At 38.9% G+C, this 114,885-nt stretch carries 120 protein-coding genes (2 of these 120 only partly in view); 56 read left to right on the top strand and 64 right to left on the bottom strand.

Going from position 1 to position 114,885, the window contains the following annotated elements:
* The 7 genes from JXQ92_RS01645 to JXQ92_RS01615 all read left to right on the top strand — a co-directional run.
* A protein-coding gene (locus JXQ92_RS01645; RefSeq protein WP_069835060.1) for a DNA-directed RNA polymerase subunit alpha crosses the window boundary here: on the top strand, positions 1-358 show its 3' portion. 632 nt of this gene lie to the left of the window's left edge; the window shows 358 of its 990 coding nt (coding positions 633-990); the start codon falls outside the window, past its left edge; its stop codon occupies positions 356-358.
* A 5-nt stretch (positions 359-363) separates the two neighbouring features.
* Positions 364-981 carry a 50S ribosomal protein L17 gene (gene rplQ / locus JXQ92_RS01640; protein ID WP_421984842.1) on the top strand — a complete coding sequence of 206 codons (618 nt, stop codon included), beginning with the start codon at positions 364-366 and terminating at the stop codon, positions 979-981.
* A gap of 203 nt (positions 982-1,184) precedes the next feature.
* On the top strand, positions 1,185-2,297 hold the full coding sequence (gene carA, locus JXQ92_RS01635) for a glutamine-hydrolyzing carbamoyl-phosphate synthase small subunit (protein WP_421984841.1): 1,113 nt from the start codon (positions 1,185-1,187) through the stop codon (positions 2,295-2,297).
* Positions 2,298-2,309: 12 nt separating this feature from the next.
* Positions 2,310-3,596, top strand: coding sequence for a phosphopyruvate hydratase (eno, locus tag JXQ92_RS01630; RefSeq protein WP_421984840.1), 1,287 nt, complete (start codon positions 2,310-2,312; stop codon positions 3,594-3,596).
* Between the two features lie 166 nt (positions 3,597-3,762).
* Positions 3,763-4,347: a hypothetical protein gene (locus tag JXQ92_RS01625; RefSeq protein WP_421984839.1), complete on the top strand. Its 585-nt coding sequence runs from the start codon at positions 3,763-3,765 to the stop codon at positions 4,345-4,347.
* 49 nt (positions 4,348-4,396) lie between these two features.
* A complete protein-coding gene (locus JXQ92_RS01620; protein ID WP_421984838.1) occupies positions 4,397-4,699 on the top strand; it encodes an FtsB family cell division protein in 303 nt (100 codons plus the stop codon).
* 51 nt (positions 4,700-4,750) lie between these two features.
* On the top strand, positions 4,751-5,323 hold the full coding sequence (locus JXQ92_RS01615) for a hypothetical protein (RefSeq protein ID WP_421984837.1): 573 nt from the start codon (positions 4,751-4,753) through the stop codon (positions 5,321-5,323).
* A gap of 8 nt (positions 5,324-5,331) precedes the next feature.
* Here JXQ92_RS01615 and JXQ92_RS01610 read toward each other — a convergent pair whose 3' ends face one another.
* Positions 5,332-6,408 carry an Ldh family oxidoreductase gene (locus tag JXQ92_RS01610; RefSeq protein ID WP_421984836.1) on the bottom strand — a complete coding sequence of 359 codons (1,077 nt, stop codon included), beginning with the start codon at positions 6,406-6,408 and terminating at the stop codon, positions 5,332-5,334.
* 17 nt (positions 6,409-6,425) lie between these two features.
* Complete coding sequence (locus JXQ92_RS01605; RefSeq protein WP_421984835.1) at positions 6,426-7,349, bottom strand: exopolyphosphatase; 924 nt, start codon at positions 7,347-7,349, stop codon at positions 6,426-6,428.
* A 137-nt stretch (positions 7,350-7,486) separates the two neighbouring features.
* Here JXQ92_RS01605 and JXQ92_RS01600 point away from each other — a divergent pair, with 137 nt between their 5' ends.
* From JXQ92_RS01600 to JXQ92_RS01590, 3 genes are read left to right on the top strand one after another with little or no spacing between them, the layout of a single operon-like run.
* Positions 7,487-9,073: an acyl-CoA carboxylase subunit beta gene (locus JXQ92_RS01600; RefSeq protein WP_421984834.1), complete on the top strand. Its 1,587-nt coding sequence runs from the start codon at positions 7,487-7,489 to the stop codon at positions 9,071-9,073.
* 57 nt (positions 9,074-9,130) lie between these two features.
* The gene (locus tag JXQ92_RS01595; RefSeq protein WP_421984833.1) at positions 9,131-10,201 is read left to right on the top strand and encodes a M42 family metallopeptidase; all 1,071 of its coding nucleotides are present in this window, start codon (positions 9,131-9,133) and stop codon (positions 10,199-10,201) included.
* Positions 10,201-10,971: an ABC transporter substrate-binding protein gene (locus JXQ92_RS01590; RefSeq protein WP_421984832.1), complete on the top strand. Its 771-nt coding sequence runs from the start codon at positions 10,201-10,203 to the stop codon at positions 10,969-10,971. The genes JXQ92_RS01595 and JXQ92_RS01590 overlap by 1 nt, the downstream gene beginning before the upstream one ends.
* 30 nt (positions 10,972-11,001) lie before the next feature.
* Here the strand turns inward: JXQ92_RS01590 and JXQ92_RS01585 are convergent, their stop codons facing one another.
* From JXQ92_RS01585 to JXQ92_RS01525, 13 genes are all read right to left on the bottom strand, one after another.
* Positions 11,002-11,511: a hypothetical protein gene (locus tag JXQ92_RS01585; RefSeq protein WP_421984831.1), complete on the bottom strand. Its 510-nt coding sequence runs from the start codon at positions 11,509-11,511 to the stop codon at positions 11,002-11,004.
* Between the two features lie 159 nt (positions 11,512-11,670).
* A complete protein-coding gene (locus JXQ92_RS01580) occupies positions 11,671-12,324 on the bottom strand; it encodes a GDSL-type esterase/lipase family protein (RefSeq protein WP_421984830.1) in 654 nt (217 codons plus the stop codon).
* A gap of 45 nt (positions 12,325-12,369) precedes the next feature.
* Complete coding sequence (nudK, locus tag JXQ92_RS01575; protein WP_421984829.1) at positions 12,370-12,948, bottom strand: GDP-mannose pyrophosphatase NudK; 579 nt, start codon at positions 12,946-12,948, stop codon at positions 12,370-12,372.
* Between the two features lie 3 nt (positions 12,949-12,951).
* Positions 12,952-14,703, bottom strand: coding sequence for an ABC transporter ATP-binding protein (locus JXQ92_RS01570; protein ID WP_421984828.1), 1,752 nt, complete (start codon positions 14,701-14,703; stop codon positions 12,952-12,954).
* A 108-nt stretch (positions 14,704-14,811) separates the two neighbouring features.
* Positions 14,812-15,096 carry a hypothetical protein gene (locus JXQ92_RS01565; protein WP_421984827.1) on the bottom strand — a complete coding sequence of 95 codons (285 nt, stop codon included), beginning with the start codon at positions 15,094-15,096 and terminating at the stop codon, positions 14,812-14,814.
* A 193-nt stretch (positions 15,097-15,289) separates the two neighbouring features.
* On the bottom strand, positions 15,290-16,276 hold the full coding sequence (locus JXQ92_RS01560) for a hypothetical protein (protein WP_421984826.1): 987 nt from the start codon (positions 16,274-16,276) through the stop codon (positions 15,290-15,292).
* Positions 16,269-17,492 carry a hypothetical protein gene (locus tag JXQ92_RS01555; RefSeq protein ID WP_421984825.1) on the bottom strand — a complete coding sequence of 408 codons (1,224 nt, stop codon included), beginning with the start codon at positions 17,490-17,492 and terminating at the stop codon, positions 16,269-16,271. Before JXQ92_RS01555 ends, JXQ92_RS01560 begins: the two co-directional genes overlap by 8 nt.
* A gap of 351 nt (positions 17,493-17,843) precedes the next feature.
* Complete coding sequence (locus tag JXQ92_RS01550; protein ID WP_421984824.1) at positions 17,844-18,005, bottom strand: hypothetical protein; 162 nt, start codon at positions 18,003-18,005, stop codon at positions 17,844-17,846.
* A 670-nt stretch (positions 18,006-18,675) separates the two neighbouring features.
* A complete protein-coding gene (locus JXQ92_RS01545) occupies positions 18,676-19,890 on the bottom strand; it encodes a 3-phosphoshikimate 1-carboxyvinyltransferase (protein WP_421984823.1) in 1,215 nt (404 codons plus the stop codon).
* A 1-nt stretch (position 19,891) separates the two neighbouring features.
* Positions 19,892-20,926, bottom strand: coding sequence for a 3-dehydroquinate synthase (gene aroB / locus JXQ92_RS01540; RefSeq protein ID WP_421984822.1), 1,035 nt, complete (start codon positions 20,924-20,926; stop codon positions 19,892-19,894).
* Between the two features lie 2 nt (positions 20,927-20,928).
* Positions 20,929-22,017 carry a chorismate mutase gene (locus tag JXQ92_RS01535; RefSeq protein WP_421984821.1) on the bottom strand — a complete coding sequence of 363 codons (1,089 nt, stop codon included), beginning with the start codon at positions 22,015-22,017 and terminating at the stop codon, positions 20,929-20,931.
* A gap of 207 nt (positions 22,018-22,224) precedes the next feature.
* Complete coding sequence (locus JXQ92_RS01530) at positions 22,225-22,764, bottom strand: prephenate dehydratase domain-containing protein (protein WP_421984820.1); 540 nt, start codon at positions 22,762-22,764, stop codon at positions 22,225-22,227.
* Positions 22,757-23,854 (bottom strand): chorismate mutase, encoded by a 1,098-nt coding sequence (locus JXQ92_RS01525; RefSeq protein ID WP_421984819.1) that lies wholly within the window; start codon positions 23,852-23,854, stop codon positions 22,757-22,759. Before JXQ92_RS01525 ends, JXQ92_RS01530 begins: the two co-directional genes overlap by 8 nt.
* 82 nt (positions 23,855-23,936) lie before the next feature.
* Here JXQ92_RS01525 and JXQ92_RS01520 point away from each other — a divergent pair, with 82 nt between their 5' ends.
* The gene (locus JXQ92_RS01520) at positions 23,937-25,115 is read left to right on the top strand and encodes a proline dehydrogenase family protein (RefSeq protein WP_421984818.1); all 1,179 of its coding nucleotides are present in this window, start codon (positions 23,937-23,939) and stop codon (positions 25,113-25,115) included.
* 73 nt (positions 25,116-25,188) lie between these two features.
* Here the strand turns inward: JXQ92_RS01520 and JXQ92_RS01515 are convergent, their stop codons facing one another.
* Positions 25,189-26,484: a M56 family metallopeptidase gene (locus tag JXQ92_RS01515; protein ID WP_421984817.1), complete on the bottom strand. Its 1,296-nt coding sequence runs from the start codon at positions 26,482-26,484 to the stop codon at positions 25,189-25,191.
* Complete coding sequence (locus JXQ92_RS01510) at positions 26,477-26,836, bottom strand: BlaI/MecI/CopY family transcriptional regulator (protein ID WP_421984816.1); 360 nt, start codon at positions 26,834-26,836, stop codon at positions 26,477-26,479. The genes JXQ92_RS01515 and JXQ92_RS01510 overlap by 8 nt, the downstream gene beginning before the upstream one ends.
* A gap of 149 nt (positions 26,837-26,985) precedes the next feature.
* On the opposite strand from JXQ92_RS01510, the gene lysS reads away from it, so the two are divergent.
* A complete protein-coding gene (gene lysS, locus JXQ92_RS01505; protein WP_421984815.1) occupies positions 26,986-28,716 on the top strand; it encodes a lysine--tRNA ligase in 1,731 nt (576 codons plus the stop codon).
* A gap of 4 nt (positions 28,717-28,720) precedes the next feature.
* On the opposite strand, the gene JXQ92_RS01500 is transcribed toward lysS, so the two are convergent.
* Complete coding sequence (locus tag JXQ92_RS01500; protein ID WP_421984814.1) at positions 28,721-31,417, bottom strand: putative LPS assembly protein LptD; 2,697 nt, start codon at positions 31,415-31,417, stop codon at positions 28,721-28,723.
* A 31-nt stretch (positions 31,418-31,448) separates the two neighbouring features.
* Here JXQ92_RS01500 and JXQ92_RS01495 point away from each other — a divergent pair, with 31 nt between their 5' ends.
* The 4 genes from JXQ92_RS01495 to JXQ92_RS01480 all read left to right on the top strand — a co-directional run bounded on the left by JXQ92_RS01495 (position 31,449) and on the right by JXQ92_RS01480 (position 35,920).
* The gene (locus JXQ92_RS01495; protein ID WP_421984813.1) at positions 31,449-32,357 is read left to right on the top strand and encodes an N-acetylmuramoyl-L-alanine amidase family protein; all 909 of its coding nucleotides are present in this window, start codon (positions 31,449-31,451) and stop codon (positions 32,355-32,357) included.
* Positions 32,358-33,335 carry an MlaD family protein gene (locus JXQ92_RS01490; protein WP_421984812.1) on the top strand — a complete coding sequence of 326 codons (978 nt, stop codon included), beginning with the start codon at positions 32,358-32,360 and terminating at the stop codon, positions 33,333-33,335. It abuts the gene before it with no gap.
* Positions 33,336-33,428: 93 nt separating this feature from the next.
* The gene (locus tag JXQ92_RS01485) at positions 33,429-35,057 is read left to right on the top strand and encodes an acyl-CoA carboxylase subunit beta (protein ID WP_421984811.1); all 1,629 of its coding nucleotides are present in this window, start codon (positions 33,429-33,431) and stop codon (positions 35,055-35,057) included.
* 2 nt (positions 35,058-35,059) lie between these two features.
* Entirely contained in the window at positions 35,060-35,920 is an 861-nt protein-coding gene (locus JXQ92_RS01480; RefSeq protein ID WP_421984810.1) for a transglutaminase-like domain-containing protein, read from the top strand.
* On the opposite strand, the gene JXQ92_RS01475 is transcribed toward JXQ92_RS01480, so the two are convergent.
* Complete coding sequence (locus JXQ92_RS01475; RefSeq protein ID WP_421984809.1) at positions 35,917-36,537, bottom strand: 4'-phosphopantetheinyl transferase family protein; 621 nt, start codon at positions 36,535-36,537, stop codon at positions 35,917-35,919. The genes JXQ92_RS01480 and JXQ92_RS01475 overlap by 4 nt on opposite strands.
* Before the next feature lie 147 nt (positions 36,538-36,684).
* Between JXQ92_RS01475 and JXQ92_RS01470 the strand changes: the two genes are divergently transcribed.
* The 9 genes from JXQ92_RS01470 (at position 36,685) to JXQ92_RS01430 (ending at position 44,357) form a co-directional block, all read left to right on the top strand.
* Positions 36,685-37,596, top strand: a complete 912-nt coding sequence (locus JXQ92_RS01470; protein WP_421984808.1) for a WD40 repeat domain-containing protein — start codon at positions 36,685-36,687, stop codon at positions 37,594-37,596.
* 12 nt (positions 37,597-37,608) lie between these two features.
* Positions 37,609-38,490 carry a DivIVA domain-containing protein gene (locus JXQ92_RS01465; protein ID WP_421984807.1) on the top strand — a complete coding sequence of 294 codons (882 nt, stop codon included), beginning with the start codon at positions 37,609-37,611 and terminating at the stop codon, positions 38,488-38,490.
* Position 38,491: 1 nt separating this feature from the next.
* Entirely contained in the window at positions 38,492-38,857 is a 366-nt protein-coding gene (gene folB / locus JXQ92_RS01460) for a dihydroneopterin aldolase (RefSeq protein ID WP_421984806.1), read from the top strand.
* Positions 38,858-38,875: 18 nt separating this feature from the next.
* Complete coding sequence (locus JXQ92_RS01455) at positions 38,876-40,759, top strand: IGHMBP2 family helicase (protein WP_421984805.1); 1,884 nt, start codon at positions 38,876-38,878, stop codon at positions 40,757-40,759.
* Between the two features lie 211 nt (positions 40,760-40,970).
* Positions 40,971-41,261, top strand: coding sequence for a hypothetical protein (locus JXQ92_RS01450; RefSeq protein WP_421984804.1), 291 nt, complete (start codon positions 40,971-40,973; stop codon positions 41,259-41,261).
* A gap of 44 nt (positions 41,262-41,305) precedes the next feature.
* The gene (locus JXQ92_RS01445) at positions 41,306-42,448 is read left to right on the top strand and encodes a DUF4221 family protein (RefSeq protein ID WP_421984803.1); all 1,143 of its coding nucleotides are present in this window, start codon (positions 41,306-41,308) and stop codon (positions 42,446-42,448) included.
* A gap of 7 nt (positions 42,449-42,455) precedes the next feature.
* Entirely contained in the window at positions 42,456-42,701 is a 246-nt protein-coding gene (locus tag JXQ92_RS01440; protein WP_421984802.1) for a hypothetical protein, read from the top strand.
* Between the two features lie 17 nt (positions 42,702-42,718).
* Positions 42,719-43,900 carry a hypothetical protein gene (locus tag JXQ92_RS01435; RefSeq protein WP_421984801.1) on the top strand — a complete coding sequence of 394 codons (1,182 nt, stop codon included), beginning with the start codon at positions 42,719-42,721 and terminating at the stop codon, positions 43,898-43,900.
* A 4-nt stretch (positions 43,901-43,904) separates the two neighbouring features.
* A complete protein-coding gene (locus JXQ92_RS01430) occupies positions 43,905-44,357 on the top strand; it encodes a hypothetical protein (protein ID WP_421984800.1) in 453 nt (150 codons plus the stop codon).
* Here JXQ92_RS01430 and JXQ92_RS01425 read toward each other — a convergent pair.
* Together JXQ92_RS01425 and JXQ92_RS01420 are read right to left on the bottom strand one after the other, a co-directional pair.
* Positions 44,340-45,245 (bottom strand): ATP-grasp domain-containing protein, encoded by a 906-nt coding sequence (locus JXQ92_RS01425; protein ID WP_421984799.1) that lies wholly within the window; start codon positions 45,243-45,245, stop codon positions 44,340-44,342. The genes JXQ92_RS01430 and JXQ92_RS01425 overlap by 18 nt on opposite strands.
* Entirely contained in the window at positions 45,242-45,553 is a 312-nt protein-coding gene (locus tag JXQ92_RS01420) for a HesB/IscA family protein (RefSeq protein WP_421984798.1), read from the bottom strand. Before JXQ92_RS01420 ends, JXQ92_RS01425 begins: the two co-directional genes overlap by 4 nt.
* A gap of 107 nt (positions 45,554-45,660) precedes the next feature.
* Here JXQ92_RS01420 and JXQ92_RS01415 point away from each other — a divergent pair, with 107 nt between their 5' ends.
* Genes JXQ92_RS01415 through JXQ92_RS01400 form a run of 4 tightly spaced genes read left to right on the top strand, consistent with a single transcriptional unit; the run spans position 45,661 to position 47,890 of the window.
* Positions 45,661-46,182, top strand: a complete 522-nt coding sequence (locus JXQ92_RS01415) for a hypothetical protein (RefSeq protein WP_421984797.1) — start codon at positions 45,661-45,663, stop codon at positions 46,180-46,182.
* An 8-nt stretch (positions 46,183-46,190) separates the two neighbouring features.
* Positions 46,191-46,607 (top strand): YkvA family protein, encoded by a 417-nt coding sequence (locus JXQ92_RS01410; protein ID WP_421984796.1) that lies wholly within the window; start codon positions 46,191-46,193, stop codon positions 46,605-46,607.
* A 39-nt stretch (positions 46,608-46,646) separates the two neighbouring features.
* Positions 46,647-47,282 (top strand): thioredoxin family protein, encoded by a 636-nt coding sequence (locus tag JXQ92_RS01405; protein WP_421984795.1) that lies wholly within the window; start codon positions 46,647-46,649, stop codon positions 47,280-47,282.
* Positions 47,240-47,890, top strand: coding sequence for an NAD(P)H-binding protein (locus JXQ92_RS01400; RefSeq protein ID WP_421984794.1), 651 nt, complete (start codon positions 47,240-47,242; stop codon positions 47,888-47,890). The genes JXQ92_RS01405 and JXQ92_RS01400 overlap by 43 nt, the downstream gene beginning before the upstream one ends.
* A 40-nt stretch (positions 47,891-47,930) precedes the next feature.
* On the opposite strand, the gene JXQ92_RS01395 is transcribed toward JXQ92_RS01400, so the two are convergent.
* Both JXQ92_RS01395 and JXQ92_RS01390 read right to left on the bottom strand, forming a co-directional pair.
* Positions 47,931-49,772, bottom strand: coding sequence for a Xaa-Pro dipeptidyl-peptidase (locus JXQ92_RS01395; protein WP_421984793.1), 1,842 nt, complete (start codon positions 49,770-49,772; stop codon positions 47,931-47,933).
* A 50-nt stretch (positions 49,773-49,822) separates the two neighbouring features.
* Complete coding sequence (locus JXQ92_RS01390; RefSeq protein WP_421984792.1) at positions 49,823-51,016, bottom strand: hypothetical protein; 1,194 nt, start codon at positions 51,014-51,016, stop codon at positions 49,823-49,825.
* Positions 51,017-51,126: 110 nt separating this feature from the next.
* Here JXQ92_RS01390 and dtd point away from each other — a divergent pair, with 110 nt between their 5' ends.
* The 4 genes from dtd to JXQ92_RS01370 all read left to right on the top strand — a co-directional run bounded on the left by dtd (position 51,127) and on the right by JXQ92_RS01370 (position 53,654).
* Complete coding sequence (gene dtd / locus JXQ92_RS01385; protein ID WP_421984791.1) at positions 51,127-51,579, top strand: D-aminoacyl-tRNA deacylase; 453 nt, start codon at positions 51,127-51,129, stop codon at positions 51,577-51,579.
* Positions 51,579-51,920, top strand: coding sequence for a nucleotide pyrophosphohydrolase (locus JXQ92_RS01380; protein WP_421984790.1), 342 nt, complete (start codon positions 51,579-51,581; stop codon positions 51,918-51,920). Before dtd ends, JXQ92_RS01380 begins: the two co-directional genes overlap by 1 nt.
* Before the next feature lie 10 nt (positions 51,921-51,930).
* Positions 51,931-52,791, top strand: coding sequence for a DUF6263 family protein (locus tag JXQ92_RS01375; protein WP_421984789.1), 861 nt, complete (start codon positions 51,931-51,933; stop codon positions 52,789-52,791).
* Positions 52,792-52,877: 86 nt separating this feature from the next.
* Entirely contained in the window at positions 52,878-53,654 is a 777-nt protein-coding gene (locus tag JXQ92_RS01370) for an aspartyl/asparaginyl beta-hydroxylase domain-containing protein (protein WP_421984788.1), read from the top strand.
* On the opposite strand, the gene JXQ92_RS01365 is transcribed toward JXQ92_RS01370, so the two are convergent.
* Together JXQ92_RS01365 and gcvT are read right to left on the bottom strand one after the other, a co-directional pair.
* Positions 53,651-54,349, bottom strand: a complete 699-nt coding sequence (locus JXQ92_RS01365) for a 2-phosphosulfolactate phosphatase (RefSeq protein ID WP_421984787.1) — start codon at positions 54,347-54,349, stop codon at positions 53,651-53,653. The two genes, JXQ92_RS01370 and JXQ92_RS01365, sit on opposite strands and share 4 nt — an antisense overlap.
* Positions 54,350-55,441 (bottom strand): glycine cleavage system aminomethyltransferase GcvT, encoded by a 1,092-nt coding sequence (gene gcvT, locus JXQ92_RS01360; protein WP_421984786.1) that lies wholly within the window; start codon positions 55,439-55,441, stop codon positions 54,350-54,352. It abuts the gene before it with no gap.
* A 185-nt stretch (positions 55,442-55,626) separates the two neighbouring features.
* Between gcvT and JXQ92_RS01355 the strand changes: the two genes are divergently transcribed.
* Positions 55,627-58,008, top strand: coding sequence for an ABC transporter permease (locus tag JXQ92_RS01355; protein WP_421984785.1), 2,382 nt, complete (start codon positions 55,627-55,629; stop codon positions 58,006-58,008).
* A gap of 107 nt (positions 58,009-58,115) precedes the next feature.
* Positions 58,116-58,580 (top strand): nuclear transport factor 2 family protein, encoded by a 465-nt coding sequence (locus tag JXQ92_RS01350; RefSeq protein ID WP_421984784.1) that lies wholly within the window; start codon positions 58,116-58,118, stop codon positions 58,578-58,580.
* Between the two features lie 38 nt (positions 58,581-58,618).
* Here JXQ92_RS01350 and JXQ92_RS01345 read toward each other — a convergent pair whose 3' ends face one another.
* A complete protein-coding gene (locus tag JXQ92_RS01345; protein WP_421984783.1) occupies positions 58,619-59,215 on the bottom strand; it encodes a ribonuclease HII in 597 nt (198 codons plus the stop codon).
* Positions 59,216-59,275: 60 nt separating this feature from the next.
* On the opposite strand from JXQ92_RS01345, the gene JXQ92_RS01340 reads away from it, so the two are divergent.
* From JXQ92_RS01340 to JXQ92_RS01330, 3 genes are all read left to right on the top strand, one after another.
* Positions 59,276-59,824, top strand: coding sequence for an NUDIX domain-containing protein (locus tag JXQ92_RS01340; RefSeq protein WP_421984782.1), 549 nt, complete (start codon positions 59,276-59,278; stop codon positions 59,822-59,824).
* 2 nt (positions 59,825-59,826) lie between these two features.
* Positions 59,827-61,179, top strand: a complete 1,353-nt coding sequence (locus tag JXQ92_RS01335) for an MATE family efflux transporter (protein ID WP_421984781.1) — start codon at positions 59,827-59,829, stop codon at positions 61,177-61,179.
* Between the two features lie 65 nt (positions 61,180-61,244).
* Positions 61,245-61,931, top strand: coding sequence for a head GIN domain-containing protein (locus JXQ92_RS01330; RefSeq protein ID WP_421984780.1), 687 nt, complete (start codon positions 61,245-61,247; stop codon positions 61,929-61,931).
* Positions 61,932-61,951: 20 nt separating this feature from the next.
* Here JXQ92_RS01330 and JXQ92_RS01325 read toward each other — a convergent pair whose 3' ends face one another.
* From JXQ92_RS01325 to JXQ92_RS01255, 15 genes are all read right to left on the bottom strand, one after another.
* Positions 61,952-62,635 carry a lysoplasmalogenase gene (locus JXQ92_RS01325; RefSeq protein WP_421984779.1) on the bottom strand — a complete coding sequence of 228 codons (684 nt, stop codon included), beginning with the start codon at positions 62,633-62,635 and terminating at the stop codon, positions 61,952-61,954.
* Positions 62,625-63,827: an MFS transporter gene (locus JXQ92_RS01320; protein WP_421984778.1), complete on the bottom strand. Its 1,203-nt coding sequence runs from the start codon at positions 63,825-63,827 to the stop codon at positions 62,625-62,627. Before JXQ92_RS01320 ends, JXQ92_RS01325 begins: the two co-directional genes overlap by 11 nt.
* Positions 63,828-63,830: 3 nt before the next feature.
* Positions 63,831-64,908, bottom strand: a protein-coding gene (prfB, locus tag JXQ92_RS01315; RefSeq protein ID WP_421984777.1) for a peptide chain release factor 2 whose coding sequence is annotated in 2 segments (ribosomal slippage) — positions 63,831-64,847 and positions 64,849-64,908 — 1,077 coding nt in all. Because the reading frame shifts where the segments join, the coding sequence is not laid out codon by codon here.
* A 99-nt stretch (positions 64,909-65,007) separates the two neighbouring features.
* Positions 65,008-65,511 (bottom strand): hypothetical protein, encoded by a 504-nt coding sequence (locus JXQ92_RS01310; RefSeq protein ID WP_421984776.1) that lies wholly within the window; start codon positions 65,509-65,511, stop codon positions 65,008-65,010.
* Between the two features lie 39 nt (positions 65,512-65,550).
* Positions 65,551-66,615, bottom strand: coding sequence for a branched-chain amino acid aminotransferase (locus JXQ92_RS01305; protein WP_421984775.1), 1,065 nt, complete (start codon positions 66,613-66,615; stop codon positions 65,551-65,553).
* Positions 66,616-66,811: 196 nt separating this feature from the next.
* Positions 66,812-67,366, bottom strand: coding sequence for a cob(I)yrinic acid a,c-diamide adenosyltransferase (locus tag JXQ92_RS01300; RefSeq protein ID WP_421984774.1), 555 nt, complete (start codon positions 67,364-67,366; stop codon positions 66,812-66,814).
* Between the two features lie 3 nt (positions 67,367-67,369).
* The gene (locus JXQ92_RS01295) at positions 67,370-68,110 is read right to left on the bottom strand and encodes an ABC transporter ATP-binding protein (protein WP_421984773.1); all 741 of its coding nucleotides are present in this window, start codon (positions 68,108-68,110) and stop codon (positions 67,370-67,372) included.
* Between the two features lie 165 nt (positions 68,111-68,275).
* Entirely contained in the window at positions 68,276-70,819 is a 2,544-nt protein-coding gene (locus JXQ92_RS01290; protein WP_421984772.1) for a hypothetical protein, read from the bottom strand.
* A 39-nt stretch (positions 70,820-70,858) separates the two neighbouring features.
* Positions 70,859-71,155, bottom strand: coding sequence for an Asp-tRNA(Asn)/Glu-tRNA(Gln) amidotransferase subunit GatC (gene gatC, locus JXQ92_RS01285; RefSeq protein WP_421984771.1), 297 nt, complete (start codon positions 71,153-71,155; stop codon positions 70,859-70,861).
* Positions 71,145-71,888: a lysophospholipid acyltransferase family protein gene (locus tag JXQ92_RS01280; RefSeq protein ID WP_421984770.1), complete on the bottom strand. Its 744-nt coding sequence runs from the start codon at positions 71,886-71,888 to the stop codon at positions 71,145-71,147. The genes gatC and JXQ92_RS01280 overlap by 11 nt, the downstream gene beginning before the upstream one ends.
* Positions 71,889-71,979: 91 nt before the next feature.
* Positions 71,980-73,578, bottom strand: a complete 1,599-nt coding sequence (locus tag JXQ92_RS01275) for a flotillin family protein (RefSeq protein ID WP_421984769.1) — start codon at positions 73,576-73,578, stop codon at positions 71,980-71,982.
* 1 nt (position 73,579) lies between these two features.
* A complete protein-coding gene (locus JXQ92_RS01270) occupies positions 73,580-74,104 on the bottom strand; it encodes an NfeD family protein (RefSeq protein ID WP_421984768.1) in 525 nt (174 codons plus the stop codon).
* Between the two features lie 166 nt (positions 74,105-74,270).
* Entirely contained in the window at positions 74,271-74,642 is a 372-nt protein-coding gene (locus JXQ92_RS01265) for a cyanoglobin (protein ID WP_421984767.1), read from the bottom strand.
* Positions 74,642-75,898, bottom strand: coding sequence for an aminotransferase class I/II-fold pyridoxal phosphate-dependent enzyme (locus JXQ92_RS01260; protein ID WP_421984766.1), 1,257 nt, complete (start codon positions 75,896-75,898; stop codon positions 74,642-74,644). Before JXQ92_RS01260 ends, JXQ92_RS01265 begins: the two co-directional genes overlap by 1 nt.
* Complete coding sequence (locus tag JXQ92_RS01255) at positions 75,898-77,277, bottom strand: NfeD family protein (protein ID WP_421984765.1); 1,380 nt, start codon at positions 77,275-77,277, stop codon at positions 75,898-75,900. Before JXQ92_RS01255 ends, JXQ92_RS01260 begins: the two co-directional genes overlap by 1 nt.
* A gap of 41 nt (positions 77,278-77,318) precedes the next feature.
* On the opposite strand from JXQ92_RS01255, the gene JXQ92_RS01250 reads away from it, so the two are divergent.
* From JXQ92_RS01250 to JXQ92_RS01240, 3 genes are read left to right on the top strand one after another with little or no spacing between them, the layout of a single operon-like run.
* Positions 77,319-78,101, top strand: a complete 783-nt coding sequence (locus tag JXQ92_RS01250; protein ID WP_421984764.1) for a DUF4905 domain-containing protein — start codon at positions 77,319-77,321, stop codon at positions 78,099-78,101.
* Between the two features lie 3 nt (positions 78,102-78,104).
* Entirely contained in the window at positions 78,105-78,989 is an 885-nt protein-coding gene (locus tag JXQ92_RS01245; protein ID WP_421984763.1) for a LysM peptidoglycan-binding domain-containing protein, read from the top strand.
* Complete coding sequence (locus JXQ92_RS01240) at positions 78,990-79,769, top strand: TIGR02757 family protein (protein ID WP_421984762.1); 780 nt, start codon at positions 78,990-78,992, stop codon at positions 79,767-79,769. It begins immediately after the preceding gene.
* Between the two features lie 5 nt (positions 79,770-79,774).
* Here the strand turns inward: JXQ92_RS01240 and pyrE are convergent, their stop codons facing one another.
* Complete coding sequence (pyrE, locus tag JXQ92_RS01235; protein WP_421984761.1) at positions 79,775-80,422, bottom strand: orotate phosphoribosyltransferase; 648 nt, start codon at positions 80,420-80,422, stop codon at positions 79,775-79,777.
* A 97-nt stretch (positions 80,423-80,519) separates the two neighbouring features.
* Here pyrE and JXQ92_RS01230 point away from each other — a divergent pair, with 97 nt between their 5' ends.
* Positions 80,520-81,203 (top strand): NUDIX hydrolase, encoded by a 684-nt coding sequence (locus tag JXQ92_RS01230; RefSeq protein WP_421984760.1) that lies wholly within the window; start codon positions 80,520-80,522, stop codon positions 81,201-81,203.
* Here JXQ92_RS01230 and coaD read toward each other — a convergent pair.
* The 4 genes from coaD to JXQ92_RS01210 all read right to left on the bottom strand — a co-directional run bounded on the left by coaD (position 81,191) and on the right by JXQ92_RS01210 (position 83,683).
* The gene (gene coaD / locus JXQ92_RS01225) at positions 81,191-81,646 is read right to left on the bottom strand and encodes a pantetheine-phosphate adenylyltransferase (RefSeq protein WP_421984759.1); all 456 of its coding nucleotides are present in this window, start codon (positions 81,644-81,646) and stop codon (positions 81,191-81,193) included. The genes JXQ92_RS01230 and coaD overlap by 13 nt on opposite strands.
* Positions 81,647-81,667: 21 nt before the next feature.
* A complete protein-coding gene (locus JXQ92_RS01220; protein ID WP_421984758.1) occupies positions 81,668-82,531 on the bottom strand; it encodes a DUF3822 family protein in 864 nt (287 codons plus the stop codon).
* A gap of 6 nt (positions 82,532-82,537) precedes the next feature.
* Positions 82,538-83,113 carry a hypothetical protein gene (locus JXQ92_RS01215; RefSeq protein ID WP_421984757.1) on the bottom strand — a complete coding sequence of 192 codons (576 nt, stop codon included), beginning with the start codon at positions 83,111-83,113 and terminating at the stop codon, positions 82,538-82,540.
* A 78-nt stretch (positions 83,114-83,191) separates the two neighbouring features.
* Positions 83,192-83,683 carry an NUDIX domain-containing protein gene (locus JXQ92_RS01210; protein ID WP_421984756.1) on the bottom strand — a complete coding sequence of 164 codons (492 nt, stop codon included), beginning with the start codon at positions 83,681-83,683 and terminating at the stop codon, positions 83,192-83,194.
* Between JXQ92_RS01210 and JXQ92_RS01205 the strand changes: the two genes are divergently transcribed.
* Both JXQ92_RS01205 and JXQ92_RS01200 read left to right on the top strand, forming a co-directional pair.
* Positions 83,682-84,188, top strand: a complete 507-nt coding sequence (locus JXQ92_RS01205; protein ID WP_421984755.1) for a PaaI family thioesterase — start codon at positions 83,682-83,684, stop codon at positions 84,186-84,188. The two genes, JXQ92_RS01210 and JXQ92_RS01205, sit on opposite strands and share 2 nt — an antisense overlap.
* Positions 84,189-84,193: 5 nt before the next feature.
* On the top strand, positions 84,194-85,594 hold the full coding sequence (locus JXQ92_RS01200) for an ATP-dependent DNA helicase (protein ID WP_421984754.1): 1,401 nt from the start codon (positions 84,194-84,196) through the stop codon (positions 85,592-85,594).
* Positions 85,595-85,602: 8 nt separating this feature from the next.
* Here the strand turns inward: JXQ92_RS01200 and JXQ92_RS01195 are convergent, their stop codons facing one another.
* Positions 85,603-85,980, bottom strand: coding sequence for a DUF423 domain-containing protein (locus JXQ92_RS01195; RefSeq protein WP_421984753.1), 378 nt, complete (start codon positions 85,978-85,980; stop codon positions 85,603-85,605).
* A 10-nt stretch (positions 85,981-85,990) separates the two neighbouring features.
* On the bottom strand, positions 85,991-86,668 hold the full coding sequence (locus tag JXQ92_RS01190) for a YggS family pyridoxal phosphate-dependent enzyme (protein WP_421984752.1): 678 nt from the start codon (positions 86,666-86,668) through the stop codon (positions 85,991-85,993).
* Between the two features lie 117 nt (positions 86,669-86,785).
* Here JXQ92_RS01190 and JXQ92_RS01185 point away from each other — a divergent pair, with 117 nt between their 5' ends.
* From JXQ92_RS01185 to JXQ92_RS01175, 3 genes are read left to right on the top strand one after another with little or no spacing between them, the layout of a single operon-like run.
* Positions 86,786-88,330 (top strand): GH3 family domain-containing protein, encoded by a 1,545-nt coding sequence (locus JXQ92_RS01185; protein ID WP_421984751.1) that lies wholly within the window; start codon positions 86,786-86,788, stop codon positions 88,328-88,330.
* Between the two features lie 6 nt (positions 88,331-88,336).
* Positions 88,337-88,972, top strand: a complete 636-nt coding sequence (locus tag JXQ92_RS01180; protein WP_421984750.1) for a LysE family translocator — start codon at positions 88,337-88,339, stop codon at positions 88,970-88,972.
* Positions 88,973-89,026: 54 nt separating this feature from the next.
* Positions 89,027-89,623, top strand: coding sequence for a DUF6992 family protein (locus JXQ92_RS01175; protein WP_421984749.1), 597 nt, complete (start codon positions 89,027-89,029; stop codon positions 89,621-89,623).
* Here the strand turns inward: JXQ92_RS01175 and JXQ92_RS01170 are convergent.
* Genes JXQ92_RS01170 through JXQ92_RS01160 form a run of 3 tightly spaced genes read right to left on the bottom strand, consistent with a single transcriptional unit; the run spans position 89,620 to position 92,426 of the window.
* Positions 89,620-90,669, bottom strand: a complete 1,050-nt coding sequence (locus tag JXQ92_RS01170) for a vWA domain-containing protein (RefSeq protein WP_421984748.1) — start codon at positions 90,667-90,669, stop codon at positions 89,620-89,622. The genes JXQ92_RS01175 and JXQ92_RS01170 overlap by 4 nt on opposite strands.
* Positions 90,662-91,555 (bottom strand): hypothetical protein, encoded by an 894-nt coding sequence (locus JXQ92_RS01165; protein ID WP_421984747.1) that lies wholly within the window; start codon positions 91,553-91,555, stop codon positions 90,662-90,664. The genes JXQ92_RS01170 and JXQ92_RS01165 overlap by 8 nt, the downstream gene beginning before the upstream one ends.
* Positions 91,548-92,426, bottom strand: a complete 879-nt coding sequence (locus tag JXQ92_RS01160) for a DUF58 domain-containing protein (protein ID WP_421984746.1) — start codon at positions 92,424-92,426, stop codon at positions 91,548-91,550. The genes JXQ92_RS01165 and JXQ92_RS01160 overlap by 8 nt, the downstream gene beginning before the upstream one ends.
* Before the next feature lie 153 nt (positions 92,427-92,579).
* Between JXQ92_RS01160 and JXQ92_RS01155 the strand changes: the two genes are divergently transcribed.
* Both JXQ92_RS01155 and JXQ92_RS01150 read left to right on the top strand, forming a co-directional pair.
* Positions 92,580-92,936: a DUF4296 domain-containing protein gene (locus JXQ92_RS01155; protein ID WP_421984745.1), complete on the top strand. Its 357-nt coding sequence runs from the start codon at positions 92,580-92,582 to the stop codon at positions 92,934-92,936.
* Positions 92,937-95,306 (top strand): endonuclease MutS2, encoded by a 2,370-nt coding sequence (locus JXQ92_RS01150; protein ID WP_421984744.1) that lies wholly within the window; start codon positions 92,937-92,939, stop codon positions 95,304-95,306.
* Positions 95,307-95,397: 91 nt separating this feature from the next.
* On the opposite strand, the gene JXQ92_RS01145 is transcribed toward JXQ92_RS01150, so the two are convergent.
* The 6 genes from JXQ92_RS01145 to JXQ92_RS01120 all read right to left on the bottom strand — a co-directional run bounded on the left by JXQ92_RS01145 (position 95,398) and on the right by JXQ92_RS01120 (position 101,026).
* Complete coding sequence (locus JXQ92_RS01145; protein WP_421984743.1) at positions 95,398-95,877, bottom strand: lipocalin family protein; 480 nt, start codon at positions 95,875-95,877, stop codon at positions 95,398-95,400.
* Positions 95,878-95,944: 67 nt separating this feature from the next.
* On the bottom strand, positions 95,945-96,562 hold the full coding sequence (locus JXQ92_RS01140; protein WP_421984742.1) for an ABC transporter ATP-binding protein: 618 nt from the start codon (positions 96,560-96,562) through the stop codon (positions 95,945-95,947).
* A gap of 2 nt (positions 96,563-96,564) precedes the next feature.
* Entirely contained in the window at positions 96,565-97,347 is a 783-nt protein-coding gene (gene lpxA, locus JXQ92_RS01135; RefSeq protein WP_421984741.1) for an acyl-ACP--UDP-N-acetylglucosamine O-acyltransferase, read from the bottom strand.
* Positions 97,344-98,732, bottom strand: coding sequence for a bifunctional UDP-3-O-[3-hydroxymyristoyl] N-acetylglucosamine deacetylase/3-hydroxyacyl-ACP dehydratase (locus JXQ92_RS01130; RefSeq protein ID WP_421984740.1), 1,389 nt, complete (start codon positions 98,730-98,732; stop codon positions 97,344-97,346). Before JXQ92_RS01130 ends, lpxA begins: the two co-directional genes overlap by 4 nt.
* 25 nt (positions 98,733-98,757) lie before the next feature.
* The gene (lpxD, locus tag JXQ92_RS01125; RefSeq protein WP_421984739.1) at positions 98,758-99,780 is read right to left on the bottom strand and encodes a UDP-3-O-(3-hydroxymyristoyl)glucosamine N-acyltransferase; all 1,023 of its coding nucleotides are present in this window, start codon (positions 99,778-99,780) and stop codon (positions 98,758-98,760) included.
* Between the two features lie 16 nt (positions 99,781-99,796).
* Entirely contained in the window at positions 99,797-101,026 is a 1,230-nt protein-coding gene (locus tag JXQ92_RS01120) for an HD domain-containing protein (protein WP_421984738.1), read from the bottom strand.
* Between the two features lie 50 nt (positions 101,027-101,076).
* On the opposite strand from JXQ92_RS01120, the gene JXQ92_RS01115 reads away from it, so the two are divergent.
* From JXQ92_RS01115 to JXQ92_RS01105, 3 genes are read left to right on the top strand one after another with little or no spacing between them, the layout of a single operon-like run.
* Entirely contained in the window at positions 101,077-102,639 is a 1,563-nt protein-coding gene (locus tag JXQ92_RS01115; protein WP_421984737.1) for a PglZ domain-containing protein, read from the top strand.
* A gap of 11 nt (positions 102,640-102,650) precedes the next feature.
* Positions 102,651-103,073 carry a tRNA (adenosine(37)-N6)-threonylcarbamoyltransferase complex ATPase subunit type 1 TsaE gene (gene tsaE / locus JXQ92_RS01110; protein ID WP_421984736.1) on the top strand — a complete coding sequence of 141 codons (423 nt, stop codon included), beginning with the start codon at positions 102,651-102,653 and terminating at the stop codon, positions 103,071-103,073.
* Positions 103,066-104,292, top strand: a complete 1,227-nt coding sequence (locus JXQ92_RS01105; RefSeq protein WP_421984735.1) for an alanine dehydrogenase — start codon at positions 103,066-103,068, stop codon at positions 104,290-104,292. Before tsaE ends, JXQ92_RS01105 begins: the two co-directional genes overlap by 8 nt.
* On the opposite strand, the gene JXQ92_RS01100 is transcribed toward JXQ92_RS01105, so the two are convergent.
* Entirely contained in the window at positions 104,289-105,542 is a 1,254-nt protein-coding gene (locus tag JXQ92_RS01100) for a cation:proton antiporter (RefSeq protein ID WP_421984734.1), read from the bottom strand. The genes JXQ92_RS01105 and JXQ92_RS01100 overlap by 4 nt on opposite strands.
* Positions 105,543-105,701: 159 nt before the next feature.
* Between JXQ92_RS01100 and JXQ92_RS01095 the strand changes: the two genes are divergently transcribed.
* On the top strand, positions 105,702-106,169 hold the full coding sequence (locus JXQ92_RS01095) for a 3-oxoacyl-ACP synthase (protein WP_421984733.1): 468 nt from the start codon (positions 105,702-105,704) through the stop codon (positions 106,167-106,169).
* Between the two features lie 4 nt (positions 106,170-106,173).
* Here the strand turns inward: JXQ92_RS01095 and JXQ92_RS01090 are convergent, their stop codons facing one another.
* The 4 genes from JXQ92_RS01090 to JXQ92_RS01075 all read right to left on the bottom strand — a co-directional run bounded on the left by JXQ92_RS01090 (position 106,174) and on the right by JXQ92_RS01075 (position 110,238).
* Positions 106,174-106,359 carry a hypothetical protein gene (locus tag JXQ92_RS01090; RefSeq protein ID WP_421984732.1) on the bottom strand — a complete coding sequence of 62 codons (186 nt, stop codon included), beginning with the start codon at positions 106,357-106,359 and terminating at the stop codon, positions 106,174-106,176.
* Positions 106,360-106,399: 40 nt separating this feature from the next.
* Positions 106,400-107,989, bottom strand: a complete 1,590-nt coding sequence (locus JXQ92_RS01085) for a M1 family metallopeptidase (RefSeq protein WP_421984731.1) — start codon at positions 107,987-107,989, stop codon at positions 106,400-106,402.
* 69 nt (positions 107,990-108,058) lie between these two features.
* On the bottom strand, positions 108,059-108,934 hold the full coding sequence (locus JXQ92_RS01080; protein WP_421984730.1) for a dimethylarginine dimethylaminohydrolase family protein: 876 nt from the start codon (positions 108,932-108,934) through the stop codon (positions 108,059-108,061).
* The gene (locus JXQ92_RS01075) at positions 108,931-110,238 is read right to left on the bottom strand and encodes an amino acid permease (protein ID WP_421984729.1); all 1,308 of its coding nucleotides are present in this window, start codon (positions 110,236-110,238) and stop codon (positions 108,931-108,933) included. Before JXQ92_RS01075 ends, JXQ92_RS01080 begins: the two co-directional genes overlap by 4 nt.
* A gap of 69 nt (positions 110,239-110,307) precedes the next feature.
* On the opposite strand from JXQ92_RS01075, the gene JXQ92_RS01070 reads away from it, so the two are divergent.
* The gene (locus JXQ92_RS01070; RefSeq protein ID WP_421984728.1) at positions 110,308-111,384 is read left to right on the top strand and encodes an aromatic ring-hydroxylating oxygenase subunit alpha; all 1,077 of its coding nucleotides are present in this window, start codon (positions 110,308-110,310) and stop codon (positions 111,382-111,384) included.
* A gap of 4 nt (positions 111,385-111,388) precedes the next feature.
* On the opposite strand, the gene JXQ92_RS01065 is transcribed toward JXQ92_RS01070, so the two are convergent.
* Positions 111,389-112,504: an FG-GAP repeat domain-containing protein gene (locus tag JXQ92_RS01065; protein ID WP_421984727.1), complete on the bottom strand. Its 1,116-nt coding sequence runs from the start codon at positions 112,502-112,504 to the stop codon at positions 111,389-111,391.
* A 9-nt stretch (positions 112,505-112,513) separates the two neighbouring features.
* Complete coding sequence (locus tag JXQ92_RS01060; RefSeq protein ID WP_421984726.1) at positions 112,514-113,200, bottom strand: hypothetical protein; 687 nt, start codon at positions 113,198-113,200, stop codon at positions 112,514-112,516.
* A gap of 96 nt (positions 113,201-113,296) precedes the next feature.
* Here JXQ92_RS01060 and JXQ92_RS01055 point away from each other — a divergent pair, with 96 nt between their 5' ends.
* Entirely contained in the window at positions 113,297-114,166 is an 870-nt protein-coding gene (locus JXQ92_RS01055; RefSeq protein WP_421984725.1) for an alpha/beta hydrolase, read from the top strand.
* 2 nt (positions 114,167-114,168) lie between these two features.
* Positions 114,169-114,885, top strand: the 5' portion of a protein-coding gene (locus tag JXQ92_RS01050) for an alpha/beta hydrolase (protein ID WP_421984724.1). It continues 81 nt past the right edge of the window; the window shows 717 of its 798 coding nt (coding positions 1-717); its start codon is at positions 114,169-114,171; its stop codon lies beyond the right edge, outside the window.

Here is a 114,885-nt window from a genome sequence, read left to right as displayed (position 1 = left end):
CGCATTGAAAGGTGCAGCGCATATTCTTATTCAGCACTTCATGTTATTCTCTGACCAGAACATGATCCTAGAAACAGGAGCACTAGACGAGCCAGAGCAAGTAGATGAAGAAATGCTTCACATGCGTAAGTTGTTGAAGACTAACCTGAACGACCTTGATCTTTCAGTTAGAGCTTACAACTGCCTTAAAGCTGCTGACGTTCGTTCATTAGGCGATCTTGTTAGACTTGAGATTTCAGACATGATGAAGTTTAGAAACTTTGGTAAAAAGTCTTTAGCTGAGCTAGAGCAACTTGTAGCTGAGAAAAACCTAACGTTTGGTATGGACTTAGCTAAATATAAACTCGAAGAGGATTAAGAGAAATGAGACACGGGAAGAAATTTAACCACTTAAGTAGAACAGCATCACATAGAAAAGCGATGTTGTCTAATATGGCTTCTTCGTTGATTGAGCACAAGCGAATCACGACTACTGTAGCAAAAGCGAAAGCTTTGAGAAAGTACGTTGAGCCATTGATTACAAAGGCTAAAGACGATACTACTCACTCTAGAAGAGTTGTGTTCTCTTATCTTCAAGACAAAGAATCTGTTACAACACTTTTTAATGAAGTAGCAGAGAAAGTAGCTTCACGTCCGGGTGGATATACTAGAATTATCAAAACTAACAACAGGTTAGGAGATAATGCTGATATGTGTATCATCGAATTGGTTGACTACAACGAGTTATTATTGGCAGAAGCTGCACCAGCAACTAAAGCGAAGAGAAGCAGAAGAGGTGGTAAGAAGAAAACCACTAAAACTGAAACTCCAGTAGCAGATGCAGTAGTTGTTGAAGAAGAAGTTGCAGAAGCACCAGTGGCAGAGGTAGTTGAAGAAACTCCGGCTGCTGAAGTTGATGAGGCGCCAACTGCGGAAGCAGATGATGCCCCTGAAGCAACTGATGCTGATGAGAAAAAAGACGAAAAGAAAGACGGAGAATAATTCGTCAGTCTAATAAATTTAAAAAAGGGCTATCCGACAGGATAGCCCTTTTTTTGTGATGTTTTCTGAGATTTTGAATGAGTCTTAGCCTAAATATTTATCTCTTTTTATCAGTGAATTTTCAACTACAGAAAATCAGTTTTGGACAGTAAGAATTTGAGCTTATTTTTGTACGATGCGAAAAGTCGCACGCCAATCAAAATATGTCGCAGAACACGTTAAATCTATCTCAAAAGAAAGCTATCCTGTTACTAGAAGACGGATCACGCTTTGAAGGAATTGCCATCGGAAAAATAGGGACTGTAGGAGCAGAAATCTGCTTTAATACAGGGATGACAGGTTATCAGGAAATATACACTGACCCGTCTTACTATGGTCAGATTGTTGTCAATACAACATCTCATATTGGAAATTATGGAGTAGAAGATTCTGAACAAGAATCAAATGCCCCAAAAATTACAGGCCTTGTCGTTAATACATTTTCCCAAGACTACAGTCGTAATACAGGTCATGGTTCCTTGCAAGAGTACTTAGAAAAGAATGGAATTGTTGGAGTATCAGAATTAGATACAAGGCTTCTAGTTCGCCAAATTAGAGATACTGGAGCAATGAATGCCATCATCTCATCAGAGGATCTTTCAGATGACGAGTTGCAACGACGATTAGCTGAAGTTCCTTCAATGGATGGTCTAGAATTATCATCATTTGTTAGTACAAAAGAGCCATATTTTGTTGGAGACGAGAATTCAGAATACAAGGTAGCGGTACTAGATCTAGGTGTAAAAACGAGTATACTTACTCATTTAGCAAGTAGAGGAGCTTACTTAAAAGTATTTAACGCTAAAACTTCCTTCGAAGAAATGGCCAGTTGGAACCCTGATGGATACTTCTTGTCTAATGGACCTGGCGATCCGTCGGCGATGGATTATGCAGTAAAAACAGCGAAACAAATTATAGCTGAAGACAAACCATTGTTTGGAATTTGTTTAGGCCACCAAATAATTTCATTGGCCTGTGGAATTTCAACTTTCAAAATGCACAATGGGCACAGAGGGTTAAATCACCCGGTTAAAAACCTTGTTTCTGGAAAAAGTGAAGTAACTTCTCAAAATCATGGTTTTGCAGTAAATAGAGAAGATGTAGAGAACTCTGATTTGGTAGAGTTAACCCATGTAAACTTAAACGACCACACCTGCGCAGGCATTCAAGTAAAAGGTAAGAAATCGTTTTCCGTACAATATCACCCGGAATCTTCACCCGGACCACACGATTCGCGTTATTTGTTCGATCAATTTATCAACCTTTTCAAATCATAAGAAAAAGAGACTATGAGTTTAATAGAAAGCATTCATGCTAGACAAATCCTTGACTCAAGAGGGAATCCTACTGTAGAAGTAGACGTAATTACCGATAATGGAGTTTTAGGAAGAGCTGCAGTACCATCTGGAGCATCAACAGGAGCGCATGAAGCTGTCGAACTACGCGATGGAGGAGATTTATACCTAGGAAAAGGTGTGACACAAGCGGTAGAGAATGTAAATGATGTGTTAGCCGCTGAATTAATTGGCTTCTCAGTATTCGAACAAAATCTGATTGATAAAATCATGATTGAAGTCGATGGAACGGAGAACAAGAGTAATCTAGGCGCCAATGCAATATTGGGTGTTTCGTTAGCGGTAGCTAAAGCAGCAGCAGCTGAATTGGGTTTACCACTGTACAGATACGTAGGCGGAGTAAGCGCGAATACACTTCCCGTACCGATGATGAACATCATCAACGGAGGTTCACATGCCGATAACTCTATCGATTTCCAGGAATTCATGATCATGCCTGTTGGAGCTGAGACTTTCTCACAAGCCATCAGAATGGGAGCTGAGATATTCCATCATTTAAAGAAAGTACTTTCTTCAAGAGGGCTTGCTACTAACGTAGGTGATGAAGGAGGTTTTGCACCAAATTTAGGTTCAGATGATGAAGCCCTTCAAGTCATTTCAGAAGCTGTAGAAAACGCAGGCTATAAGGTGGGAGACGATATTGTTTTTGCTTTGGATGTAGCCTCTTCAGAATTCTACTTAGAAGATGAAAACGTATATTATTTTAAAGATTCGACGGGAAAAAAATTAACACCTGTTGAAATGGCGGATTATTTAGCTGATCTAAGCGAGCGCTATCCAATTATCTCGATTGAAGATGGTATGTTCGAAGATGACTGGGAAGGCTGGAAAGCTTTGACAACTAAAATTGGAGATAAGGTTCAGTTAGTTGGAGACGATCTGTTCGTTACGAATGTGACAAGACTTCAAAAAGGTATCGATAATGGAATTGCCAATTCAATTTTGATTAAAGTAAATCAAATTGGAACACTCACTGAAACCATAGCGGCCGTGAGTCTCGCCAATAGAAATGGTTATACAGCCGTAATGTCGCACCGTTCTGGTGAGACTGAGGATAATACCATTGCTGATTTAGCAGTAGCTCTAAATACAGGTCAGATTAAAACTGGATCTGCTTCGCGTTCTGATAGGATGGCCAAGTATAACCAACTTATTAGAATTGAAGAAGAACTTGGTGAAGTGGGGAAATTTCCTGGGAACGACTTTAGAAATACTTATTAAGTCAACACATTAATAATATTTACAAACCCTTCTCGATAGCTTGAAAGCTATGAGAAGGGTTTCTTTTTGTAGTGCCGATGACGTTCTACTAAAAAGATGAACTTTTTTTTGAATCATAGCAGCCTTTTATGGTTAAGTAGTGTATAGACCATCAAACGACTTAATTATGAAAACTAAAGCCTTTTTTTCTCTTATAGCAATTGCTATGATTTCCTTTGCTTGTGGCAATGATGGTGGTGGAGATGAACAACCTGATCCATGTGCTACACCAGTAGTAATATCAGTAACAAGTAACATTAATGCTACGGCAGGACAGTCCGACGGTGCTTTTACAGTATCAGCTACAGGAGGAAGCGGCGGCTTCGAATTTAGCGTAGATGGTGGGTCATTTCAGACATCAGGAACATTCACTGATTTAGCGGCAGGCACTTACACCGTTACTGCTAGAGGAACAAGTGGTTGCTCCAATACACTTCAGGTCACTATTGATGAGAATGCTGTAGTGCAAGTTTCATTTGCGGCTGATGTACTACCTATCTTAGAAACTAGATGTGCAACATCGGGATGTCATGTGGCTGGAGGGAATGCCCCTTTCGCAATTAATGGTTTTAGTGATGCTCAGCCAAGAGCGGCAAGATTCAAAGTACGAGTAGCCGGCAGAACTATGCCTCCTGCTGGAGCTACAGCATTAACTGATGCTCAAATAAATAATATTGTGGCATGGGTTGACGGAGGTGCTCAAGATAACTAGACCTAAAAGCTTTTTGGAATCTTGGTAAAAAGTTGATTACTTTTATTGTATGAAGAATCCTTTCACCAAGATTCCAAAAGTTCTTAAAAACTACTATTTCCTTTTCGGGTTATTCTTTTTGACTTGGATGTTCCTAATCGATTCAAATGATATTGTAACTCAGGTTAGGATGACCAAGAAGCTGAATAGCTTAAAAGCTCAAAAAGAGTTTTACGTCGATAAAAAAATTCAAGTACAAAAAGACAAAGAAGAACTCAGTACGGATAAGAAATTATTAGAAAAATTTGCTCGTGAGAAATACCTCATGAAAAAACCTTCGGAAGATTTATACGTGGTAGTCTCTGAAGACTAAAAAAAGATCATTCAATTAGTCCTCTTTCGAGGACTTTTTCGTTTACAGTATATGAGAAAAATTATTCTTGCCAGTTTATTAATTGTTTTAAGCTATGGAATGGCTTCAGCACAAGTGTATTTTGAAGAGGAGGAGAAAGATTCAATTACTTTCAAAGACAGACTTTATTTTGGAGGGAATTTTTCGTTGAACCTTGGGAATCGTTTCACTTTCATCGATATCTCTCCTTTAGCTGGTTATCTCCTAACCGATGACTTCTCAGTTGGCGCTGGCATTAATTACCTCTATGTTTCCAGACAATTCGTTAATGTATTCAATGGCGATCGGTTCGAATTTTCCAATGGAGTTTATGGCGGAAGATTATTTGCGAGGCATAATGTTTTAGATGATTACTTCGCTCATGTAGAAGTGGAAACTGTAAATACTGAAGTTGTAGAATTTGATATTTCGGGCAGTCGTGTGTTCAGAGATTGGGTGCCTGGTTTTTTTGTTGGCGGAGGCCTTTTTCAACAAGTATTGGGCAGAGGAGGTGTAAATGTCACCTTGCTTTATAATTTGTTACATGAAGAAGGTAGGTCACCATATAATAGTGCGTTCATTTTTCGTGCAGGCGTCACATTTTAATATCACTATTAATTAAAGGGGATATCAAATTTTTCTGAAAGCTCAGAAAGGTCCTTTTCAACAGCACCAAGGAGTGGAATACCGTCTTTCATTCGAATACTTTCCATTTCTCTTTCAGGATCCCCTGGGATTAATACTTTCTGTTCCGGATCGATCGGCTCTGAGTTCTTAAAGCGCCTAATCCATTTGTCCATATTACTTTTAAACTCATCTGCAGGCCTGAAGGCATCCACACGCATAGCACCCAGGAAATGACCTAAGCCTTCCCCCACAGGGTCACTAACAGGATCCATAAAGCTGACAAAAGGTGGAGCCCATGGCCCGTAATTAGCTCCAGAAAGAACAGCCGAAAAAATGTCTACTATCGAACCTAAAATATATCCTTTGTGACTTCCATGAGATTTATCTCCACCTAGAGGCCTAAGGGCGCCACCTTTTTTTACACCAAAAGCATCAGTGGTAACTTCACCTTCTTTATCCTGAACCCAACCCTCAGGTGCTTCTTCCCCTTTACGTTGAAGAATTTCCAGTTTGCCATTAGCCGCTGTAGTGGTTGCAAAATCGCCAACAAATGCAGGCTCTTCGTCCGCTGGAATTGCCACAGCGATTGGGTTAGTACCTAGAAGCCTTTCCTTTGAAAATGTAGGTGATACCAAAGGACTAGCATTTGTCATCGACATGCCAATCATATCATGTGACAAGGCTTTCATGGCATGGTATCCTGCAATGCCGTAATGATTAGAGTTTTTAACAGCAACCCAGCCTGTACCAGCAATTTTAGCTTTTTCTATGGCCACTTGCATCGCGTAAGGGGCAACGACAAGCCCTAAACCAGCATCTCCATCAACTACAGCCGTACTAGGCGTTTCATGTACTATTTTTATCGCTGGGGTGGGATTTATGCGGCCTTTTTCCCAAAGCCTGATATACCCACTCAATCTTGCGACACCATGAGAATCAACCCCTCTTAAATCAGCAGACAGCAAAGTGTCTGACGCTATTTTTGCATCTTCAGGAGAGCAGCCAATCTTTTTAAAAACAGACTGAGCAAAATTATGAAGCACTTCGTGTGAGTAAGTTGCCATGATTTAGTTAAGGTCTTTTAATTATTTGAATCACTTGAAAAAAGTAGTCCCTCCTTAAGTGCATAAGAACAAACTTTGATCTCATTAATCACTAATTGCTCTTGAACAAAAGAAATAAGACAGCTGGCTACAACAATCATATCTACGCGCATAGTAACCATACCCGGTATAAGTAATCGCTCTTGCTTATCCTTTATGAGCAACTCCCTGTGAATATCGTGGTAGGCCTTTATGGGTAGGCTAAACGATGTAGCCAAAGAATTTCTTTTCGATTGATTTGCACTAAGGAAAATTTCTAATACCGTATCAAACGTTCCAGAGCATCCGATTAAACCCTTAGGCTGAAACTTATCAATGGCATCTTTTAATGCCTTTAATTCTGTTCCTAGCCAGATAAACAGTTCCTCTATTTGCTGAGCAGGAATGGGGTCCACAGTATGAAATTTATCAAGCAGTCTTTGAGCTCCTATTTCGAAACTCCTTTTCCATTTAACGTCGTTTTTGTTGCCTATAATAAATTCAACACTGCCACCACCAATATCCATGATGAGTTGATTCTCATTATCAAGCGTTAAACCAGCTTTTACACCCTCAAAAATTAATTCTGCCTCTCGATATCCCGAGATAATTTCAATAGTAATGCCCGTTTCATTCGCCACTTGATCAAGCAGAGCTTGGCCATTCTTCGCATTTCTGATAGCGCTGGTGGCTACGCCCTTTACATTCGTAACCTGAAACTGATCTATAATAGTTTTGAATGTAGTAAGTGCGTGAATAGCTCTTTTTATAGCATCTGGAGCTATTTTTCCTTTACTAATTCCGTTTTGGCCAATTTTAACAGCTATTTTCTCTTTATAAAGCGTAGTTAACTGTCCATTCATTATTTCAACAATGAACAGATGAAAAGTATTAGTTCCCAGATCGATAACTGCTTTTCGCATTACTTTATAGCCGCTTGAAACGATGGCCGAAGATAAGAGATATTGACTAATAATGAATCTTCCGATTATGGAATTACATAGGTCTAAAATTCTTTTTTGATCTGATCTATCTATCTTTGATCACATAACAATTACCTATGGCCGATCAGAACAACGAGCAATCTGAAGTGCATCTCTTGTCTAGAGATGAAAAGTTTAAACTTCTTGAGTCAAAAAATAAAGAAGCCCTTTTAGGAGGAGGCGAAAAGCGAATTGAGTCTCAGCACAAAAGAGGAAAATTAACCGCACGTGAACGAATCACACTATTAGTAGATGACGGTTCATTCGAAGAAATTGGAAAATTTGTCGAGCACCGCGCTACTGATTTCGGTTTAGATAAAGAAGTCTATCTAGGTGATGGTGTGGTTACAGGGTATGGCACCGTTAATGGTCGCCTGATTTATCTCTATTCACAAGATTTCACAGTTTTTGGAGGTTCTTTATCTGAAACGCACGCTGAGAAAATCTGTAAGATTATGGACTTGGCCACAAAAAATGGTGCGCCACTAATAGGCTTGAATGATTCTGGAGGAGCTCGAATCCAAGAAGGAGTTGTATCGCTAGGAGGCTATGCAGATATCTTTTACCGCAATACAAGGGCTTCAGGAGTAATACCTCAGATATCCGCCATTATGGGTCCGTGCGCAGGTGGGGCTGTATATTCTCCAGCAATTACAGATTTCATTTTTATGGTGGAAAACACCTCTTACATGTTCGTGACAGGCCCAAGCGTGGTAAAAACTGTTACCCAAGAAGATGTAACGGCCGAAGAGCTCGGTGGAGCGAGTACCCATAGTAGTAAAAGCGGTGTCACTCATTTCTCCTCTGCCAACGAAGTACAATGTTTAAACGATATTAAAAGGCTGCTGACTTATATCCCACAGAATTGTGAGGAAGATGCGCCCGTATATGTATATGATGAGCAGGACGAAATCAGATCTAAGCTCACGGATATTATTCCTGAAAATCCGAATCAGCCTTATGATATGCATGAGGTGATAGACCACCTTGTTGATAATGAATCCTTCTTTGAAGTTCATAAGAATTACGCGGAGAATATTATTGTAGGATTTGCCAAATTGGGCGGAAGAAGTGTAGGTATAATTGGAAATCAGCCAGCCGCTTTAGCAGGTGTTTTAGACATTGATGCCAGTGTAAAAGGTGCTCGTTTCGTGCGTTTTTGCGATAGCTTTAATATTCCTTTACTCGTACTGGAAGATGTACCAGGTTTCTTACCAGGAACTGATCAGGAGTGGAGGGGAATTATTACCAACGGTGCCAAATTGCTTTATGCATTCGCTGAAGCTACAGTACCAAGGATTACCGTAATAACCCGAAAGGCCTATGGCGGAGCCTATGACGTTATGAATTCTAAGCATATTGGAGCAGATATGAATTATGCATGGCCAATGGCAGAGATTGCCGTAATGGGTGCAAAAGGAGCTGCAGAAATTATCTTTAAAAGAGAAATCGCCGCTGCCGAAGATCCAGAAGCCAAGCTGCAAGAAAAAGTAGATGAATATACTGCTAAGTTTGCTAACCCATATCGTGCCGCACGCCGTGGTTATGTAGATGAAGTGATTAGTCCAGATACGACACGATTGAAGCTAATTCGAGCATTTAAAATGCTAGAAAACAAAGTGGATACCTTACCAAAGAAAAAGCACGGAAATATTCCGTTGTAAAACTATTCTGAGTCCTTAATTGACAATGTAAATGTGCCGAACGCACGCTAAAAAAATATGAATAAGCAAAGCGAAGCTTTTTTAACCAAATATCTTAATAATGCATCCCCAACCGGTTTTGAAAGCTCTGGTCAGCAGATTTGGCTGGACTATATCAAACCATTCACAGATTCGCATTTCACTGATAAATATGGAACGGCAGTAGGTGTTGTAAATCCTGATGCTCCCTTTAAAGTAGTAATTGAGGCACATGCGGATGAGATCGGTTGGTTTGTCAATTACATCGGTGACGACGGTTACATTTACGTCATTAGAAACGGAGGAAGCGATCACCAAATCGCCCCCTCGAAAAGAGTCAATATTCATTCAGATAAAGGAGTGGTTAAAGGCGTGTTTGGCTGGCCCGCTATTCATGTAAGGGATAGGTCAAATGAAAAAACACCTACACTCAAAAATATATTCATCGATGTAGGAGCTGAGTCAAAAGATGAAGTTCTCGATATGGGCATTCATGTCGGATCCGTTATCACTTTCGAAGACGAAATCTTCAAGTTGAATAACAAATATTGGTGTGGAAGAGCGCTTGACAATAGAATTGGTGGCTATATGATTGCAGAAGTAGCACGCCGGCTGAAAGAAAACAATGTAGAACTGCCATTTGGTTTATATATAGTGAATGCTGTGCAAGAAGAAATTGGTCTTCGCGGAGCAGAAATGATTGCTGCCAGAATTAAACCAGATGTCGCAGTTATCACTGATGTTTGTCACGATACATATTCCCCTATGTACGACAAGAAAGTCAGCGGTGATCAGAAAGCAGGAAAAGGGCCAGTTTTAACCTACGGGCCTGCAGTACATAATAACCTGCTTAATATGATTATAAATGTAGCCGAAGATCATAAAATTGATTTTCAACGCTCTGCAGCATCTCGTTCAACGGGTACAGATACTGATGCATTTGCATATTCTAATGAAGGGGTGCCTTCGGCATTGATTTCATTACCCCTTAAATACATGCATACTACAGTAGAGACAGCACATGAATCTGACATTGCCAATGTGATTAATCTCATGTATGAGTTTTTAATCCAGCTTCCTAACAATCACGATTTTAGCTATCTGAAATAATGCCTTGGGTTGATGATCAGATGGGGAGGAGGGTAAATGTCCCAAAAAAACCTCAACGGATCATTTCTTTAGTGCCATCCCAAACGGAGTTGTTGTATGATTTAGGTTTAGGAGGTCACGTCGTTGGGATCACTAAATTTTGCTTCCACCCGGAAGAATGGAGGAAAGAAAAACGTATTGTCGGTGGTACGAAACAGTACAGACATGAAGTCATTAAAGAACTTTCACCTGACCTGATCATTGGTAACAAAGAAGAAAATGAGAAGGAGGGTATAGAAGCCTTAGCCGTAAACTATCCGGTTTGGATGAGTGATATTGCCAACTTAACAGATGCCCTTTCTATGATAAATCAAGTCGGATCGATAGTAGGCGAAGGGGCGCTGGCTAAGGAGATGATAGAGAATATTGGTAATAATTTTGAGGACCTGTCTCTTCAAAAGGCACCTCGAAAAGCACTTTATTTAATTTGGAAGAAGCCTTATATGGCAGCTGGTACTGGTACCTTCATCGACGAAATGATGAACTATGCAGGTTTTGAAAATGTGGTGATTGACCCGCGCTACCCGGTATTTGAGTTAGATGAGTTTGTCAAGTTGAAACCAGAAGTTGTGCTGCTTTCGTCTGAACCATATCCGTTTAAAGGAAGGGACATTACCGAAATTCAGAACGTACTCCCCAATGCAAGGATTGAATTAGTAGATGGTGAGATGTTCAGCTGGTATGGAAGTCGCTTAGCTAAGGCTCCTCGATATTTCAAAGGGTTAGAATAAGGGGAGCCTCCAGCAGACTCCCCATTCTTGTTACCTAAACACAGCAAGTGCATTGCACACTTGCTTATTGTAACACTCCCAAATTTCTTCTTTTTCAAAGGCAACTTTCTTTCTAGACTTCGCCCTAATGGGAAATCGAAAGGCCTCTTTATTGTCTTTTTTACGTGATTTGCTCTTATCAGAGATGTGGTAGAAATACGTTTTCTCCTCAGATTTTCCCATTAATCTTCTTTCTCCTGGAGGAAGTGTTGTAAGGCCGTCAGTTTGCCATTCGCCTGCTAATGATTTATAGCGAATAGCCACCTTCATAGGTTGGCTCGTCTTGTTCTCGAAAAATATATTGTAAGATTTGCGACTGGGCGCTTCCTTGAAGGCCGGTAGCTCAGTCGGTAGCTCAACGGCTCCCGATAGCTTCACTGGAGATTCGAGCGGTATCGATTCCAGAGGGGCATAGTACGACGGCCTTTCTTCATTGGGTGAAGAGAAAAAGGCCGTCATAGCCGTGCCCAAAAACAGCGCATATACTGCTAATGGTTTCATATGTTTAGGTTACTGATATAAAGATGAAAAACTTATATGAAATATTCAACATATATTCATAAAAAATTATTTCACATTAAGAGAGGGGAGGAGGGAATAGTGCCGATAGACACTCTATAGGCTGTTTTAGGCCTGTTTTCAGGAAGTAAAATAATTGGGCTATTTACTAATTAGCAGTGGTTCGATCTCTTTAATCCATAGATCATAGCCCATTTTGTTCATATGAAGTCCGTCTTCAATGAAGATTTCTTTCTTTAAAGACCCATCTTTATTAAGCATTGGTGTCCAGACATCAGCATAGGTAATTAGGTCAGAAAGACTGGCTAGTCGCTCTAAGCCAGCATTGAATTTCTTGTATGATTCTTTTAGATGCCATCTGGCAATACTAGGTTTTGCGGATATGAGCACTAGGTTTTCAATTCCATCTTTTTTAATAAGATCAATAACGAGAGAGCTTATTTCTGCAAGAACTACTACCGGATCCTCTTCAGCGTTGATGTCATTATCACCTTCGTAGATAAACACTTGCTCTGGCTTGAAATTAGTGATTAACTCTTTTTTAAAGTGAATTAAATCACTCGTTTCAGACCCCCCAAAACCTGTATTGATTACATTATGATCAGGGAAATAGCTTTTAAAGTCAACCCATAACCGAATGCTTGAACTTCCTGTAAATAATATTCTGTGTTCTGCCGCATAGTTACCTTCAGTGCCAGCAAAACCATTTACTTCTTCTGCAAACCGAGAAGGATCTTGTGCTGAAGCATATTGAGCAAAAAAGAAGAGTAAGCAAAAAGCGAGTCCAAAGCGCATTGAACTAAGTTAAAGAATTTGAGAGAATTAAAAACTCGAAATGCTTTATGTGAGCAAAGAATTTATTTGAGCGTATTGAAGTAGCATAATAGTCTTCCCATCCTTGATTTCACCGGCGTCAATCATGCTTAAAGCTTTTTTAAATGGTAGTTCCAATACTTGAATGTCTTCACCTTCGTCAGTACCACCACCCTCGTTCACTTTCATGATATCTTCATACTCGGCAACAAAGAAATAAAGGATTTCAGTTACCGAACCAGGAGACATATAGCTCTCAAACACTTTTTGAACATTAGTTATACGATAACCAGTCTCCTCTTCCGTTTCTTTTCTGATACAGTCCTCAGCATTGTCTTCTTCTAAAAGGCCTGCACATGCCTCTATTAAAAAGCCATCCTCATTCCCATTAAGGTACGTCGACATTCTAAACTGTTTGGTTAAAACAATGGTGCCTTTCTCTTTATTATAGAGTAAAATCGTTGAACCATTTCCTCGGTCATATGCTTCCCGTTCTTGTCTTTGAACAGTACCGTCATTTTTAGTGTAGTCGAACGTTACTTTGTGAAGCGTGTACCAATTATCGGAAAGAACGTCTTTACTTATAATATTGACTCTGTCTTTCATAATCTAAATTCTGGCCTGATAAGTATATAATTGATAGTACCTGCCTTCGGAAGCAATGAGTTCATCATGTGTTCCGCGTTCTGCAATTTGTCCATCTTCAATCACCAAAATCTGGTCAGCCTGACGAATAGTACTTAGCCTGTGAGCAATAACGAAGGTTGTTCTTCCTTTCATTAACCCGGACAAACTTTTTTGAATGAATGTTTCACTTTCCGTATCCAGATTAGAAGTAGCTTCATCTAGAATTAAAACTCTTGGGTCTGCCAAAACCGCTCTAGCAATCGCAATTCGTTGCCTCTGGCCACCAGAAAGTTTTACACCCCGTTCACCAATTAACGTATCTAAGCCTTCTTCAAACCGATCGGTAAACTCATTTACATAAGCAGCATTTACAGCAGTATTTAGTTCGTCTTCCGATGCATTAGGTCTTGGAAAAAGGATGTTCTCTTTAATAGTACCTTCAAAAAGGAAATCGTCTTGTAAAACGACCCCTAAATTCTGTCGATAACTTTTCAATTTCACGGTAGACAAATCCACTTCATCGACAGTGATTTTTCCACCTTTTGGTGTAAGAAAAGTGGCGGCTAATCCAGCAATTGTCGATTTACCTGATCCTGAAGTCCCTACTAAAGCAGTAACGCTTCCGGATGGTGCATCGAACTTGATGTTTTTAAGCACATCCACACCTTCATCATAGGCGAAAGTCACATCGTCAAAAACTATGTCACCTTTAATGCTTTCAAGTTCAACCGTACGCTTGGGGTCTTCATCCTCAGTTGCCGTCATCATGATTTCTTCTGTTCGATCTAAACCAGCAAAAGCCTCGGTGATTTGGCTTCCTATATTCGACATTTGTACTATCGGAGCAATCATGACGGCTAAGTAAGCGATAAAGGCCACTAATTCTCCCGGTGTCATGGTGCCTTGTATTATGTAGTAACCTCCAATACCAAGAATTCCTGTACTAGCAACACCGGCCAGTAAGAATGTGGCTGAACTTGTTACGATGGCAGTTGCCGTTAATGTTTTCTTTACGTTTTGATAGAGTTCATCTACGCCTTTTTCAAAAGTGGCTATTTCTTGTAATTCAGCACCAAAGCCCTTGATAACGCGAACACCATTTAATGTTTCTGTCAAACGACCTGTTACCTCGGCATTGAGTTGACCTCTTTTTCTGAAAATGGGTCTTAGATAGGCAAAGGCTTTCATAGCTACCAAACCAAAAACTACTACAGGCGCTATAACGAATGCTGTCAGTTTTGCATTCATATCGATTAGAATATACAATACACCAATCGATGTCAATAAACCACCAACTAATTGAACTAGTCCAGTGCCAACCAGATTTCTTACACCTTCAACATCAGTCATTATTCTGGAAACTAATGCTCCAGACTTTGTGCTATCAAAATAATTGATGGGTAGGGATAATATTTTTTTCTGAACTTTAACACGCAGCTGCGCAATGAGCTTTTGGGCTTGAACACTCAACAGCCTAGTGAGGGCAAATGAAGTTCCCGCTTGAGTAATAATAGCAGCTATAGTTACGACGATGACAAGCCATAGCTTCTGCATGTCTTTGTTCACTACCACATCGTCAATTAAAAATCTGGTAGCGCCTGGAAGTACCAAACTCGCAACACTTCTTAATAATATAAGGATGAGACCTATAAAAAGTAGTCCTCTTTTGGGCCATATTATCGTTTTAAATACTTGCCCTACGGTTATGTTGTTCAGCTTTTTCTTTTTGGCCATGAAAATATAGTTGGATGTAGGCTAAACGAAGTGTTCACCAAATTGATTCCAAGATATGGAAAGTAATTTAGCTGACACTTGATTAGGATCAATTTCAAGGGTGCGTTGCTAGAAGTCTTTACAGCGAGAATTGTGTTTGGATAGATAATTTTGGATTCTTTCTTTTTCATTTTGAAAGGTAAAGTCGTCAAGAGCTTCTACCCTTTTTACTTCAGAGTTTTCCAATTTTAAGATCAATGGTTTTCCAAAATTCGTTTCATACTGAAAAATTGTACCTTCGATGTCTAAGGAGAGTTTTTCGTTTTTAAACAACGCCTTGTTGGTTCCGGCATAAGTTGTTGTGTCACCTACAATAAGAAAATGGATGTGATCTACATCAATCAGGTTATTCATAAGTTCTAAGTGCTCTGGGGTACAAGTACTGCAAGCCAATAAGTTTATTACGTATAAAAATGATGTCTTATTTGAATTGAGAATTTCCGGGTGAGTTGCTTCAAGGTAAAGATTAAATTCTTGGTCATAATTATTCTTTTTTTCATCACAGCCTGACAAAATTAGAAGATATGTTATTGCTAAACAGAATTTCTTAATCACGATGTAACTTTTTTAGGTAATGTGCGGAGTATTTCTTTTTGCCTTCCTCTAGCTTATTAATCGTATAGAGTTGATTATTGATTATGCCCATAGGCTGGACAGCCGACTCGGTAAGAAAAATGAACTCTAATTTTTTATTTAGATAGTAGATTTTAAAATATTCATACTCTTCAACTACCAAATAAGGAATTGCGGATATAGGGTCTATATATGTATACCATATTTGAGAATCATACTTTTTTGGAATAGTAACTTCCGAAAATCTTTCGTCTATGGTATTGAATATTATTAAGTTGTCGTGAAATGGAAAAATAAAGTAAATGTTACTCTTTCCAATTTCGAAGTGATTATCAAATACACCATGTATAATAGCCCAGTCCTTCTTCCAAAGCTGAGATCTTTTATAATCAAATTTTATTCTAGGTAATTTCTTCTTTTTAAGAGCACCATTTTTACTCAACCAAATTTCTGGTTCAATCATTCCAGAGCCTTTGGCGATATTGTTGTAGCCAAAATCCCAATCATTATGTTTCCCTAAATAGTTGTTTTTCTCACTTGCTTTAACGCCTCTTCTTGAACTTTTGTATTCGAATAATTCATCTATTTTGGTTGTGCGAAGAATACTACCTATCTGCACAAGAGTATCATTTTTAGCAATGAAACTTTGGATGGAATTGATGTTTAGTATTGAGATTGTATCATTCGAAAACCTAATTTTACGAACCAAAAACCAATTCTTACCGGTTCCGACGTTGACCTTTAGTAAGTCAAGTTTGTCTTTTATGGTATTGTCAGAGTCGAAAAGTATTAAGTATCTGTTCTTCATTATTCCGACGTATCGACCGTTTTCATCAAAAGACAACTCAGTGATATCGTCCAAAGTGTTGCTATATATAAGCCCATTTAAATCAATATCTTGAGCATCTAGTTTGGGAATTAGAAAGCCCGAGAATAAAAGGAATAGAATCAATTTATTCATCTCTAATGAATTTGAATTGGCTCAGGCTTAAATACTTATCGCTGTTTGTTGAATTAATGTAATGTTGACCGTTGTATGAACTCGTGAATTTTGACAAGAAATTGATTGGACTATCCGTAGAGTATCCTTGATTAGATAAAGTACTATCACTCAAGTTTATTCGAACAAATTCTATTTGACGATTAGTCAAAAGGTTCAAGCGACCATTTGGCTGTTTTAGAGGTTGTTCGCGAAAATAGACACGGTCAATTGAATTTGTCTCTGGGTTAAAGTGTAAGCCAGAGAAAAAAGGTTGGGTGATTAAGTAATTACTTTCGTCTTGAGCGTTAGGATTTTTAATTACTTTATAATTCAGAGGAGTTCGTTGTTGATCCAGGCATACCTTTCCCTTTAAGTGAAGGTGTTCTAAATCATAAAAATATATGGCGTGTGATAATGGAAACGCCACAGCGATAAAATCACCAGCCAATTCAATATCTGGTATGCTAAGATCTCTTGGGTATTCACCTTGACTGTAAATTTTGGGGACATCACCAAAGGGTTTTTTTATCCAGCTGGATGATTTTATGTCGTATACGGCAAAAACACCTTTATCCTTCTTGAAATTTTTAGTCTCAAGGTCCAACCTAGTTAAATTGAAAACTATTTGGTTACCCTTGTTTAAGAAAATTGGTTTATTATTATTTCCATCTGATAAATAGAAATACTCATCGGTGATTGACGAAAATGGTTTTGATACATCCCATTTTCTCACAACGTCTCCATGTCCATTCAACATGAAAAGTAGAGGAGGTTGCTCTGTCGTTAGAAAAATAGAATCCTTTGAGGAAATTGATATTGAGGAAATTGTGGTGTTAATATCTTTATCTAGTTGTTCAGATTCCAACCAGGTTTCACCATTGTAAAACTCAATTTTGTTTTTACTTTGATTATAACCGTAATAGATGAGTCTTCCCTCCGTTTGAAATGTATCAAATAGCATATGTTGGCTAGAAAATGATTCAGGAACGGTGATGCTTGTAGGCAGAACGTTTAATGATTCAAAGCTTGAACGTGATTCAAATTTTGAGCCTTCACAGGTGTCCAATCTAGAAGAGCATCCTAATTCCAGTGATAGAATTGTCGTAAATATCATAGCTCTTAAAATAATGAAATGAAAAATCTGAGTCTGGTGATTATTTAGTTCGGAGTTTTGTTTTTCTAAGGTCTTCAGCATAGAGAAATGACTTATTCGAATTAGCAGCTATTCAGTGACACATTTTACGTTTGAAATATGCAGGACAGATTTTGTTACCTAAACAGTCTACTGAATAGCTTTGATTTAACTTATTTAATTTTTAGTCATTTTCTAAACAAGCGTCGATCACATGACCGCTCAAAAATGGACGAGAGACAATGGTGTTCTTTTAGATCGGGTTTATCTTTGACTATTATAACTTTCAATTTCCCCATCCTATCGAAGAGTCCGGCCTCGCTACTCTTTGGAAAGCCAAAAATGGTAATGATTGTAAGTACGAATAGAACTAGAATCGAATGTTTCTTTGTGATTTTCATAGTTTTATAATTTTTAGTAGACATTAAAATCTTTAATCAGACAATCCCTCTTGAAAATCGCATAAATACACCTTCTTTCGGAATCACCATCAGGAGAAATAGTTACTCTTTTTATTTTACCATATTTTCCAAACAGACCTGCTTGTGATTCATGAGTACCTATCGTACTAGACATGCAAAGTATAATAAAGGTAAATAGTGATAATATTTTGTAATTATTAAAGCATCTTTTTTTCATGTAATTATAGTTTAAATTATATTTATCTTAAATATAAAATATAATGTAGAGAATAAAAATATAGAGCTATTTAAATAAAGATCTTCTTGGATAATGAAACAAATAAGTCCTTCTTTAACCTTGCGAGCTAATTCATGGAAGAGACCTTATTATGGCAGATTATGCTTTGTTTAAATAAGCTCGCTATTCAGCAGTCTATGCCTCAAGTTTGAAAAGTGAAGATCCTGGAATCTATTTTGATAAGGAAATGCAGGTTCTAAATCGTTTTGTAATAATGCAAGAGTGTAACGACTATAATCATGATCTTTCTATAAATAGTCTGAGCATGTTAACTTTTGACGGCTACTCCATTGCATCAGTACAAAACTCTAGACCTTCATTCAGATTTTAGTCAAAGGTAGTGTCTTTAATAGTCTTGGTTTATTAACCTTCTTTGAATATCACAAAACGGTCTAGAGGAAGAGTTTGTTAAAAAGCTACTAAAATTAGATTCTATTGATGCCTACTTTTGTTAAATAGCGCTTGATGCTGTTACCTTGTTTGCGTTTGAATGAGATAAGAGTCATTTAGTAATATTTCAATTATTCGAATTACAATAACAAAAATTTCATAAGCCAGTTGCTAAATCCACATGATTCCAAAAACTAGGGTAGGATTTATCCACTACCGATGGATCTTTAATGGAAATATCTTGTTGTGTAGAAAGTGGTGCAAATGCCATTGCCATTCTATGATCCTCATAAGTTTCTACCGATACCTCAGGTTGTCCTGATTCAAATTTCGATTTGATTTCCCAGAGACCTTCCTCAGTTTCTTTTAGTTTTATGCTGAATTTCTTCAATTCGCGCTTAAGCGCTTTAATTCTATCAGTTTCTTTAATTCTTAAGCTCTCCAATCCTGTCATTTTACAGGCAATGTGCTTTACACCGCAAACTACGGCAACAGTCTGAGCTAGATCAGGACAATCTGAGAAGTCGACCTCGATCTCTTTACGAGATTCTATTTTCTGCAATAACACGCCGTCCTCTTCAAATGTGCTCATTACACCGAGTTGGTTCATAATGCGAACGATGGCAATATCACCTTGCAATGATTTCTGGCGAAGTCCTAAAAGTTTGATTTCTGCTTTCTCTGCTAAAGCGACAAAACTGAACCAGTAACTAGCGCCTGACCAATCGGATTCTACTCGATAGGGGTAGGACTGATATGGCTGTGGTTTTATCTCTATGGTATTGTTAGTCCATGTAGATGACACGCCAAAAAGCCTCATCATATCCAATGTCATTTGGATGTATGGTCGGCTTCCAATCTTTCCTCTAAGTTCGAGCGTTAAGCCCTTTGGTAAATTAGGTGCGATCATAAGAATAGCTGAAATGAATTGGCTACTCACATCTCCTTTTATGCTTACTGATTCTTTCTTTTGTTCTTTTAAAGGCGACACTTTTAAAGGCGGGAAACCATCCTTATTGAGGTATTCAACCTTTGCACCAATTTGCTTTAAAGCCTTTCCAAGAATCTTTATCGGGCGTTTTCGCATTCGGGATGTGCCTGTTAGCGTTTTTGGAGTATTTCCCAAGGTGGAATAGGCTGTTAAAAAGCGCATGGTAGTGCCGGCATCCAAAACGTCCAAAGTGTTGTCGTTACTAGCCAAAAGGCTCAGCATAGTTTGAGTATCTCTTGCGTTGGAAAGGTTGGAAACGTTAGATTGATTACCGCTGAGCGCATTAATAATTAATGCCCTATTGCTCTCACTTTTAGAGGCTTCCAGAGCAATATCTATCGTCTTTAATTCGGAACAGTATTTTAATGAAATCGACTCCACTTTAGGGCTTCAGTGTTAAATAGTAAAACATAGCGTCCATTACGTCCTTTTCATCAACGGAGACATCGTAAGAAGCGCGGCCAATCTCATAGAGTAGAGAATGGTTGAGAAGGTTGTTTACATTCTTTTTGTCCTGATACATCAGTCTGATTATTGATGTAAAGTCTTTTTTGTTGATGTTAAGGTCAGGATAAATTTGGAGAATATGCTTAGAAATTCCCTTGAGATCTTCAATTTCAAGGCTTAATAACTTCTTCGAAACATGGGCTTCACATATCATCCCGATAGCAATAGCTTCACCATGTAATAAATGATTATCACTGTCTAAATAGTAGCTTTCAATCGCATGGCCGATTGTATGTCCGAAGTTTAAAATCTTTCGTAAGCCAGCTTCACGAGGATCGGCTTTGACCACTTCGTTTTTAATCTCCACTGAGTGTGCAATAACAGCATGCCAGTTAGGCTGGTCTAGTCCTTTGGTTACTACTTGATCGAAGTAATCTTTATCTGTAATAAGTCCGTGCTTAATCACTTCTGCAAAACCAGATCTTAGTTCTCGTTTCGGTAAAGTTTCAAGGAAAATAGGGTCTATAAATACTGCTTTAGGGTCTTGAAAGAAACCCAAATGATTTTTCAGGCCGTTAAAATCTATGCCTAATTTTCCGCCTACATTGGCATCCACAGCAGCTAAAAGTGTGGTTGGAATATTGATGAAGTCGATACCTCTTTTATAAGTAACGGCACAGAAACCACCCATATCGCCAATCACTCCACCGCCTAGGTTAATCAATAACGATTTTCTGTCGAACTGATGGTCGGTTAGCGTTTGCCAGATATGTTGGCACGTTTCTAAATTTTTATTTCTCTCTCCCGATGAGATCTCAATCACAAAATGATCTGGTAGAAAACCGGTGATTATCGGATAACAGAGCTTTCGCGTGTTTTCATCTACCAATACAGCAATTTTGGTATGCTTTTCCTTGGTAAAAAAGTCCTTTAAACTGGTTTCTATAGTATCTATTTGGATTTGACTCATGCTTAATTCGCAGATTTAACCTCTTTCAACTGAGCTTCTTGCATTTTGACAGATTCTTCGTGTAACGCAAATAAAAAGCTTTTCATGAATTTTTCTGTCATATTCTTATTCGTACCCGTTTTGATTCTCGACTCCATTACGTCTTGCCAACGATTTGGCTGATATACCGCTAAGTTGTGCGCTCTTTTGTACTCACCGATTTGCTTAATCATTTGAAATCTATCGGCGAGTAACTCGATGATCTGCCCATCCACAAGGTCAACTTTTTGACGAAACTTATCTAGCTCACTAATCGCTTCAGGGTGCTTGTCTAGTGTTTCTCTAAAGTTGAGATTTTCAATGATTATTTTCAGCGTGTCAGGAGTAATTTGCTGTTTCGCATCACTCCATGCATTATCAGGGTCGTTGTGGGTTTCAATCATTAAACCATCAAGCCCAAAGTTAATGGCCCGTTGACTTACTGAAGCAATAATTTCTCGAGATCCGGCAATATGACTCGGGTCACAGATTACGGAAATGCCAGGAATCATTCTCTTTAAGTGAATAGGCATACTCCATTCAGGCTTATTTCTGTAACGTTTTTCGTAAGGGTCAGAAAAACCACGGTGAATACCCGCTACCTTATGAATGCCCACTTTATTCAGTCGCTCTATTGCCCCCAGCCAGAGTTGCAAGTCGGGGTTGATTGGGTTTTTCACCATCACAGGAATATCTGTGCCACGAAGTGCTTCGCATATTTCTTGAACAGAAAATGGATTTACGGTTGTCCTTGCACCGATCCATAGAACTTCTACTTCAGCTTTCAAGGCTGCTTCCACATGGCTGGTGTTCGCCACTTCAACAGTAACCGGCACGTTCAGTATTTCCCTTGCACTATTCAACCAGGAAAGGGCATCGTTACCAATCCCTTCAAAAGAACCCGGTCTGGTTCTTGGTTTCCAAACCCCAGCACGAAACAAACCCACATTCGCGCCTCTTAGTCCTTTAGCGATAGTTTCAATCTGTTGTTGGCTTTCGGCAGAGCATGGCCCTGCAATTAAAAGGTGCTCATCTAAACCAAGTCCCCAATCTTTTATGTCAACGATATCCATGTTAGTGTAAATAAAAAAAGCCCGATTCTGACGAACCGGGCTCAAAGTTTTAATTAAGTTTCTTTATAGGCAGCGGTTCATCCTTATGGTTCTCATAAAGTAAAAAAAGTAATAATATGATGCTGTCCATCTGTTCATGCATTAAACATATGTATCTTCTACGTGAGTCAGAAACATATTCAAGAAATTTTTGGTAAATCGATTGAATTATTTCTCAATCAGGTTGAAAGTAGTTGAATTATCGGCTGAATCTTCAATGTTTTCAGAAATCAAATGAAGTTGATTGCCTTCTAGCGCCTCTTTACTTGAGATAACCGCCCCATACTGGTCTCGGTTATTCCTTAATTCGTCAATCGCCCCTGATGTACTTGAACTTGCTATGAACGTAATGTGGCTGTATTTGCTAAAGAATCCTTGAGTTTCTTTAATGGCCATTGGGTGTGAATAGATTTTTTTCAGCGAAAGGAGAGAGTTCTGATGAAAACTACCTAGACACAGATGAATGGGTAACTCAAATTCTTCTATCACCTTATAGCCACTTGACTTTATTAGATCAAGATTGTTATTCACGAAGCCTGAGGTACTGTTTTTAATGGCTACCAGAGCTTTATTAATGGTTTCCGCTCTAAGGGCTGCAAACAAATCGTCGAAAGATTTAAAGAAAGTGGGTGTTAGATTAGGTAAAAATTTCTTACGAGCAATATCGTGATACGTGTTTTCAGGTCCGAGTAGTCCGAGTTTATTCATTTAGGTCTGTTTTAGCTTCTACCTTATTAAACACCTCAGTTTGCTTTTTCACTGACTGCTGATGTAAAAGCCTGAGCACTTCAACGGTAAAATCAGGGTCGAGATTCATTTTCTTAGCCCATTCAGGTCTTGATTTGAAAATTTCTTTCCAACGACCGACTTGAAATATGGCTACGTTGTTTTCTTTTTTATACTCACCAATCTTTTCAACTAAGCTCATTCTTATAGCAATGGCTTCCAATAATTCTCTATCCGCCTGATCTATTTGTTGTCGAATAAGTTCTAATTGACTTAGATGATTTAGGTCAGTAAACCTTTCGTCTCTTAAGTTGAGGTCACTTAAAATATCTAAGAGCTGATAACTATCGACTTGTTGTGCTGCATCGCTCAGAGCCACTTTCGGATTATAGTGCGTCTCTATCATTAGGCCGTCGTAATTCAAATCCATGGCTTTTTGCGATATATCCGCAATTAATTGGTTTGAACCACCGATATGACTTGGGTCACAAATAAGTGGTAGGTCAGGGAATTCACTCTTTAAATCAAGCGGTATTTGCCAGAATGGTGGATTTCTGTATTTGTTTTTGTCGTAGGTATGAAAGCCTCTATGGATGGCGCCAAGTTTTGTGATTCCGGCTTTGTAAAATCGTTCTAAGGCTCCTTTCCAAAGCGATAGTTCAGGGTGAACTGGGTTTTTAACGAGTAAAGGAATGTCAACCCCTTGAAGGGCGGTTGCTAATTCACTAACATTAAAAGGGTTAACTGTGGTTCTTGCGCCGATCCACAAAACATCAACCTTATGTTTCAATGCTAACTCTATGTGCTCGGGTGTAGCTACCTCTGTAGTAAACTTAAAACCGAATTCATCTTTGGCAGCATTTACCCATTTAAGTCCTTCTTCACCAACTCCTTCAAAAGAACCAGGACGTGTTCTAGGTTTCCAGATACCACCCCGAATAATGTCTGACTTTTCTAAAATTGGTTTTACTGATTTGCGGAATTGTTCTTCTGATTCAACGCTACAAGGACCCGCAATGACCATTGGTTTTATGTAGTCTTTTGCCCAACCTTCTAAGCCATCTATTTGCATCCTTTTAAACGTTTTTTCTTTGGTATAACAAATGTAAAAGACTTGATGTTTGTTACTTATATTTGGCCTTCTAATTCATCCTATGGAGCTGAAAAAATTTGTGAATTTTGATCAGATTGATATTGCTTTCAAGGCAAAGTCTGATAAAGCGCTTAAAAAGCGTCATTTCATCTTTTCTACAATGAAATGGCCATGGTTAGTAAGTATAGGTACTTCGCTAACAAAATTTAGCCTTTCGGCGGGTCTTCCAGTAAAGGGACTCGTGAAATCTACCATCTTCGATATCTTTTGTGGTGGAGAATCTTTAGACACCTGTTCCGATGCTTGCGACGAATTAGAGCGCTACGGTATAGGCGCTATTTTTGATTATTCTGTAGAAGGTGAAAAAACTGAAGCAGGTTTTGATGTTACTACAGAAGAGGTTTTACGCACCATAGAAACAGCTGCAAAGTCTGAAGTAATGAAGTTTGCGGCATTCAAGATTACGGGTGTAGGCGCATATGATTTACTGGCTAAAATTCATGCGAATGAAATGTTGTCCGATGAAGAATCGGTAGCTTATAACCGAGTAGTTAATCGAGTAGAGCGCATTTGTGCCTTGGCCAGTAAACTTGGTGTAACGGTACTTATCGACGCAGAAGAAACTTGGATTCAAAAGCCAATTGATGATATCACTATCGGCATGATGGCAAAATATAATAAAGACAAAGCAGTGGTATACTATACATTTCAAATGTATTGCCATGCTATGCTTGAGAATTTAAAATCGATGCATAAAAAAGCTACTACCGATGGCTATGTATTGGGTGCCAAGCTGGTTCGTGGGGCGTATATGGAGAAGGAAAGAGAGCGTGCTCAAGCAATGGGTTATAGCGACCCTATACAGCCAACTAAAAATTCCACGGATGATGACTTTAATGCAGCATGTAAATTTTGCATTCAAAATTTGAGTGAGATTGGACTTTTTGCAGGTTCGCACAATGAAGAATCCAATTACCGATTGACTTTGTTGATGGATGAGTTTGGTTTAAAATCAGATGACGATAGGATTTACTTTGGACAGTTGTATGGAATGAGCGATCATATATCATTCAATCTTGCTCATGGTGGTTATAATGTCATCAAATATGTGCCTTATGGCCCCTTAAAAGCTACTATTCCATATTTGATTAGACGTGCAGCTGAAAACACCTCAGTTAAAGGGCAGAGTGGTAGAGAACTTACGCTTGTCACCAAAGAGCTTAAACGTAGAAAATCATAAAGGCTCATGCCCGTAAAATAAAAAAAGAGGGCTCACTTAAATGAGCCCTCTTTTTTGTGTGCTTGCTCCTTATTTAGTTCTTTTTTTTACGTTCTGCGATTTTAACACCAGTAACCGTGGCTACTTTGAATGGTTTTTCTTCGTAAACAGCATTAGCGTTTGTTTTTAATTCAGTGATTGCTTTTGGTCTTTCGTGAATGAATTCGGAACGCACGCCTTTTACAGAAATAGGTACTTCGGCTATTTCATTGTTCGCAGTTTCTGTCCATTCGTTCTCACTTTCAATGACAACTACGTCTGCTTCAAAAGAAATAACTCCTGAATTTTCTTCTAGAATATCGATGGTGGTAGTACTTTTTTCATCACCTTCAAACAGTACCCCCTGAAATAGGACTGGTTTTTTATCTTCACCAAGAAGGATTCTAACGGAGTCATAGACAGCGGTGCTTTCCTCTGTGATAAGTTCAACATCTGGTTCAATGGAAGAATCAGCACCTGGAATTGTCGCAGGTTCTGCATCTGGTTCTGGTGTACAGGCAATACCGATGACCAATAGGCCGATGACAGGTAATACGAATAGTGGTTTGAATTTTTTCATGACATTTGAGTTTAATTTTTGAATCATTTTTAATCGTTTTTCAATAGGGTGCTCACTAAAACTCGATACTAGAGCTACATTTAGTTTTGATAGGGTGAGTTCTAAGAGAGACTTTTCATAATTTTTTGCACTACTAAGCTTCAGCGCATGATCATCTGCTATGTACTCATGCTGAATTTTTATTGACTTTAAGTAGAAGTAACTGAATGGATTGAACCAAAAGACACATTTTACTATTTCGAAGAAGAAAATATCTAGGGAATGTTTTCCTTTTATGTGTGCCAGTTCATGCGCAATTACATGTGATTTAAGGTTCTCGTTATCACACAATTCATCACCTATATAAATAGTATTGAAAAAACTGTAGGCATTGAAACCATCTGTGGGTGATATATTAACATTCCTACTTTTGAAAGAGAATTTTGCGCCTAAACGTTTCTTCAGGGCTGCTACCTTAAATATTAGAATGATGGAGGCTACTATTAAACCAATAATGTAAATAGTATTCAGTGATATGCCAGTGTTCACAGCCGATGAACTCGGTGTATTGGTAGCAGTGCCTATGGCAGGTTGAGTAGCAATTGCTTCAATAGAATTGAACAAGCCTAAAGGCATTTCAAAGCTCATTAACGGTATACAAAGCGCCAATACAGAAGTAGAAATCAGGTATACCCTGTTAATAGAAAGGAGCTTCTCACTTTTTAGAAATAGCCAATAGAAAGTGTAAAAACAACCTAGGCAAATCGATGCTTCTATTAAGTAACTAGTCATTGTCTTTAAGTTTTTTCATTAAATCTTCAACCTGTTTCAGGTTTAGTTTTTTCTCTTCTACCATAAATGAGAAGAGTTTTTCGGCTGAACCTTCGAAGTAATTACTCAAAAATCCATTCATGAAGTTCTGCGTATAAATTTTCTTTTTTACAGCAGCTGAGTAGGCAAAAGTGTTACCCACTTTTTCTCTGGTTACAAATCCTTTGCCCTCAAGTATTTTCAAAAACGTTCCAACAGTATTGTATGCTGGTTTGGGCTCAGGCATTAGTTCAACAATGTCTTTGATGAACAATTTTGAATGTGACCAAACAACTTGCATAATTTGTTCTTCGGCCTTAGTAAGTTCTTTCATCTCCTAATATTTTAGGAAATGTCCGAAGAACTTAGGAGTAATCCTAAAAATTTAGGAGAAAATTTTTTTCAGGCCTTGATACCAATGATTTAATTGTTTAAAAAATCTCCATGAATCATTAACTTTGCGCACTTTAAAATCGTCGACCCATGCAAGTCTTAAGCGAACAGGAAATTCTAAGAAGAGAAGAAAGAGAAACCCTTCAGAAGTTAGGTATCAATCCGTACCCGTCTGAAACTTTTAAGGTAACAGCCTATTCTCAAGAAATAAAGAATCAGTTTGATGAAAATCCTGACCAGTTTAAGGAAGTAACCCTCGCTGGAAGGTTAATGAGCAGAAGAATAATGGGTTCTGCATCCTTTGCAGAGCTTCAAGATAAAGATGGTCGAATTCAAATTTATTTAAGAAGAGATGATCTGTGTCCTGATGAAGATAAAACGCTCTATAACACCGTATTCAAGAAGGTCCTAGGTATCGGTGATTTTATCGGTATAAAAGGGTATGCCTTTAAAACTCAAGTAGGAGAGGTTTCTGTTCATGTTACCGAATTGACGGTGTTGTCTAAGGCTTTAAAGCCACTGCCACTGCCCAAAACCGATGCTGACGGTAATGTACACGATGCATTTACTGACCCTGAGCAACGTTATAGACAACGCTATGTTGATTTAGTGGTTAACCCTGATGTAAAAGATGCCTTTGTAAAGAGGACTCACTTGGTCAATTCCATGCGGAATTTCTTAGCTGATAAAGGATATTTAGAGGTAGAAACTCCAATTCTACAACCTCTTTACGGTGGCGCTGCGGCACGACCATTTAAAACACATCACAATACGCTAGACATGACGCTCTATCTGCGTATTGCGAACGAACTATATCTAAAAAGATTAATTGTAGGTGGCTTCGATGGTGTATTTGAATTCTCTAAAGATTTCAGAAATGAAGGAATGTCAAGATTTCACAATCCAGAGTTTACCCAAGTTGAGCTATACGTAGCTTATAAGGATTATGATTGGATGATGAACTTAGTGGAAGCCATGGTGGAAAAAGTTGCCATGGACTTACATGGGACTACAGAAGTTCAAGTGGGAGAGCACAAAATTAACTTCCAAAGACCTTGGAAGCGTTTCACCATGTTTGAAGCCATTGAGCACTTTACAAAAATTGATATTTCTGAGATGGACGAAAATCAATTGAGAGATACAGCTAAATCGCTTAAAGTAGATATAGATGAAACGATGGGTAAAGGAAAACTGATTGATGAAATTTTTGGTGAGCACTGTGAGCCAAAACTAATTCAGCCAACTTTCATTACCGACTACCCTGTAGAAATGTCGCCTTTGGCCAAAAAACATAGAACCAAAGAGGGATTGGTAGAAAGATTCGAAGCCATTTGTAATGGTAAGGAAATCTGTAATGCTTTCTCAGAATTGAACGATCCGATAGACCAGCGAAAGCGATTTGAAGAGCAATTAGAGCTAGGAAAACGTGGTGATGATGAAGCCATGGTACTTGATGAAGATTTTCTTCGCGCTTTAGAATATGGAATGCCGCCTACGGCGGGTTTAGGAGTAGGTATTGACAGGCTATCCATGATCATGACCAACTCAAATTCTATCCAAGATGTTCTTTTCTTTCCGCAAATGAAGCCAGAGAAAAATACGGTGCCTTCTGTGGCAACGGATAAGGATTTTGAAGATGTTGGTGTTAGAACTGAGTTGATTCCAATACTCAGGAAAATGAATATTCTTACAATAGACCAGCTTAAGGAGCAAAAAGTAGGAAAGTTGCTCAACGATATGGGCGGAATGCGGAAGAAATTAAAACTTTCGGACGTTCCTGCAGCTACAAAAGAAGAAATTGAAGGCTGGTTAGCTAGTTAAGCAATTAGAAACTTCTATCGAATTGACTTCTGCGTCTACTGATCTTAAGATCTTTAAGCGCAGAAGTTTTTATTTGTATATCTATCGTGTAAGAAGTAAAAGCACCGAAAGGAATCCAGTTAGCCCTCATTTCCCAACAACCCAAATCACGATAAACACCAATAGAAGTCTGGGTAAATTCTTTTTGGTCGAAGTCGTAACCCGTATTATAAGTCAATTGCCATTTAGGCGTTAACTCCAGTTGCCCATTGGCCTTTACAGATTGCCTAGTTGTGGTTCCGGTAGTCGTCCATAGATAACTATAGTCAAAACTCAGCCTGATATTCCACGGTATGGTAATGTCCACATATCCATTCGGATCGTAGAAATATTCCGGTACGGCACTTCGAATCCCACCATCATTTAAGGAACCAAATTGCCCAGGATTATCACCACCTTCTCCAAAACTACCTAAATCACCTTCACCGGCAAGCCCACCACCCGCAAAACCACCTGCTCCACTACGACTATTCGAAGAATTAGCCCGTGAGTTTAAGTTGGTACTCAATGAAAAACGTGCACTTGTTAATCTTCCTAGCCCTTGGCTAGACCTTAAAGCCAGCTTACTGATCCGTTGTGTTGAAGTAATTCCCTCGCTAGTGGAGGTGACATAAGTATACGGGTCTAAGATTGCACCCATATTAATCTGCACTTTTTTATTAAAAAGAGATGTTCTGGCAGTAATCGCTATAGTAGAGAGTTTGAAAGAATCTGCAAGAAAGTTGTATCCTCCCGCAAGCGAGAGATTATCAATTATAGATACCTTCCTAGATTGTGCAGTGTCGTTCTTCACCTTCATTTCTAGTTTATTGCTCACTTGAAAACTTAAAGCGGCAGCTTCACCTAAAGTAGGGCTTCCAAACCGGAAACCATCATAAATTGATAGTTGCTGAGTAATAGGACTGCCGTCAGAAGCCGTGTCGGTCTGAACGGTCTGATAGTATCCGAATCGTTCTTCACTGAAATCTGGCCGATAGGTAAAGTTTATTGAAGGTGTAACAATGTGCCTAATGGCTTCGATATTTTTTAATCGCTTAGCAGGATACATCCCATAAATTTGTGTAGAAACGCCAACACCTGCGCTGTAAGTCATTGCCCGGCTAAAACCACGGATAGTATCAATTCTAACAGCATTTTCGTCCTCCAGATATTGGTAGTTCAACTCTTCTAAGTACCAAAGCTCTTGAATATTAAAAGAAGGAGTAAAGTTGAAATATTCTTTAATTGAAAAAGAGGTAGAAAGATCAATGTTGTGTTGCGCACCGTTCGTTGCATTGTCCAGTAGCTGATCTAAAGTCTGGAACTGAACGGCAATGGTATCGGTCGCGTCAGTTCTATTCGCTATATCAAAGCCTGCTGTTCCTGGCCTAACTAAGTTGGTTATTCTATTCGATGCATTAAATCTCCAGCCAACATTCAAGCTTTTTAAGATATCGGCTTTAGAGCCTTTCATCGGATAAACACGATTCATATTTAAGCCAAATTCAGGAAGTGATACATCCAAAATTTTGGTTTGCACATTTTGATTGTGCCTAGCACTGATGGTGTAGTTAAATGGCGATCGAGGAATAGTTCCGCTAAAGTTCACGTTCGACCTAAATTCGGATCGGATATTATTACTAAAATTAACAGTAGAAAGGTTGTTTTGATTAAACGAGCTTGTACCTGCTCTAACGCTTGCCGAAAACCTTGAGTTTCTACCTTTAGAGTCAGGTCTGTGTGTCCATGATACCCAAAAATCCTGAGAGTCCAACGGGTTTTCATCGGTTAACGGGTTGGTGTAGTTTCTATTAAAGCTTACATCAAGTGAGCCGCTATACTTATACCTGTTTTTATAAACCGTTCTAGCTTTAAGCCCCCAACTACCCTTTGAATAAACATCAGCTGTAAAAGCAGAATGCACCTTCTCATTCCATGCCTGATACCAACCACCTTCTCTTAGAAATAAACCCCTGCGCTGTTCGTCTCCATATTTTGGAAAGAGAATACCTGAAGTTGCCTCGCGAGTATCAGGAAAGTATCCAAAGGGGAGGCCTAATGGCGTGGGAATTCCCCCTACATAAAGGAGAAATGGTCCCGTAATAACGCTCACGCCGGGGTTAATTTTAATCTTTTTTGCTTTGATAAAAGTTTGTGCGTCAGGGTCATCTAAACAAGGAATGTATTTGCCATTTAAGATATACGCGGACTGATCAGGATTACGCTTAATCACATCTCCTTGGAGCTGTCCATCAGGCTGATCTGTGGCTACGCCTTTTATCCGTGCACGCTGAGTTATAAAGTTATACCGTATTTCCTCTGTCTCATAAACGCCCTGTGCATCCTGAAAAATAGGTCGGCCTCTCCAAATTCCAGTAGAATCTTGAACTCCCCGAGCAATCAATTCGTTATTGTTCCTGTCGATGATGATGATAGCAGCGAGTAAGTCAATTTTATCATACTTTATTCTTGCATCACCATATAGGTAGGTCGTATTATCTTTAGTTCTCGTAATGATGGAATCCTTAGCGTAATACTCAATTGTGGTTTCAATGCCATTAACCTCAACTTTAAGTGAATCTTGTACACCAGGAATTGTATCTTGTGCGCTAGGTAGTTCGTTGTCAGCTAAAGATTCGGCACGGTTTTGAAGGGCTACAGTGGTATCAGGTTTAATAGCCACTTGAGCGCTTAAATACCCAAGAGATATAAAAGTGAATAGTATTACAAAAATGAGCCGTTTTGAAACCAAGGTACTTTTCGGTTTTGCCGAATTTTTTAGAATTTTGCGTAAAGTTATTTTAATCAACCGTTCCATTTACATCAAATTGAAAAATTCTAGTCTTCTCATTTGCTTCTTGATCGTCTTCTGCCAGCCTCTAAGCGCATGGCAAGCCACTTCAGCAAAGGGTAAAAAATACAAAGTGGTGTTAGATGCGGGGCACGGTGGAAAAGACCCTGGAACTCGCGGTAAAAATCTCAAAGAAAAAGACGTAGTGCTTCCCGTTACCTTATTGGTTGGCAAATATTTAGAAACGCTTACAGATAACATTGAAGTGATTTACACACGTAAAAAAGATGTGTACAGTCACCCCAAAGTTCGTGCCATTATGGCCAATGATGCAGAAGCAGATTTATTCGTTTCAATACACGCAAACGCCATGAATCCGGGTTATGAATCAGTTTCTGGCTCAGAAGTGTTTGTAATGGGAACAAAAAATGAAGGCCGTAATTTTGAAGTAGCAAAGCGAGAAAACTCTGTAATCTTGCTCGAGGAGAACTATCAAGAGATTTATCAAGGCTTTGATCCGAATTCACCAGAGGTTGATATTATGTTTTCAATTCAGCAAGAAGCCTATCAAGAGAATAGTATAATACTTGCCGATAATATTGAACAGCAGTTTATAAAACGGGCCGGAAGAAAGAGCCGTGGTGTAAAACAATCTAGTCTTTGGGTACTTTGGAGTACATATATGCCTAGTGTTTTAATTGAATTAGGCTATCTTACAAATCCAAAAGAAGAAAAGGACTTAGGGAATAAAGAAGTACAAGACTATCTTGCATCCGCAATTTTTAGAGCGATTCGAGATTATTTTGAGTATATAGAATCAACAGGAAACTAAGTGGCAAAAGGAAAAGAATTTAAGGTTGGGCTTTTTATAGCACTTATGGCAGGCGCTCTATACATAGGTTTTAATTACCTACGGGGTCTGGATGTGTTTTCGCCATTAAATACTTATTATGTTAGCTATCAGAACGTTAGTGGGCTTAAAAAAGGTGATCGTGTTATTCTCAATGGACTAGATGTAGGTAGCGTAATTGAGCGAAAGTTCATTAACGATACGTACGATGCTATTTTAGTAACCTTAGCGGTAGATAAAACTATAAACCTTACCGATAGCACCTATGCCAGGCTTGCGCAAGCCGATTTACTCGGGAGTACACAAATTCAACTTTATATTAAACCAGGAGGAAACCGAATTCTTATTCCAGGAGATACGCTTCGTGGCGACGTTGATAAAAGTATTACAGAACTATTGACAGAAGAAGGAAGAAGCGCCGCAAACAAGTTGACTTCACTTGTTGACGATCTAGAAGATGCTTTAAGCCCTTTTGTAAACAGAAAAGACACCATTGCGCTTGCTATAGATAATTTTAAAGCATTCTCTGAAGAATTGGCGCCACTGGCAAGGCAAGGAAGAAACTCACTTGAGCAGATAGAGTTGAAAATAGAGTATGTCACCGATTCTTTAGTTGCTGCCATGGGCGGGCTGAAACCATTAATGGCCGAGTACCAGCAGTTAGGAGAAAAGCTCAATACTATTGATATAGAATCACGACTCAGTCAATTAGATTCAGTGCTTTCTGGAACGCAGACTTTTTTAGATCGATTGAACTCTAATGATGGGACCTTGGGTAAATTAATGTCTGACGATTCTCTTTATAATACCCTTAACCAAACAATGGCGGATTTAGATAGCCTTTTTATCGACCTCAGATACAATCCAAGACGGTATATGCATTTCTCACTATTTGGTAGAAAGAATCGTCCACCAGCCGACGGTCGAGCGGTAGCAACAAAGAAGAAAAAGGATCGCTAATCATTTTACGTTTGAAAAGTAGATTCTTGGGTCTAATTTAGGCACAAGTAAACTATAATTTAATGCCAACTCTGTTGGTTAAATCAAGCCTCAATGGATATTGAATTCAATAAGAATGACGATGAAATGCGTCAATTGGTCTTTCAGTTAGATACTAAACTAGCTAAGGTTAAACTAGGTGGTGGAGAAAAGAAAATAGCTTCTCAGCACAAGAAAGGTAAATTAACAGCCAGAGAGCGAATTGCCTACCTCATAGATAGCGAAAAAGACTTTTTGGAAATAGGTGCATTCGTGGGTGAAGGTATGTACCAAGAATATGGCGGTTGCCCTTCTGGAGGTGTGGTGACTGGTATAGGTGAAGTACGTGGAAGAAAATGCGTTATAGTAGCCAATGATGCTACCGTAAAGGCCGGGGCATGGTTTCCAATTACCGCTAAGAAAAATATGCGGGCTCAGGAAGTAGCAATGGAAAATAGATTGCCAATTATTTATTTAGTAGATAGTGCCGGCGTTTTCTTACCAATGCAAGACGAGATCTTTCCAGACAAAGAACATTTCGGAAGGCAGTTCAGGAACAATGCGAAAATGTCTTCAATGGGCATCATTCAAGTGGCTGCCATTATGGGGAGTTGCGTGGCAGGTGGAGCTTATTTGCCAATTATGAGCGACGAAGCGGCAATAGTTGATAAAACAGGCTCTATTTTTCTAGCAGGCTCATATCTAGTAAAGGCAGCAATTGGTGAATCTGTAGACAATGAAACACTCGGCGGAGCTACTACACAATGTGAAATATCGGGTGTTACCGATAACAAATTCCCAAATGATGAGGCCTGTCTCGATTACATTAAAAATATTTTCGATAAAGTAGGTGCATTTGAAGAAGCCGGTTTTGATAGGGCCGAACCGAAAGAACCAAAGCTCGATCCAGAGGAAATTATGGGTTTAATGCCTCTAGACAGAGCAAAGCCTTATGATGTAAAAGATATAATCAAACGTCTTGTTGATGATTCGGAATTCGATGAGTATAAAGAAGCTTATGGGCAAACTATAGTTTGTGGATACGCAAGAATAGATGGCTGGGCAGTAGGCCTTATTGCCAATCAGCGGATTGTGGTAAAATCGAAAAAGGGTGAAATGCAAATGGGTGGAGTAATCTATTCAGATTCCGCTGATAAATCTGCTCGGTTCATCATGAATTGTAATCAACGTAAGATTCCTTTAGTTTTTGTGCAAGATGTGAGTGGTTTCATGGTGGGTAGCAGGGCCGAACACGGAGGTATTATCAAAGACGGTGCAAAAATGGTAAACGCCATGGCTAACTCTGTGGTACCAAAATTCACCATAGTAACAGGTAACTCTTATGGTGCAGGAAACTACGCCATGTGCGGAAAAGCATACGACCCAAGGTTGATATATGCTTGGCCAACAGCAAAAATGGCAGTTATGAGTGGTGCCTCAGCCGCTAAAACGCTATTACAAATAAAAGTGTCTTCCTTGAAAGCACAGGGTAAAGAGATTACACCCGAAGCAGAAAAGGAACTCCTCGACGAAATTACAGCACGGTATAATGAACAACTAAGTCCATACTATGCCGCATCAAGACTTTGGGTTGATGGAATCATAGATCCAAGAGAAACACGTCGAGTCATCTCAAAAGGGATTGCAGTAGCGAACCAAGCACCAATTACAGAAAAATTTAATGTTGGGGTTATCCAAACCTAAATATGCTAGAAGAGGGAAACCTAAATAATAAAGAACTGAAAGCGCTAGTATCGTTATTGGAAGATGACGATGTGGAGATAGTGCAACATGTAGAAGGAAGAATCAGATCCTTGGGCACACATATAATTCCTTATTTGGAATTTGAGTGGGAAAATAGCTTCAATCCAGTAGTTCAAAAACGCATCGAAGAATTAGTACATAGTTTGCAGTTTGAGTTACTCAAAGAAAAACTATATGCTTGGAAAGTAAGCGGCGCAAAAGATTTGCTGGAAGGAGTCTGGCTGATAAACACCTATCAGTACCCTGATTTAGAGCTCGAAGACCTATCTAAAAAACTTGAACAGATCTACTACGAAGTCTGGCTTGAGTTTAAAGCAGATATCCACCCCGTAGATCAAATCAAGATTTTAAATTCGGTGTTATTTAGCAAACTCCATTTTGGGGCGAATACGAAGAACTTCCATTCTCCAGGAAATTCAATGCTAAATGTTGTGCTCCAAACAAAAAAAGGCAACCCGATTACACTTTGTATCATTTATATGTTGGTAGCACAAAAGCTGAAAATGCCAATTTACGGAGTCAATCTGCCTAATCTCTTTGTAATGACTTACAAAAAAGACGAGGTTCAATTTTATATAAATGCATTTAATAGAGGGTTAGTTTTCTCTAGAAAAGAGATTGATGAGTACATCGCCAACCTGAAACTTTCGGCAAATGATATCTTTTACGAACCATGTGATGATATTGATATAGTCTCTCGAATGTTGAGAAACCTTATCAATTCTCATGAGAAACTAGGCCATGCTGATAAAGTTGAAGAATTAGGAGTCCTATTAAAAGTCCTCAACAAAAAAGAAGGCTAATAAGAACAGCATAGTTCAAGACCTAAAACAGAATTGTAAGCAAGTTTATAGGTTCTTGATATATTACTCTCAATTATAGATCCAGCCGGTTTATCTAAATTGACATTAGAGATGATCAGTTGTTCTGCAAATGTCAATTGAGTACGGCCATGAAGCTTGTAAAGTGCTTCCTTGGCTGCCCAAATTTTCGTGAGATGCTCTACACTTTTACCTGCCCATGATTTCTCAGAATCATGTAGGAACTTATGAGCAATTTTTAAAATCTGTTGTCGTGGATGTTCAATGTCTATCCCGATAGGTCCGTTTAAGTTAATGGCAGCAGCTCCAAAACCCTTTGTATGCGAAATAGAAATGCCAATGTTACTATCACGTAAATGAGGTTTTCCGAAGCCATCTTTAAAAATGTAAAATTGACCAATTTCTTTCACCAAATGCTTCAAAGCAGTTCGAGCGCCAAGCCACTCTAATCGGCGTATGCCCACTTTAATACGGTCAAAGTCCGACCACTCTTCATCATTCAAGTTCAGATGAGACAACAGTTCATCCTCAGATTCAGAAATTTCCCATACCAAATAAGAGACAGTGTCATTGATCGATTTTTTGAATAAAATAGGCATTAATTGCGACTGGTAGATATCAACTTTAAGCTTAAAATAAAAGGTATCAATAGTTCAGGAAAAAGACAGAGAATCTATAGAACTCTTCGTTTTAGAACCTTATACACTGTAGTTTTGTAACCAACCGAAGGTAGTACCTTTTTAAAGATGCCAAAAATAGAAGTAGAGAAAATCAAGACCTTAGCAGGTCATTCCGACTGTGTTTATACGTTGGAAAAAGGCCCTAAGGAAAATATGTTTTTTTCCAGTGGAGGAGATGGAGTTGTGGCATCTTGGGATTTAAATGATCTTGAAAGCGGAAAAGTGATCGTTAAGGTGCCGAGTTCGGTTTATGCCTTGTGTTACTACCCTGAAAGAAACGTTCTCATTATCGGTCAGAATTTTGATGGAATTCATCTAATCGACCTAGAGAAAATGACTGAAGTCGGGTCAATCAAACTAGGGACAAGCGCCATATTTGATATCAAAGTATTAAAGGATCGGATTTTTGTTGCCTTAGCTAATGGCGAAGTCCATATTCTTGACATTACCACTTTAGAAACAATTCATGTTATTCAAGCCTCTGAAAAGAGTGCTAGAAGCATTGCCATTTCTGAGATTCACGAGCATTTGGTAGTCGGTTTTAGCGATAATTTTATCCGTATTTATAGCTTGGTGGATTTCTCCTTGATAGAAGAAATTCAAGCACATAAAATTTCTGTTTTTACGGTACGTTACTCACCCGATCAGCGTTATTTAATAAGTGGTAGTAGAGATGCTCACATAAAAGTATGGGATCCGCAACACGGATATCAGCTTAGAGAATCGATTGTAGCTCATATGTTCGCAATTAACCATTTGGATTTTAGTCCTGATGGCAAACATTTTGTAACTTGTAGCATGGACAAGTCCATTAAGGTCTGGGACGCCAGGACTTTCCAACTCCTTAAAGTTATTGACAAAGCGCGACATGCAGGTCACGGTACTTCCATCAACAAGGTGCTTTGGACAAACTACAACAATCTATTATTGTCGGCCAGTGACGACCGAAGTATATCAATCTGGGATATCAAAATTTAATTTTCGGTAAGTATGAATATTACACCGCTTGAGATTAGGCAAAAGGAATTCGAAAAAGGCTTTCGTGGATACGATAAGGATGAAGTAAGTGCATTCTTAAATTCTCTTTCTATAGAATGGGAGAGACTAAATGATCAATGTAAAGAACTCAAGTTGAAGCTAGAGTCAGCTGAAAATGAGGTAGTAAAACTAAGAGAAGTAGAAAACTCCCTTTTCAAGACTTTAAAGACGGCTGAAGATACAGGGTCTAATATGATAGAGCAGGCTACTAAAACTGCCGAGCTGCATATGAAAGAGACCGAAATGAAGGCTGATGGCTTAATGAACGAAGCCAAATCTAGAGCTAGGTCTATCATTGAAGAAGCGGAAAATAGAGCTAGAATTGTGATTGACGACATGGAAGATGAAATCCGTCAATTGGAACAAGTTTTTAGAAGCCTTGACTCTAATAAAACAAGCCTTATTTCTGACTTGAAATTATTGGCCGGCGATATTTTAAGTAAAATCGAACGTCACGAAGATTTCCCTGCCGAAATTAAATCGCACATCAAAAAAGGAAAAGACCTTAGCCGAGAAGTGAACGACAGCACATCTAAACCAGTAGATGTCGATAGGATTATTGTTGAAAACGAACACAAGGCTGCTGAAGCGAGTATTTCTGAAATGGTTGAAGACGCACCTGAAGATGTGGAAGAAACTTCGCCTGTTATTGAAGATGAAATGCCGTCGGCCGATCTATCTGTAGCTGAAGAATCTCAAGAAGTAGAAGCGGAACAAGAAGTTATTGAAGAAGCAACACCACCAGTTGCTGAAGTGAAGGCAGAAGAAGAATCAACTGAAGGTACATCAAAAGAATCTAAACAAAGCGGTTCGTTCTTCGATCAATTCGACTAAAATGAATAAAGATATTGTTTCTCTTGAAGGCATGGAATTCTATGCCTTTCATGGTTTTTATGAAGAAGAACGTGAGAAAGGGAATGATTTTATTGTTGACGTTCATGTAACAACTGACTTCTCCACGGCCTCAGAAACAGATAATCTGGAAGGTACGGTCAATTATGAGGACATCTATTCGATTACAAAGGAAGAAATGTCTATCTCAACGAAGCTCTTAGAACGTTTGGCGCAAAAAATACTAGAACGACTTTTCAATATGTTCAGTGAAGCATCTTCGATTGAAATCTCTGTTGCCAAGAAAAATCCACCTGTTGGAGGCCCCGTGAATCAGTCTAAAATCACAATGATTCGCACTCGCGAGTAGCTTTGGCAGAAAGATAATATGACAAAGGCACAAGAAACCCTTTCATCGCTACTCGAACTTCTGAAACTCGAGAAAGCCGAGGACTATGCCCAATACGAGCGAAAAGTTCTTCACACCTCAGTTGAAGAGCGCCGAAAACAAGGTGTAACCTGGTATCCTGTTCAAATAAATAACAAGTATATAAGCACAGGAGACCGATATACGCTTGAGTTTGAAAGAACAACCCATCCTGAACAGAACCATGCATTTCAAGTTGGTGGAGTAGTTAGCGTTTTTTCGGGTTTGGATGCCGATGCCGATACAGTTTCCGGAGTAGTAAGTTTTGTCCGAAAGGATAAGATGAAAGTGGTGCTAAATTCTGATGAACTTCCTGATTGGCTCAAGCATGGTAAACTTGGTGTTAACCTGCTTTTCGATGAAGGTACTTATAGGGAGATGAATAAGGCATTGAAGGAAGTTATTAATGCGGATAAAGGGCGTTTAGCCGATCTGCGTGAAATTCTATATGGTGCAAAAAAGGCTTCTTTCAAGAACGGCCACGACTTTCAGTCTGTGAACCTCAATGAAGGGCAAAATAAAGCCCTCACTCAAATTTTTAATGCCAAAGATGTCGCAATTATTCACGGACCTCCCGGAACTGGTAAGACAACAACGCTCGTTAATGCGATTAAAGAAGTAGTAAAATCAGAAAAGCAAGTGCTCGTTTGTGCGCAAAGCAATGCGGCAGTTGATTTGATAGTTGAAAAGCTGGATAATCTTGGTATCCAAGTACTTCGTTTGGGGCATCCGGCAAGGCTTACCCCAGAGGTAATTGAGAATAGTTTGGATGTAAAAATATCAAAACATCCATTTTTTAAAGAATTAAAAGAAATTAGGAAGCGATCTGATGAGTACCGAAGAATGGCTCAGAGATATAAGCGCAACTTTGGTCATGAAGAGCGTATGCAGCGAAAATTAGTCATGAAAGAGGCGCGCATGTTTAAAGAAGATGCGGATAGAATCGAGTCTCAAATCATGGAAGATCTTGCGGATGAGTCTCAAGTAGTGGCTTGTACGTTAACAGGGTCTACGCATTACCTTTTAAGAGATAGAATGTTTAGGTCGATTTTTATAGACGAAGCTTCTCAAGCCTTAGAGCCAGCATGTTGGATTGCCATTAGAAAAGCCCATCGAGTTATTATGGCGGGTGATCATTTACAGTTACCTCCGACTATTAAATCGTTGAAGGCTGCGAAAGATGGTTTGGCTGAAACACTTTTTGAAAAAGCTATTCATCATATTGAAGAGTCAGTCATGCTATCTGCTCAGTATCGCATGCATCCTGATATTATGAAGTTTTCGGGGGATCATTTTTACAAAGGAGGATTAGTAACTGCGGATGAAGTTTTACTTAGAGATAAGAATGCAGAATATGAACATTTCGTATTTATCGATACAGCAGGCTGCGGGTTTGATGAAAAGGTAAAGAAAGAAACTCTTAGTACTTACAATAGTGACGAGGCGGATCTTGTGATAAAACATTTGTCTACAAATCTCTCTTTAAATCATTCAGTGGGTATTATTGCTCCATATAAAGCGCAAATAGAGGTGTTAAGAGACTTAGTATTGAAGAACACCGCTTTCGATGCCGTGCGCGAGCAAATCTCAGTAAATACAGTCGATGCATTTCAAGGGCAGGAGCGAGATGTTATTTATATCAGCCTAACGAGGAGTAACGACAAGAATGAAATTGGCTTCTTGAAAGAGTATCGTCGCATGAATGTGGCGATGACAAGGGCAAAAACGCGATTGGTCATTATTGGCGATTCGGCTACGCTCGGGAAAGACAGTTTCTTTAACGCCGTAATTGACTACACCCAGCAAATAGGCGGATATAAAAGCGCTTTCGAGTTTTTGTATTGAGTGTTTCATCCTGAATCTATAAAGCGCTTCATAAATCATTGACGTCAATTGTTTTTTAGTTGAAAAGGAGTCTTATTTTTTTATAAAATCAACAAGAGTTTTTTGAAAATATATATTATTTACTTCTACATGTAAACAATGAAAATAAGAAATAATCAATAAAAAAATATGATTAAATAGGTTTATTAAATTTTATTCAATAAAATTAATTATGAAAAATAAATTAATAATTGCTTCAGCACTCATTTGGATGTCAATGAGTGCCTATTCCTATTTGTCATATGACCCAACGGCTTGGAGCTTGTGTATTTCTGGAGCTCAAGACATGAATGGTAATCCCGTTGCTGATAATTATTATTGTGTTGCCGAATCTGGGGTGATATATAATGGTGAAGGTGTTACAATGTTTTCTTGTGAGTATGATCATGAAGGGCCTTTTGGTAGTCCTGTACTTAGTAGGTGCTCTGGGGATTTGCTTATTCCAATGCCTTTAGTTTATTGATGAGCCGGGTTTTGATTTTTGCTAGTCTGTTTTATTGTCTGGCTTTGCCTATTTCGATTAGTGCTCAAGTTGTTCAAGAACAGAGTTTGGGTGCTATGGAATATGAAGTATTCGAATCCTTTGAAAAGGTGCTGAGACTTGATAAGGAAACAACACACCCATGGATACCTGGTAGTTATTTTCAATATGTAAATGAATTAGATGCCATTGCATACTTAAATCAGATAACCTCGTCGATTAAGTTTTTCGATTTCAAATCAAATACTGTTAATCATACAATACGAATCCCAAGGATTGGTCCTAATAGTACTGGTAAGAAACCTCAAGTGATGTATGTCCACAACAAAGATTCAATCTTTATCTTTTCACATTTAAATCATGGAGAGCTGGGTTTGTACGATTTCAATGGGATTAAATTGAGGTCTTATAATTTGAATGTTGTTGATGATTTAGATGCTCCGCAGCATTATGCAGTTCTCACTGATGTTTATGGTAGTATAATAGTTGTGAAGGATAAGCTGTTTGCAAGCTTAAGGATATTAAGGTCTTCAAAAGTTAAGAATTATGCACCTTTACTAGAGTTAGATTTGAATAGCGGTGAGGTGTCTCAGTTAATGGAGCCATTGCCGTACAGTAAAATTAAAACCGAAAAAATTCCTTATCACAAGAAACTACTCTCCTCTCGAATAGCGTATAATTTTGAAAAAGATCACTTGGTTGTTAATTACCCAATGGATCATGATTTGTTTGTTATTGATGAGAAAAACCGCATTCAAGTTATTGATGGAAGGAATCACGAATTTGACAAATTTGTTATTCTTAAAAAGGACATAAAAAAGTACACGAATCAAGAACACACATATGAGGTTTTTTTTAAGGGCCCTAGGTATGACGGTATACTGTATAATCCATTTACTAAACATTATTACAGGGTGATTAGATTGGGCATGGAGCAGGGGGATATTAACAAATGGAAGAGGGGAGAAAAAGTAAAAATCTTTCAGAGATTCTTCATTGATGTTTTTAACGAATCATTTATGAAGATAGCATCAAGCGAGTTTACTGACGAGAAATTACTTTTTGAGCAAGGAATGTTTGTTGGGCCAGGCGGACTGTGGGTGTTGCAACCTCAATCGGATGATGAAAATGAAATGAAGTTTACGTTATTAGAAGTAAAACTAAAATAATATAATTATGAAATTAAAAATTACAACGATTGCAATTATACTTGTATCCTTTTTGGGTTATGGGTATTTCATACCTCCAACGGAAGACTATTGTTTATATATGCCAGTAATAAAAATGGGGTATTGTGATGAAACGGTATTGTCGGAAAATGGAGAACAGCTAATCATAAAGCAATGTACAGGAGCTGATATGGGTGCTCCAAATCCAGAAGAAAAGAAAGTTTGTTCTGGAAATGCCCTAATGCCTATTTAGTATTTTATATTAATCAATTGAAGGTTATTCTAAAATTACTCTACGAACCATTAATTTGGTTTATATTTTTGTTCAGCTTACTAAATGTTAATGCCCAAGTTGAAAAAATACCGAAAACAAGGAAGGTATTAACTTTAGATTTAGATGCTGAAACTGCTTACCCCAATCACTTCGGCAGTAATTTTTCTTATGCAGATGATAGAAATGCGCTTGTTTATTTTAATCAAATTACAAAAACGCTTAAATATTTTGATGTTAATACAGGCAAAATTTTAGGTCAGACTAGTCTTGAGACTTTTGGGCCTAACAATGTTGGTCAGGAACCCTATTATGTTCATTACCATAACAAAGATTCCATATTTGTTTTTGCACGTTTTGGGAAATTGGCACTGAGTTTAGTGAATGGAGAGGGACTTAAAATTGATGAGTACGATTTTGGTTCAAAATTCGATTTTGCTCAAGTCCCTTACCCCCGAATGTCAAATACTTTTGGTGGCATTGTTGTAGTCAAGAACGAAGTTTATATGGGCCTTCAAGTTGCTCATAATTCTTTTAACAATTCAAAACCGCCAGTGATTAAAATTGATATGAAAACTCGTGAGTATGATTATCTCAAAGAACCAATACCTTACAAAGATTTAAATTTCAAACGCTTACCTAAAAGTGGTCAAATTGAGTTCTATGAATCTCGAGTTAGTTTTAATAAATCAACTTCGTCTTTGATCATAACATATCCTGTTCCAGGGAATATTTTTAGAATTAAGGAGGATAGAGTGGAGAAAATAGAATTGCAATCACAAGACATATTGGGAGAGTTTGAGCTTTTAGATTCGGATAATGGGACTTACACGACTAGGGATTTAGAGTATACTAAATTGGTAATGGTCAATCCACGAATTCTAGGAAGCATATATGATCCTTATCGGAATGTACATTATTTTATAAGAAAAGTTAAGGGAGATGTTAAGTCATATGTTAAAATGAAGAATGGAGCCGGTAAATTCTTTTATAAGTATTTATACGAAGCTTATGATAGTGAATTTAAGTTATTAGATAGTTTGATTGTTTCTGCTGAATATCTTATTCCAAATAAAGGCGTGTTTTTAGATTCAAGAGGCTTATGGGTTCTCATGCCTCAACAAGAGGATGAAGACGTTATGCAACTGGCTTTGCTAGACTTTAATTTGACTAAAGAGTAAAACTATGAAACGAAATTACCTGGCTTTAACCTTGATATTTTTATGCCTTGCTTCATGCGATACTGCTCGAAGTAAATTAGATAAATCTCCATTCGAGATGTTAGCGATGGCAGGCTTAAACCTAGAGACGAAGTACATTGTCATTATTCCTCAAAACGGGTGCCCTAGTTGTATAAAAAAAACTTACAGCTTTATAATGAACCATTCAGAGAGTAGGAAAATCAGCTATGTTTTTACACATTTTGCGACAAAAAAGGAGATAAGAATATATCTGAATTCTATGGGAGTTGTTAATCAAGATAACTTCTATTTTCTTGATAAAAGTCTCGGTGATGAGTTTGGCCTTTCTATGATGTACCCAACACTTTTGGAAAAGACAGAGTCAGGAAAAAATAAAATAACTTTAATGAACTCCGAAGACTACTCTGATTGGACATTACTAGAAGATAATATTTGAAATGATAGCTTCAGCTAAAACATCAGCCGCTGAAGGATTCATTCTGAACCATAATTCTGGTTCTATTAATTCAAGCTCAATCACAGCAAGATCACCATGGTTATCTTTAATAATGTCTACTCTCGCATATTTGGGTTGAGGTGAACAAGCGGCAACAGCTTTTTCCGCAAAGGCCATTTCCTCAGGAGTAGGTTCATAATTGTGAACAGTCCCTCCAAAGTCGTCTTGAACTCGGAAATCACCTGGTTTTGCTATTTTGAGCACGGCATGGGTAAACTGACCGCCCATAACCATCAAAGAAATCTCGCCTTTTTCTACCACATTATTTTGGAAGGGCTGAAGCATCATTGCTTCTACCTCGATCAAAGATTGAAATAGATTTTCGTGCTCGGCTAAGTTGTTCTTATTTAGTTTATACGTGTGCCTAGATGCTCCAGAGATACAAGGCTTTAGAATCATATGATCCCAACCTGTTGCCTGTTGAAGCTCAGATAAAGTGGTTGAATCACCTATTTCGATATATCTCGTTTCAGGAATATTTACTCCTTTTACCTTTAGGTCGCCTAGGTAGTGCTTATCCATATTCCAATTGATCAGAGGGTATGGATTTACCATTTCAGTGATTTTGCTCACTTGAGCCAACCAATTCTTCCATTCTTCATAGCGGTCGAAATAATCCCATGTCGTACGGAATATTATAGCTTTTGTGCTTTCCCAGTCAAATTCTTTATCAGACCAACTCTTTCTGCCTACGCGATACCCTTTTGCTTCCAGCGCTTTGAGTACCAATCCATCTTCCACCAGAATATTTTGAATATACTCTTCAGAGCTTGTGGGGTTAACGTATCGGTCATCGGTGAGCACAATGAAATCGTAGGCTTTACTCATGAGCTTGCACTATTTGGGTTAATAAACGTAAATCCTCGGGCATCGCTTTCATCATAAAAATCAACCTCTAGACCAACAAGGTACATTGTTTGTCTTTTTTCCACATGAATGGTCACCCCTTGAACGGCGTAAGTAATATCACCTTCTTTTGGTTTGTCAAAGCCGAGCATAAAACCCATGCCCGAACAACCAGCACCACCTTTTACACCAATACGAAGACCATAGCCTTCTGGAATGCCTTTATTGTCCATGATGTTTTTCACTTCGGCGATTGCTCGCTCGGTAAGACCTACTGGTTCTATCGTCATAGGGGTAAGAATAATTTCACGTTTTCAGATGTAAACATAATACCTATTGTAGATTCTCACTATTTTCAGACATTAATTGATATAATCAATTGAACAAACAATAGTTTATGGAAACTGCAACAGAGTTTTTGATGATTTTAATCCCTGCCACCTTGGTTATGTATGCCATGTTTCTGGTAGTAAGGAATTTTTTGCAAAAACAGTTCGATCATCGACTGTTAGATTTGAAAATCAAGAATAATGAGACAGTTATTCCCATTCGTTTACAGGCCTATGAACGAATAGCACTACTCTTAGAGCGTATTTCGCCGAATAATATGCTGATCAGATTGAGCGACCCTTCGATGAGTGCCTTTGCTTTTCAACAGTTATTGTTGAAAGAAATTCGAGAAGAGTTTAACCATAATCTCTCACAACAAGTATATATGTCTGAAGAGGTATGGAGTAAAGTAAGGGTTACGGTAAATGATATTGTAACCGCTGTGCAAGATTCTGCTCTGAAAATGGATGAAAGTAAAAGTGCTATAGATCTTGCGGAGGCTATATTTGCCTATATGATTAGTATGGATAGAGATCCTGTGGGAGAAGCCCTGTCTATGGTTAGAAATGAAACACAACACTTATTCTGAATAACGAAATGTCAAAAGAGCCGTCAAGTAGAGAGAAAAAGATTTTTAATAAGTTCAAGGGCAAAGCCGAAAGTATCGTTAGTGATAATGATGCCTTGAGAAAGCTTCTAGTGAAGTTAAAAGCTAAACTCGACGAGTCTAAGGACAATGATTCGCTCAGAACAAAACTTGTTGATTATTTGAAGCTCCTTTCACGCATGATTGGAAATACAATCAATGGAACGTACAAGGATTTACCATGGCAAACTATGGTAATGATGGTAGGAGGACTACTTTATTTTATTGCGCCACTCGATGCACTCCCAGATTTTATTCCGATTGCTGGTCTTGTAGATGATGCCACAATTTTGATTTGGTTGGGGAAATGCTTTAGCGAAGACTTAGATAATTATAAAAGTTGGGAAAATTCGAACCTTTCTGCCTAGATAAAGTGTTTAGTTGTTGTTACAACATTAAACAAAGTCATGTCACATTTAATTAATGCCCAACTAATCGATTCAGCACTCTCTTATAACGAGTATCGCGAATTCTTAGATAACCTTTTACTTGATGGTAAAACGACTGGGGCTAATCAGTCAGAGGCCATGATCAACTACGCACAGTTGAATCAGAAGAGAATGCGTAAATGGGATAAGATTGGGAAATTAAGTCCAGCTATATCTAAATATTTATCAGGTATTGATAGTCCTATGACTTGGTTAGTTATTACCGAAGGTTGGTGTGGAGATGCAGCTCAAAACTTACCGTTCTTTAATAAGATGGCTCAATTGAATTCCAATATTCAATTGAAATTTGTTTTGCGTGACGATAATCTTGAATTGATGGATCAGTTTTTAACAAATGGTGGTAGGTCCATCCCAAAGCTGATCGCTCTAGATGAGTCTTTAAATGTTTTAGGTTCTTGGGGACCAAGACCAGAACCAATGCAAAAAGCATTTTTGGAAAATAAGATAACACAAGAGAGATCGGGGAAGGAATTTACCGAATTCTTGCACTTATGGTACGCCAAAGACAGGGGACATACCCTACAAAATGAATTTTTGGCTATTTTAGATGTATGGAATCAAAAACAGCTATCATTGCCGGCGCAAGCGGGCTGATTGGCAAGTCACTAACTCAAATGTTACTTAACAGCAAGGACTATGGTCAAGTCATTGCGCTAGTGAGAAAGCCACTCGGGATTCAGCATGACCAGCTGCAGGAATTAACCATTGACTTCGATGAATTGTCTACCATGGAAAATTTTCCAAAGGCAGACGATATTTTTTGTGCTTTAGGCACTACTATGAAAAAGGCTGGTTCGAAAGAGGCTTTTTACAAAGTAGACTTTACCTATCCTTATGAATTGGCACAAAGGGCTTTAAAAGAAGGAGCAAGCCGATTTTTCTTAGTGTCGGCTTTAGGATCGAATATAGACTCAAGATATTTTTACAATCGAGTAAAAGGTGAAATCGAACATCAGGTTTCCTTTTTGAGCTATAGAACGATTTATATTTTTAAACCGTCTCTTTTACGTGGAGGAAGGAATGAGAGTCGACCTGGTGAAAAGTTGGCTCAACTTATTACCAGAATTATCCCTTTTATAGGGCCTTGGAAAAAGTACCGTCCTATTAGTGGCGAAAAGGTAGCCGATGCTATGATGAAAGTAGCTAAGCAAGAAGATAAAGGTTGCTATTTCTACCAGTCAGAAATTATGCGAAAAATGTAGAATGATTAAGGCTGCATCACATTGATGCAGCCTTAATATTTTATTTCGATGAAGTTGCTTTTTCGTAGGCTGCTTTACCACCTACAACTGGTATTTCAATCCAACTCCCTTTTAATTCAACCATCAACTTAGTGCCAGGTTCGGGGTGAAGCGTAAACTCGCTGTCACTAGAAAAGATCATTAGGCCAATTTGCTGACCAGCAGGAATTACTTGGTCATCTGGTTGTAACTCGAAAGTCACATCATAGAACTTGCCAGGTGTAAGTGGAGTACTTTTGCTGATCGATTTATGATTCTGAGGGTCGGCCCAACCTCGAGTAATTATGTTGTCGGTAATTTTAGCTTTTTCTTCGCCATTCCATGGAAGAGAAACCATCCAAACGGATAAGTTAACGGCAGATTTATCGCTACCTACTTTTACTTTTATGGTGGAAGTACCAGAAAGGTGAAGCGCTTCTTTCAACACGGGAGAAACGAATAAAAGTCTATTATCCGAATTGTTAGCTTGGGCTAATTCGGCTCCTGAGACATTATAATCATCGGTAATGGTTGCCGTTTGTTTTTTCTTTGTTTTTGTTGTTAGCAGGCTACCTGCTTTTGTACTAATACCTTCGAAGTAGAGTTTAACGCCTTTGGCTGTCGGATTTGGGTAATCTGCATAAGCAGTTGGCTCTGACATTTTATCGTCTTCTCTCACAATCCACGCCTTCGCATCGTTTTCGACTCCATTTTCAATGTTATGCAGGTATCGTGTAAACCATCTGTTCATCATTTTCATAGGTGGCGGTCCGCCATGACCATTCTGATGATAGAAGATTTGAGTGGGTAGGCCTTTTTTCTTGGCGGCTTGAGCAATTCTATTGCTATGCTCTGGCATTACATTCCAATCATTAAAACCATGTGACATTAATAAGGCTGCCTTCATCGGTTTCATGTCGTTCAAGTAATCACGACCTGCCCAAAAGTCATTATAATCTCCTGTGATTCGGTCTAGATTGTTGGCCATTTCAGTATCGCGAACTGTTTTGTTGTTGTACGGCCTTTTGTCTTCAGCACCACTATGTATATAGTCGTATAATACATCAATATCTTCTCCTAAATAACCTCCAGGGCTCCGTACTAAACCATTCGATCTATAGTAGTGATAATATGATGTATTTGGAGCAATAGGAATGATTGCTTTCAGTCCGTCAACACCGGTTGTTGCGGCAGCAAGTGGTATAGTGCCATTGTAAGAAGTACCCGTCATTCCAATGTTGCCTGTAGACCATGTGGCCATTACTTTTTCATCTCCATCGGGAGAAGTATAGCCATTATCTTTACCAGAAAGCCATTCAATAACCGCTTTAGGTGCCAAAGATTCATTATCACCACCTACGGTTGGCGATCCTTGAGAAAGGCCTGTCCCGGGAGAAGAAGAATGAACAACGATATAGCCTCTAGGTACCCAGGTACGAATTTGTGAATTCGAGATAATAGGTCTTTTGCCTCTACGTTTTACTTCCACATGCACTCTTGGAGGGGGGGTAGCACCAATTTCATGCTTTACGTTCCAGAAAAGGCCATCTACGGTTCCTGCTGTACCGGCATAGTATGGGCTAGATTCATAAACTACAGGTAATTTTAAGCCCTCGGTATCGGTTTGTTTAGGTCGAGTGACGTCAACGTGCATTCGATCTAACTTGCCATCGCCGTCAGTATCAAATTCAGTTTCTACCCATAAATCATGACGAATCCAATCTTCTGGATTTTTAAAACCGTCGACAATTTGGGCTTCTCCATCTTTAAACACTGGCTTGGTTTGGCCAATTACGGCCTGACTTATTGTTAACAAACAAATGAGAATTACGGCTGGTTTTTTCAGCCAAGAAAGACTTTCCATAAGTAATAGTTTATATAGATCGAAAATACGAATTAATCGCATGTTCTGCTTTATTGAAATTTAATGTTCTTTTTTCGCCAGAAACTAGAATTCAAAGCTAAAAACACCATGAGTGTATAACTAAGAACCGCCAACACTATGGTAGGAGAAGCGAATTCAGGGTACCAACTTTGCCATAAATCCCAGAAAAACCCAGGATCTGGAATGTTCCTGTATAACATCATGAGTGGTGCTGAAAGCAGGCCTAGTATAAGAATTTGCTTTGATTTTAAATCTCTTAATTCAAAGGCTATCCAAGTGAATATAAATGGGAAACCGAGGTAAATAATGCGTGTCATATCTCCTCCGGCCAAAAGACCAAAGCCTAAATAAGTGAGTGTAAATAATATCAAAAGATTTCTTGTGTTATCATACCTATAGCTTATACCAAACCTTTTAATAGATAAGAAAATAGCAGGACCAAAAGCCATGCTAATCGCACCGAGCCATCTTATAATTTCAAAGGGATTAAGAAGCGCTTCTTTTGCGTGATAGGCCAGCATAAGTAGTGAATTTCTTGTGCCTTCAGAGGGGGTGAATTGCGCGTTGACCAATGAGTTTACCATGATTGATAACGTAAGCCCTGCGGCAATAAACGAAATGTCATAAAACCCTTCTTCAGTCTTTCTATTATGCCAAATGGCATAAAGTAGCAATACAATCATTAGCGGAATGAAGGATTCTTTTTGAATGGTGGCTAATGGAGCCAGCCAGGTTAGATGCACGAACTTTCTTTTTAATACTATCAATAGTAAAAGTGCCTGAAAGAAGTAGATGGGTACATCTACAGTGATTGGGTCGAAAGCATTTAATCGAATGATACCTGTCCAGTGTAACAATAGCCAAGTAAACCCAGCAATAAACCATTTTAGCTCAAACCCTAGTTTACGCCAAAGCAGAAAAATAGCCCAAACGGATAAGAGCGTAAATACAAGGTTTATGTATTGAAAGTCCTTCAAAATACCCCCTGAATTGATCAGGCTGGCTAGAAAAGGAACTAAAACACGTTGACTGAAAGGGTGACTGACAAAGACATTTTCGGTGTTGGTACTGCTATCAAAAAGTAGATAAAACTGTTCATAGTCATTCCCGTCAAATTGAGGGGCAAAATCATAGCTGATAGGCTTCTGGATTGCTTGGTATCCATAAAAGGATATCAGCGTAAAGGTTAAAAAAATGAAAAGCCAATAGCGTTTAATCCGCATGGAGTGAAAATATGCATTTCGTAACTATTATTCATAGTAAAGAAAATATGAATAGCATATTTGACGGTAAATTTGAATCATAAAATAATTATCAAGTTTTTTGTACCACTATGATTGCTGTTATTCAAAGGGTTACGGAGGCATCTGTAACCATAGAAAAGAAAGTGAAATCTGCTATTGGGGTGGGTTTTATGCTATTGATCGGTATTGTAGAAGAAGATCAGCAAGAAGACATAGAATGGCTGAGTCGTAAAGTGGTCAATATGCGCCTATTTCCAGATGATGCTGGTGTGATGAATAAGAGTTTATTAGATATTGATGGTGAGGTTCTTGTCATAAGTCAGTTTACCTTGCATGCCAGTACAAAAAAAGGAAACCGACCTTCATATATAAAGGCGGCGAAGCCTGAGATTGCTGTACCTTTGTATGAGGCATTTAAGGAACAAATTAGCCTTGACCTAGGTAAGCCAATTGGAAGTGGGGAGTTTGGTGCTGATATGAAAGTATCGCTAGTAAACGATGGCCCAGTGACGATTTTGATAGATACAAAAGATAAGAAGTAATGAGCGGAGATATTCAGAGTTTAAAGGCTGTTCAAGAAGAAGTAGACCAATGGATAAAGACCGTGGGTGTTCGCTATTTTAACGAATTGACTAACATGGCGCAGTTGACAGAAGAAGTTGGCGAAGTTGCCCGTATTATTGCTAGGAGGTATGGAGAGCAATCTGAAAAGGAATCAGATAAGAGTAAAGATTTAGGAGAAGAATTAGCTGATGTAATGTTTGTCGTTGTATGTTTGGCAAACCAAACAGGAGTTGATTTACAAGAGGTTTGGGATGCTCGAATGGCCAAAAAAACGGATCGAGATAAGGATAGGCATAAGAATAATGAAAAATTACATTAAAACAGACAGGATGAGAAGGAGTATAAAACTTGTGATCGCGTTGTTGATGATTACATCAATAGCATTTGCTCAGAAGCCAACAGGTTATAGTCTTAAGGTGGGAGATAATTTTTCTTTAACAAGGGTAACGGATATTGCTACAACACAACAGGTGAGTGGACAGTCTACCGAAATATCTGAAGTGACCACGATAGAGGAGCTTTTGGAGGTAACCAGTATAGCTAATAATATTATTACGATAAAAGCGACCCCACTTCGCAGAAAACTAGGAGTTACTGCGCCGATGATGTCTCAGGAGATGGATTCTGATAGGCCTGGTGAGCAGAATTTACCCTTTAAGCTTTTAGTAGGGGAGTCTTACAGTTTTACCATGGATAAAACGGGTACAATTCTTCAGATAAAAGACATCGATAAAATGCGTGCTTCCATACGTAAGAAGTTTTCCGCCACTAGGTTTGCAGAAGCTGCCGATGATTTATTGAGCGTTTTTAGTCAGGAGGCTATAAAAAGGGAACTAGAAGCACAATTTAATATCTATGACGTAAGTGCGGGAAATACTTGGACTAAAAGAATGAAGACAGTTTCGGCTGAGATACCAACTGACCTGAACAATAATTATCGTTGGGGAAATGCTAATACCATACTAGTCAATGCGAGCCTTGCCGTGAATGGCGCAACTGTGATTTCTGGTATGAATATGAATTTTAATATGACGGGTGATCAGCAGTCAACGATTAATGTGGATCAGCAAAATGGTTTCCCAAATAAAATCGAAACGGTTCAGACGCTTAAGGGCAATATGGAAGTTCAAAACACGAATGTTCCCACAACCATTGTTACCAAAGTGACCTCTACCTTTGTGAAGAAATAAAATCTGCCAAAATATTGAATCGATTGGTTCAAAAATGCGTTCATTCTAGGTAAAACAAAGCCTATTACTTAATAAACGCATCACAAATGATTGTCCTTCAGGTACTCGGGTGGATTGTCGCTTCATTCATTTTATTGAACGTTGTGCTCTATTTTGTGGAACCGAGCCTTATTGCCATAAGTTTTTCTCTTGTTCTAAGACTATTTTTTAAAAACCCTCCGATTGTTAATGTCGATGAGCATTTCAAAGGGCACCAATTACTAAAGGATAATTGGGAGGTGATTAGGGGTGAACTGGTAGATGTTTTAAAAGACGAATCTAGCATCCCGAAATTCCATGAAGTAGACAAAATTCAGCGTTTCATTGCCGATGGTGATAAAGCAGCTTGGAGAATTTTCATGTTTATGGGATATAACAATTGGCAAGAGGCCAATTGTGCTCGTGCACCTAAAACAACAGCCCTTTTAAAGCAATTGCCGGACATTACAACGGCTATGTTTTCCATATTAAGTCCTTACAAACATATACCACCGCATAGTGGGTTTTACAAAGGGGTATATCGCTATCATCTGGCACTAATTATACCTAAAAACGGTGAATGCTATATTGTGAATGGGGGAGAGCGATATGATTGGAAGGAAGGGGAGGATATTCTGTTTGATGATACTTATAAGCACGCTGTATGGAACAAGACTGACGAAACCAGAGTGGTACTTTTTTGTGATGTTTTTAGGACTGATTTACCAAAATTCTTCCAACCAATAAATCGATGGGTTTATGGGCTGAGAGAAAGAAGTGGTCGATTGAAAAAGGTGCTTAAAAATGCTGAGGTTCAGGTAGACCTTAGGCCAGAAGAAGGTTAAACCACTAGTTTTCCTTCGACTAATCTAGGAACCACATCAAATTCATCTGTTCTAGAACAATAGTCGATGTCTTTCATAATTCCGAAATTAGAAAGGCGTTTTGCATGATTACTTCGACTGATGTAATAATGTAAATCGGATTGCATGGCTTCATACAAATAGAAAGCTGAGGTTACAGCATCTGATTCAAATTCAGCTTGTTTTTTCACGCCATCGCAAAGCGCTCCAGCGAAAAGGCTGTCTTCTAAATTGTATTTGCCTTTCCAGCCTGCACAGAACAATAAAATGTCTCGATTTTGGGCCAATAAGTATTTAGTGGTTGCCGATAAATTCAGAAAAGCACCGATTATAACATCAGGTGCGTCTTTTGATAAATCGATGGCGCGTGTGCCATTAGTAGTTGTGGCAGCTATTGCTTTATCTTTCAATTCAGGCAGCATATAGTCAAAAGGAGAATTGCCAATCTGGAATTGCGGTAATTTCTCGCCATTGCGTTCGCCGGCCATTACATAGCCTTCTTTTCCGAGTGCCTCACATGCCTCAACCGTAGCAACAGGCGTAATACTTTGCACCCCAGAACCTAGCCCTGCAACCATACAAGATGTTGCTCTCAGCACATCAATAATCACAACGCATTTATCCGATACATCAAATTGATGGATCAGTTCAGGTGTGTAACAAACGTCAATTTTCATTTAGTCTTTTTTGTAGAAAGGCAATTTTACTACCTCGGCTTTGAGCGTTCTTTTTCTTACAGCAACAAATATTTCTGTCCCTGATTTGCTATTTTCTTTAGTCACATAGCCCAAGCCAACGCCATAGCCTAAACATGGAGACATGGTTCCAGAGGTAACTTCTCCTATCACATTGCCATCCACATCTAGTAGCTCGTAATGACTTCTAGGAATGCCTTTATCGATCATTTTAAAGGCTACTAATTTAGTTTTCACACCAGCTTCTTTCTCTTCTTGAAGCGCTTTAGAATTTGTGAATTCTTTGGTGAACTTAGTTACCCAACCTAGGCCAGCAGCCAGAGGGGAGGTTTCATCTGTAATGTCATTTCCGTAAAGGCAATAACCCATTTCTAATCGAAGAGTGTCGCGTGCACCTAAACCAATTGGTTTGATGTCTAGGTCTTTTCCAGCTTCAAAAATCTGATTCCAGACAGCTGCTGCATGGTCATTGTGTAAGTAGAGTTCGAATCCTCCAGCGCCAGTATAGCCAGTAGCCGAAATAATGACGTGAGGGACTCCTGCAAATGGACCGACCACAAAATTGTAATATTTTATTTCGGAAAGGTTAACATCAGTAAGTGATTGGAGCGCTTCGATAGCTTTAGGGCCTTGTACTGCAAAAAGGGAATAATTGTCAGAAACATTGACCATTTTAACACCTTTGGTGTTGAATTTTGTCACCCAATTCCAATCCTTTTCAATATTGGAAGCATTCACAACGAGCATATACTTTTCAGCATCGAATCGATAAACTAAAAGATCGTCGACTACACCACCTGTTTCATTCGGGAAATAGGAATATTGTGCCTGGCCATCAACGAGTTTGGAAGCATCATTACTGGTTACCCTTTGAATCAAATCTAGGGCGTCAGGTCCTTCAAGAACAAACTCACCCATGTGTGAAACATCAAAAACACCTACACCATTTCTAACGGTATTGTGCTCCTCTATATCTGAAGAATATCTTACTGGCATATTATAGCCAGCAAAAGGAGTCATTTTGGCCCCTAGGCCTTCATGAAGGTCGTTTAATGCTACTTTTTTGATTTCCATATTTCCATAAGTTTTCCGCTGACAAAAGTAACTATAGCGCTCAATAAAAATGCGCTATGCAAGAAAAAATTGGCGAAGTCAAATGATCAACTATATTATTAGTTGTATAATTATCAAATTTGAGCAACCTTTGAATCACTTTTCACATCTTATATACTAACAACTCAAATCAAAACGGTCAGATCATGTTTAAGAATTTTTTTAAAGTCACGGTAAGAAGCTTATTGAAGAGTAAGTTTTTTGTCCTTGTTAATATTATTGGGCTCGGTTTAGCCCTTTCTTGTTGTATTGTCGCTTTTCTCAATTACGATTTTGCAACAACTTTTGACAAGCAACACGAAAACTATGATGAACTCTATGCCATTTCTGTTTACAGAGATCAGGCGGGGGCAAACATTCCTTTCTCTATGGTGCCAATGCCATTGGGTCCGAATCTAAAAAATGAAATCCCCGGACTAAAAGGTGTTTCTAGATTTGAAAGGGGAGGCATTACAATCAAGAAAGATCAGAATGTATTCAATAGACAAATGGCCTTTGTGGATCATGATTTTATGGATATGTTCTCTTTTAAAGTGTTACACGGGGATAAGAATGCTTATAAAGAGCTTTCAACTGTTCTCATATCATCTCAAACTGCTATTTCTCTTTTTGGTAAGGAAAATGCCGTTGGGGAAAATTTAGAGGTAGTTGTAAATGATGCACCAAATATTTTTTTAAAAGTAGGTGGTGTTTTTCAAGATGTAGGTCAGAAAAGCACCTTCCAGTTTCAGTTGCTTTCGGAATTTGAAAACTTTCATAGGTTTTTCAGTGTGGAAAAAGGCGACTGGGGCCGCTTTGTAGATGGTGTTTTTATCCAAACGACAGATGAGAAGGTAATGGAAACGGCACCTGCTTTAATTAAGAAATATGCTGCTGTTCAAAGTGAGGTTAGAAAAGATTTTCAAGTCAGTGGATTTTGGCTTCAGAATATGGAGGACCTTCCTTTCAATCAACGCGATCTTAATGGTTCTAGTTTAGGTAATTCTGCACTTCATCCGGCACACATTATGGCTCCAGGTATTATGGCCATTTTAATTCTATTGTTGGCATGTTTTAACTTTACGAATACGGCGATTGCCATGTCCAATAAGAGACTTAAAGAAATAGGTATTCGTAAGACTGTTGGAGGTAGCAGAGCGCAGCTTGTTTTCCAATTCTTAGGAGAAAACTTACTTCTTTGTCTTCTGTCGTTAGGCCTCGGTCTACTTTTTTCTATGTGGTTGGTACCTCAGTATAGCAACATGTGGCCAAACATGGATATACTTTTGAGTCTTCAAGAAAACCCAGGTTTAGTCTTGTTCTTAACAGGCGTATTATTGTCTACTGCATTATTGGCAGGTGGATATCCAGCATTATTTGTTAGTAGGTTTAGACCCGTGTCAATTTTGCGTGGTACCCTGCGCGTAGGTAGTTCTAGTATTCTTTCTAAAGTGCTTTTGGGTTTTCAGTTTATGATTTCGGTGCTAGCATTGATTTGTGGCTTTGCCTTTTTACAGAACTCATCTTACCAGAAAAAAATAGATCAGGGTTATGATAAGGAAAGCATGATAGTGGTTCCACTGAATTCATCCCTTGAAGCTGAGAGATTTAAAGCTGCCATATTAGAAAATCCGGCAATTGACGAAGTGGCGCTGACTAGACATCATGTCGGTTGGGGAGCGAATGGTGCTTCTATCAAAAGCTCTGATCAGGAGTATGAAGTATCTATAATGGATATAGGACTAAATTATGCAGAGGTTGCAGGACTTTCAGTTATTGAGGGGAGGGGTTTTACAGCCCAAAATCAACAAATGGATTTTGGGGGTAACATATTGATAAATGAGAAAATGGCTGCTCAATACGGCTGGAGCGATGCAATTGGTCAACAAGTGACGCTTTATGATACCATCCGATACAATGTAGTGGGTATGGTTCAAGATTTCTTCATTTTTGGTCTTTGGGAAGAACTCGATCCACTGATGATGCGATTGAGGGATGATAGTGAATTGAGCCGATTGGTAGTGCGTGTAGATCCTGACGAGATTCAAGAGGTGAAATCCTACATGGAAGAGAAATGGGGCGACTTGATTCCAGATAGACCTTCCAACGTTCTAATTCACGAACAAGATGTACTAGGAGAGGCACGTACTGTGAATGATAATATTGTGGCAATATTTCTTTTCCTAGCCGTAATTGCGGTTGTATTGTCAGCGATTGGATTGTTTACGCTTGTTTCAATAAATATTCTAAGCAGAACCAAGGAGATCGGTATTCGTAAGGTCTTAGGTGCATCTGTTCTTAAAATTGGTACGATTATCAACAGACCATTTCTAATAATTGTTGCGATAGCATCGGTGTTAGGGGCGATAGCCGCCTACTTGCTTACAGGCGTGCTGATGGATAGTATTTGGAAGTATCATATGGATTTGAACTTCGTAAGCTTCTTTATACCAATATTTGGCATGCTCCTTATTTCTCTGCTCTCTATTTCAGGAAAGGTTACCAAAGCAGCGAAAAGAAATCCAGTGGAATCGCTGCGATATGAATAGTAAGAATTTATAATTTAAAGAGCCGGTTAACAACTGGCTCTTTTTATTGTAACCTATTTTATCCAAAGAGAGTCTGTATTAGGTAATCACTTACATAAAATGAAATTATGAAAAGAAATCAGCTCAAAATTCTCGCTATTGTTCTTGTGGCCGCTACTAGCTTAGCATTTACCTTAAAACCAGTAGAAGATGCTGCTGCTAAGGAAGAAATTCAAGAACTGATCCTGAAGTCATACGTTAATGGTGCTTTTAATGGGCTTGATGCTGACGCTATGAGGAAGGGTTTTCATGAAGATTTTGCGATATACTCACCAAAAGGCGAGGCGATCAGCAAATACCCAATCAAAGTTTGGGCAGATGGTGTAGCAAAAAGAAAAGCTAATAATTACAATGCGGCCGATCCGAAGAATAAATGGGATCATAATTTTGCTTCGGTTGATGTGACCGGTAATGCTGCTCAGGTGAAGATCGAATTGCACAATCAGGGCAAACACGTTTATACTGATTACTTGAGCCTTCTAAAATTTGAAAGCGGTTGGAGAATCGTGGCAAAAGTTTATCATCAGCACTAGTACTTGACTTTCAGGATTTTAAAGGATTGATAGTAGGTCTAAAAGAGTTCCGTTTGCTCAGGCAGCAGGCGGAATGACTTTCTATGAAGGGGCGTAACGCCAAGCTTTTTTATGGCTTCTCTATGCTTTTTAGTCGGGTAACCCGCATTGGTCTCCCATCCATAACCCGGATATTGTTCAGCGGCCGCAGTCATTAAACGATCACGATGAGTTTTGGCGAGAATAGAGGCTGCAGCTATCGACATGTACTTTCCATCCCCTTTGATAATACATTCGTGCGGAATGGAGGCATATGGCTTAAATCTGTTGCCATCGATCAAAAGCAGTTCTGGCTTTATTTTTAATCGATCTACTGCACGATGCATCGCCAAAAAAGAAGCATTTAGAATATTGATTTCATCTATTTCGGTTTCACTTACTTCAACGACTTCATAGGCAATTGCATCTCTTTTAACTTGAATTTCTAGGTTCTCAAGCACTTTTTTTGTCAACTTTTTGGAATCGTTTAAGTCTGGGTTCTTATAATCGGCCGGCATAATTACGGCAGCAGCTACCACGGGTCCGGCCAATGGGCCTCTTCCAGCTTCATCGCAACCAGCCTCTATTTTTCCAGATCCAAAACTTGACTTTAACATAAGCAGGATAAACTTAGATACTTAAGCGTAGAACTTGAAACCTTTCCATAATTTTGCGCCATGTCTGATCAAAAAAATCCTTGGAAAACTTTAAGCGGTGAATTGATTTATGAAAATGAATGGATTAGCCTGAATGAATATCAAGTGATTAATCCATCTGGAGGTAAGGGAATTTATGGTAAAGTGTCTTTTAAAGGTCGTGCTGTAGGAATTTTACCTATAGATGAGCATATGAATACATGGTTGGTAGGACAGTATAGGTATACTCTGAACGAGTATAGTTGGGAAATGCCAATGGGGGCTGTGCCGAAAGAAGAAACCTACGAACAAGGGGCTTTAAGAGAGCTTAAAGAAGAGACGGGCTTGGTGGCCGCTAAACTTGACTTTTTATGTAAAATACATACATCAAATTCGGTTACGGATGAAGAGGGACATGTTTATGTGGCCAAAGATTTGATTCAGGAAACACCAAATTTTGATGATACAGAAGACATTGCAATTAAGAAATTACCTTTTACAGAAGCCTTAGAATGGGTTTTGGAAGGAAAAATTACTGATAGCTTAACTGTAGCTGGAATTTTAAAGTATGCTCGAGAAGTTGGGCTCTAGAAATGGAATTATTACCCTATAAAACTCACCTGAATAAAACCCTTAAACTGGCATACCCTGTTATGCTGAGCCAATTGGGACATATCATGGTGGGTATTGTGGATAGTATAATGGTGGGGCAAATTGGTTCCTCTGCGCTGGCTGCTTCTGCATTTGCCAATAATTTTCTGGGGGTTTTTCTCATGTTTGGCATTGGAGTTTCTTATGGAATCACGCCATTGGTGGCTCAAGCGGATGGGCAGTCAGATTCAGGTAAAATAACACGACTTTTAAGGCATAGCATCATCCTTTGCAGTGGCGTGGGGATTTTTCTATTTATGATGCTCTTCGGGGTGTCTAACTTCTTTCCTTTTATGAGCCAACCTAATGAAGTGGTTACCCTCGGCACACCATATTTCATCATTATTTCTTCGTCTCTAATTCCTTTAATGATATTCCAGAATTTTCGTCAATTTTCGGAAGGACTGTCAATTACCAAGCCGACAATGTATATCACCATCATTGCTAATTTGGTTAATGTGCTTTTGAACTACTTCTTGATTTACGGAAAGTTCGGGTTTCCGGAAATGGGATTGAATGGCGCTGGTTGGGCTACACTTGTTTCCAGGGTAATGATGGCTATCGGCTTAGGTGTTTTCGTATATAGATACAGTCATTTCAAGGCCTATCGTACTGCTTTTAATTTATCGAAGGTAAAGGCAAATCTATTCAAGCCTATTTTAAAATTAGGGGTACCAAGCGGTATTCAATTTGTTTTTGAAGTTGGTGCCTTTGCCATGGCTGCCATTATGATGGGGTGGTTAGGCACCAAACCATTGGCTGCACATCAGATTGCGATTAGCCTTGTTTCTTTGAGTTATATGATGGCTACGGGAATTGCCGCTGCATCTACGGTACGAGTTGGTAATCAGATTGGTGCACGCGATGGTCATAACTTACAACGTGTTGGAAACACTAGCTTTTTAATGTCGTTGGTTTTTATGGCATGTTGTGCATTGTTCTTTATACTGTTTAGTAATTTCTTTCCAACGCTCTATGTGGAAGACCTTGAGGTAATAAAGATCGCTGGTACGCTTATCGTCATAGCGGGATTTTTCCAGCTATCCGATGGTGTACAAGTTGTGGGTTTAGGTGCTTTAAGAGGAATGTCCGACGTGAAAGTACCTACGGTAATTACTTTAATTGCTTATTGGGGAATTGCCATCCCAGCGAGTTATTGTTTGGGTTTTTTACTCGATTTAGGACCTGAAGGAATATGGTATGGTTTGCTTATTGGATTAACAATAGCAGCAGTCGCCTTGTTCTTTAGGTTTAAGCGACTTGCCAAAAGCAAAGCGCTCAACTTTATGAAATAAATGAACTATTCAATGCAACTTCAATGGTGCTTGATAGTCTTTAAGAAGAATTTAACAATACGAGAATGAAAACTGTATTAGCTTCCTTTTTAATGGTATTAGCCTTGAGTGCTTTTGGCCAGAATAAAGAAACTCGGAATGTAAGAGATTTTGACGAAATCGTAATGAGAATGTCAGGCAACGTCTACGTTAAACTGGGCAATAAAAATGAAGTGGTTTTAGAAGGTGATGATCGTGTTTTAGATCGCGTAGAAACTGAAGTGAGAGGTAGTAAACTTTCAATTGGTATGGAAAGTAGCAGAAGCTGGCGATCGAGATCGAATGGGAGAGTTAATGTCTATATCACTATAAAGGAGCTTAATGGAGTTTCAATTAGTGGCTCTGGTGATGTAATTGGTCAATCTTTATTTAAAGCAGATGATTTTTATGTTTCAATATCTGGCTCCGGTGATATGGAACTTGAGGTAGATGCTAAGAATATAAGTGCGCGAATTTCGGGCTCGGGGAATATAGAGTTATCCGGATCGGCAGAGTATGCTAAGCTTGGCATGAGCGGATCTGGTAAATACCTTGCTGAAGACTTGAAAGTGGATGATTATGAAATTACTATCTCAGGGTCTGGAAGAAGCAGTGTTAATGCACAAGAAAACCTCGATGTACGTATTTCAGGCAGTGGTAGCGTTTATTACAAAGGTCGACCTGCCGTAAATTCAAGCGTTGCTGGTAGTGGCAAGGTTCGAAGAATTAACTAAGAAAATTGACTTATAAGAATTTAAGATCCGGCTTCTGGCCGGATTTTTTGTATAAAGCTTATGAGGCCTAAAGCGATTAATCCTTGTGCTAGTATATAGGTGAACATAATCAAGAAGTCTGCTACTGCAAAAGAGACATAAAACTTATCCAAGGCCAGAATAGTATCGCTAATTATAAAAAGTGTGGCACCGATCATCACCAGCCAAAAGCTATCATAACTTGTCTTCTTCCAACGCTTTCTAGCGGTGAGACCCATTAGGCATATCACAACGGTATATAACAAAGCGGGCACGTACATTGTCCCTAGATTTCCTTTTAGGATAGAAAATATAATTAAGCCATAAATGATAAAAAGACTGTCTTGCCATTGCAGTTTCATCTTTCGTTCAGCTTCTTCATTGGCATTGAAAAAGATAAAAGCGTATAGTAAATGCACTACTAGAAAACAGCCGAGCCCTAGCAAGAAGAATTTTTCATTATCCATAAATAGGAGCAATACATCTCCTAAAAACGATAGCCCTATGGCCATTAGAAGAAACTGTTTTAGCAAAGAACTTGGACAAGTTTTGTAGACAAAAAAGAAGAGCGATGGCATTAAAAGCGACTTTGTTATGCCTAAGAGTTCATCTACTTGCAAAAGCCTACATGCCAAATCTAAAATCGCCACTACCAAAAAAGGGTAAAGTGATTTATTAATCTTCATCTTGTATATATCTTCTAAAAACTCTGTTGGACCAATCTAGTCCAAAATTTAAAAATAGAAAACCAGTAAAGGCCAATGCCGCACAGGTGTAAAAGGCCAACCTTAAATTTTCTGCTTCATTTCCATAAATATAACCACTGATAAATGCGCCAAGCCCGATGCCAATTTCCAATGCAATATACATGGTTGCAATGCCTTTGCCACGCGCCTTTTCAAGGCTTAAATCGATTGTCCAAGCGTAAATGGTTGGCGTATTCATACCAACTGCCACACCGAACACAATGGAACTGGCAATTAGCATGCTTTGACTGGTGGTATAGGCGACTAAGAGATCGGCCAGAACGATAGCAATTGCCGCGAATTTCAATACGATTACTCTTCCATATTTATCTGAAGCTTTCCCCGCGAGTACTCTAATAATCAATGATGAAAGAACAAAGACTCCGAAAAAAACACCCTTATTACTCTGGCTAAACCCTACATTTATGGCTAGATCAGGCATAAGCGTAAGTGCGGCGCCAAAAGAAAATGAGGTGAGCAAAAAGAATAGGGAAGGGTTGAAAACTCTTGGCTCAAAGATTTCATTTCTTTTTATTTTTAGAAGTCTTGGATGAAAACGCTGCTTGTTTTGAAGCGTTTCTTTCATTCCTGCCAATATAAGCACGGATAAAAGTGCCAAGGCGGAAGAGGTATAGAACATAGTTTCAAGGCCAAAGAGTGCTGTTATTTTTGGCCCAAAGCTTGGTCCCGCTGCCATTCCAATACTACCAAACAGTCCGGAATACCCCATGGCTTCACCCCGCCGATGTTGTGGTACAATATCAGCGATATATGCTGAGGTTCCCGTGGGTTTAAAGCCGGTTGAGAAACCATGCAAAAAGCGCAGTAGAAAGAAGGCTGAAATAGTGCCTAATAGGGGGTATAAAAATCCAACAACAAAACAGACACCTGCACCAATAATCATGACAGGAATTCGGCCTATGGTATCGGATAACTTACCACTAAAGGGTCTGGATAAACCTGCTGTGATTGTGAACAATGATATGACAAGTCCCTTTTTTTCGCCTCCTCCTAATGACGTTAAATAGTCATAGAGGTCGGGCACAATCATATTAAAACTTGCGAAGAAGAGAAACGAACTTAGGCAGAGTAATATAAACTGCAAAGAGAAGATGTTCTTCTGTTCAGTCATTATCTACTGCTGCATTAAGTAGGCTTTTATGAAGTCGTTTAAGTCTCCATCTAATACATTTTGAACATCCGTTCTTTCTACTGAAGTCCGGTTATCCTTAATGAGTTTGTAAGGGTGCAGTACATAGTTCCTTATTTGTGAACCAAAATCTACTCGCATTTTCTCGCTTTCCACCTGATCTCTGGCCATGTTGCGTTTGTCCATCTCAATCTGATAAAGTCGTGATTTCAACATGCTCATGGCACGTTCTCTGTTCTCTAATTGAGATCGGGTTTCAGTATTTTCAATGTTAATACCTGTTGGTGCGTGCTTTATCCTCACACCTGTTTCTACTTTATTAACATTTTGACCTCCAGCACCACCAGAACGGAATGTATCCCAAGAGATATCAGCCGGATTGACATGAATTTCAATGGTATTGTCTATAATCGGATAGGAGAATACGGATGAAAATGAAGTATGTCTTCTTCCGCCAGAATCGAATGGCGAAATCCTTACTAAACGGTGTACACCTGATTCAGACTTTAATTGGCCGTAAGCAAATTCTCCTTCAAATTCTAAAGTCGCTGATTTTATGCCTGCCACATCACCTGGTTGGTAATTGACTTGCTTTACTTTCATGCCATTTTTTTCGCCCCACATGATGTACATTCTCATAAGCATTTCTGCCCAATCGTTACTTTCTGTACCACCTGCTCCAGGGTTTATTTCGATCATAGCGTTGAGTTGGTCTTCCTCTCCGCTCAGCATTTTCTTAAATTCTAATGCTTCAACTACTTCTGTGGCCTTCTCAAATTCTTTTTCGATTTCGGCTTCGTCTCCTTCGCCCATTTCAAAGAATTCGTATAAAGTCTCAAGATCTTCTACCACGCTGTTGGCTTCTTCGAAGCCTTTCGTCCATACTTTTTTAGAACGAATGGCCTTTAATACCTTTTCGGCATCTTTAGGATTATTCCAGAAATCGGGTTGTGCAGTTACTAATTCTTCTTCTTCTACCTCTCTACGCTTAACATCGTAGTCAAAGATACCCCCTCAAAGCCGCTACTCTGGCCTTTAAATCCTTCAGCTGATCTGCTGTCATGGTGTTTGCAATTTAGATTGCAAATGTGGTTAAATGGGCGCTATAATTCAAGAGAATGTAGACTTGAAGTTTGACGAGTTGACGCTAATATTGAGATTTCTAAAAACCGACGATGTAGACTTCGAATTTTGGATTGGTAAGATCTACTTTTTTACGTCTCATCCATTTTAGAGCAAAACCTGTGAGTACTAATGCTCCACTTGTAGTAGTAACCCCTTCATCAAGAGAAATAGGATTACCATCGATGACGGAGTCATTGAATATATCTAGGGCTAAATAGCCAATACCTGCAATAGGAAGCACATCTTCAACGCCCCTCCATATTGGGGCTCGGTTGGAAAATGCCTCAGACACATTAATTGTCTGAATTTGATTAAGCCTCAGAATATTGTTCTCAAGTACTATTGTACTGTCCGCGAATTCCGTGATTCTATCTCTGAAAAATTGGGTGTTACCTTTTTGCAAGTATACGAGGTAGTTACCAGGTCTGTACTCGTACCTTCTGGCACTGCCTTTTTTTCTGACCACCATATAGGACTGGGCCGAGATGGACTGAAAACAAAAAAGCAGCCCTAGGATGAAAAACAGTTTATTTATCTTCATTGGGGCTGCTAAATAAGGTAAAAATCTCGTTAAGTAATGTTAAACTTTATAAGTCCAACCATACCTGTCTTCAACGGCTCCTGTACGGATATCGTTGAGTTCTTTGAGTATTTTTATTGAGAATTCTCTCTCTGCAGGATCGCTTAACTCATAAACCTCATCTTCGAAACCAATTTTACCAATTGGCGCGATAGTAGCTGCGGTTCCAACACCAAAAACTTCTTTTAACGAACCGTCTTTGGCGGCTTCTATTATTTCTTTAACGGCAATACGTCTTTCCTCTACCTTCATACCCCAATCTCTGGCTATGGTCAATACACTATTTCTAGTAATACCATTTAAGATTGTACCTGAAGTAGGGGCTGTTAGTAAAGTGTCGCCTACAATAAACATGACATTCATTGTGCCTGACTCTTCAATATATTCGTGCGTTTTACTATCTGTCCATACTAACTGATGGAATCCTTTTTCCTGAGCCAATTTAGCAGGGTAAAGGCTTGCACCGTAGTTTCCGCCAGCTTTTGCAAAACCAGTTCCTCCTTCAAATGCTCGAGAGAATTCTGTTTCGATTTTTACGTTGACAGGTTGTGTGTAATAAGCGCCTACTGGACAGGTGATGATCATAAACCTGAAATTGTCAGAAGGACGAATTCCGATGTATTCATCCGTACCAAAAATGAATGGACGAATATAGAGTGATGTTCCAGGTTTTGAAGGTACCCAGCTGCTATCTAGTTTAATGAGCTCGGTTAGTGCCTCCATGAATAGATCTTCAGGAAGCTCAGGGATACACATTCTTTCTCCAGAAACGTTTAGTCTTTTAGCATTTGCCTGCGGTCTAAAGATTAATACTTCTCCGTCAGGGTTTCTGTATGCTTTCAGGCCTTCGAATACAGTAATAGCATAATGTAAAGTTGTATTGGCAGGACTGATTGAAATATTTTGATAAGGCGTAATTCTTAGATCTTGCCATTCACCATCGATGTAATCAGCGGTAAACATGTGATCCGAATAAAGCTTTCCAAAAGGGATATTGTTTTCATCAAGCTCGCTTATTCTTGAATTGTTTGTTTCTTGAATACGAATCGTCTGAGTATCTATCATAGTGAGCTCTTTTAATGATTAAGGTCTGCAAATGTAGTGCAGGAAAGCACAAATTGCAAACGGTTGTTATGGTGTAAAATATTAATATTCAACAACTTACAATGATATTTCGCCAAACTTTATTTTGGTGAATTACTCTTGCTTAGAGGGAATATTTTGTAATTAATTTAGACCGCGCAATTATCAGCTGATTACGTTATTTGCTCTTTCTTGGTTGCCATAGCACCTCTTCTGCTTCTAGCTCTTGCGCCATTTTTCTACCAAGTACAAATAAGAAATCTGAAAGTCTATTTAAATATCTGATCACTAATGGATCAACATTTTCATGATCACTGAGGCTAATGGTAATCCTTTCAGCTCGCCTGCAGACACACCTTGCGATATGCGAAAACGATACTGCTTGATGCCCTCCTGGTAATACAAAATTAGTTAGGGCTGGCAGTTCTTCATCCATGTTGTCCATGGCATTTTCCAAAAGCGTAATGTCCTTTTCAAAAAGGTCGGGCTTTACTACTTTATCTTTTCCAGGTTCAGTTGCTAATTCAGCGCCTAGTGTAAACAGTCGATCTTGAATTTCTTTTAATAAGTCTTTTCTGATATTATTTACTTCCTGATCACGAAGTAAACCGATGTGGCTATTAAGCTCATCGACGGTTCCATAGGCTTCTATTCTGATATGTGCCTTAGAAACACGAGCACCACCCAATAATGAGGTGGTGCCTGAATCTCCTGTTTTTGTATATATCTTCAAATCCTAAGCTTCTTCCTCTACTACTTGGTTTTTCAAAGGATTAATGCGCGTAGGATTATCGTTAACTACATCAGTCTCAACAAGACCATCTCTAAGTCTAACGATTCTATGAGAGTATTGCGCAATATCGTCTTCATGTGTTACCATAATAATGGTGTTTCCTTTATCATGTAGCTGCGCAAAAAGATCCATAATGTCGTATGATGTTTTACTATCAAGGTTACCTGTTGGCTCATCCGCTAGGATAATAGAAGGGTCGTTTACAAGTGCTCTTGCAATAGCAACTCTCTGACGCTGTCCACCTGATAATTCATTTGGTTTGTGATGCGCTCTATCGCCCAATCCTACACCAGTAAGTGCTGCAAGAGCTTTCTCCTCTCTCTCAGATTTACTGTAACCAGCATAAATTAACGGAAGGGCTACGTTTTCTAAAGAGCTTGCTCTAGGTAAAAGGTTAAACGTTTGGAATACAAAACCAATCTCTTTATTACGAATTTCAGCTAATTCGTTTTCCGTCATGTCACTTACATCATTGCCATTCAAGATGTACTGACCTCCAGAAGGTGTATCAAGGCATCCGATCATGTTCATAAGAGTAGACTTACCAGAACCAGATGGTCCCATGAAAGAAACGTACTCTCCTTGATTAATACTGATGCTTACGGATTTCAAAGCTCTAATCGTTTCGCTACCCATTTGGTAGATCTTTGAAATATCTGATGTTTGTATTACAGGTTTACTCATATTCGTTTGACGTCAGTAACGGATGAAAAGTTTAATACACTACTAATTAATTATACAAAAGGTTTAATAATTCAAAAGAATTAAAATCCCGTCAGGCTATAAAACCTCTTTACGTAAGCGGATGCCCAACTGGATTATAGGTGAATGTGTACCTTTGATTTTAATTTATTTTCCGATTAAGTCCGCTAATCGCTCTTTTTGAATAGATTCGAATTTATCTTCAACTTCAATTATTTTTTCGGCACCAACCATAGTTTCTAGTCGGTCGATTGCTGTTTTGCCGAAACTGCTATAACCTGAGCGGGCACATTGATAGATGTAAGCGGTTAAGAGTTCTGGCGAATTTGAATTGATATTTATGGCTGAAAGTAAAATGCTATATATGTCAGGGTCCTTATCGTTATATACGCTAATCTTTTCAATGGCGCTTAAGGTCGTTTTGTGATCGAAAGCATTTAAATCGGCTATAGTTTTGAGCCTTTTGATATAGGTGGCGCTATCTAAATTGATTTTTTCATTTTCAAGGGCACCCAGCTGATCGCTAATGTCTGCCACTTCTGAGTAATTATTAAGTTCTTTTAAACCATCTACAAAGGGTTGCACTTGTGGTTCGTAGTATCCTTTTTTACTCGCATTATCGAGACTTTCAATAGTAAGATCGACTTGACCTTGATCAAATGCCCAAACGGCTTTAACGAAATAGGGAAATCCGGCTGAAGCTTGACTAGCGGCAATTGAATTTTCTATACTTCTGAATGCTTCATTTACATTTCCTTGGTTATAATGCCCAACTGCTCGGGCTATCAATAAAAAGTTATTGTACTGATCGTTTTTACTGCTGGCCAGATAGTAATCTATCGTTTGCAGTATAAAATCTTTCTCTGTATCCGATTGGTTTAAGGCAGCATTGTAAAGGTAAAATAGTGCTGGCCTAGTCAGTATTGTATCTGGATTTAGGGAAAGATTATAGGGAATAACATCGCCCTGTGCATTGGCCAATGCCTGTCGATTAATCATGACATTAATGTCATTAGTATATTTATAATTAACCGTTGTATCGAACTTAATCTTTGCCGCTAAATCATAATTCAATGCGGCAAGATTCCCCTCACTTACCACAGAGTTTGCGCTAAGGTCGTTTACGAAGTAGTTATAGGCAGAATCATAATTGCTATATCGGTAATGTGAGAGCCCTAAATTGTTTTTTGCCTCCGGACTGTTTTCGCTTTCAATTGAATTCAAAAGGGTAGTTAGCTCTTGATACAATAAATCTCTCTCCGCGTAATAGTTACTATAAGCGATTCGGGCTTTTGGACTTTCTGCGCCCCTTAAAATGTTATTGAGTTTAATCGGCACACTTTCAACTTCATCAGCGCGTTTGGCTATTTGTGCCAGAGAATAATTCGCTTTGAAGTTATAGAAATCATGAAAAACACTTTGTCGATAGTATTGATCGGTAAGAATGTCATTGCCTACTTTTTTGCCTAAAGCGGCCAGCATACCATATTGACCTGCTTTAACTTGATAATACGGTCTATTGTCTAAATAGAACATACCACCTAAAAACAAGACGAAAGCTAGAAACCTTGCTACTAAGACTGGAGCACGTAAACCCTGAAAAAACACTGGCCATACTTCAATATTTTCAAAAAGAGGTGATACAAAGTTTGCTAAAGCATAGACGAAAAATACGAGGCCAAAAGTCATATGACTGAGTATAATTACCCATTCCAATGCATTTACAATTGAGTCATTGATGGTTAAATGTGCAAATGCGATTAGGCCTAAAACTAGGCTACAACTAATAGGGTATAGCCAATTTTTCAATAGCGTTATTCCAAAAATATCTTGAATGCTATGCAGTTTTCGGTCGATACAGAAGTATCCGGATGCCATAGAAAAAACTAGGAGAACGTATGGTGTTTCCTCAAAAAGACTAATGTTTATATAACCTGTTCTTTGGAGAAAAATTAAGATGGCTAGCCATACATAGATTGTTCCAATAATCAAAAAGTGTTTAAAGCTTTCTTTGCCATTAGAAGAGCCTTGCGTAGTTAGTTTGAATAGTGTGAAAATGTTGTCACCTGCAATGAAGACTATGAAAATGGTGGAAAGTATTACGGGCCCAATTATGCCGTAAGAAATCGCTACAAGGTGCGGGTTTGTAAGGTTAGTACCTAGTAGAATTACACCGAGAATTATACCATAAAGGAGGGTAATTGCACTTATTCTAATCCAAAGTTTTGTGTTGGGGTAAAAACTATGGAACAGGTACGATACAATAGCATAACCACCTATTACGGCATAGGTCAAATATTCTTGTGCGATACCAAGTTCCTCGAGCCGCATTTGGATTAGTACAAAAACAATAATACCGGAGGTAATGAAATAGCTGAACCTATCGAGGTAGGTAACAACTGTGGAGACTGTAATCAGCGCGATGAAGAACAAACAAAACACAATGGTTTCTGGCCAACCTAAAAATTGGATTTCTCCTGTATAGAACTTTTGCCAGCTAATAATCTGGTCTACATAAAGGCCAGCAGATTCGCCATTAAGTTGGAAGTATTCAAGTAGTAAAGGTCTTGTTTTAAATGTAGTATCTACTTCCCAAGGCAATGCTAGATTATCACCGGTAAGCAGCGCATAAATAAAATATATCAGGCAAATTCCTGCAATAGAAAAACTTGCTGCTTTAAATATGTTCAAAGGTTTATTACTCAAGGGGGAATGCGCTATGGTTAAAGATTAAGAATCTCTTTTCAACACTTTAGGTACTTTGAAGAATGTACCGTCATGACTTGGGGCATTTTTTAGACCCGCATCAGTTTTTAGTTCGTTTTTAGCCTTATCGTCTCTCAACACATTCTGTTCTTTAGTCATGTGTGTGAGCGGCTCTACGTTTTCCGTGTCCAGTTCACTGAGTTTATCCACCCAGTCTAGGATATTATTCATATCGGCAACTAGTTTTTCTTCCTGTTCTGGTTGAACATTCAAACGCGCCAAGTGGGCTACTTTTTTAAGATCTTTTCTTTCAACCTTCATTTGAATAAAACTGATCTAACTCTTTTTCTATTGTATTTCTTACTTGAAGTTTCAACGCCTTTATAGCTTCATCTCCTTCACCATTTGGCCATATCGGTTTATGAACTTTCATGCTTATTAATCCAGTATGCATGGTTAAAGGCATTCTATCTGGCAAAAGTAGGTGATTGCGATGGATTGTTGCCGGCACAATTGGAATTTGTTCTTCAACTGCTATTCTAAAGCTGCCGTCTTTGAAAGAAGCCATTTGAGGAGGGTTTTTAGAAACAATTCCGCCTTCTGGAAAGAATATAATACTGAAGCCTTGTTTGATGGCTTTTGTAACTTCTATCCAGCTAGTATGTCGGCTTCGCATACTTTTTCTATCGACAAGAATGTGTAAGCGACTGTACATATAACCCCATAGCGGTACTTTTCGAAGTGAGGCTTTTCCAATGAATTTGAAGTTATGCCAGATCAAACCAACTGTGGGAATGTCGAGGTAGGAGTTGTGGTTTGTACAGAATATATAGGTTTGATGCGTTTCGAGTTTTTCTTCATACCGAACTTTCGTTCTATTGAGAAAAAGGAAAAAGAAGAACACCCGTGCCCAAATGTGGTTCAATGGAGCGGCTATGCGTTCAAGCGGTTTCACAAAAATTGCCAGTAAAAATAAGGGGAGAAGAATCAAAAAGGTTAGACCAAAAACTATAAGTCCGTAGACAGAATATATCTTGATAAGACTCTTTTTCATTCTGTTTGCGAAGATAGGTAAAGCCCAAAGAAAAAGCGCAGCTATTAACTGCGCTTTTTTATTTATAAACTAGTTGTTAAAACTAAGCGTCCTAATCTTCATCCTCTTGTGAAGAAGCATCTTCTGCTGCATCGGTGGCATCACCATGCTTTTCTTGAATATTAGCTAATACATCATTTGCAGTCATACTACCTAAATAGTCAGGCAAGTCAATTCCAACTTGTTTTGCCAAGTCATGAACTGGAGGTAAAGCACTGATAAAGTTTCTGATAAAACCTGCTGTTGCATTTGTTCCATCTCCACCAGATCCATTACCTGAATCCCAAACAGTTATCTTATCAATTTGTAAGTTAGCTAGTGCTTCTGTCTGGCGGCTTACTAGGGATTCCATTTGCTCAAGTAATAGGAGTGTAGCCGCTGCTTTACTATCGCCACCACAAGCTTCAATGATTTCCTTATAACCTGTCGCTTTAGCATTCAGCAACTCTTCCATACCTTTTGCCTCAGCTTGGAACTTTAGTAGAGTAGAATCTGCTTCACCTCGCGCAAGGTTAATCGTTTCTTGCGCTTTTGCTTCAGCATCAATGACCTGCTTACGCTTGTTGATTTCATTTCTAATGATTTCTTCTTTCTCTAATCGTGCTAGTTCAGCGATTTTCTCAGATTCTAGAATCTTTTTCAATGCCTCTGCTCTCGCCACATCACTACGTCGTTTAGCTTCTGCCTTTTGCTCTTCTAGTGCTGCAATAGACACCGCCTCTTTTGCTCTAGATTCATTTTCGCCCGCAATCGCTTCAGCTTCTAAATTCGCAATAGAGATCCTTTTCTTTGCCTCGGCCGCTTTTCTACCTTCATCGGAAAGAGCATCTTGCTCAGCCACTTGAACCTGTTGCTCGCTTGTAGCTTTTGCTTCACCAATGGCTGCTTCTGTTTCTACATTGGCAATAGCAATACGCTTTTTCGCTTCTGCTTGCTTAACACCTTCTTCAGATTGTGCTTGTTCTACAGCAACCTGAACATCCTTTTCCCTAAACGCTTTGGCTTGCCCCATAGCACCAGAAGATTCTTGCTGAGCTACTTCTACCACTGCCTGATTAATTGCCTCAGCCGCGGCCTTTTTACCAATCGCTTCAATATAGCCTGACTCATCTGTAATATCTTTGATATTTACGTTGATCAGTTCAAGTCCAATTTTATTTAATTCACTAGCCACGTGCTTATTAATTAGGCTAAGAAACTGCTCCCTGTCTTTGTTGATTTCTTCAATAGAAAGCGTAGCAATTACTAACCTTAATTGACCAATGATAATGTCTAGCGCTTGCATTTTAACTTCATCTTCGCTTAGGCCTAGGAGACGTTCAGCCGCATTAAGCATGATGCCTTCCTTTATAGAAATACCAACTGTAAACGTACTTGGAGTATTGATACGAATGTTCTGTTTTGATAAGGCACCTTTCAAATCAATCTCAATTGGTATTGGGCTCAGTGTGAGATATTGATAGTCTTGAATGATGGGGATGATCAAAGCACCACCACCATGAATACATTTAGCACTTTTTTCAGGTCCGACTTTACCATAAACAACTAATATTTTGTTCGAAGGACAGCGTTTATAGCGTGATATCAGAATGATGACGAGTACTAATACAAAGCCGACAACTATGCCGATAACCGGTGAGATTAATTCCATATTATTTATTTTCGTTATAGGGTTCAACAAGTAATTTTCCGTGAGACAGATCGTAAACAAGCACTTTGGTGCCTGTTGATATTGCCTCAGATTTGGTTTGTGCGCTATATGTTTTTAGCCCACCCTGTAGTACTAATTGTATCTGACCCTCTCCCGATTGATTTCCGGGGATAGTTAAATAAACAGTACCAGTTTTTCCAATAGCATTTTCAATCGTAACATTTCCTTTTGTTTCAATGCCTTTGAGTTTGTTTAATAAGTAAATGCTAATGATATAGAAAACGATACCCACTGCTATTGAAGTGAATAAAATGAGCGTTCCGCTCATGTCTGTTTTATCATGAGCTAGATAACCCGTCCAGCCAGCTACCGCAAAAAATGCAATGAGCGCGTTGAACGAAAAACTATCTCCAAAGCCTTCAAACTCTAATTCATCTACGTCCAAACCAAAAAGACTTAGCAGAAAAATGATGCCTAGAAGAACACTTGAGATAAGCGCAATATTCCAATAAATATCTACTGTCATATGAAAAGAGTTAAATGAAAAAGGTGATGGAAATCAATTAGAAATATACCCAATTGATCAATACATATCTATAGTATACTCTATAAATATTTACCTTTTATACAGAGTTATTTCCAGTGGATTTTCCGACGGATAAACGGTTTCGGGGTAGGTCGATCTTGATCTACTATTTGTTGATCATGTGCAGGGCCGCTTTATAAACGTAGTCCCAGTATTCGTCTTTTTCTTTTTCAGGAAAATCGGCTTTTTCTAGCGCATTGTACATATGCTGTAGCCAGCGTGTAGCTTCTTCTTGACCTATTTGCCATTGAAAATGGCGTCTCCGTAGCATCGGATGCCCACGCTCATCGGTATAAGTCTGTCGACCGCCTAATACTTGAATTAAAAAAAGCTTTAATCGGTTTTTAGCTGGTAATAAATCTTCCGGATACATTTTTCGCAGTAAGTTATCTTCAGCTATTCCTTCATAAAAATCATCTACCAGTTGCAAGATGTTGTCTTCGCCAATTCGCTCGTATAAAGTTTGCCTTTCGCTCACTATACCTGGCTTAATGCGTAACCGAAATCAGAAATAAGGTCGTTTGGGTCTTCTATACCCACAGAAACTCTTACAAGTCCAGGTGTGATGTTGTTTCTTAAGCGATCTTCTTCATCCATATTGGCGCTGCTCATGGTGAACGGGTGAGATGCTAACGTTTCAGTGCTACCCAATGAAACAGCTAGTTTGGCTAGTTGAAGACTATTTAAGAATTTGAAAGCTTCTTTTTCTCCACCTCTTAAATCAAAAGCCATCATAGCGCCAGCTGAAGTTTGTTGTTTTTGGTAGATTGAATATTCAGGGTCTGACGTATTAAGGTGACCGAGGTAAAATACCCTCTTAATCTTCTCATGAGTTTTTAAAAAATCTGCAAGTAATCTTGCATTGCTGGCATGTTTTTCCATACGGATCGTCACCGTTTCTAAGCTACGCGTTACCAGCCAAGAAGTAAAAGGGGATGCCATACATCCTAAAACAGTTCTTAGCCCTTTGATTTGCTGTACCAGCGACTCACTTCCAGAACAGGCGCCGGCAATTACATCACTATGTCCGCCAATGTATTTAGTAGCAGAATAGAGGTTTATATCAGCATTATGTGCTAGAGGTTTTTGAAAAGTTGGGCCTAAGTAGGTGTTGTCAACAGCTAAAACAGCTGAAATTCCTTCTTTATTCAGTTCCTTTTTAATTTCAGCCAACATACTGATGTCAGTCAATGAAAGCGTTGGGTTGGCAGGTGTTTCTGCATAAATCATTTTCAGCTGCCGTTTCTTGGGGTGACTCTCAATTAGAGATTTAATAACCTCTTTACTCGCCCCTGGTTCAAACTCAATCCATTCTACGCCAAATTGAGTGAGTGTTTTTTTAATAAAACTATCCGTACCACCATAGATCGGAGAAGACATCATAATGAGATCACCGGCTTTACAAAAAGTCATAATCGTGGTGGAAATGGCAGCCATGCCACTTTCGAAGAATGCTGCATCTTCAGCACCATCTAGTTTCGCCAATTTGAATTCAGCAGCTGTTAGATTAGGGTGGTTGAGTCTTGAATAGATTAAGCTCTTATTTCGTTCCTCAAGCGATTTAGCGTTCGCGTAAGCTTTAAAGAATTCTTTTCCTTCTTCTGCTGAGTTGAACATGAAGGTAGACGTCTGGAATATTGGATTTTTGATCGAATTCAGAACATTCGATGGGTCGTGGCCAGCAGAAAGCACTAAGCTTTCTGGGCTAAATTTTTCTTGATGTTTCTTATCCATTATTTAACGGCTCTTACTTTTAGCGATGTCCCTTCCTGACTGATCACAGTTACACTATCGCCTTTTTCTACATATTCTCCACGAGTATAGGCATCATAAATATCTCCATCTATCTCTATTCTGCCACTCGGTCTTAATATGGTATTTGCGGTACCCATTTTGCCCACCATATCTTCATTATAGAATGTCGAAACATAGCCGTCCTTCTTTTCTTGGGTTTCCATTAAGGCCATTCTATTAAACATATCCATTTTGGTAATTCGATAGCCAAGTACAAACAACAGTATAATTGAGCCAAATATTCCTATACCCACCACTGTTGCAGCTGTAGCAATTTCTTCAGAAGGCACATAGTCGAAGTTGAAGTAGTCATTCCCAATCATCATAAATATGAGAGAACCCACTATACAGATAATTCCACTTATACCGGCTACACCAAAACCCGGTATCACAAAAACTTCCAGAGCGATAAGCACAAAGCCAACAAAGAAAACGGCAATCTCCCAGTTAGCTGCCAGTCCGTTTAAATAGTAAGGAACTAGGTATAAAATTAGTGCTAATCCCGCCGCAGCGATCGGAAATCCTACACCCGGAGTTTGCAATTCAAAGAAAATACCTGCGGTAATAACCAGTATGAGTAAACCGCTAACAAAAGGGTTAAGGAAAAAGGATATTATTCGTTCAGTGGCCGATAATTCATATTCTATTAATTCGAAGTTGTCGACGTTGTTTTTCTGTAGAATATCATAAATACTCGACACTTCTCCCTCACAAAATCCATTAGCAATTGCTTCAGAAGTTGTAAAAGTGACGATTTTTCCGGCTGCAGTTACACCTTCAATTTCTACTCTATCATCGACCATACCTTCTGCAATCAAAGGGTCGCGTCCCGTTTCTTCAGCAGTAGAACGCATAATAGAACGCATGTAAGACTGATACTTGTCAGGTGCTTGTGACCCATCGCTTCCATTGACAACAGTAGCCGCGCCAATGTTCGCCCCAGAAACCATATATATACTATCGGCAGCTATTGAAATGAGCGCTCCGGCAGAAGCAGCATCATTGTTAATGTACATCCAAACTGGTTTGTCATATTCTAAAATTCTGGTTCGGATATCATTCGCATCGCCAACAGCACCGCCATACGTATCCATATCAATAATTACAATATCAGCATTTTCATAGGTGGCTTGATCTAGCGCGAGTTCAACATATCGGTTCATCCGAGGATCTATATCTGCCCTTATTTCCATTAGAAAAACCCTCGTCTTCCCGTTATTCGATATGGTATTGTCTTGGGCTATGACCACAACCGTCAAAAGAAGTATAGAAAGTAAGACAATCGACCTTACCACATTTTGAATTGCTTTGATCCCCACTTGAATAGCTTATTTTTGTTTCAAATTACAAATAAAAGGACTTGTCAGAGCAATTAAGAGCCGTTTTTTCACACGAATTCAAACAGGATATTTGGGAGGTATTGCCTTATGGTAATAAGCTTCTGATCACCTTAAGAGATAGAGAAAATCTGCAGGTGACTTTTTCTCTATTCGATCTAGAAAAGTTGACATTTCAATGGCAGAGCATCAGTTTTGATGAAGCGTGGTGGATTAGTGTTTATGATTTTCAAGACGATGTAATTGTTTTTCAAACCTATGATGATACCCAGAATATTGAAGCCAGATCTGTCTTTGGATTTGATATTAACAGCTTAGAAGCCCTTTGGTCAATTGAAGATGTAAGGTTAAATAAGGCGGCAAATGGTTTATTGAGTGTTTCTAGTCTAGAAACAGAGGATGATGGTTTTCTTATTGATTTAAAAACTGGAGAAGAAGTTTCGAAGGATGGCCATGGCGAGCCAAAAAACGACAAAGAGGTAAACTGCAAGTTTCCAATTCATTATGAGACGGATAGTCCTCATTTTGAGACAATTTCCAGGTTCGTAAAGTCGAAATTGGAGATTGAAATATACGGTAGTTGCGACTACTTAGAAATGCCCAATTTTTTCGCCTTGGCCTTAAATACTAAAACTGAAACAGGCTATAATCTCGATTTCTTCGTATTTAATCATGATGGTGCTGTATTACTGAACAAAACTTTGGATCGAGATTTGAAAGGCTTGGCATCAGGTACGTTTTTTATAGTGGGGCAAGCACTTATATTTGTTGAAGGAAAACGAAACTTAGTTTTTTATAGTTTTTAAGGAATGAGAAGAATTTTTGGGATAATCATACTTACAATCACTTTTAACCTAACCGTTTTTGGTCAGGCCGACTCTTTAGGAATAGAGAAAGTAGGAGACAAGGTTTTCGTGGTTCACAAGGTAATGGCCAAGCAAACACTCTTCTCTTTAGCGAAAAGATATAAAACAACCGTTACTGAAATCAATAATGCCAACGCCTCCCTATCTACAGGACTTCAAATAGGTCAAACATTGAAAATACCTTTCGGTGGTACTTTACCTTCTAAAAACAAGGTGGCTTTACAAACAACGACAGAGGAAGTTGAACACAAAGTAGCTGCAGGAGAAACGCTCTTTGCAATAGCCAAAAAATATAACGTCAGTATTACAGAGTTAAAAGAATGGAACCAATTAAGTTCTAATGCCTTATCACTCGGGCAAGCTTTAAAAGTGAAAGTCGAAAAACAGGTTGAAGCAACTGCTAAACCGATTAAAACAACTGAAACTTCAACACCTGAAGTAGCACCAGTTGAACAGCCATCAGTGCCCCCAGTTACTGTAAAAGTTGATACCGCAGCACAAAAAACTGGAACGATTGACCCAGAACCTGAGGCTGTAGCTTATGACGGAAGGTCTTTTGAGTCGTTCGAACTTGAAGGCATGGCAGAGGTAATAGACGAAGAAGAGCCATCGACTAAATACTTTGCATTACATAAAACGGCTAGAGTAGGAACTGTGATCAAGGTGAAAAATTTAATGAATGATTTGACGGTTTATGTTAGAGTGGTCGGCACCATACCAGATACTACCGTGAATGATGACGTAATTATCAAGCTCAATCTAAAAGCTTATACGCAACTAAAAGCAATTGACAAGCGCTTTAGAGTTCAACTGAGTTACTTCCAGTAGATGAATTCTACGCGTTCCTTGGACTTAAGAGGTTTTCTCAACGAAAAATATGCATTGTATAATCAGCCGGGCTTCATTGAAAATGACCCTATCTGTATTCCGCATGCCTATTCACTCAAACAAGACATAGAGATTACGGCATTTTGGGCAGCTATATTGGCTTGGGGCCAGCGGATCACCATCATCAATAAGTGCAAGACTCTTTTCGAAATGATGGATAATCAGCCCTATGATTTTATCCTTAATCATCAAGAAAACGACCTAAAGCCATTCTTGAATTTCAAACATCGCACTTTCAATGATATTGATACCCTTTACTTTATCACCTATTTGAAGTCATTTTACCAGAAGCATGATTCATTGGAGCAGGCTTTTTTATATGGCATTAAGGATGGGGACGCAACTATTGAGAACGGTTTGATTGAATTCCATAATCAATTCTTTAGCCTAGAAGAGGCTCCGTCACGAACCAGAAAACATATTGCAACACCAGCCAGAAAGTCAGCCTGTAAGCGCATTAACATGTTTCTGCGCTGGATGGTCAGACAAGACGATCAGGGTGTAGACTTTGGCATTTGGAAAGGTATTAAGCCAAGTCAATTAGTTTGTCCATGCGATGTCCATGTAGAAAGAGTTGGCCGCCGACTAGGCTTGATTAAAAGGAAGCAAGTCGATTGGCAAACCGCTTTGGAACTAACAGAAAATCTAAAACAATTCGATCCTTTTGATCCTGTCAAATACGACTTTGCCTTATTCGGTTTAGGCGTGGAAGAGAAATAGTTAACCTAACCCCAGTTCCCAGGATCGTTTCGCCATTGTTCTAGCGATTCTATATCGCTAGCATTTACGTAGCCCAGCTCCATCGCTTTTTCTAGCATTATTTGATAATTACTTAAGCAATGAAGTCGAATGTTGGCGTTTTTGAAGTTCTCGTCAGCTAATGGGAAACCATAAGTGAATATGGCCAGCATACCTAATACCTCAAAACCAGATTTCTGCAAAGCATCAGCTGCCTTTAAAGAACTGCCACCTGTTGAAATTAAGTCTTCTAATACAATCACTTTTTGACCCGGCGTGACTTTTCCTTCAATTAAGTTTTCCATGCCATGTCCTTTAGGCTTTGATCTCACATAAATGAACGGCACATCAAGTGCTTCCGCCAATAGTGCACCTTGCGGAATTCCTGCTGTAGCCACTCCTGCGACGGCTTCATAACCAGGAAATTGTGCTTTTGCGGCTTCAGCTAAAGCCTCTTTAATAAAAGTTCTAGTACTAGGGTAAGACAATGAAAGCCTGTTGTCACAATAAATAGGAGACTTCCATCCCGAACTCCATGTGAAAGGGTTCTCTTTATTAAGTTTTATAGCTTGAATTTGAAGTAAATCAGATGCAACTTTTAGTGCAGTTTCCTTATCATTGTGAACATTTCCCATGTCGCGAATTTAATAGATTTTTTTTCTGAAATGACATCATATAGTTTCAGCTAGTTAGAGATTTTTTTTCCATATTGACAAAGAATTCATTCTCTCCATGAGGATATATATAAAGGATACCCCGCTCAGAATTAAGAGGCCAGATCAAATAAAGGACAAAACCTTTTTTGATGAAGTTATTCAAGAGGAAGACCTGTTGATAAACGAAAGGAAATTTCGTGGCAACATGCTTATTCGAAATGCCGATCGAAACGCCATAAAAAGTATCTTATTCATTCTTCACAACAAGAAAATCAAAGGTTTAGAATCTGTTACCGTGGTAACGGCTTATTATGATGAAACCATTGAATACATCAAAAGTAAATTCAAGATTATCAAGGCTGGTGGTGGTGTGGTTTATAGAGATGGCGAAGTATTGATGATTCATCGACTTGGAAAATGGGATTTACCGAAAGGAAAAATTGAAGGGGATGAATCTTTTAAGCAAGGTGCAAAACGAGAAGTGGAAGAGGAATGTAATGTTTCGGTCTCCGTTTTAGACAAGGTTTGTACCACTTGGCATACTTACACGAAAGGGCAGAAGAGCATCTTAAAAAAGACGGTTTGGTACCAAATGGAATGTTTGGACGATAGCAAAATGAAACCTCAGTTAGACGAAGGAATTGATGAAGTTCGTTGGATGAATAAGAAAGAAATTGATGTAGCCAAGTACAACGCGTTTCAATCTATCCAGCATGTTTATGATAAGTTTCTAAAGAAGCTGGTACTTCATAAGTCGTAAGGAAGATACTTCTCAACTTCTCCACCATATCGGTGAACTTCCCTAATAATGGAAGAATTGAGCGCTGCTAATTCCGGAGAAGTTATCAAAAAAACCGTTTCAAGCTCTTTGTTTAAGTCTCTATTCACTTGAGAAATGCTGTTCTCATATTCAAAGTCGGTTGTATTTCTTAGACCCCTTAGAATGTGGCTAGCCCCAAGCTTATCAGAAATCTGTGCTGTTAATTCATTATACACGAGCACCGAAACGCCTTCGGTCTCTTTGAAGGTTTCATTGATTTTTTCCTCCATGAATTTTATATCGAAGTAGCGGTTTGCTTTTTTACTGTTGTAACCAATGGCTATAACAATTTCATCAAAAAGCTTCAAGCCTCTTCTTACAATATCTTCATGCCCTTTTGTAAAAGGGTCGAATGAACCTGGGAATACAGCAATCCTCTTCATAAAGTAAATCTAATGAATAAATTAAAGGTTAGAGAACACGTCAAAGTACTCATATGTCTCCAATTCATTGAAAACCGGATGTATCATTAGTCCAGAAGGCCTCTGACCTAATTCTACATTACTGAAATACTTCTTTAAAGTAGGCATATAAGTCTCAACAAGATCTTGAGTGCCATGAATCAATAATGGAATTGATTGTCCTGCATCACTAAATTGTTTAGCGGTGAGCAAGGCCAGTTTCACCAGATGGTTAGCATCGCTAAAAGCAAACTGGTTGTAAATGGCTAAGCGGCTTAAATTAAAACCTGCTATCTGAACACCACTAGAATTAAGCGACATGTACAGACTATTTGTGGCTTTAGTCTTTAATTGGTTCTTAATTCCGTTTAAATAAGCAACGCTCTGATGGTTAAAGTATAGGGCAGCGCGCGGATAACTCTTTTTGAACCATTCTCTAATTTCGGCAGGATACCCAAAAGCGACGGTCATGCCTAGATCGTCTAGAATCTTGAAATGATAATCATCCTCATTTGGATCAGTCGGTTCATTCAACCTCACATAAGCTGATAATAATTTCTTATCAAATACTGGAAATGGTATTAGCGAGAATTGCTTGTTGCGGAAATAAACATGAATTTCTTTCCAGAACCCTGCGGCCACTAATATATGGTCGTCGTAGATAGCCTGAAGATTATCAATAGTGCTTCCCTGTTCATCGAATGCTCGATATTCAAAAAGCAGTAGCTGCTTCTTTTGAATATCAAAGATCGATATTTCACAGGCGCTCTGAGAAATAAAAAACGAAAGACGATACTGACCAATACGGTCAATATCCAGTCTTTCGTCTTTTATAGATATTATTTCTTGCGTGTTTGTTGAACGCACCTTAGCCTACCAGTTACCTGATGTTGTAATGTCAGTTCTAGAACCGAACCTAAGCGGTCTACGGTTATCAATTTCAGAATCGTCTTTTCTAGATCTATCAAAAGGGTAAGTATCCACCACTTCAATATAATCTACACTTACACCAGATCGAATTGAATCCTTTGCATAAAGCGAGAAGAACTTGCCTTCAGCATGTGGTAGTTCAGGTAAAGAAGTCACATCAAAATTAGATGAGAAAAGAGAATCTTTAACACCTACAGAACCCAAAGTATCATAGAAGAACTCTGATTTTTCTTGGTTATAAGGAAGTTGTGTAATTACCTCTCTTCTTTGGATTAAGTAAATTTTTCCAGTGTCTGCGAAAGAGATAAGTTTTTCCCAAGTGTCAGCATAGTCGCCAAAAACACTTTGGTAAACGATCTGTACGTCACGAATTTGAGAAAGCCTGGCTTTCACCATGTTTTCAACTCTTTCAATCTCTTTTGCTTCTTCTATGGTCTTATTGATACCATCATACAAGAAGTAGCCCACTAGCAAGGCGAGTAAGAAGAAAACTAGTGTCAGTATTTTAGTAAGGTTCATTTTAGAGGTCGATTTTTGCTAAGTTAACTAATTATTTAGGTAATCCCACAATGAATTGAAGCGCTAGTTTATGGATAATTAATGAAATTTGAAATAACCTTTTAGATTAATAAGTCGTTCGACACTATCCACATGCTGTAATACATAGTGTAAACTCTTCATTTTTTGGCTTTGAAGGGCCTTCAAGTCGTGGAATCCAACACTTGTGATGATCTGATTATTTTTATCCATTTCTGGATCTTCACCAATAATTATAGTGTCATTATTTGAGCGGACTAAAAAGAAGAGCTCAATGCCATGCAGTGGTGGGGCTAGGTATTCATGCACAAAAAGAAAACGATCTACTTCTATAGATAATCCAGTTTCCTCTTTATACTCTCTTTTTAAAGCCTCTTCCGCACTTTCGCCATACTCCATGCCACCGCCCGGTGGAGCCCAAAGCGACCCTGTTTCTCCCAAAGATTTGTGATGAACTAAAAGTATCTTTTCATCCTTAATACATACACCAGAAACTCTTATTCGGAGCTTTTCACCGTAGATTTTGGAAATCTTATCATCTAAATCTGTCATGAATAGGGAGGGCTTCGAGCTAGTAGATATATTTGTACAAATTACTAATATGGTAAAGGTATTTAATCCTCAATTCAAGGCAAGAATTGAAAAGTTTTTAGAACGACAGCACTTCATGAAACTCATTGGTTTCGAATTAACTGAAATCAGTGAGGGTAAAACTGAAGGTTGGCTAACCTTAGGACTTGAACATCAACAGCAAACAGGCTTAGTGCATGGTGGAGTCACCGCTACTCTGGCAGATATAGTAGCAGGATTTGCCGCATGCACCGTTGTAAAAGAAGATCAGCATGTTGTGACTGGTGAAATCAAAATCTCATACTTTGCACCAGGCAAGGGTCAAAAACTTTTCGCCAAAGGTTGGGTCGTGAAACAAGGAAAAAAAATGAGTTTTTGTGAAGCAGAAGTTTGGTCTGTCGATGGAGATAAAAAGACTTTAATTGCAAAAGCGACAACAAGTATGGTTACAATTTTTCCAGAAGACATGTCGAGAAGAGAGGCTTAGAAAATTTGGCAAAACCTTCAGAAATATTAGTCAGTAAGTTTCCATTCGAACCCACTAGCGGTCAAAAAGAGCTATTCCATTTATTCGACGATTTCTTGCTGAACCAAAAGCTGAATAAGCCCACTTTGGTATTACGCGGCTATGCTGGAACTGGAAAAACAACAGTAGTTGGTGCTATAGTTAAGATGCTCCCTTTCTTTGACTATAAGTATGTGCTGATGGCACCAACTGGTAGGGCTGCAAAAGTAATGGCCGGCTACACCAACAGAACGGCTTTCACCATTCATAAAAAAGTATTCCAACAAACCGCGGAGCCGGGAGGAGGTTTAGTCTTCAAAAGACAGAATAACTACCATAAAAACACCCTTTTTATAGTTGATGAGGCCTCAATGATCTCAGATAAATCAGATTATGGTCGCAAAGGATTATTAACCGACTTAATAGATTATGTATTTTCTCAGCAAGGGAATCGCTTACTATTAATCGGTGACGTTGCGCAGTTGCCGCCAGTCGGTTCGTTAGAAAGTCCGGCACTTGAAAGAGATTTCCTTACCCAATCTTTTGGTGTTGATATCAACGCATTGGAGCTCAAGGAAGTCATGCGTCAAGAACAAGAATCTGGAATTTTATTTAATGCTACAAAGCTTCGTAATCAGCTTTTAGAGGAAAAAGCTGTAATAAAATTAGCCACTTCGCGCTTCAAAGATACTTTTAAGATGACGGCAGAACGCCTCGAAGATGGTCTTAGGTATGCATATGACAAGTATGGTACAGAAAACGCTGTTATCATATGCCGAAGCAACAAAAATGCGGTTCAATACAATCAATACATTCGTCGTGCCATTCAGTTCCGAGAAGATGAGCTTGAAGCTGGTGACCACCTGATGATCGTACGAAATAACTACCACTTTCTCCCCGAAGGATCGCCAGCAGGTTTTTTGGCGAATGGTGATTTTGTAGAAGTATTGAAAATTATTCGATTCGAAGATTATTACGGACTAAGATTTGTCGAATTGCGCTTGCAACTTTTAGACTATCCCAATCAAGAACCATTTGAAGCGAAGGTGATTTTAGACACTATTTATTCGCCCGAAGCCTCGCTCAATGACACTGCCTATAAAAGGCTTTACGACGAAATAACAGAGGAATATCAAGATCTGCCGACCAAAACGGAAAGGATGAAAGCCATTAAGAAAAATCCTTACCTCAATGCCTTGCAAGTAAAATTTTCATATGCCTTGACTTGTCATAAATCACAAGGGGGGCAATGGGATGCCGTTTTTGTAGACCAAGGATATTTAACCGAAGAAATGGTTGACCATGAATATATCCGTTGGCTGTATACTGCCGTTACCAGGGCAACTAAAGAACTATTTCTGGTGAATTTCCATCCACGTTTTTATTAAGAATACCGCTAGGCGTTTTTATAGACTCCCAGAACAAGAAACACCCAACCCAGAATCAGCGACAATCCCCCGATAGGAGTAATTGCACCCAGCCATGTCATATTAGTCAAACTCAAAGTGTAAAGTGAGCCACTGAAAATGGCAATACCAATAATGAAGCATATGCTTGCGTAATTGAAGTAATTGCTTTGGATGTTCAGCATAATAATGCCTAATAGAATTAAAGCAAAGGTGTGGTAGAATTGGTATTTCACACCAGTTTCAAAAGTTTCTAGTCTACCATTAGCCGATAGCGTTGCCTCAAGTCCATGCGCACCAAAGGCACCTATTCCCACGGATAATGCGCCTAATATTCCTCCTATTACTAAAACAGTTTTTGCAGTCATAAACCTAAACCTATTGTTGATAATTTCTAGATCCGAAGATAGCACTTCCAATTCTTACCATAGTACTTCCATTTTCACAAGCTATCGGGTAGTCACTCGTCATACCCATAGACAACTCTTCCAGGTTGACATTCGGTAAAGATATTTCCGTATTAATCTTTGTGAAAAGGCCTTTCAAATGTTTGAATTCAGCATCTACCTGTTGGTTATCAGAAGTGTTAGTTGCCATGCCCATTAAGCCAATAATATTTATGTTTTCAAGCGTTGAAATCTCTTGACCCTTCAAAAATTCATTCAATTCTCTTTCGTCGAAGCCGAACTTAGTTTCTTCTTGAGCAATATGGACTTGAAGCAAACAATTAATAACACGATCATTTTTAAGCGCTTGCTTATTGATTTCCTTCAAAAGTCGAGGGCTGTCTACTGCGTGAATAAGGTGAATAAAGGGTGCAATGTATTTTACCTTGTTTCGCTGAAGATGGCCAATCATGTGCCATTTAATGTCTTTAGGAAGTGTTTCTGATTTATGTGTGAGCTCTTGAACTTTATTTTCGCCAAAATGTCTTTGCCCGGCTTCATAGGCCTGTAACAAATCCTCATTTGGTTTAGTCTTACTCACAGCAATAAGCTTAGTATTAGTAAGGGCAAGCGATTCTTGAAAGCTTTTAATGTTCTCTGCAATTGCCATGGCTTGGGAATACGGTCGAGTTTAGATTTATACTATCTTTGAACAATTATTCGATGGCTCAAAGTTAGTATATTTTGTCCGCTGTCTACTGTCATTTTCTATAGAAGAGAATAAGGAATGCCTATAATAGGATCTATTTTAAAGAAAGGTATTAAGCTTCGCGAAACATTGGAGCAAGATTATACCTCACCATATGATTTACAGAAAAAGGAGCTTTCCAAGTTGCTGATCAGTGCGCGTAACACTGAATTTGGTCGTGAATATGATTTTCACAGCGTATTAGAGCAATTCAGAAGTGCAGGACCACACGATTTCTTTGAGCAATTCAAAACTAATATTCCGGTATCTGATTATGACAAGATGAACGATGGTTGGTGGCGAAAAATGCGCGATGGTGAAGCAGATGTGAGCTGGCCAGGCAAAACTAAATTTTTTGCACTTAGTTCTGGTACATCTGGTGCCGCATCTAAATATATCCCTGTTACCAAAGATATGACTCGGCAAATCCGAAAAACGGGCACCAGACATATCTATACCTTATCTAAATACGATCTGCCTGATAAGTTTTTTCAGTCTGGCATGTTAATGCTTGGCGGAAGCACCGCACTAAATTTTTCTGGAAATTACTATTACGGCGACTTGAGTGGGATTACCACTGGCCAATTGCCTGTTTGGATTCAAGGCTTTTCTAGACCTACGCCAAAGATTAAAAAGCATAAAGACTGGGAAACCAAACTTGATGAAATTGTAGAGTCGGCACCAAAGTGGAATATCGGCATGATTGTCGGCGTGCCTGCTTGGATGACGATTCTCATAGAAAGGATTATTGAGCGATATGGTTTGAACAGTATCCATGATATTTGGCCCAACCTTGAAGCGTTTGTTCATGGAGGTGTTGCTTTTGATCCTTATAAAAAGAGTTTCGATAAACTTTTAGGAAGGCCTATTCACTACATAGAAACTTATTTAGCCTCCGAAGGGTTTGTCGCGTTCCAAGATGCACCAGATAAGCGAGCCATGCGACTTGTACTGAATGGTGGTATTTTTCATGAGTTTGTTCCATTCAATGAGAAGAACTTTGATGAAGACGGACAGATCGTTGAGAACCCTGAAACATTAATGATCGATCAGGTTGAAGAAGGAAAAGATTATGCGCTATTAATTTCCACTTGTTCTGGAGCATGGCGCTATATGATTGGCGATACTATTCAGTTTTTGAATAAGAGGAATTCAGAGATAATTATTACCGGTAGAACGAAACACTTCTTAAGCCTTTGCGGTGAGCATTTATCAGTAGATAATATGAACAGAGCCGTTGAAATGGCTTCTACAGAGTTTAATATCGGTATCAAAGAGTTTACAGTAGCTGGTGTGCCAGATGGTAAATTATTTGCGCATCATTGGTATATAGGAACGGATGATCAGGTAGATAAAGACGCCTTGTTGAAAAGAATAGATACTTGTTTAAAGGAATTGAATGATGATTATGAGGTAGAGCGTCAGCATGCACTGAAGAATGTCATTTTAGATGTACTACCAACTGAAGTATTCTATGATTGGTTGAAGTCAGAAGGTAAAGAAGGTGGTCAAACCAAGTTTCCACGGGTATTGAAGAAAGAGAAGTTGGAAAGTTGGATAAACTTCGTGAAGGAGCGAGCATAAAGGGGCATGGACATCATAATTAACGGCTTACTTTATGGATTGCTTTTGTGCGTGCTAATCGGTCCGGTTTTCTTTGCACTCATTCAAAATTCTATTGAAAAGGGATTTTTCTCCGGGTTATTCATGGCTGTAGGTATCGCGCTTAGCGATAGTATCTATATAGTCATTACATATTTGGGTATTTCTCAGTTCGTAGAAAACCCCTCATTTAACATGTGGCTTGGCGGTATAGGCGGTACCATCATGATAGTGTTTGGTTTTATATATCTCTTTAAACCAATACCAACCAAAGGGCTAAAACAGCTTCATGCAGAAGAAACCAAATGGTTTCAGCAGATTGTGAAAGGCTTTGCATTAAATGGTATTAATCCTTTCGTACTGATTTTTTGGATTGGTATCATGAGCAAGGTTACGCTGGATATGGCTTATAATACCACACAGGCTATTTACTTCTTTATAGTCGTTATTGCCACAGTCTTTTCAGTAGATGTTCTTAAAGCTCATTTTGCAGTGAAACTGAGTCAGATTGTGACCCCGCGGTTCATGAAAATTATGAATCGCGTAGTGGGTCTAGCGCTAATTGTATTCAGTTTGAAGCTGTTCAACTTTGTGCTCGAAGGTTATGATATCCATTTGATTTAGTGATTTTAAACTCTTTGTGGGCTTAGGAGTTATCCTTCCATAGAAAAAGCTATCATGAAGAAGTATCTACTCGTTATCTCCATTTTCGTTCTTTTTACTATCGATGCTGTTGCGCAAACCAACGAACTGACTCACTTCAACACGGAAAGGCTTCACGTTAATAAAATCGGTATGATTGTATTAGGTGGATGGGCACTGGGTAATATGGCTACAAATGGAGCGCTTTTACGAAATCCATCTTCCAATGAGCAGGCTCATTTTTATCGAATGAATATTTTTTGGAATGTGGTGAATGTGGCTTTAGCAGTGCCTGGTTTAAGGCATTCATTAATTACCGATCCATCGTCATTGTCTTTAGCGGAAACAACTGCAGAATTTCATCAAATGAGTAAGATATTATTGATGAATGCCGCACTAGATGTAGCCTATATAACCGGTGGTTATTTAATGCGAGAAATGGCAAAGAATAGGCCCAAGAAACAAGATATACTTCGTGGTTATGGTAAATCTTTAATTCTACAAGGAGGGTTTTTACTTGCCTTTGATGCAGTACTCTATTTAGCGCTCCAATCTAAAAGTAAAGGGTTGACGAATATCCTTGATAAAGTATCCATTACACCCGAAAGTATAGGCTTGGTGTTTAAGTTCTAATCTTCGAGAATATTGCTGATAAAGGTGCTCTTAGAGAGCAGATAAAGGATAAAGAATACAATACCCCAGCTTAAATAGATGGAGTAGAAATCGGTCGTATTTTTATATCGAGTTTCCTTTATCTCAGCCTTTTCGTACTCATCGATTAAACCAAATACGTTTTTAAGTGCTTCGTTATCAGAAACACGATAAAACTGACCAGCACCAATTTTAGCGATCTCTCTTAGTGTAGTTTCATCAAGCGTATTCTCAACATAATTAGGTCTACCAAAAAAATCTTTTCCAAAAGGTACTTTACCCTCTTTGCCAATTCCTATGGTGTATATTTTAATATCATAAGCTGCGGCTAATTCGGCAGCCGTAATCGGGTCAATATTACCTGCAGTATTATCACCATCAGAAAGTAGAATCATCACTTTAGAAGCCGCATCAGATTCTCTCATTCTGTTAGTGCCCACGGCAATGGCACTACCGATAGCAGTACCTCTATTTTCTATCTTATTGAAGTCAATTTCTTCTTCAATAAACTTATAAAGCAGTTCATAATCCGTAGTGAGCGGCGATAATGAATAAGCATCACCAGAGAAGATGACTAATCCAATACGGTCTTGCTGACGGCCTTCAATAAAAGTTCTTGCAGTACGTTTTGCGGCTTCTAGTCTGTTAGGCTTAAAATCCTCGATTTGCATCGATTCAGATATATCTATTACCAAAGCGATGTCTATACCTTCAGACCATTGTTCTACCTGCTCATTAGTTCTTTGAGGGCGAGCTAGTGCCACTAAAAGTAAGATGAGCGAAAGGGCAATGAGCGCATTGGGGATAAATCTCAAATAACTTGTCCAATGCCTAGAAAGCTCCTTTTTCGGTAAAGCAACTGGAAGCTTTTGTTTGATTTTGCTTCCAATTAACCATTTCATAATAAATAGAAGCAATACCAAAGGAATGGCATAGAGCACAAAGAAGAACTCCCAATCGAATGATTTAAAAGCAGTAGGAGTGAACCACTCCAATGAGTACCATTTATAAAGCGTTTCGTCAAGCATTCTTGATTCCCTCCGTTACGTGATTGTACCTATCTTCCGAGTAGTCCTTCAAAAACTCAAAATCGTTTTGTAAAGCCGTTACTTCTATTGGGCTATAAATATTTTTGTCTATGGACTTTAATGTCTCTTCTAACGAACCATTTTCCTGAATTTCTACAAGCTCTTTAGTAGTGAGTTTTGTGTAAGGAATTCGTTCTAGTTTTTCCATATAGCCTTTCCAGAACTTTAAAACGGACTCTATTTTTAATTTAGAAGTATCCGCATTGAGCTGTTCTATTTCTAAATCGAATTCCTCTTTAAACTTGGCTAACTGTTTCGATAAGCGATATAGCTTAATGCGCTTTTTCAATTCTTTACCCCATAAAACCAAAATCACCAAGGTTAGAAAACCAGCAATTGTTAACCCAACCAACCAATAAGGGTAGTTAAACTCCAAGGAAATGGGTTGGTAAGCTGAAGTTTCCGCCATGCTCACAGAATCGGGCATAATTGTCACTACCTGATCCAGAATGATTGAATCTATGTCGCTAAACAATTCAAGGCTATCCGATCCAGTATCAAGAAATACCGGTAAGCTTAAACGCTGTACCGTATCAATTTCAAAAGTGGCGAGGCGATAAACGGCACTATCTATACTGTTAATAGAATCAGACTGTGTATCAAAATAGTCTTTGCCTAAAAGCTCAAATGGCGCAAAGTCGAAAAGTGAATCTGGGAAAATAAGTTTCCTGTTTTTTCTGTCCTTGTAGCTCAAGGAATAAGAGACAGTTTCTCCTATTTTAACGCTATCCTTCAGGAAATACCCTATTGGTTTATTGTCTTGCCCTTGCGCAATACCAACAGAAATAACAGCAACTATAAAGAGGCCAAAAAACTTTCTAATCACGTTTCATAGTTTTATTCCTGATCATAAAGAGCTTAATCAATTGAGGAACGTAATTGTCCTTTGTGTTAATCTCTAAATAGTTGATCTGGTGTTTTTTGCAATATTTTTCTAACTCACCTTTGTTGGCAGTGTAAGTCTTTTCGAGCTTATTTCTAAAGTCTTTAGATGATGTATTTACCCATACCGTTTTACGACTCTCTTTGTCATAAACAGGAACAATACCCAAGTTCGGTAAATGCGTTTCCCGATCGTCTTTCAAATGTATGACAACAACATCATGTCTTTTGGCCATTAAGCGCAAACTCTGTTCGTATCCTTCATCGATGAAATCGGAAATAACTATTATAACACTTTTCTTATGAATGATTTCAAGGCCTTTTTTTAAGCCTTCATCAATATTTGTGCGAGTAGATTTTGGCGTATGATTGTAAAGCTCATGAATAATGGAGTACCCATGTTTGGGCCCCTTACCAGATTTCATATACTTCTCCTTCTGATCTGAAAAAGTTAAAAGGCCAACACGATTTTGCTGCTTAATAGCGGCAAGCGTTAGTACGCCAGTAATTTCTTTACCGATATCTACTTTTTGAGCTCCCGGGTTACCAATTTCTTGTGAAGCACTTACATCCAATAAGAAAAATACGGTTTGTTCCTTTTCTTCTTTGAAGGTTTTTACGAAGGTACCATGGCCTTTTGCAGATACATTCCAATCTATACTTCGCGTATCGTCACCATACTGGTATTCACGAACGCCATCAAATTCCATACCCGAGCCTTTGAATATAGAGTGAAAATCACCCTGCATGCGCGAATTAATGGCTTTTCGAATTTGTATTTCGTACTTCCGAAGTTTGGAAATAATATGCTCCATAATAAAGAGTCAAAAATATGACTTATTTGAGTTCTGAAAAGGGCTTTGCTTCTTAATTTTGGTTAATTCTTGGGGTTTTCCTCCGTCATATCTTTTACTTTTACATCTCGTTAGAAGAAAAGACGTTGTCGAAATTAACTTGGACGTACTGAGGTGAAAAAGGTTTTTTTATATGTGGTTGTATTCGTTGTTTTTTCCTGCGGGGAAAAAGAGCAAAAGCCTGCTGATATTTTGGATGAAACAGAGATGATTTCTCTCTTGATAGACATTCGAGAAGCGGAAGGTATGGTGGCTTCAATTACCATTAATAAAGACTCTTCAGCTATTCTTTTCAAAGCCCTTGAGCAAAGAATCTTCGAAAAAGCACAAGTTGATACAGCCATCTACCAAAAGAGTTATAATTATTACTTACTCCGACCGGAGAAGTTTATGGAGATTACCTCAGTGGTAATCGATAGTTTAAAAGTGAGGCAGCAATATCTCACCACTGGGCGACGGAGCACGAATTAAATGCTATATCCACAAAATTTAGAATCAAAATTAGGTTTCGATAAAATCAGAATCAGTCTTCAGGCGGCTTGTGAGAGCAATTTGGGGCATGAGTTTGTGCAAAAGATAAAATTCTCGTCTGATAGAAACCACATTGATAAATGGCTCGCTCAAACTAATGAGTTTGTTAAAATTATAGAGAGCGGCGAATTATTTCCTAATTCAAACTACATAGACATATCGCCTTATTTTACCAAGGCCAAAGTTGAAAACTCGCATCTTGCCGAAGAAGAGTTTTTCGATATAGTGCTTACCCTTAAAACACTCAACAGGTGTTTGGATTTTTTCAGAGAAAATAGAGACGATTATTCAGTCCTCTCAGAATTAACCCACCCAGTTTATTTCAACGAAAACTTACTCTGGTCAATTGACAAAGTTTTTGATGAACGCGGAAAGCTCAGGGATAATGCCAGTGATAAACTTTATCAACTAAGAAAGGCTATTGCCTCATTACGTCAACGATTGAGAGGATCTTTAGATCGTATTATCTCTCACTCCAAGAAGGAAGGCTATACGCCGGATGACCTTTCCATTACGATTCGAAATGGCAGAATGGTAATTCCACTCTATGTAGAGCATAAGAGGAGAATTAAAGGTTTGGTTCATGGAGAATCTGCTACGGGACAAACTGTTTACCTAGAACCTAATGAGGTATTTGAGATAAACAACGAAGTTCAGGAACTAGAATATGCTGAACAAAGGGAGGTCATAAGAATATTGACAGAACTTACCGATCTATTAAGACCAGAGATCGAAAGTCTTCAAGGGATAATGAAGTTTTTGGGTTTGATTGATTTTATAAGGGCTAAGGCCCGTTATGCAATCAGTATTCAAGCCTGTAAACCTAAATGGTCTGAACAGAGAGGTTTTGAATGGGAAAAAGCGAGACATCCGTTGCTTTTAGAAAAGCACAGAGCGCTGAACAAGCCGGTGGTACCATTAACCATGGGGTTAAACTCTGAAGAACGCATTGTTATTATATCTGGTCCGAACGCTGGCGGTAAAAGTGTTTGTCTGAAAACCGTCGGGCTGTTGCAGTATATGTTTCAATGCGGCCTTTTGGTATCCGTAGATGAAAGTTCAGAGTTTTCGGTGTTTAAAGACTTGTTTATAGACATTGGAGATGAACAGTCTATCGAGAATGATTTGAGTACTTATAGTTCTCATCTCATCAACATGAAAAACTTGTTAAGTCATGTCAACAAGAAGAGTCTCTTCCTGATAGATGAGTTTGGTACCGGTACAGAACCGCAATATGGCGGAGCCATAGCAGAGGCTATTTTAATGGAACTGAATGCCGCTAAGTGTATGGGTGTGATTACAACGCATTACGGTAACCTAAAAGATTATGCCGATAAGAATAATGGATTAGCCAATGGTGCCATGCGCTATGACATCGCTAATTTACAACCACTTTATGAGCTAGAAGTCGGTAAGCCAGGAAGTTCTTTTGCCTTAGAAATTGCCACTAAAATTGGTTTGCCGAAATCAACAATTGAGCAAGCGAAAAGGAAAGTCGGCGTAAAACAAGTATCGGTAGATAAGATGCTTGGAGAACTTCAGTCTCAGAAACAAGAAGTAGATAGGGCAGCAGATCGATTGAAAGTAAGAGAAACCGAATTAGAAGAACTGACAGAACAGTATAGAGACTTAAAAGCTCACCTTGAAAGACAAGAGAAAAAGGTGCTAAATGCCGCTAAAAAAGAAGCGCAATCTATTGTTACAGGAGCCAACAAAGAAATAGAAAAGGCGATACGCGTAATTAAGGAAAAAGAAGCCGATAAAAAAGTTGTTAAAGCGCAGCGTGAAAAGCTTGAACGGATTAAGGATAGTAATAGGGTAAAAGAAGAAACCTTTAAAACTGAGCTGAAAGGCGCTATAGAAGTTGGTGATTATGTTCAGGTTATCGGCCAAGATACTGTTGGTCAAGTTGCCGCTATAAAAGGGAAAGACGCAGAGCTTAAAATGGGAGCCTTAACATCATTTGTAAAGCTTAATCGTTTAGAAAAAGTCAGTCGAAAGGCCTATAAGAAACAAGGACAGCAAACATCTTATTCAGGTTTTGACTATACGGCAAAGCGCGCCAATTTCTCTACAAAATTGGATATAAGAGGCAAGCGCGCTGAAGAAGTCATTTCAATTTTAGATCAGTGGTTAGATGAAGCCATTCTGCTTGACGAAAAGGAATTACAAATACTTCATGGAAAAGGTAATGGTGTATTAAGACAGGTGGCTCGAAATCACTTGAGTTCATTTAAGCAAATCAGTAGTCTTAAAGATGAACACGTCGAACGCGGTGGCGCTGGAATAACGGTAGTTCATTTGAAATAGTCGCCGAGCAAATACTCTTGAGAATTAAATGAAAGGATATAAAAAAGCCTTCCTGTTTTGCAGAAAGGCTTAATATTTTAAAATCCTTGTGTTACTGAGCTTCTACTAGGCTTAGTACGTAGAGACCATCTGTTCCAAAAGCAGCACCACCAGCTGGTGTAGTAAAATCTACAGTAAGTCTTAGTGTGTTTGGAGTAGCGGTAGTGTTAAGATTGCTCAAAGTGAACACATTGTTAGTATTACCATCGAAAATCAACTCATTCAAATTGTCGCCATTGAAATCCCAAGTACCACTTGCTTGAAAAAGTGGATCACCATCAATACTAGTGTAAGACTTGCTAGTAGCTGTTCCTCTTAATGTAAAGCTGAAATTATCGAATCCTTCTGCAGGAGCACCGTCAAAAGTAATCGATGATGCCTCCCAGGTACTTCCTGTTGTGCCAACAAGGTCAACTAGACGTTGTTCCTCGGGCGTTAAATCTGGAGTATCATCTCCGCCGCCGCCACAAGACACAAGGCTAAAAGATGCGATAAATAACAGGCTAAGTATGTAATGTTTTGTTCGAATCATTTCTTTTCAATTGAGCTACCAATAATAGTTATAAAATCTAATATTCACACGCTAGTCACCATCAATGTCATTTGTAATCTGCAATGTGTAGGACTTTGTCACAAAATTCATATTCCTTTTTCTGGTTAGAACTTATGATCAAAAGTTTCTTACCCAGCAATGACTTAACATTTTCTAAGTACCAAGCTATGCCAAACTCATCAAGGTTTGTAGTGGGCTCATCGAGCAAGCAAACTTTACTCTGAGAGAAAAAACCTAGCCCTAATTTTAGCCGTTGCTTCATTCCAGAAGAGTAATTCTTGATTTGTTTCTTCTTATCTGACCCTAAATAAACCTTTTCGATAAAGTCATCTATTGTCAACCCTTCTTCTAACGACTTAAACTTAAAATGAAACGCTAAAAATTCTTCAAGCGTAAATTCTTCAATAAGTTCTAAGTATGGTGTAATGATATCAAGATGTTGAAAAACACGGTCTTCCGGTATTTCAATTTCATTATTTGTAAAAACAATGGAGCCCTCATTTGAAGGAATGAACCCTATTATGGTTTGTATGAAAGTGGATTTTCCGCTTCCATTACCGCCGGTAATCGCGTAGGATTCGTTTTCATTAAATTCTGTATTGAGGTGCCGGAAAATCCATTCTTTATTGAATTTCTTGCCCAGATTTTTAACCTCAATCTTCATGCTTATCGTGCATTGTAGCCTTTCATTACACCTCTATCAGAACCCCTGAAGAAGTTAATGATTTCATCGCGCTCTTTTGTTGGTTGCATTTCTAATTCAACCAAATCGAGTGCCTTAGAGTTGTTGAAACCACGAAGAAAAATGTATCTATAAATTTCTTGAATCTCAGTGATCTTATCATTAGAGAAACCTCGTCGACGAAGCCCAACAGAATTGATCCCTGCATAACTCAACGGCTCTCTACCTACTTTAGTAAAGGGTGGAACATCTTTTCTTACAAGCGAACCACCAGAAACCATGGTGTGAGCTCCAATATTTACAAACTGATGAATAGCTGCTGCACCACCTATAATTGCCCAATCTTCAATATTTACATGACCTGCGAGTTGTACTGCATTTACCAAAATACAGTTGTCTCCAACCACACAATCGTGAGCTACATGCGTGTAGGCCATGATCAAAGTATCTTTTCCAATAACGGTTTTATTAGTAGCGTCAGTGCCTCTATTTAGCGTAACACACTCTCTTATTACGGTATTGTCACCAATTTCTAAGGTAGTGTCTTCGCCGCCGAATTTTTTGTCTTGGGGAATAGCAGAAACTACAGCACCAGGAAAAATCTTAACATTTTTTCCAATTCGTGCACCTTCCATGATGGTCACGTTAGAGCCTATCCATGTGCCTTCTTCGATTACAACGTTTTTACTAATTGAGGCAAAAGGTTCAATTACAACGTTTCTTGCAATCTTTGCTTCAGGGTGAATATAAGCTAATGGCTGGTTCATGGGTTTTTTACAATTCTAGCTGTCATTGATGCTTCGCAAACTAAAGTATTACCTACGTATGCAAATCCTTTCATTTGAGCAATTCCTCTTTTGATTGGAGAAGTGAGTTCACATTTGAATTTAATGGTATCTCCCGGAATTACCATCTTTCTGAATTTACATCTATCGATTCCTAAGAAATAAGGCGTATAATTTTCAGGATCTGGTACAGTATTCAGTACCAAAATGCCGCCTATTTGTGCCATAGCTTCCACCTGAAGTACTCCAGGCATTACAGGGTTGCCAGGGAAATGTCCTTGAAAGAAAGGCTCATTCATAGTCACATTTTTAATGCCCGCCACCATGTGATCATCAAGATGTACAATCTTATCAATCAACAAGAACGGATAACGATGCGGCAGTATTTGACTGATCTGGTTTATATCCATTACAGGCTCAATGTTTGGGTCGTAATGTGGAACATTAGACTTCGAATCAAGCATGGCTTTTTTCAGTTTTTTAGCAAAAGCTACATTGGCAGCATGTCCAGGTCTGGCAGCTAATATTTGTGCTTTAATTGGTCTGCCAACCAAGGCTAAGTCACCTACAACATCTAAAAGTTTATGCCTAGCCGGCTCATTTTTATGTCTTAATTCAACATTGTTGAGAATACCTTCTTTCTTTACTTCAACCTTTTCTTTGTTGAATAAGCCTGCCAAATATTCTAACTCTTCATCTTGAACTACACGGTCTACAACTACAATCGCGTTATTTAAATCTCCGCCTTTGATCAGATTGTTTTTATACAACATTTCTAGTTCATGGAGAAAACAGAATGTTCTACTTGAGGCAATGTCTTTTTTGAAATCAGCGATACTAGTTAAAGAAGCATGCTGGCTACCTAAAACTGGAGAATTATAATCAACCATTACGGTGACACGAAAATCGTCCAACGGCAAAGCAGCAATTTCAACATCTCTATCTTCATCTTTGAAGATGATACTCTCGTTGATTTCCAGAAAATTTCTTAGCGCGTTTTGTTCTTCAACACCCACTTCTTCGAGTGCTTCAATGAACATCATAGAGCTACCGTCCAAGATCGGAGGTTCTGGACCATCGATTTGAATCATGACGTTGTCTATTTCAAGACCAACAAGGGCAGCTAGCGTATGCTCTACTGTATTGATTCTCGCACCATTATGTTCTATGGTCGTTCCCCTAGATAAATCCACCACATAATCAACATCCGCATCTACGACAGGCTGTCCGGGTAAATCTATCCTTTGAAACTTAATTCCATGATTTGCAGGTGCTGGAACAAAGGTCATATTCGCCGTTACACCAGTGTGTAAACCAACGCCGGAGACCGTAACTTTTTCCTGAATTGTATGCTGCTTCGTTTTCATCTATTTGTGCGAAAATTCCGCGAATTTATAACTTTTTTTCCAGATCCTTAACGCGTTGGATCAGGTTAGGTAGTTTTCTTAAAATAATACTGGACTTTAAAAATTCTCGGTGCTCCATAATTGGAGAGCCAAACCAAACCTTTCCTTCTTCAGTAATTGTTTTTGGAACGCCGGCCTGAGGACCAATAATTGTTTTGTCAGCTAAGGTCAAATGCCCTGTGATACCAGCTTGACCACCCACTTGAACGTTTTGGCCAAGCTTGGCACTACCGGAAATTCCAGCCTGCGAAGCAATGGCATTATTTTTTCCAATTTCAACGTTGTGGGCAACTTGAACAAGATTATCTAATTTTGCACCAGAACGAATAATCGTTGAGCCCATAGTAGCACAGTCAATCGTTGTGTTGGCGCCAATGTCTACGTTGTCTTCGATGATTACATTACCCGTTTGAGGAATTGCCTTGAAAGAACCATCCTCTTGAGGAGCATAGCCAAAGCCATAACTACCTACAACAGCGCCTGAATGTAAAATGCAGTTAGCACCAATTTTACAATTGGCATATACTTTCACACCAGCAAAAATGATGGTATTGTCACCAATTTCAACGCCATCACCAATGTGGCTATTTGGATATATTTGAACGTTGTTTCCAATTTTTACATTTTCCCCTAAATAGGAAAAGGCCCCTAAATAGGTGTCATCGCCAATGGTGGCAGAATCACTTTGAAAAGATGGCTGTTCAATTCCTTTTTTGACCACCGCTGTCATTTGCTGATAAGCCTCTAAAAGCCGAGCGAAACTAGAATAAGGATCATCTACACGAATAAGTGAAGTTGTATATTCCTTTTCAGCTTCGAAATCTTTCTTTACTATCACAGCACTCGCCTGAGTGGTATATAAATAAGGGGTGTATTTCGGATTGGCTAAAAAAGCGATACTGCCAGCAGTGGCTTCTTCTATTTTCTCTAAGCGATCTACATTTCCGGTCGCGTCACCGTCAACTGTACCGCCTATTAATTGGGCCACTTGTTCAATTGATATTTCCATGCTTAAAATGTGAGAGTCACAAAGATATGTCTTTTGGCCAGCATCGATAATACTTGCGTACTATTTTGCTCATGGCCTTTATGTTTGGTAAATCCGCCGCTTCTACAACGTCTCTTACTTCGTCCGACTTCGATAAGATCATGATTTTTTTATCGTTGGACAGGTAAGCGTTATTTGTAAGTTTTCCGGTAGAGTAGAAGTGTTTGGCACCCTTCGAACTAACCCCGTAGGCTTTAATTATTTCCTCTTCCATATGTGCTATTTCTTCCTCGGAAGCAGGTTCTTGCGTGATCTCTATTTTGAAGAGATCCCGTTTTAGCAGCATATTACAAAGCCTAGAAAGTATCGAATCATAGTGCTCACTCCAGACTTTTATGGCTCCCCATATATCGTAATCATCCAGGTTAAGAAAGGTTTCTAATATTTCTGGTCTCTCAACAAAGTCTTCCTTTTCATAATCATTAGCGAGAAACAATTTGAGTGCCTTAGTTGAGAAAAGACCTTTTCCCTTTTGGGTAAGATACTTTGCACGCTCGATGATGCTGATGAGCATCTTTTCTGAACTCACGCTGGTTTTGTGCAAATACACTTGCCAGTACATGAGTCGGCGTGCACTTAGGAAGTTTTCTATACTGTAAATCCCTTTTTCTTCCACCACAAGCTGATCGTCTTTCACATTCAGCATTTTTATAATGCGTTCTGCACCGATTGTTCCTTCAGAAACTCCCGTAAAGAAACTATCACGTTTTAAATAATCTAAACGATCTATATCTAGCTGGCTAGAGACAAGCTGCGTTAGAAATTGCTTTGGGTATGTACCTAGAAAAATGGATAAGCTCATTTCCAGTTTCCCATCTAATTCATGGTTAAGCCTTGCTATGGTTTCATGAGAAATCCACTCATGAGCAATGCCAGTTAAGAGGGTGGTTTCAAGCGCATGGGAAAATGGGCCATGGCCAATATCATGCAAGAGTATGGCTACTAAAGTGCTTTCAAACTCTTCATCAGTAATTTCAATACCCTTTGTTCTTAAGTTTTCTAAAGTCTCTTTCATCAGGTGCATGGCACCAATCGCATGATGAAAACGGGTATGATGAGCACCAGGATAGACAAGCTCGGTAAGGCCGAGTTGTTTGATTCTTCGAAGCCGCTGGAAGTAGGGGTGATCGATGATATCGAAGATGAGCTCACTATGGATAGTAATGAATCCGTATACCGGATCATTGATTATCTTTTTTTTGTTCAAACTTTATCCTTTAAATGCTTTAAATTCGAGCCTATTGCCAAATCCTATCTATGCAAAGATATAACATTTTATGGGCCGACGATGAGATAGATCTGCTCAAACCGCACATACTTTTTCTACAAGACAGAGGTTACGACATTAGGCCTGTGACTAGCGGCGCCGATGCCATCGATGCCGTGGAGGACACTCACTTTGACGTTGTTTTTCTTGATGAGAATATGCCCGGTATGACAGGCCTTGAAACGCTCAGCTATATTAAGAATAGACGCCCCTCACTCCCTGTAGTGATGATTACCAAGAACGAGGAGGAACATATAATGGAGGAGGCCATTGGATCTAAAATCGCTGATTATTTAATCAAGCCATTAAATCCCAATCAAATTCTAATTTCGGTAAAGAGGATTCTTGATAACCGAAGATTGGTCAGTGAAAAAACCAACATGCAGTATCAACAGGATTTCCGAACGATAAGTATGGAAATGAATGACCGCATGGATCATAAAGAATGGACTGAGATATATAAGAAGTTGGTTTATTGGGAACTCGAAATTGATCAGACAGAAAACAAGAGCATGCAAGAGGTGCTGGATATGCAAAAAGTAGAGGCTAATTCAAATTTCAGCAGATTCATTGCCGATGAGTACGAGGGATGGCTTAACGATCCGAATGCAGATAGGCCTTTATTGTCGCATCAGATAATGAAGAAAAAGGTGTTTCCGCTGCTCAATGACGATCCTTTTTTCTTTATCGTGATTGACAACCTGAGGTTTGATCAATGGAAAATTATTGAAGAAGATATCGCTCCATATTTTAATATCGAGGAAGAAGATGCCTATTATTCGATTTTACCTACAACGACGGCTTACGCCCGTAACTCGATTTTTTCTGGAGAACTGCCACTAGAAATGTCGAAGAAACATCCTGATTTATGGGTGGGCGATGACGACAGCGAGGATGGTAAAAACAACAATGAAAGTGCCTTCATTAAAAGGCAGCTGACTAAAAATAATATTAATAAGCGGTACAGTTACAACAAAATAATTCATGCCAACCAAGGAAAACAGCTGAATGACAATTTTGCCAACTTATTGCAAAATGAACTCAATGTAGTGGTGTATAACTTTGTAGATATGCTATCACATGCAAGAACCGATATCCGGATGATAAAGGAATTGGCCTCAGATGAGTCAGCTTATCGATCACTTACAAGATCATGGTTTCAGCATTCACCACTTTTCGATTTACTAAGAATGATCAGCGAAAAGGGATTACGCGTTATGATTACAACAGACCACGGAACGTATCGTGTTAAGAAACCATTTAAGATAGCAGGCGACAGAAATGTGAACACTAACTTGCGCTATAAGCAAGGTAAAAACCTGGGCTATAAAGGCAATAATGGAATTTTTGAGGCCACAAAACCAGAGAATCTTCACTTACCTAAGCAAAATGTATCTACCTCTTATGTGTTTGCTACGGATGATACTTTTTTTGCCTATCCAAATAATTATAACCACTATGTAAAGTACTATAGAGATACATTTCAGCACGGTGGTATCTCCATGGAAGAAATGATTATTCCGATTATTTCGCTAAATTCGAAAAGGTCGTAAAGCTGAGTTTAATGAACTTAAAAGCCGATTCTTTATCAGATTTGCTTGAAGTAGCTAAAACGCTGATCGACTTTGCAGGGGAGGAGAAGATTTTGGTTTTAGATGGCCAAATGGGTGCCGGAAAAACTACTTTGTCAAAAGCTATTGGTAAGGTAATGGGCGTTCAGGACACGGTGAATAGCCCAACTTTTTCAATAGTGAATGAGTATTTGACCGAGGCAGGTGAATCAATTTACCACTTCGATTTTTACAGACTAGAAACTCCGGAGGAGGCCTTGGCCATAGGAATGGAAGAGTATTTTTATTCCGGTAATCTGTGCCTGATTGAATGGGCAGAAAGAATTGGTGAGTATCTACCTGAAAAGTTCGTTAAAATAGCGATTGAAGATTTGGGCGGTGAAAAACGAAACTACAAACTAAGTAAGCATGACTGAGAAAGGAACGTCGGGATTTGCAAAGTTGGCTAAAGAAAGTAGCCTATACCCTGAGGAGAAATTACTAAAGGTTAATTCTGGTAATAAATCACTCCAAATCTCTATTCCGAAAGAAGTTTCTTTACAAGAGAATCGTGTGAGCTTAACACCTGCTGCCGTTGGTATTTTAGTGGCCAATGGGCATCAAATTCAGGTGGAAGCAGGTGCCGGTAGGCATGCGTATTTCCCCGATACAGAGTATTCAGAAAATGGAGCTCAAATTATCTATTCTAAAAAAGAAGCCTTCGAAGCCGATGTTATAGTAAAGGTGGAACCTGCTACTATGGAAGAGTTGGGTATTATGAAGACTGGAACCACGGTGTTTTCAGCAATTCAAACTGGCAATGCAAGTACAGCGTATTTCGAGGCTTTGAATAAAAAGAAGATTACGGCACTCGGTTATGAGCTTTTGGAAGATAAGGCCCATGGGCTGCCAATAGTTAACGCAATGAGTGAGCTGGCGGGAAGTCTGGTTATCCCAATAGCGGCTGAATACTTAAGCAGTATCGGCGGGGGCAGAGGAATAATACTAGGTGGAATAACTGGTGTCCCACCCACTAGAGTAGTCATACTAGGCGCGGGCACTGTGGCAGAGTATGCCGCTAGAGCTGCCATAGGATTAGGTGCAGAAGTAAGAATCTTTGACAATGAGATTTATAAGCTCCGTAGGATAAAGCACAAGTTGGGAAATCAGGCCTTTACATCTGCTATAGACACACTGGCATTAAGTCAATCTTTAAAGTCGGCCGATGTAGTAATTGGTGCATTAAGAGCTGAAAAGGGAAAGGCTAGATGCGTTGTCACCGAAGAAATGGTTGCTACGATGAAACCTGGAGCAGTTATTCTAGATGTATCAATTGATCAAGGCGGATGCATTGAAACCTCCGAAATTACTTCTCATGATTTACCGACATTTACCAAATACGATGTTATTCATTACTGTGTGCCGAACATTGCCTCTAGAGCAGCTAGAACAGCTACATCTGCTTTAAGCAATATTCTTACATCAGTTTTATTGAAAATGGCCGATAATGGTGGAATCAACGAAATGATATACCATTACTCTTGGTTCAGCAAGGGGATATATGGATATAAGGGTTGTACTACAAACCTTGAGATAGCCAAAAAATTTAACCTACCATTTAAAGACTTAAGCCTGCTAACGGCGGCAAGATTCTAAGCCTGATTTAAGCCCAATTTCTTTACGAATTTCCCAATACTTAAGCCTTGAAAAAGGATAGAGAAAATGACCACGCCGTAAGTAATCAAAATAATCAAATCTCGGTATTCGGAAGGAGGTAAGGAAAGGGCTAATGCGATGGAAATCCCACCTCTTAAACCTCCCCAAGTAAGCATGGAGATGGTTTTCGATTTACTAATATCATCATGTTTCATTACACCAATTGGAATAGCAACAGAGACAAGCCTTGCTAATAGTACCGCAGGAATAATGATCAATGCGGCAAGGATGTAATTTGTATTATTCGGTAGCGCAATTATTTCAAGACCAATAAGTACAAAAAGCACGGCATTTAAAATCTCGTCAAGCATTTCCCAAAACTCCGATACTTGATTCGAAGATTCGCTGGCATTTTTAACAGCAATAAGTTTATTCCCGACAATTAATCCTGCTACAACCATAGCGATAGGTCCAGAAACATGAATCAAAGAAGCAATTCCATAACCACCAGTTGTAATGGCAATTGTAATTAAAACCTCAATTCTTGGTGCATCTTCAATTGATTTTAGAATTAGATACCCACAATAGCCTAGTACACCACCGAAAACGATTCCTCCTAATGCTTCTTCAGCCAGAAGTTGGATCGTCTCACTAATTTCGAAGTTGGCAAACCCATTTTCATGCACCATCAGAATGCTTAAGAAAACAACCACCCCAACGCCATCATTAAAAAGAGATTCACCTGAAATTTTGGTCTCTAAACTTTTTGGTGCTTTAGCCGATTTTAGAATGGCTAAAACTGCAATTGGATCAGTAGGAGAGATAAGGGCGCCGAATAAGAGCGCATAAGTCAATGGTATGTTAAAACCCATGAAACCTAAAATCCATTGGGTAAGAAAGCCAATAATGAATGTAGATATGATGACACCTAAGGTGGCAAAAGTAATTACAGAGGCTCTTTCCTTTTTTAAGAGTTTAGCATTGACATGGAGTGCTCCAGCAAACAGCAAGAAACTTAGCATTACATCCATTAAAAGCAGTCGAAAGTCTAATGTGGTAACCACCTCACAGGTTTCCATCATCACCTCTTTATTGAATTGCCCAATAATGATCATTATTCCGGCGAACACTAAGGAGAGAATCATCAAACCGATGGTCATGGGTAATTTTAGAAACTTATGGTTGATGTAGCTGAAAAAGGCTGCTATCCCTATAATGATTGTTAGAGATTGAAAAATAGAGTTCTCCATATGCTAAATGTAAGTAAACCAGTTTGAAGAATTTGATAATCAAAAACTTAGAGTGTCTTTCAAAGTATAGTTGACCAATATTTTTTCTTGTTGTACAGGTTTTGATAACATATGAGAAAACCAATAAAAGACCCCAATCATTGCCGGTAAGAAGAACATATGCGACATTGCAAGGTGTCCGAGATCAAGAAAAAGCTATACAGTATTTGCCTAGAACAGGTTGAGGAAAGAATCGAAAACCTTCATACCGAAATGAGTGCTTTGAAAGAATCTGCAGAAAGCGATACTAAAAGTTCGATGGGGGATAAGTATGAGACAGGGCGAGAAATGATCAATCTAGAAAAGGGCAAAATTGATCAGCAGTTGGGCGAAGCGGTTAAGGCGAGACAGCTATTACGTTCGCTAGAACTTGATCGATCAGCAGAAATTTGTGGCCTTGGTAGCCTCGTTACGACGAGTACCGCAGCCTATTTTATAGCCACCTCAATGGGCAAGTTTTCGGTTGAAGGACAAGATTATTTTGTTATTTCCCCAATGTCACCTATCGGGCAGCAATTACTGAATAAACGAAAAGGGAATACAATTACTTTTGCAGGCAGGCAATCTGAAATAAAGTCTGTCTCTTAATATTTTAAAGCTCTTCGAAAGGTTCGTCGTCTTCTTGTTCTTCCACCACCTCTATTTTGTACAGAGAATCATCCATAAAACGAGATTCTTGTTTTACAATGTTGGCAATGCCCATCATATAAGCCACCATCATAATGCGCATTGTCCTAAGAAGGTATAGCAACAACTTTTTAACTTTTGATTTGGGCATACTCCTAATCTATCAAAAGCTGTTCCATTGAGGTAAGTTCTTAATTACCTGACACTTTGCCCTCAAAAAGTAACCAACTGTCAGGATCAAGTACTATTGTGGCAGGCTTTTCTTTCAAATCAAGCGTAAAGGCCTGTCGCTTTTCATTGACTTGAATAACATGGCGTTGGATTGTTCCATCTTTTAAAACAATGTCCATTTCTAACGGAAAATCGAATACTTCGCTTTGCTCTTGAACCACCAAAAGATTTAGAACTCCTTTTTTATATGAGTGATCAACAAAAATATTGGGTTGCCCAGCTGTATAAATCCATTGTTTAAAGAATGCATCTAAATCAGTTCCGGTAACAGTTTCAAACACCTGTTGCAAGTCTTCAGTGTATGCATTAGAAAGCGTATACTTTTTATAGTATGCCCGAATACCTTTCCAAAAAAGATCATCTCCGACTTTTCTTCTTAGCATATGCAGCACCCAGCCGCCTTTCTGATAAGAATTAGTGTTCAGTAATTTCATATAATCCGTGATTGCAGTATTAACCACTGGTACCATTTGACCTTTACTAAACGTAATGATTTGATCCCTTTGTTCTTTAACCATTTCAACAAACCGATCCCTACCATGTGTTTTTTCCATGTAAACATTGGTGAAATAGGTAGCAAAACCCTCGCTTAGCCATACATGGTGCCAGTCAGCTTCAGATGCTGAATTGCCAAACCACTGGTGAGCAATTTCATGCGCGATAAGCCCTTCAAAAGCACGTTCACCTGTAACAGAGTTCTCAAAATAAAAGATATTACTAGCGTTCTCCATTCCACCGAATTGTGTCTTGGATTGCACATTGGCCAATTTAGCATATGGATAAGGGCCAATGTTATTTATGAACCAATCTATAATGGAGTAAGCTTGGCTATAATCATAAAAGCCATTTTCTCTGTCTTGCGGGTAAACCCAAGTGGATATAGGAGCGCCATGTACTTCACCGACCTCTTCTACGGCAAACCGAGCAGCGCCCATCACCATAACTTTAGTTGGAATTACAACATCAGATCGCCAATGTGTTAAAGTTAAATCGTCCGTTAAATTTGTTCTTTCTACAAAACGCCCATTTCCAATCACTTGATAATAGTTCGGTGCAGTCACTATCCATTCTACAGTTGCTTTGTCAGAAGGGTGATCTACAGTAGGAAGCCAATGCCTACCCCTGTCTGGCCAGTTATCGCCGAAAAAAGTTCTATCGCCGTGCTTATTTTCTGCAATGACTAATCCCGTTTTAGGAATGCCCTGATAAGAGATGATCAATTTTTTAACATCACCTTTTTTGCCCTTATAATCTAGTGTAAGCCGATCGTTTTGATGCGTAAAAGATGTTTTTTGACCGTCGATTGAAATCCCATCTACATTCATCCCTTTGCCTTCTGATTCATTAATTAGGTCTAAATAGAAATCGGAAATGTCTTTATTAAACTTGATATCAATTTTAGCCACTCCTTCAATGCGGTCGTTCTGATCATTAAGCTTCAGGGCAAACTGATAATGCTGAACATCAATTTTTTCTAAGCGCTCATGATGTTTTTGAGCCATTAAGGAGGTTGAGAGTAATATAGCAAGGATTGAAAGTCTAAGTCTCATGAGGTCTCGTTTGAAAGTAATGAATGTATGAAATTAGAAGGGAGCCAACAATCTCGTTTTTATTGGGTGTCAGATTTCTCGATAAACAGGCCGAGTTAAGCAGGTAGGTCCACCACCTCCCTTAACACTGATTTCATCACCTGGATAGGTTATGACTTCGCAACCTTCGGCTTCTAGTCTAGCTGCTGTAATTGGGTTTCCCGCCACCATTAAACATTTTCTTGCCGATAGTGCTAATATATTGCAGCCCATCGAATCAAATTCTTCTTCTGGTACTTCCACAAACCTAAAGCCACGATCTAATAAAGTGTCTCTGAACGTTATTGGCATTAAAGGTGAATAGACCACAGCTAAGTCTTTATCAACTGGGCTTAAGATCGACATGAGATGAAATACGTCAGAGGAGCCTTTGTAATGTGGTAATGCTACAGAGATTACTTCTATGCCTTTCGGGTTTAGTAAAGCTTTCAGTTGGGATATGCCTTCTTCGTTGGTCCGGTAAGTATGTCCCACCGCAAGTGTCTTATCATCAAGCCATGCCACGTCTCCACCTTCCAATGTTCCAGGTGCTTTAATGGAACCAAATATCTCAAACCCTGCTGATCGATATGCCTTAGCCTGTGCCTCAGGTTCATTGATTCTTCCGCCTTTCCCCATATTACATATGATCATGCCATAGTCCGTAGCTATAGCGGCATCGCGGCAATAGATAGAATCCATCATCACATGATCATCGGCTGAAAAGAAGTTTAGCTCAATATTCTCTCTTGTGAAATTGGATTGAAATTCCTTGTATTCGGTAAGTGACTTCTGGTATATCGGCTCACCAAGGTAATTGAGCTCCTTCCATTGTGAACTTAAGATTTGCTGATTAAGGAATGCAGCGGTTACCGGTTTAATCCAAAGGGATTTGATAGTTCCATATTCCGAATGACAAGTTTTCATTGATTCTTTTTCTTTCTCCAAAAATAGATGGGTAAGCCTAAAACTACACCTCCAAAACCCCAGAGATTAGCCTCAAGCCCAGAGCCAATAAACATCCAAACTGAGAATAAAATGCCAATTATACCCAAAGCCATATTCTTCAACGTGGCAGAAAAGCCAAATTTGTTCTTTATCGAGAAATGGGTGAAGGCAGCAGCGCTCGTTATATATGACATCAATAAGGTTACAGCTGTCAATAGCAGTGCAAATGAATAGAGGTTGTTAAGTCCTTTGGATTGATTGGCTACCAATAAAAGTGTTATAATAATACTGGAAATAATAATTCCGAAACTGGGCGTATTGTTCTTATTAGTTTTCGAGAATATTTTAGGTAAGAATCCATCTGCAGCCATGGCCATAGGCAATTGGCCTTGAATTAGAATCCATCCGTTGAGGGCGCCAAATGCTGAAATACAGGCACCTGCAGCTATAAGGTAGCGCGCATTTTCTCCCAAGATATTGGCAGCCGCATCACCGTATGGCGCCACGGAAGTTGATAGTTGATCAGGAGGCAATATGCCAAATAGGGAGACTGAACTCAAAATATAAATGAGTGTAACTACCACCGTACCGAACATGGTAGCTCTCGGTATGGTTTTCTTTGGGTTTTTAATATTACCTGCTGGAATTGTGGCTGCTTCTAATCCCATAAAAGCAAAGAGACAAAAGGCTGTGGTAATAGTAATGGCTTTCAAACTAGAACTGTCACTCAGATTGAATGGCGTAAAATGTTCTACTTGAAAAAAGAAGAAACCGGCAATAGTAATCGTGAGAATAGGGACAATTTTCAGTATGGTGGAAACCAGTTGAAGTTGACCAGCACTCTTTACACTGTGACTATTGATTGCCGTTAGGAACCAGAGTGTTAAGACACAGACCAGTCCTGCTAGAAAATTATTTTCTGCCAATGCAGGGAAAAAGACACTAAGGTAACTAACGAAAGTAATGGTGATAGCTGCGTTTGAGGCCCAAACAGAAATGAGATAGCCCCAAGCCACTATAAAAGCGGTGAGGTCTCCAAATGCTACTTTACTATAAGCATATGGTCCCCCTTTTGACGGGATCACTTTTGATAACTTGCTAAATATTTGTGCTAAAATTAATGCACTTGCAGAGGCAACACCCCAACCTAACAAGCTTATTCCTCCGTATGGTGCTAAAGCTGTCGGAATAGAAAATATCCCTGAGCCAATCATTCCGCCAACTACCAAAGAGGTAGTGGTCCAAAGACCTAGCTGTTTGGATTTCTGAGGTTTTAATGACATGTAAAAAGATCAAATGAGATTGTGTATTTTGCGATAAGTGATCTAGTAAGATATCAAGAATAGTCGAACATGCCTAAATACGAAATTCACCCCCAGATTGAATATGCCGAAACAATGCCTTCTTCTTTTTATCGAAGTACTCAGGTGTTTGAAAGTTTGCGAGAAAAGGTGTTTGCGAAGTCTTGGCAATTTGTAGGTAGTGAAGATTTAGTGTCTCAAACTGGATCAGTTCATCCCTTTACATTTGAAGGTACTGAAGAACCCATGTTGCTTTGTCGAGAAGGAGAGCAGTTAAGCATCTTGTCCAATGTTTGTACACATCGCGGAAATATATTGTGTCATCATCCCGCCAAGGCAAGAAGTATTACATGTGCATATCATGGCCGTAGGTTTGGGTTAGATGGCAAGTTTCAGCACATGCCTCAATTTAAAGAAGCCAAAAACTTCCCAAGACCGGCCGATAATTTACATGAATTTCCAATATTGAAATGGGGTCCTTGGCTATTTGCATCGCTCGGTAATGCTTATGATTTTTCAGATGTAATAGATGCGATGCAACGAAAAGTTGGATTTATGCCGTTGGAAGAATTTAAGCTTTATTCTGATCGAGGTAAAGACTACCACATTAAGGCACATTGGGCACTTTATTGCGATAATTATTTAGAAGGTTTCCATATTCCATTTGTACATGCCGACCTTAACGCTGCGCTGGACTATGGGAATTATGAAACCGTACTTTTTAAGCATGCAAATCTTCAAATTGGCTATGCCGATGGTGATGAGAGTACCTTCGATTTTCCTGAAGCCCATGAAGATTTTGGCAAATCGATAGCGGCCTATTACTTCTGGATTTTTCCAAACATGATGTTCAACTTTTATCCTTGGGGACTATCAGTAAATATTGTAAGGCCTATTTCAAAAGAGGAAACAAAAGTGACCTTCATTTCCTATGTTTATGATGAAGGCAAACTAGATCTTGGTGCTGGTACAGGTCTAGACAAGGTGGAGCAAGAGGATGAAGAAGTTGTTGAAGGAGTACAATTAGGTATGAAATCCAGTGTTTATCAAACTGGTCGTTATTCTCCTGAAATGGAAAAAGGGGTTCATCATTTCCACAGACTTTTAGTGGAGTTTTTGAATGAGTAAATACTTACCGTTTCTTTTTTAGGAAATTCATATGAAAAACATTCAATTCATCTGAATTCGCTTCAATGATATCAGGTCGGCCGTCTGCGTTTAAATCAGCCACAATAATATCATAGGTATTGAATTCAAGGCCTACGCTTATTTTGGTCCATTCTTCTCCATTCTTCTCATTTAAGAATACTGAATTGGTACCCGATACATTAGCTACAATAATGTCAATATCTCCATCTAGATCAATGTCACTTGCGGTAACAGAATAAGACCTGTCTTTTCCAATATCATAAATTGTATTCTTTTTAAAGCCTAAAGTTTTATCTCCAAAATAAATGGCGTTGGCTTGTCCTATGTTGGAGGTGATAATATCCAAAATACCATCCTGATTAATATCAGCGATAGCCACCGCTCTGGTTTCATCAGTACCAGTTCCAAAGGGAATCTTTGTTGAAAAATCCAGATCGCCACCATTTAAGTAAACGGCATTTGATTGTCCATCCCTATTTGCCAAGATCAAGTCTAAGTCACCGTCACTGTCTATGTCTGCCACTTCTACATCAATAGTAGAATCATCTTTCGCGCCAAACCCTATAGGCTCAGAAAATTCACCTTTACCATTATTCAGACAAATCTCGTTTTCTTGACCTCTGTTGGTAATTAGAATGTCAATATCACCATCTTGATCAAGATCGGCAAGTGTAAGGTTTCTCGTATTGGAGTATCGTTTCCCGAAACTTGGGCCTCGTTTAAAATTCCCCATCCCATCATTGAAGTATAGCATATTAGGTGCATTATCATTGCCAACAGCTACATCTAAGTCCCCATCGCCATCAAGGTCGGCGAGTTCTGTAGCATAACTTGTTTCGCTGGTAATATCTAGTGGCTGAGAAACCGTAAATATGCCTCGACCATCATTGAAGAAAACTAGGTTTTGTAATGGCCAATGCCTGCCATTAGCGACAACCGCATCGATATCCCCATCACCATCCACATCGCCCATGCTTATAGATGCGGTTCTATCCTTCTTTGTGCCAAGTATGTAGCGGTTGCTGCTACGCAATTCAAACTCTTGGGCTTGAATAATGCCAACGGAAAACATTAGGCATATGATAAATACTTTCTTCATAGCGGTAGATTAATAAATATCAGTTAGAGCAAGTTTTTCGAAGTCAACTATAGAAGATAAGGTGATCATTTCGTCTTGATGAAAATCTGACCACTTTTCTTCGAAGACCTCATCTTCCCCTTCTTTGATTTGATCATTTATGTTGGTCTTGATCAGTTTCCTTTTCGTTAAAAAATCTAGACTTTCTATTTTGTCTACAATTGGTCCGTAATTGTTGCTTAAGACATACTTTATCAGGTTCAGGTTAGATTCGTCGAGTTTAAAGGAATACATCCAATATCCATATCGGCCATGTCCGAAATGAACATTTAAGAGCCCTTCTTTCACGTGAACGTACAGCTCTGGAGGCATGTAAACACCACCGTACTCATTTTCAGATGAAAAACAATCTAGATTTTTTACCGCAAGTTTCCACTTTTCTCCATTGCTCAAAAACACCATTATCCCACGCCGATTTCGGTCTAATACCTCGCCGTCTTCCCTCGTGAACATACCATCTTTACCGATTTTTTTGACAATGTATATGCTATCATTGATGCCATCAGCATTTAGATCACCAACTACCTTCTCGAAAATTTTATAGTCATCAGGGATAAAAGAAACCAATTCTCTTTGCGCTTTGAAAGCGTCACATCCCAGAAGGGATAAGAATAGAACGCCTATTACTAACTTTTGATAAGTTGGTTTGATGATCATTTCAAATGAAGATACACAAATTGAGAAGTAATCGACTTTGAGAAGTCAAATTTTGCCATGTATTGGAATACCAATGAGTTTTAATATCTTGTTTTCATGGAAACCAGTACAATTCTCATCCTAATAGGAATAGCATATCTGGTGGCCAACTTTGTAATCTACTTTGCCCAAGAACGTTTCCTTTTTAAGCCTGAGAAACTCCCCAAAGATTTTCAATTCAAATACCCCAATCTAAAGTTTCAAGAGTACAACCTTGAAAAAGAACCCGGGGTTAATATCAATGCCATTCACTTTCATATAGAGGAACCCAAAGGAGTAGTTATTTACCTAAAAGGAAATTCACGATCGCTTAAGGGCTGGGGGAAGTTTGCTATCGATTTTACCCGAATGGGCTACGACGTTATGATGGTAGACTACCGTGGCTTTGGAAAAAGTACAGGCAAGCGAACTGAGGATAGCATAAAGGATGATTTGCAATATGTCTATGACCAAATCAAGGAGCAGGTTGCCGAAAAATACATCATTCTTTATGGCCGATCTTTAGGTTCTGGCTTCGCCGCTAAGCTGGCATCTACTAATAACCCAAGAATGTTAGTGCTCGAATCTCCATATTATAGTTTGGCCAAAGTAACTAAGCGCTATATTCCATTTATGCCGGTATCGTTGCTCTTAAAATTCCCGATTCGAACCCATCAATGGTTGAAATATGTCGATTGTCCTATCAAGATTATCCATGGAACAAACGATAAGTTGATTCCTTTTAAAACGGCGGTATCATTGTCTAAAATCAGGTCGGAAAATACCAGACTTTACTCTGTAATAGGTGGGGGGCATAATAACCTGAATACCTTTGAAGAATACCATAGAATGATAGAAGAAGTGCTCAACTCCAAACTGCCAAAGGCGATCGACCCGGCCGAAACTAGCTTGAACTTTAAGCGAAAGAGTAAGAAACAAAAACATTAAAATTGAAACGCTTGCTGATCGTTGGTTCGTCACTTCTTCTCGTCTACTTAATAGGCGCATTGCTGCTCTATAAATTTCAAGAGCGCTTTATTTTTCTCGATGGTGAGTTAGACGAGTCTTTTGAATTCCAATTCGAAAGTGAATTCGAAGAACTGAATTTACAAGCTCCCAATGGAGGCTATTTGAATGCATTGCACTTTAAGGCCGATTCTGCCAAAGGCCTAATCCTATACTTTCATGGTAATCGTGGTGACCTCACGCGTTGGGGTGATATTGTAAACGACTATGTAAAACTCAACTATGATGTGTTGGTAATGGATTATCGTGGTTTTGGAAAAAGTCGTGGTGAGCGTTCTATGAAAATACTTCTGGAAGACGCCGAACTGTTCTATCAGTACGCTTTAAAAAAATATAATGAACAGGAGATCACACTTTATGGTAGGTCTTTAGGTACAGGTATTGCTTCATGGCTTGCGGGGAAACATCAGCCCAAAAGGTTAATACTTGAAACGCCGTATTACTCTTTGTCTGCGGTGGCACAGCGCTATTACCCAATTTACCCTTCAAAGTTAGCTTTGAGGTATAATTTTCAGAGTTATAAGTATTTAAAAACAGCAGATTGCCCGGTATACATATTTCACGGAACAGAAGATACCGTGGTGCCATATAAGTCGGCACAAAAGCTCTATAAATCATTACCCCCGGACCAGGTTTCCTTC

The sequence above is a fragment of the Roseivirga sp. genome (genome assembly GCF_049099775.1).
Classification (GTDB): Bacteria; Bacteroidota; Bacteroidia; order Cytophagales; family Cyclobacteriaceae; genus Roseivirga.
The sequence above is the reverse complement of the archived record's forward strand: the minus strand, read 5'-3'. Positions and strand labels throughout refer to the sequence as shown.

What these genes read in the sequence shown, in the direction of transcription:
- JXQ92_RS01525 (WP_421984819.1), bottom strand. Translation starts at nt 23,854, where the DNA reads ATGCAAATAGATGGCTTAGAAGGTTGGGCAAAAGACTACATAAAACCA.
- JXQ92_RS01340 (WP_421984782.1), top strand. Translation starts at nt 59,276, where the DNA reads ATGTCTGATCAAAAAAATCCTTGGAAAACTTTAAGCGGTGAATTGATT.
- JXQ92_RS01170 (WP_421984748.1), bottom strand. Translation starts at nt 90,669, where the DNA reads ATGCTTGACGAAACGCTTTATAAATGGTACTCATTGGAGTGGTTCACT.
- JXQ92_RS01160 (WP_421984746.1), bottom strand. Translation starts at nt 92,426, where the DNA reads ATGGAGCATATTATTTCCAAACTTCGGAAGTACGAAATACAAATTCGA.
- gatC (WP_421984771.1), bottom strand. Translation starts at nt 71,155, where the DNA reads ATGAAGGTTGAAAGAAAAGATCTTAAAAAAGTAGCCCACTTGGCGCGT.
- JXQ92_RS01390 (WP_421984792.1), bottom strand. Translation starts at nt 51,016, where the DNA reads ATGCGGATTAAACGCTATTGGCTTTTCATTTTTTTAACCTTTACGCTG.
- eno (WP_421984840.1), top strand. Translation starts at nt 2,310, where the DNA reads ATGAGTTTAATAGAAAGCATTCATGCTAGACAAATCCTTGACTCAAGA.
- JXQ92_RS01465 (WP_421984807.1), top strand. Translation starts at nt 37,609, where the DNA reads ATGAATATTACACCGCTTGAGATTAGGCAAAAGGAATTCGAAAAAGGC.
- JXQ92_RS01535 (WP_421984821.1), bottom strand. Translation starts at nt 22,017, where the DNA reads ATGGATATCGTTGACATAAAAGATTGGGGACTTGGTTTAGATGAGCAC.
- lysS (WP_421984815.1), top strand. Translation starts at nt 26,986, where the DNA reads ATGCAAGTCTTAAGCGAACAGGAAATTCTAAGAAGAGAAGAAAGAGAA.
- JXQ92_RS01215 (WP_421984757.1), bottom strand. Translation starts at nt 83,113, where the DNA reads ATGAACCTTACTAAAATACTGACACTAGTTTTCTTCTTACTCGCCTTG.
- JXQ92_RS01600 (WP_421984834.1), top strand. Translation starts at nt 7,487, where the DNA reads ATGGCCGATCAGAACAACGAGCAATCTGAAGTGCATCTCTTGTCTAGA.
- JXQ92_RS01370 (WP_421984788.1), top strand. Translation starts at nt 52,878, where the DNA reads ATGATTGTCCTTCAGGTACTCGGGTGGATTGTCGCTTCATTCATTTTA.
- JXQ92_RS01295 (WP_421984773.1), bottom strand. Translation starts at nt 68,110, where the DNA reads ATGAGTAAACCTGTAATACAAACATCAGATATTTCAAAGATCTACCAA.
- JXQ92_RS01620 (WP_421984838.1), top strand. Translation starts at nt 4,397, where the DNA reads ATGAAGAATCCTTTCACCAAGATTCCAAAAGTTCTTAAAAACTACTAT.
- JXQ92_RS01260 (WP_421984766.1), bottom strand. Translation starts at nt 75,898, where the DNA reads ATGGATAAGAAACATCAAGAAAAATTTAGCCCAGAAAGCTTAGTGCTT.
- JXQ92_RS01395 (WP_421984793.1), bottom strand. Translation starts at nt 49,772, where the DNA reads ATGGAAAGTCTTTCTTGGCTGAAAAAACCAGCCGTAATTCTCATTTGT.
- JXQ92_RS01355 (WP_421984785.1), top strand. Translation starts at nt 55,627, where the DNA reads ATGTTTAAGAATTTTTTTAAAGTCACGGTAAGAAGCTTATTGAAGAGT.
- JXQ92_RS01590 (WP_421984832.1), top strand. Translation starts at nt 10,201, where the DNA reads ATGCCTTGGGTTGATGATCAGATGGGGAGGAGGGTAAATGTCCCAAAA.
- JXQ92_RS01065 (WP_421984727.1), bottom strand. Translation starts at nt 112,504, where the DNA reads ATGAAGAAAGTATTTATCATATGCCTAATGTTTTCCGTTGGCATTATT.
- JXQ92_RS01115 (WP_421984737.1), top strand. Translation starts at nt 101,077, where the DNA reads ATGCAAAGATATAACATTTTATGGGCCGACGATGAGATAGATCTGCTC.
- JXQ92_RS01440 (WP_421984802.1), top strand. Translation starts at nt 42,456, where the DNA reads ATGAAATTAAAAATTACAACGATTGCAATTATACTTGTATCCTTTTTG.
- JXQ92_RS01060 (WP_421984726.1), bottom strand. Translation starts at nt 113,200, where the DNA reads ATGATCATCAAACCAACTTATCAAAAGTTAGTAATAGGCGTTCTATTC.
- nudK (WP_421984829.1), bottom strand. Translation starts at nt 12,948, where the DNA reads ATGAAAGACAGAGTCAATATTATAAGTAAAGACGTTCTTTCCGATAAT.
- JXQ92_RS01150 (WP_421984744.1), top strand. Translation starts at nt 92,937, where the DNA reads ATGCTATATCCACAAAATTTAGAATCAAAATTAGGTTTCGATAAAATC.
- JXQ92_RS01595 (WP_421984833.1), top strand. Translation starts at nt 9,131, where the DNA reads ATGAATAAGCAAAGCGAAGCTTTTTTAACCAAATATCTTAATAATGCA.
- JXQ92_RS01335 (WP_421984781.1), top strand. Translation starts at nt 59,827, where the DNA reads ATGGAATTATTACCCTATAAAACTCACCTGAATAAAACCCTTAAACTG.
- tsaE (WP_421984736.1), top strand. Translation starts at nt 102,651, where the DNA reads ATGAACTTAAAAGCCGATTCTTTATCAGATTTGCTTGAAGTAGCTAAA.
- JXQ92_RS01415 (WP_421984797.1), top strand. Translation starts at nt 45,661, where the DNA reads ATGGAAACTGCAACAGAGTTTTTGATGATTTTAATCCCTGCCACCTTG.
- JXQ92_RS01580 (WP_421984830.1), bottom strand. Translation starts at nt 12,324, where the DNA reads ATGCGCTTTGGACTCGCTTTTTGCTTACTCTTCTTTTTTGCTCAATAT.
- JXQ92_RS01210 (WP_421984756.1), bottom strand. Translation starts at nt 83,683, where the DNA reads ATGACAGATTTAGATGATAAGATTTCCAAAATCTACGGTGAAAAGCTC.
- JXQ92_RS01605 (WP_421984835.1), bottom strand. Translation starts at nt 7,349, where the DNA reads ATGCGAAAAGCAGTTATCGATCTGGGAACTAATACTTTTCATCTGTTC.
- JXQ92_RS01570 (WP_421984828.1), bottom strand. Translation starts at nt 14,703, where the DNA reads ATGGCCAAAAAGAAAAAGCTGAACAACATAACCGTAGGGCAAGTATTT.
- JXQ92_RS01470 (WP_421984808.1), top strand. Translation starts at nt 36,685, where the DNA reads ATGCCAAAAATAGAAGTAGAGAAAATCAAGACCTTAGCAGGTCATTCC.
- JXQ92_RS01365 (WP_421984787.1), bottom strand. Translation starts at nt 54,349, where the DNA reads ATGAAAATTGACGTTTGTTACACACCTGAACTGATCCATCAATTTGAT.
- JXQ92_RS01430 (WP_421984800.1), top strand. Translation starts at nt 43,905, where the DNA reads ATGAAACGAAATTACCTGGCTTTAACCTTGATATTTTTATGCCTTGCT.
- JXQ92_RS01130 (WP_421984740.1), bottom strand. Translation starts at nt 98,732, where the DNA reads ATGAAAACGAAGCAGCATACAATTCAGGAAAAAGTTACGGTCTCCGGC.
- JXQ92_RS01345 (WP_421984783.1), bottom strand. Translation starts at nt 59,215, where the DNA reads ATGTTAAAGTCAAGTTTTGGATCTGGAAAAATAGAGGCTGGTTGCGAT.
- JXQ92_RS01275 (WP_421984769.1), bottom strand. Translation starts at nt 73,578, where the DNA reads ATGGAATTAATCTCACCGGTTATCGGCATAGTTGTCGGCTTTGTATTA.
- JXQ92_RS01610 (WP_421984836.1), bottom strand. Translation starts at nt 6,408, where the DNA reads ATGGCAACTTACTCACACGAAGTGCTTCATAATTTTGCTCAGTCTGTT.
- JXQ92_RS01555 (WP_421984825.1), bottom strand. Translation starts at nt 17,492, where the DNA reads ATGCTGAAGACCTTAGAAAAACAAAACTCCGAACTAAATAATCACCAG.
- JXQ92_RS01095 (WP_421984733.1), top strand. Translation starts at nt 105,702, where the DNA reads ATGCGACATTGCAAGGTGTCCGAGATCAAGAAAAAGCTATACAGTATT.
- JXQ92_RS01145 (WP_421984743.1), bottom strand. Translation starts at nt 95,877, where the DNA reads ATGATTCGAACAAAACATTACATACTTAGCCTGTTATTTATCGCATCT.
- JXQ92_RS01325 (WP_421984779.1), bottom strand. Translation starts at nt 62,635, where the DNA reads ATGAAGATTAATAAATCACTTTACCCTTTTTTGGTAGTGGCGATTTTA.
- JXQ92_RS01240 (WP_421984762.1), top strand. Translation starts at nt 78,990, where the DNA reads ATGAATTCTACGCGTTCCTTGGACTTAAGAGGTTTTCTCAACGAAAAA.
- coaD (WP_421984759.1), bottom strand. Translation starts at nt 81,646, where the DNA reads ATGAAGAGGATTGCTGTATTCCCAGGTTCATTCGACCCTTTTACAAAA.
- JXQ92_RS01515 (WP_421984817.1), bottom strand. Translation starts at nt 26,484, where the DNA reads ATGACTAGTTACTTAATAGAAGCATCGATTTGCCTAGGTTGTTTTTAC.
- JXQ92_RS01400 (WP_421984794.1), top strand. Translation starts at nt 47,240, where the DNA reads ATGGAATCAAAAACAGCTATCATTGCCGGCGCAAGCGGGCTGATTGGC.
- JXQ92_RS01205 (WP_421984755.1), top strand. Translation starts at nt 83,682, where the DNA reads ATGAATAGGGAGGGCTTCGAGCTAGTAGATATATTTGTACAAATTACT.
- pyrE (WP_421984761.1), bottom strand. Translation starts at nt 80,422, where the DNA reads ATGGGAAATGTTCACAATGATAAGGAAACTGCACTAAAAGTTGCATCT.
- JXQ92_RS01085 (WP_421984731.1), bottom strand. Translation starts at nt 107,989, where the DNA reads ATGAGACTTAGACTTTCAATCCTTGCTATATTACTCTCAACCTCCTTA.
- JXQ92_RS01565 (WP_421984827.1), bottom strand. Translation starts at nt 15,096, where the DNA reads ATGAATAACCTGATTGATGTAGATCACATCCATTTTCTTATTGTAGGT.
- JXQ92_RS01245 (WP_421984763.1), top strand. Translation starts at nt 78,105, where the DNA reads ATGAGAAGAATTTTTGGGATAATCATACTTACAATCACTTTTAACCTA.
- JXQ92_RS01230 (WP_421984760.1), top strand. Translation starts at nt 80,520, where the DNA reads ATGAGGATATATATAAAGGATACCCCGCTCAGAATTAAGAGGCCAGAT.
- JXQ92_RS01510 (WP_421984816.1), bottom strand. Translation starts at nt 26,836, where the DNA reads ATGAAAGAACTTACTAAGGCCGAAGAACAAATTATGCAAGTTGTTTGG.
- JXQ92_RS01560 (WP_421984826.1), bottom strand. Translation starts at nt 16,276, where the DNA reads ATGAATAAATTGATTCTATTCCTTTTATTCTCGGGCTTTCTAATTCCC.
- JXQ92_RS01195 (WP_421984753.1), bottom strand. Translation starts at nt 85,980, where the DNA reads ATGACTGCAAAAACTGTTTTAGTAATAGGAGGAATATTAGGCGCATTA.
- JXQ92_RS01475 (WP_421984809.1), bottom strand. Translation starts at nt 36,537, where the DNA reads ATGCCTATTTTATTCAAAAAATCGATCAATGACACTGTCTCTTATTTG.
- lpxA (WP_421984741.1), bottom strand. Translation starts at nt 97,347, where the DNA reads ATGAACCAGCCATTAGCTTATATTCACCCTGAAGCAAAGATTGCAAGA.
- JXQ92_RS01485 (WP_421984811.1), top strand. Translation starts at nt 33,429, where the DNA reads ATGGATATTGAATTCAATAAGAATGACGATGAAATGCGTCAATTGGTC.
- JXQ92_RS01280 (WP_421984770.1), bottom strand. Translation starts at nt 71,888, where the DNA reads ATGAAAAAGAGTCTTATCAAGATATATTCTGTCTACGGACTTATAGTT.
- JXQ92_RS01550 (WP_421984824.1), bottom strand. Translation starts at nt 18,005, where the DNA reads ATGTCTAGTACGATAGGTACTCATGAATCACAAGCAGGTCTGTTTGGA.
- JXQ92_RS01180 (WP_421984750.1), top strand. Translation starts at nt 88,337, where the DNA reads ATGGACATCATAATTAACGGCTTACTTTATGGATTGCTTTTGTGCGTG.
- JXQ92_RS01530 (WP_421984820.1), bottom strand. Translation starts at nt 22,764, where the DNA reads ATGAATAAACTCGGACTACTCGGACCTGAAAACACGTATCACGATATT.
- JXQ92_RS01625 (WP_421984839.1), top strand. Translation starts at nt 3,763, where the DNA reads ATGAAAACTAAAGCCTTTTTTTCTCTTATAGCAATTGCTATGATTTCC.
- JXQ92_RS01615 (WP_421984837.1), top strand. Translation starts at nt 4,751, where the DNA reads ATGAGAAAAATTATTCTTGCCAGTTTATTAATTGTTTTAAGCTATGGA.
- JXQ92_RS01380 (WP_421984790.1), top strand. Translation starts at nt 51,579, where the DNA reads ATGAGCGGAGATATTCAGAGTTTAAAGGCTGTTCAAGAAGAAGTAGAC.
- JXQ92_RS01070 (WP_421984728.1), top strand. Translation starts at nt 110,308, where the DNA reads ATGCCTAAATACGAAATTCACCCCCAGATTGAATATGCCGAAACAATG.
- rplQ (WP_421984842.1), top strand. Translation starts at nt 364, where the DNA reads ATGAGACACGGGAAGAAATTTAACCACTTAAGTAGAACAGCATCACAT.
- JXQ92_RS01305 (WP_421984775.1), bottom strand. Translation starts at nt 66,615, where the DNA reads ATGATAGATACTCAGACGATTCGTATTCAAGAAACAAACAATTCAAGA.
- JXQ92_RS01585 (WP_421984831.1), bottom strand. Translation starts at nt 11,511, where the DNA reads ATGAAACCATTAGCAGTATATGCGCTGTTTTTGGGCACGGCTATGACG.
- JXQ92_RS01105 (WP_421984735.1), top strand. Translation starts at nt 103,066, where the DNA reads ATGACTGAGAAAGGAACGTCGGGATTTGCAAAGTTGGCTAAAGAAAGT.
- JXQ92_RS01450 (WP_421984804.1), top strand. Translation starts at nt 40,971, where the DNA reads ATGAAAAATAAATTAATAATTGCTTCAGCACTCATTTGGATGTCAATG.
- JXQ92_RS01190 (WP_421984752.1), bottom strand. Translation starts at nt 86,668, where the DNA reads ATGGCAATTGCAGAGAACATTAAAAGCTTTCAAGAATCGCTTGCCCTT.
- JXQ92_RS01270 (WP_421984768.1), bottom strand. Translation starts at nt 74,104, where the DNA reads ATGACAGTAGATATTTATTGGAATATTGCGCTTATCTCAAGTGTTCTT.
- aroB (WP_421984822.1), bottom strand. Translation starts at nt 20,926, where the DNA reads ATGAGTCAAATCCAAATAGATACTATAGAAACCAGTTTAAAGGACTTT.
- JXQ92_RS01405 (WP_421984795.1), top strand. Translation starts at nt 46,647, where the DNA reads ATGTCACATTTAATTAATGCCCAACTAATCGATTCAGCACTCTCTTAT.
- JXQ92_RS01350 (WP_421984784.1), top strand. Translation starts at nt 58,116, where the DNA reads ATGAAAAGAAATCAGCTCAAAATTCTCGCTATTGTTCTTGTGGCCGCT.
- folB (WP_421984806.1), top strand. Translation starts at nt 38,492, where the DNA reads ATGAATAAAGATATTGTTTCTCTTGAAGGCATGGAATTCTATGCCTTT.
- gcvT (WP_421984786.1), bottom strand. Translation starts at nt 55,441, where the DNA reads ATGGAAATCAAAAAAGTAGCATTAAACGACCTTCATGAAGGCCTAGGG.
- JXQ92_RS01480 (WP_421984810.1), top strand. Translation starts at nt 35,060, where the DNA reads ATGCTAGAAGAGGGAAACCTAAATAATAAAGAACTGAAAGCGCTAGTA.
- JXQ92_RS01100 (WP_421984734.1), bottom strand. Translation starts at nt 105,542, where the DNA reads ATGGAGAACTCTATTTTTCAATCTCTAACAATCATTATAGGGATAGCA.
- JXQ92_RS01140 (WP_421984742.1), bottom strand. Translation starts at nt 96,562, where the DNA reads ATGAAGATTGAGGTTAAAAATCTGGGCAAGAAATTCAATAAAGAATGG.
- carA (WP_421984841.1), top strand. Translation starts at nt 1,185, where the DNA reads ATGTCGCAGAACACGTTAAATCTATCTCAAAAGAAAGCTATCCTGTTA.
- lpxD (WP_421984739.1), bottom strand. Translation starts at nt 99,780, where the DNA reads ATGGAAATATCAATTGAACAAGTGGCCCAATTAATAGGCGGTACAGTT.
- JXQ92_RS01090 (WP_421984732.1), bottom strand. Translation starts at nt 106,359, where the DNA reads ATGCCCAAATCAAAAGTTAAAAAGTTGTTGCTATACCTTCTTAGGACA.
- JXQ92_RS01425 (WP_421984799.1), bottom strand. Translation starts at nt 45,245, where the DNA reads ATGAGTAAAGCCTACGATTTCATTGTGCTCACCGATGACCGATACGTT.
- JXQ92_RS01080 (WP_421984730.1), bottom strand. Translation starts at nt 108,934, where the DNA reads ATGAAAACTTGTCATTCGGAATATGGAACTATCAAATCCCTTTGGATT.
- JXQ92_RS01310 (WP_421984776.1), bottom strand. Translation starts at nt 65,511, where the DNA reads ATGAAGATAAATAAACTGTTTTTCATCCTAGGGCTGCTTTTTTGTTTT.
- JXQ92_RS01420 (WP_421984798.1), bottom strand. Translation starts at nt 45,553, where the DNA reads ATGACGATAGAACCAGTAGGTCTTACCGAGCGAGCAATCGCCGAAGTG.
- JXQ92_RS01375 (WP_421984789.1), top strand. Translation starts at nt 51,931, where the DNA reads ATGAGAAGGAGTATAAAACTTGTGATCGCGTTGTTGATGATTACATCA.
- JXQ92_RS01410 (WP_421984796.1), top strand. Translation starts at nt 46,191, where the DNA reads ATGTCAAAAGAGCCGTCAAGTAGAGAGAAAAAGATTTTTAATAAGTTC.
- JXQ92_RS01455 (WP_421984805.1), top strand. Translation starts at nt 38,876, where the DNA reads ATGACAAAGGCACAAGAAACCCTTTCATCGCTACTCGAACTTCTGAAA.
- JXQ92_RS01320 (WP_421984778.1), bottom strand. Translation starts at nt 63,827, where the DNA reads ATGACTGAACAGAAGAACATCTTCTCTTTGCAGTTTATATTACTCTGC.
- JXQ92_RS01175 (WP_421984749.1), top strand. Translation starts at nt 89,027, where the DNA reads ATGAAGAAGTATCTACTCGTTATCTCCATTTTCGTTCTTTTTACTATC.
- JXQ92_RS01185 (WP_421984751.1), top strand. Translation starts at nt 86,786, where the DNA reads ATGCCTATAATAGGATCTATTTTAAAGAAAGGTATTAAGCTTCGCGAA.
- JXQ92_RS01520 (WP_421984818.1), top strand. Translation starts at nt 23,937, where the DNA reads ATGGAGCTGAAAAAATTTGTGAATTTTGATCAGATTGATATTGCTTTC.
- JXQ92_RS01075 (WP_421984729.1), bottom strand. Translation starts at nt 110,238, where the DNA reads ATGTCATTAAAACCTCAGAAATCCAAACAGCTAGGTCTTTGGACCACT.
- JXQ92_RS01055 (WP_421984725.1), top strand. Translation starts at nt 113,297, where the DNA reads ATGGAAACCAGTACAATTCTCATCCTAATAGGAATAGCATATCTGGTG.
- dtd (WP_421984791.1), top strand. Translation starts at nt 51,127, where the DNA reads ATGATTGCTGTTATTCAAAGGGTTACGGAGGCATCTGTAACCATAGAA.
- JXQ92_RS01330 (WP_421984780.1), top strand. Translation starts at nt 61,245, where the DNA reads ATGAAAACTGTATTAGCTTCCTTTTTAATGGTATTAGCCTTGAGTGCT.